Source organism: Acidovorax sp. 62 (assembly GCF_002754495.1).
In the GTDB taxonomy this organism is placed as follows: domain Bacteria; phylum Pseudomonadota; class Gammaproteobacteria; order Burkholderiales; family Burkholderiaceae_C; genus Acidovorax.
Genome location: NZ_PEFJ01000001.1, coordinates 4,388,017 through 4,499,921 on the forward strand (window position 1 = coordinate 4,388,017; position 111,905 = coordinate 4,499,921).

General features: G+C 62.9%; 110 protein-coding genes and 6 tRNA genes (2 of these 116 only partly in view). 82 read left to right on the forward strand and 34 right to left on the reverse strand.

The genetic code is table 11. The annotated features are described in order from the left end of the window. A protein-coding gene (gene creD, locus CLU86_RS19625) for a cell envelope integrity protein CreD (RefSeq protein WP_099742806.1) crosses the window boundary here: on the reverse strand, positions 1-180 show its start. Its footprint begins 1,263 nt before the window's first position; only the first 180 of its 1,443 coding nucleotides appear in the window; its start codon is at positions 178-180; the stop codon falls past the left edge of the window. 291 nt (positions 181-471) lie between these two features. Here creD and CLU86_RS22965 point away from each other — a divergent pair, with 291 nt between their 5' ends. Beyond that, on the forward strand, positions 472-621 hold the full coding sequence (locus CLU86_RS22965; RefSeq protein WP_162996044.1) for a hypothetical protein: 150 nt from the start codon (positions 472-474) through the stop codon (positions 619-621). A 19-nt stretch (positions 622-640) separates the two neighbouring features. Here CLU86_RS22965 and creC read toward each other — a convergent pair whose 3' ends face one another. The 4 genes from creC to CLU86_RS19645 form a co-directional block, all read right to left on the reverse strand. Continuing rightward, a complete protein-coding gene (gene creC / locus CLU86_RS19630; protein ID WP_099742807.1) occupies positions 641-2,086 on the reverse strand; it encodes a two-component system sensor histidine kinase CreC in 1,446 nt (481 codons plus the stop codon). A 173-nt stretch (positions 2,087-2,259) separates the two neighbouring features. After that, entirely contained in the window at positions 2,260-2,967 is a 708-nt protein-coding gene (locus CLU86_RS19635) for a winged helix-turn-helix domain-containing protein (protein ID WP_099742808.1), read from the reverse strand. A 6-nt stretch (positions 2,968-2,973) separates the two neighbouring features. After that, the gene (locus CLU86_RS19640; RefSeq protein WP_099657568.1) at positions 2,974-3,609 is read right to left on the reverse strand and encodes a MarC family protein; all 636 of its coding nucleotides are present in this window, start codon (positions 3,607-3,609) and stop codon (positions 2,974-2,976) included. A gap of 101 nt (positions 3,610-3,710) precedes the next feature. After that, positions 3,711-4,457, reverse strand: a complete 747-nt coding sequence (locus tag CLU86_RS19645) for an SDR family oxidoreductase (RefSeq protein ID WP_099742809.1) — start codon at positions 4,455-4,457, stop codon at positions 3,711-3,713. 54 nt (positions 4,458-4,511) lie between these two features. Here CLU86_RS19645 and CLU86_RS19650 point away from each other — a divergent pair, with 54 nt between their 5' ends. From CLU86_RS19650 to CLU86_RS19660, 3 genes are all read left to right on the forward strand, one after another. Next, positions 4,512-5,201, forward strand: coding sequence for a dienelactone hydrolase family protein (locus tag CLU86_RS19650; protein ID WP_099742810.1), 690 nt, complete (start codon positions 4,512-4,514; stop codon positions 5,199-5,201). A 163-nt stretch (positions 5,202-5,364) separates the two neighbouring features. Next, the gene (locus CLU86_RS19655) at positions 5,365-6,216 is read left to right on the forward strand and encodes an amidohydrolase family protein (protein ID WP_369803878.1); all 852 of its coding nucleotides are present in this window, start codon (positions 5,365-5,367) and stop codon (positions 6,214-6,216) included. A gap of 172 nt (positions 6,217-6,388) precedes the next feature. Further along, positions 6,389-6,982, forward strand: coding sequence for a chalcone isomerase family protein (locus CLU86_RS19660; protein ID WP_099657572.1), 594 nt, complete (start codon positions 6,389-6,391; stop codon positions 6,980-6,982). 37 nt (positions 6,983-7,019) lie between these two features. Here the strand turns inward: CLU86_RS19660 and CLU86_RS23220 are convergent, their stop codons facing one another. The 4 genes from CLU86_RS23220 to hemB form a co-directional block, all read right to left on the reverse strand. Further along, positions 7,020-8,561 carry a methyl-accepting chemotaxis protein gene (locus tag CLU86_RS23220; RefSeq protein ID WP_199175156.1) on the reverse strand — a complete coding sequence of 514 codons (1,542 nt, stop codon included), beginning with the start codon at positions 8,559-8,561 and terminating at the stop codon, positions 7,020-7,022. Positions 8,562-8,817: 256 nt separating this feature from the next. Next, on the reverse strand, positions 8,818-9,594 hold the full coding sequence (locus tag CLU86_RS19670) for a glutamine amidotransferase (protein ID WP_099742813.1): 777 nt from the start codon (positions 9,592-9,594) through the stop codon (positions 8,818-8,820). A 108-nt stretch (positions 9,595-9,702) separates the two neighbouring features. Continuing rightward, positions 9,703-10,839, reverse strand: a complete 1,137-nt coding sequence (locus CLU86_RS19675) for a magnesium transporter CorA family protein (RefSeq protein WP_099742814.1) — start codon at positions 10,837-10,839, stop codon at positions 9,703-9,705. A gap of 60 nt (positions 10,840-10,899) precedes the next feature. Further along, the gene (gene hemB / locus CLU86_RS19680) at positions 10,900-11,907 is read right to left on the reverse strand and encodes a porphobilinogen synthase (RefSeq protein WP_099742815.1); all 1,008 of its coding nucleotides are present in this window, start codon (positions 11,905-11,907) and stop codon (positions 10,900-10,902) included. 400 nt (positions 11,908-12,307) lie between these two features. On the opposite strand from hemB, the gene CLU86_RS19685 reads away from it, so the two are divergent. The 21 genes from CLU86_RS19685 (at position 12,308) to CLU86_RS19785 (ending at position 27,081) form a co-directional block, all read left to right on the forward strand. Further along, positions 12,308-12,736, forward strand: coding sequence for a CopD family protein (locus tag CLU86_RS19685; protein ID WP_099742816.1), 429 nt, complete (start codon positions 12,308-12,310; stop codon positions 12,734-12,736). Between the two features lie 18 nt (positions 12,737-12,754). After that, on the forward strand, positions 12,755-13,852 hold the full coding sequence (locus tag CLU86_RS19690) for a VanZ family protein (RefSeq protein ID WP_099742817.1): 1,098 nt from the start codon (positions 12,755-12,757) through the stop codon (positions 13,850-13,852). A gap of 9 nt (positions 13,853-13,861) precedes the next feature. Further along, positions 13,862-14,224 carry a ferredoxin gene (locus CLU86_RS19695; protein WP_099742818.1) on the forward strand — a complete coding sequence of 121 codons (363 nt, stop codon included), beginning with the start codon at positions 13,862-13,864 and terminating at the stop codon, positions 14,222-14,224. Between the two features lie 76 nt (positions 14,225-14,300). Continuing rightward, complete coding sequence (locus CLU86_RS19700; protein ID WP_099742819.1) at positions 14,301-14,954, forward strand: alpha/beta hydrolase; 654 nt, start codon at positions 14,301-14,303, stop codon at positions 14,952-14,954. A 162-nt stretch (positions 14,955-15,116) separates the two neighbouring features. After that, positions 15,117-16,289, forward strand: coding sequence for a D-alanyl-D-alanine carboxypeptidase family protein (locus CLU86_RS19705; protein WP_099657581.1), 1,173 nt, complete (start codon positions 15,117-15,119; stop codon positions 16,287-16,289). A gap of 164 nt (positions 16,290-16,453) precedes the next feature. Beyond that, positions 16,454-16,831: a 30S ribosomal protein S12 gene (gene rpsL / locus CLU86_RS19710; protein WP_008905797.1), complete on the forward strand. Its 378-nt coding sequence runs from the start codon at positions 16,454-16,456 to the stop codon at positions 16,829-16,831. A gap of 173 nt (positions 16,832-17,004) precedes the next feature. Then, positions 17,005-17,478, forward strand: coding sequence for a 30S ribosomal protein S7 (gene rpsG / locus CLU86_RS19715; protein ID WP_005798541.1), 474 nt, complete (start codon positions 17,005-17,007; stop codon positions 17,476-17,478). 150 nt (positions 17,479-17,628) lie between these two features. Then, positions 17,629-19,731 carry an elongation factor G gene (gene fusA / locus CLU86_RS19720; protein ID WP_099657582.1) on the forward strand — a complete coding sequence of 701 codons (2,103 nt, stop codon included), beginning with the start codon at positions 17,629-17,631 and terminating at the stop codon, positions 19,729-19,731. A 135-nt stretch (positions 19,732-19,866) separates the two neighbouring features. Next, positions 19,867-21,057, forward strand: coding sequence for an elongation factor Tu (gene tuf / locus CLU86_RS19725; protein ID WP_099657583.1), 1,191 nt, complete (start codon positions 19,867-19,869; stop codon positions 21,055-21,057). Between the two features lie 23 nt (positions 21,058-21,080). Next, a complete protein-coding gene (rpsJ, locus tag CLU86_RS19730; protein ID WP_005796953.1) occupies positions 21,081-21,392 on the forward strand; it encodes a 30S ribosomal protein S10 in 312 nt (103 codons plus the stop codon). 201 nt (positions 21,393-21,593) lie between these two features. After that, complete coding sequence (rplC, locus tag CLU86_RS19735) at positions 21,594-22,268, forward strand: 50S ribosomal protein L3 (protein WP_099657584.1); 675 nt, start codon at positions 21,594-21,596, stop codon at positions 22,266-22,268. Next, positions 22,268-22,888 carry a 50S ribosomal protein L4 gene (gene rplD, locus CLU86_RS19740; RefSeq protein WP_008906425.1) on the forward strand — a complete coding sequence of 207 codons (621 nt, stop codon included), beginning with the start codon at positions 22,268-22,270 and terminating at the stop codon, positions 22,886-22,888. Before rplC ends, rplD begins: the two co-directional genes overlap by 1 nt. Continuing rightward, positions 22,885-23,199 (forward strand): 50S ribosomal protein L23, encoded by a 315-nt coding sequence (rplW, locus tag CLU86_RS19745; RefSeq protein ID WP_099657585.1) that lies wholly within the window; start codon positions 22,885-22,887, stop codon positions 23,197-23,199. Before rplD ends, rplW begins: the two co-directional genes overlap by 4 nt. Positions 23,200-23,201: 2 nt before the next feature. Further along, positions 23,202-24,026, forward strand: a complete 825-nt coding sequence (gene rplB, locus CLU86_RS19750) for a 50S ribosomal protein L2 (protein ID WP_044397443.1) — start codon at positions 23,202-23,204, stop codon at positions 24,024-24,026. Between the two features lie 10 nt (positions 24,027-24,036). Then, positions 24,037-24,315, forward strand: coding sequence for a 30S ribosomal protein S19 (gene rpsS, locus CLU86_RS19755; RefSeq protein WP_005796963.1), 279 nt, complete (start codon positions 24,037-24,039; stop codon positions 24,313-24,315). A 9-nt stretch (positions 24,316-24,324) separates the two neighbouring features. Next, positions 24,325-24,657, forward strand: coding sequence for a 50S ribosomal protein L22 (rplV, locus tag CLU86_RS19760; RefSeq protein WP_005796970.1), 333 nt, complete (start codon positions 24,325-24,327; stop codon positions 24,655-24,657). A 14-nt stretch (positions 24,658-24,671) separates the two neighbouring features. Next, positions 24,672-25,553 (forward strand): 30S ribosomal protein S3, encoded by an 882-nt coding sequence (gene rpsC / locus CLU86_RS19765; protein WP_099657586.1) that lies wholly within the window; start codon positions 24,672-24,674, stop codon positions 25,551-25,553. Between the two features lie 2 nt (positions 25,554-25,555). Then, complete coding sequence (gene rplP / locus CLU86_RS19770) at positions 25,556-25,972, forward strand: 50S ribosomal protein L16 (protein WP_007847799.1); 417 nt, start codon at positions 25,556-25,558, stop codon at positions 25,970-25,972. A gap of 16 nt (positions 25,973-25,988) precedes the next feature. Then, on the forward strand, positions 25,989-26,183 hold the full coding sequence (gene rpmC, locus CLU86_RS19775; protein ID WP_099657587.1) for a 50S ribosomal protein L29: 195 nt from the start codon (positions 25,989-25,991) through the stop codon (positions 26,181-26,183). Between the two features lie 9 nt (positions 26,184-26,192). Beyond that, positions 26,193-26,462, forward strand: coding sequence for a 30S ribosomal protein S17 (rpsQ, locus tag CLU86_RS19780; protein WP_015012192.1), 270 nt, complete (start codon positions 26,193-26,195; stop codon positions 26,460-26,462). Between the two features lie 112 nt (positions 26,463-26,574). Further along, a complete protein-coding gene (locus CLU86_RS19785) occupies positions 26,575-27,081 on the forward strand; it encodes a peroxiredoxin (RefSeq protein ID WP_099742820.1) in 507 nt (168 codons plus the stop codon). A gap of 216 nt (positions 27,082-27,297) precedes the next feature. Here the strand turns inward: CLU86_RS19785 and CLU86_RS19790 are convergent, their stop codons facing one another. Further along, positions 27,298-27,789, reverse strand: a complete 492-nt coding sequence (locus CLU86_RS19790; protein ID WP_099658961.1) for a GNAT family N-acetyltransferase — start codon at positions 27,787-27,789, stop codon at positions 27,298-27,300. Between the two features lie 114 nt (positions 27,790-27,903). Next, a complete protein-coding gene (locus CLU86_RS19795; protein WP_099742821.1) occupies positions 27,904-28,572 on the reverse strand; it encodes a cytochrome b/b6 domain-containing protein in 669 nt (222 codons plus the stop codon). Positions 28,573-28,777: 205 nt separating this feature from the next. Between CLU86_RS19795 and CLU86_RS19800 the strand changes: the two genes are divergently transcribed. Then, entirely contained in the window at positions 28,778-29,233 is a 456-nt protein-coding gene (locus tag CLU86_RS19800) for a cytochrome c (protein ID WP_099657590.1), read from the forward strand. 233 nt (positions 29,234-29,466) lie between these two features. Here the strand turns inward: CLU86_RS19800 and CLU86_RS19805 are convergent, their stop codons facing one another. Then, on the reverse strand, positions 29,467-29,970 hold the full coding sequence (locus CLU86_RS19805) for a TlpA disulfide reductase family protein (protein WP_099742822.1): 504 nt from the start codon (positions 29,968-29,970) through the stop codon (positions 29,467-29,469). Positions 29,971-30,231: 261 nt separating this feature from the next. Here CLU86_RS19805 and CLU86_RS19810 point away from each other — a divergent pair, with 261 nt between their 5' ends. From CLU86_RS19810 to ptsP, 5 genes are all read left to right on the forward strand, one after another. Continuing rightward, entirely contained in the window at positions 30,232-30,783 is a 552-nt protein-coding gene (locus tag CLU86_RS19810; protein WP_099742823.1) for a hypothetical protein, read from the forward strand. 107 nt (positions 30,784-30,890) lie between these two features. After that, the gene (locus CLU86_RS19815) at positions 30,891-32,156 is read left to right on the forward strand and encodes an MFS transporter (protein WP_233195335.1); all 1,266 of its coding nucleotides are present in this window, start codon (positions 30,891-30,893) and stop codon (positions 32,154-32,156) included. Further along, positions 32,153-32,602, forward strand: a complete 450-nt coding sequence (locus CLU86_RS19820; RefSeq protein WP_099742824.1) for a PTS sugar transporter subunit IIA — start codon at positions 32,153-32,155, stop codon at positions 32,600-32,602. The genes CLU86_RS19815 and CLU86_RS19820 overlap by 4 nt, the downstream gene beginning before the upstream one ends. Next, the gene (locus CLU86_RS19825; protein ID WP_099657595.1) at positions 32,571-32,840 is read left to right on the forward strand and encodes an HPr family phosphocarrier protein; all 270 of its coding nucleotides are present in this window, start codon (positions 32,571-32,573) and stop codon (positions 32,838-32,840) included. Before CLU86_RS19820 ends, CLU86_RS19825 begins: the two co-directional genes overlap by 32 nt. Before the next feature lie 64 nt (positions 32,841-32,904). Further along, on the forward strand, positions 32,905-34,653 hold the full coding sequence (ptsP, locus tag CLU86_RS19830; RefSeq protein ID WP_099742825.1) for a phosphoenolpyruvate--protein phosphotransferase: 1,749 nt from the start codon (positions 32,905-32,907) through the stop codon (positions 34,651-34,653). Between the two features lie 77 nt (positions 34,654-34,730). On the opposite strand, the gene CLU86_RS19835 is transcribed toward ptsP, so the two are convergent. The 6 genes from CLU86_RS19835 to CLU86_RS19860 all read right to left on the reverse strand — a co-directional run bounded on the left by CLU86_RS19835 (position 34,731) and on the right by CLU86_RS19860 (position 39,441). Continuing rightward, positions 34,731-35,639: a DMT family transporter gene (locus tag CLU86_RS19835; protein WP_099742826.1), complete on the reverse strand. Its 909-nt coding sequence runs from the start codon at positions 35,637-35,639 to the stop codon at positions 34,731-34,733. Between the two features lie 24 nt (positions 35,640-35,663). Then, on the reverse strand, positions 35,664-36,536 hold the full coding sequence (locus tag CLU86_RS19840; protein ID WP_099742827.1) for a DMT family transporter: 873 nt from the start codon (positions 36,534-36,536) through the stop codon (positions 35,664-35,666). 148 nt (positions 36,537-36,684) lie between these two features. Then, positions 36,685-37,404, reverse strand: coding sequence for an AraC family transcriptional regulator (locus CLU86_RS19845; protein ID WP_099742828.1), 720 nt, complete (start codon positions 37,402-37,404; stop codon positions 36,685-36,687). A gap of 24 nt (positions 37,405-37,428) precedes the next feature. Then, on the reverse strand, positions 37,429-38,409 hold the full coding sequence (gene lipA, locus CLU86_RS19850) for a lipoyl synthase (protein ID WP_099657600.1): 981 nt from the start codon (positions 38,407-38,409) through the stop codon (positions 37,429-37,431). A 15-nt stretch (positions 38,410-38,424) separates the two neighbouring features. Further along, positions 38,425-39,114: a lipoyl(octanoyl) transferase LipB gene (lipB, locus tag CLU86_RS19855; RefSeq protein WP_099743727.1), complete on the reverse strand. Its 690-nt coding sequence runs from the start codon at positions 39,112-39,114 to the stop codon at positions 38,425-38,427. Between the two features lie 9 nt (positions 39,115-39,123). Further along, complete coding sequence (locus tag CLU86_RS19860; RefSeq protein WP_099742829.1) at positions 39,124-39,441, reverse strand: YbeD family protein; 318 nt, start codon at positions 39,439-39,441, stop codon at positions 39,124-39,126. A 275-nt stretch (positions 39,442-39,716) separates the two neighbouring features. Between CLU86_RS19860 and CLU86_RS19865 the strand changes: the two genes are divergently transcribed. From CLU86_RS19865 to CLU86_RS19920, 12 genes are all read left to right on the forward strand, one after another. Continuing rightward, positions 39,717-40,190: an ATP synthase subunit I gene (locus tag CLU86_RS19865; protein WP_099742830.1), complete on the forward strand. Its 474-nt coding sequence runs from the start codon at positions 39,717-39,719 to the stop codon at positions 40,188-40,190. Positions 40,191-40,209: 19 nt separating this feature from the next. Then, the gene (gene atpB / locus CLU86_RS19870) at positions 40,210-41,088 is read left to right on the forward strand and encodes a F0F1 ATP synthase subunit A (RefSeq protein WP_099657603.1); all 879 of its coding nucleotides are present in this window, start codon (positions 40,210-40,212) and stop codon (positions 41,086-41,088) included. A 59-nt stretch (positions 41,089-41,147) separates the two neighbouring features. Then, positions 41,148-41,417 carry a F0F1 ATP synthase subunit C gene (atpE, locus tag CLU86_RS19875; protein ID WP_099657604.1) on the forward strand — a complete coding sequence of 90 codons (270 nt, stop codon included), beginning with the start codon at positions 41,148-41,150 and terminating at the stop codon, positions 41,415-41,417. 34 nt (positions 41,418-41,451) lie between these two features. Continuing rightward, entirely contained in the window at positions 41,452-41,922 is a 471-nt protein-coding gene (locus CLU86_RS19880; protein ID WP_099657605.1) for a F0F1 ATP synthase subunit B, read from the forward strand. 10 nt (positions 41,923-41,932) lie between these two features. Then, on the forward strand, positions 41,933-42,475 hold the full coding sequence (locus tag CLU86_RS19885) for a F0F1 ATP synthase subunit delta (RefSeq protein ID WP_099657606.1): 543 nt from the start codon (positions 41,933-41,935) through the stop codon (positions 42,473-42,475). 42 nt (positions 42,476-42,517) lie between these two features. Further along, positions 42,518-44,071, forward strand: coding sequence for a F0F1 ATP synthase subunit alpha (gene atpA, locus CLU86_RS19890; RefSeq protein ID WP_099742831.1), 1,554 nt, complete (start codon positions 42,518-42,520; stop codon positions 44,069-44,071). An 18-nt stretch (positions 44,072-44,089) separates the two neighbouring features. Beyond that, positions 44,090-44,956: a F0F1 ATP synthase subunit gamma gene (gene atpG, locus CLU86_RS19895; RefSeq protein WP_099657608.1), complete on the forward strand. Its 867-nt coding sequence runs from the start codon at positions 44,090-44,092 to the stop codon at positions 44,954-44,956. A gap of 33 nt (positions 44,957-44,989) precedes the next feature. Then, the gene (gene atpD / locus CLU86_RS19900; protein ID WP_099657609.1) at positions 44,990-46,396 is read left to right on the forward strand and encodes a F0F1 ATP synthase subunit beta; all 1,407 of its coding nucleotides are present in this window, start codon (positions 44,990-44,992) and stop codon (positions 46,394-46,396) included. A gap of 74 nt (positions 46,397-46,470) precedes the next feature. Continuing rightward, positions 46,471-46,887 carry a F0F1 ATP synthase subunit epsilon gene (locus CLU86_RS19905; protein WP_099658963.1) on the forward strand — a complete coding sequence of 139 codons (417 nt, stop codon included), beginning with the start codon at positions 46,471-46,473 and terminating at the stop codon, positions 46,885-46,887. A gap of 269 nt (positions 46,888-47,156) precedes the next feature. Beyond that, entirely contained in the window at positions 47,157-47,606 is a 450-nt protein-coding gene (locus tag CLU86_RS19910) for a nuclear transport factor 2 family protein (RefSeq protein WP_099657610.1), read from the forward strand. 89 nt (positions 47,607-47,695) lie between these two features. Then, positions 47,696-48,697: a YheT family hydrolase gene (locus tag CLU86_RS19915; RefSeq protein WP_099742832.1), complete on the forward strand. Its 1,002-nt coding sequence runs from the start codon at positions 47,696-47,698 to the stop codon at positions 48,695-48,697. Beyond that, a complete protein-coding gene (locus tag CLU86_RS19920; protein WP_099742833.1) occupies positions 48,690-49,214 on the forward strand; it encodes a DUF2946 family protein in 525 nt (174 codons plus the stop codon). The genes CLU86_RS19915 and CLU86_RS19920 overlap by 8 nt, the downstream gene beginning before the upstream one ends. A 93-nt stretch (positions 49,215-49,307) precedes the next feature. Here CLU86_RS19920 and CLU86_RS19925 read toward each other — a convergent pair whose 3' ends face one another. The 4 genes from CLU86_RS19925 to CLU86_RS19940 form a co-directional block, all read right to left on the reverse strand. Beyond that, positions 49,308-49,844 (reverse strand): cytochrome c5 family protein, encoded by a 537-nt coding sequence (locus tag CLU86_RS19925; RefSeq protein WP_099657613.1) that lies wholly within the window; start codon positions 49,842-49,844, stop codon positions 49,308-49,310. Between the two features lie 127 nt (positions 49,845-49,971). Continuing rightward, a complete protein-coding gene (locus tag CLU86_RS19930; RefSeq protein ID WP_143226755.1) occupies positions 49,972-51,381 on the reverse strand; it encodes an efflux transporter outer membrane subunit in 1,410 nt (469 codons plus the stop codon). Further along, the gene (locus CLU86_RS19935; RefSeq protein WP_099742835.1) at positions 51,374-54,529 is read right to left on the reverse strand and encodes an efflux RND transporter permease subunit; all 3,156 of its coding nucleotides are present in this window, start codon (positions 54,527-54,529) and stop codon (positions 51,374-51,376) included. Before CLU86_RS19935 ends, CLU86_RS19930 begins: the two co-directional genes overlap by 8 nt. Before the next feature lie 11 nt (positions 54,530-54,540). Next, positions 54,541-55,797, reverse strand: coding sequence for an efflux RND transporter periplasmic adaptor subunit (locus CLU86_RS19940; RefSeq protein ID WP_099742836.1), 1,257 nt, complete (start codon positions 55,795-55,797; stop codon positions 54,541-54,543). Between the two features lie 189 nt (positions 55,798-55,986). Here CLU86_RS19940 and CLU86_RS19945 point away from each other — a divergent pair, with 189 nt between their 5' ends. The 22 genes from CLU86_RS19945 (at position 55,987) to CLU86_RS20050 (ending at position 78,392) form a co-directional block, all read left to right on the forward strand. Continuing rightward, positions 55,987-56,622, forward strand: a complete 636-nt coding sequence (locus tag CLU86_RS19945; protein WP_099743728.1) for a TetR family transcriptional regulator — start codon at positions 55,987-55,989, stop codon at positions 56,620-56,622. 62 nt (positions 56,623-56,684) lie between these two features. Beyond that, positions 56,685-56,760 (forward strand) — tRNA-Arg (locus CLU86_RS19950). A gap of 71 nt (positions 56,761-56,831) precedes the next feature. After that, positions 56,832-56,917, forward strand: a tRNA-Tyr gene (locus CLU86_RS19955). 59 nt (positions 56,918-56,976) lie between these two features. Beyond that, positions 56,977-57,050: transfer RNA gene (locus CLU86_RS19960), tRNA-Gly, on the forward strand. Between the two features lie 53 nt (positions 57,051-57,103). Next, a tRNA-Thr gene (locus tag CLU86_RS19965) sits at positions 57,104-57,178 on the forward strand. A gap of 73 nt (positions 57,179-57,251) precedes the next feature. Then, the gene (gene tuf, locus CLU86_RS19970; RefSeq protein WP_099657583.1) at positions 57,252-58,442 is read left to right on the forward strand and encodes an elongation factor Tu; all 1,191 of its coding nucleotides are present in this window, start codon (positions 57,252-57,254) and stop codon (positions 58,440-58,442) included. A 13-nt stretch (positions 58,443-58,455) separates the two neighbouring features. Then, a tRNA-Trp gene (locus tag CLU86_RS19975) sits at positions 58,456-58,531 on the forward strand. 89 nt (positions 58,532-58,620) lie between these two features. Next, a complete protein-coding gene (gene secE, locus CLU86_RS19980) occupies positions 58,621-59,007 on the forward strand; it encodes a preprotein translocase subunit SecE (RefSeq protein ID WP_099742837.1) in 387 nt (128 codons plus the stop codon). After that, positions 59,004-59,597, forward strand: a complete 594-nt coding sequence (nusG, locus tag CLU86_RS19985) for a transcription termination/antitermination protein NusG (protein WP_099657618.1) — start codon at positions 59,004-59,006, stop codon at positions 59,595-59,597. Before secE ends, nusG begins: the two co-directional genes overlap by 4 nt. A gap of 126 nt (positions 59,598-59,723) precedes the next feature. Continuing rightward, positions 59,724-60,155 (forward strand): 50S ribosomal protein L11, encoded by a 432-nt coding sequence (gene rplK / locus CLU86_RS19990; protein WP_099657619.1) that lies wholly within the window; start codon positions 59,724-59,726, stop codon positions 60,153-60,155. A gap of 1 nt (position 60,156) precedes the next feature. Next, a complete protein-coding gene (gene rplA / locus CLU86_RS19995) occupies positions 60,157-60,852 on the forward strand; it encodes a 50S ribosomal protein L1 (RefSeq protein WP_099657620.1) in 696 nt (231 codons plus the stop codon). Positions 60,853-61,088: 236 nt separating this feature from the next. Then, positions 61,089-61,613: a 50S ribosomal protein L10 gene (gene rplJ, locus CLU86_RS20000; protein ID WP_056165010.1), complete on the forward strand. Its 525-nt coding sequence runs from the start codon at positions 61,089-61,091 to the stop codon at positions 61,611-61,613. Between the two features lie 39 nt (positions 61,614-61,652). Then, positions 61,653-62,030: a 50S ribosomal protein L7/L12 gene (gene rplL / locus CLU86_RS20005; protein ID WP_099657622.1), complete on the forward strand. Its 378-nt coding sequence runs from the start codon at positions 61,653-61,655 to the stop codon at positions 62,028-62,030. A gap of 287 nt (positions 62,031-62,317) precedes the next feature. Further along, complete coding sequence (gene rpoB, locus CLU86_RS20010) at positions 62,318-66,430, forward strand: DNA-directed RNA polymerase subunit beta (protein WP_099657623.1); 4,113 nt, start codon at positions 62,318-62,320, stop codon at positions 66,428-66,430. 21 nt (positions 66,431-66,451) lie between these two features. Continuing rightward, positions 66,452-70,684, forward strand: coding sequence for a DNA-directed RNA polymerase subunit beta' (rpoC, locus tag CLU86_RS20015; RefSeq protein ID WP_099657624.1), 4,233 nt, complete (start codon positions 66,452-66,454; stop codon positions 70,682-70,684). A gap of 341 nt (positions 70,685-71,025) precedes the next feature. Beyond that, the gene (locus CLU86_RS20020; RefSeq protein WP_143226756.1) at positions 71,026-71,379 is read left to right on the forward strand and encodes a hypothetical protein; all 354 of its coding nucleotides are present in this window, start codon (positions 71,026-71,028) and stop codon (positions 71,377-71,379) included. 152 nt (positions 71,380-71,531) lie between these two features. After that, positions 71,532-72,980 carry a 16S rRNA (cytosine(967)-C(5))-methyltransferase RsmB gene (gene rsmB / locus CLU86_RS20025; RefSeq protein ID WP_099743729.1) on the forward strand — a complete coding sequence of 483 codons (1,449 nt, stop codon included), beginning with the start codon at positions 71,532-71,534 and terminating at the stop codon, positions 72,978-72,980. A gap of 73 nt (positions 72,981-73,053) precedes the next feature. Continuing rightward, positions 73,054-73,590, forward strand: a complete 537-nt coding sequence (locus CLU86_RS20030; RefSeq protein WP_099743730.1) for a DUF4390 domain-containing protein — start codon at positions 73,054-73,056, stop codon at positions 73,588-73,590. Further along, positions 73,587-75,893: an ATP-binding protein gene (locus CLU86_RS20035; protein WP_099742839.1), complete on the forward strand. Its 2,307-nt coding sequence runs from the start codon at positions 73,587-73,589 to the stop codon at positions 75,891-75,893. Before CLU86_RS20030 ends, CLU86_RS20035 begins: the two co-directional genes overlap by 4 nt. A 208-nt stretch (positions 75,894-76,101) precedes the next feature. Next, a complete protein-coding gene (locus CLU86_RS20040; RefSeq protein ID WP_099657628.1) occupies positions 76,102-76,782 on the forward strand; it encodes a response regulator in 681 nt (226 codons plus the stop codon). A gap of 52 nt (positions 76,783-76,834) precedes the next feature. Then, a tRNA-Phe gene (locus CLU86_RS20045) sits at positions 76,835-76,910 on the forward strand. A 228-nt stretch (positions 76,911-77,138) separates the two neighbouring features. Then, a complete protein-coding gene (locus CLU86_RS20050; protein ID WP_099742840.1) occupies positions 77,139-78,392 on the forward strand; it encodes an Hsp70 family protein in 1,254 nt (417 codons plus the stop codon). Positions 78,393-78,498: 106 nt separating this feature from the next. On the opposite strand, the gene rsmI is transcribed toward CLU86_RS20050, so the two are convergent. Beyond that, positions 78,499-79,431: a 16S rRNA (cytidine(1402)-2'-O)-methyltransferase gene (gene rsmI / locus CLU86_RS20055; RefSeq protein ID WP_099742841.1), complete on the reverse strand. Its 933-nt coding sequence runs from the start codon at positions 79,429-79,431 to the stop codon at positions 78,499-78,501. Here rsmI and CLU86_RS20060 point away from each other — a divergent pair. From CLU86_RS20060 to CLU86_RS20070, 3 genes are all read left to right on the forward strand, one after another. Beyond that, on the forward strand, positions 79,431-79,859 hold the full coding sequence (locus tag CLU86_RS20060; RefSeq protein WP_099742842.1) for a YraN family protein: 429 nt from the start codon (positions 79,431-79,433) through the stop codon (positions 79,857-79,859). The two genes, rsmI and CLU86_RS20060, sit on opposite strands and share 1 nt — an antisense overlap. A gap of 126 nt (positions 79,860-79,985) precedes the next feature. Beyond that, entirely contained in the window at positions 79,986-80,588 is a 603-nt protein-coding gene (locus CLU86_RS20065; protein ID WP_099657632.1) for an SIS domain-containing protein, read from the forward strand. Then, positions 80,585-81,241, forward strand: coding sequence for a BON domain-containing protein (locus CLU86_RS20070; RefSeq protein ID WP_099742843.1), 657 nt, complete (start codon positions 80,585-80,587; stop codon positions 81,239-81,241). Before CLU86_RS20065 ends, CLU86_RS20070 begins: the two co-directional genes overlap by 4 nt. Before the next feature lie 138 nt (positions 81,242-81,379). On the opposite strand, the gene CLU86_RS20075 is transcribed toward CLU86_RS20070, so the two are convergent. The 4 genes from CLU86_RS20075 to CLU86_RS20090 all read right to left on the reverse strand — a co-directional run bounded on the left by CLU86_RS20075 (position 81,380) and on the right by CLU86_RS20090 (position 85,381). Continuing rightward, a complete protein-coding gene (locus tag CLU86_RS20075) occupies positions 81,380-82,294 on the reverse strand; it encodes an NAD(P)-dependent oxidoreductase (protein ID WP_099742844.1) in 915 nt (304 codons plus the stop codon). A gap of 138 nt (positions 82,295-82,432) precedes the next feature. Then, positions 82,433-83,569, reverse strand: a complete 1,137-nt coding sequence (locus CLU86_RS20080; protein WP_099657635.1) for a PilT/PilU family type 4a pilus ATPase — start codon at positions 83,567-83,569, stop codon at positions 82,433-82,435. A gap of 66 nt (positions 83,570-83,635) precedes the next feature. Then, a complete protein-coding gene (locus tag CLU86_RS20085; protein WP_099657636.1) occupies positions 83,636-84,271 on the reverse strand; it encodes a cyclic nucleotide-binding domain-containing protein in 636 nt (211 codons plus the stop codon). Between the two features lie 66 nt (positions 84,272-84,337). Beyond that, complete coding sequence (locus CLU86_RS20090) at positions 84,338-85,381, reverse strand: type IV pilus twitching motility protein PilT (RefSeq protein ID WP_099657637.1); 1,044 nt, start codon at positions 85,379-85,381, stop codon at positions 84,338-84,340. Between the two features lie 38 nt (positions 85,382-85,419). On the opposite strand from CLU86_RS20090, the gene CLU86_RS20095 reads away from it, so the two are divergent. Further along, positions 85,420-86,148 carry a YggS family pyridoxal phosphate-dependent enzyme gene (locus CLU86_RS20095; protein ID WP_099742845.1) on the forward strand — a complete coding sequence of 243 codons (729 nt, stop codon included), beginning with the start codon at positions 85,420-85,422 and terminating at the stop codon, positions 86,146-86,148. A 21-nt stretch (positions 86,149-86,169) separates the two neighbouring features. Here CLU86_RS20095 and ltaE read toward each other — a convergent pair whose 3' ends face one another. Beyond that, entirely contained in the window at positions 86,170-87,240 is a 1,071-nt protein-coding gene (gene ltaE / locus CLU86_RS20100) for a low-specificity L-threonine aldolase (protein ID WP_099742846.1), read from the reverse strand. Between the two features lie 143 nt (positions 87,241-87,383). On the opposite strand from ltaE, the gene CLU86_RS20105 reads away from it, so the two are divergent. After that, complete coding sequence (locus CLU86_RS20105; protein ID WP_099742847.1) at positions 87,384-88,523, forward strand: aminotransferase class V-fold PLP-dependent enzyme; 1,140 nt, start codon at positions 87,384-87,386, stop codon at positions 88,521-88,523. 19 nt (positions 88,524-88,542) lie between these two features. Then, the gene (locus tag CLU86_RS20110; protein ID WP_099742848.1) at positions 88,543-89,844 is read left to right on the forward strand and encodes a DUF445 domain-containing protein; all 1,302 of its coding nucleotides are present in this window, start codon (positions 88,543-88,545) and stop codon (positions 89,842-89,844) included. 84 nt (positions 89,845-89,928) lie between these two features. Here the strand turns inward: CLU86_RS20110 and CLU86_RS20115 are convergent, their stop codons facing one another. The 6 genes from CLU86_RS20115 to CLU86_RS20140 form a co-directional block, all read right to left on the reverse strand. After that, positions 89,929-90,654, reverse strand: coding sequence for an LrgB family protein (locus CLU86_RS20115; RefSeq protein WP_099742849.1), 726 nt, complete (start codon positions 90,652-90,654; stop codon positions 89,929-89,931). Continuing rightward, complete coding sequence (locus CLU86_RS20120) at positions 90,638-90,997, reverse strand: CidA/LrgA family protein (protein ID WP_099742850.1); 360 nt, start codon at positions 90,995-90,997, stop codon at positions 90,638-90,640. The genes CLU86_RS20115 and CLU86_RS20120 overlap by 17 nt, the downstream gene beginning before the upstream one ends. A gap of 5 nt (positions 90,998-91,002) precedes the next feature. Next, positions 91,003-92,496 carry an FAD-linked oxidase C-terminal domain-containing protein gene (locus tag CLU86_RS20125; RefSeq protein WP_099742851.1) on the reverse strand — a complete coding sequence of 498 codons (1,494 nt, stop codon included), beginning with the start codon at positions 92,494-92,496 and terminating at the stop codon, positions 91,003-91,005. Positions 92,497-92,656: 160 nt separating this feature from the next. Continuing rightward, a complete protein-coding gene (locus CLU86_RS20130) occupies positions 92,657-93,559 on the reverse strand; it encodes a LysR substrate-binding domain-containing protein (RefSeq protein ID WP_099742852.1) in 903 nt (300 codons plus the stop codon). A 30-nt stretch (positions 93,560-93,589) separates the two neighbouring features. Continuing rightward, the gene (purU, locus tag CLU86_RS20135; protein ID WP_099657646.1) at positions 93,590-94,438 is read right to left on the reverse strand and encodes a formyltetrahydrofolate deformylase; all 849 of its coding nucleotides are present in this window, start codon (positions 94,436-94,438) and stop codon (positions 93,590-93,592) included. Between the two features lie 91 nt (positions 94,439-94,529). Continuing rightward, positions 94,530-95,471: a ChaN family lipoprotein gene (locus CLU86_RS20140; protein WP_099742853.1), complete on the reverse strand. Its 942-nt coding sequence runs from the start codon at positions 95,469-95,471 to the stop codon at positions 94,530-94,532. Between the two features lie 71 nt (positions 95,472-95,542). Here CLU86_RS20140 and CLU86_RS20145 point away from each other — a divergent pair, with 71 nt between their 5' ends. The 11 genes from CLU86_RS20145 to CLU86_RS20195 all read left to right on the forward strand — a co-directional run. Further along, positions 95,543-97,483, forward strand: coding sequence for a type IV pili methyl-accepting chemotaxis transducer N-terminal domain-containing protein (locus CLU86_RS20145; RefSeq protein ID WP_099742854.1), 1,941 nt, complete (start codon positions 95,543-95,545; stop codon positions 97,481-97,483). Beyond that, positions 97,480-98,181, forward strand: a complete 702-nt coding sequence (locus tag CLU86_RS20150) for a response regulator (RefSeq protein WP_099742855.1) — start codon at positions 97,480-97,482, stop codon at positions 98,179-98,181. Before CLU86_RS20145 ends, CLU86_RS20150 begins: the two co-directional genes overlap by 4 nt. Positions 98,182-98,596: 415 nt before the next feature. Next, positions 98,597-99,886 (forward strand): nitrate/nitrite transporter, encoded by a 1,290-nt coding sequence (locus tag CLU86_RS20155; protein WP_099742856.1) that lies wholly within the window; start codon positions 98,597-98,599, stop codon positions 99,884-99,886. 19 nt (positions 99,887-99,905) lie between these two features. After that, positions 99,906-101,315 carry a NarK family nitrate/nitrite MFS transporter gene (locus CLU86_RS20160; protein WP_099742857.1) on the forward strand — a complete coding sequence of 470 codons (1,410 nt, stop codon included), beginning with the start codon at positions 99,906-99,908 and terminating at the stop codon, positions 101,313-101,315. Positions 101,316-101,363: 48 nt separating this feature from the next. Beyond that, positions 101,364-105,164: a nitrate reductase subunit alpha gene (locus tag CLU86_RS20165; protein WP_099742858.1), complete on the forward strand. Its 3,801-nt coding sequence runs from the start codon at positions 101,364-101,366 to the stop codon at positions 105,162-105,164. Positions 105,165-105,187: 23 nt separating this feature from the next. Beyond that, on the forward strand, positions 105,188-106,711 hold the full coding sequence (gene narH / locus CLU86_RS20170) for a nitrate reductase subunit beta (RefSeq protein WP_099742859.1): 1,524 nt from the start codon (positions 105,188-105,190) through the stop codon (positions 106,709-106,711). 22 nt (positions 106,712-106,733) lie between these two features. Beyond that, positions 106,734-107,435 carry a nitrate reductase molybdenum cofactor assembly chaperone gene (gene narJ, locus CLU86_RS20175; RefSeq protein ID WP_099742860.1) on the forward strand — a complete coding sequence of 234 codons (702 nt, stop codon included), beginning with the start codon at positions 106,734-106,736 and terminating at the stop codon, positions 107,433-107,435. Next, positions 107,432-108,163: a respiratory nitrate reductase subunit gamma gene (gene narI / locus CLU86_RS20180; protein WP_099742861.1), complete on the forward strand. Its 732-nt coding sequence runs from the start codon at positions 107,432-107,434 to the stop codon at positions 108,161-108,163. Before narJ ends, narI begins: the two co-directional genes overlap by 4 nt. A 142-nt stretch (positions 108,164-108,305) precedes the next feature. Beyond that, positions 108,306-109,139, forward strand: coding sequence for a peptidylprolyl isomerase (locus tag CLU86_RS20185; protein ID WP_369803879.1), 834 nt, complete (start codon positions 108,306-108,308; stop codon positions 109,137-109,139). A gap of 29 nt (positions 109,140-109,168) precedes the next feature. Further along, positions 109,169-109,843, forward strand: coding sequence for a carbonic anhydrase (locus CLU86_RS20190; protein WP_099657656.1), 675 nt, complete (start codon positions 109,169-109,171; stop codon positions 109,841-109,843). 105 nt (positions 109,844-109,948) lie between these two features. Further along, positions 109,949-111,905 carry the 5' portion of an adenosylcobalamin-dependent ribonucleoside-diphosphate reductase gene (locus tag CLU86_RS20195; RefSeq protein ID WP_099742862.1) on the forward strand. The gene runs 491 nt beyond the window's last position, so the window shows 1,957 of its 2,448 coding nt (coding positions 1-1,957); its start codon is at positions 109,949-109,951; its stop codon lies off the right edge, out of view.

A 111,905-nucleotide genomic window follows, 5' to 3' on the forward strand; every position in this document is an offset into this window, starting at 1 on the left:
GTGGATCATGGGGCCCATCAGGGTTTGCGGCCCGGCCAGGCTGTCGGCCACGCTCTGGGCCGTGAGGCTGCGGTAGCGCTGGCGGTCGCGCACCACGTCCTCAATCTGGCCCAGGCCAATGAGCAGCAAGATGGCCACGGCGCCCAGCGCCACGAGTTTGGTGATCAACGGGTGTTTCAAAAGACTCCTCCTTGTGTGTTGGTGGAGCCAGTGTTGGGCGCAGGGGTGAGGTGGCGATGAAGTTTGTGAAGTGAGCGTGAAGTGGTCCGTGTGTTCGTGGCGCGGCGGGCTGGGCTGGCGTATGGCCATGCCTGGCCTTCGACAAGCTCAGCGCGAACGGGCTGCTATGCACCCACGCGCAGGGCATCGGATGGGCGTTGGCCTACAAGCAAGTGTGGCGCTGGCTGACGCCAAACCGTCACACACCCACGTTAGCCTCTGGCTGCAACCAACCACCGCCAAAGGTGCCCCATGTTTTCCAAACTGTTCGGCTGGACCCATCTGCTTGACGCGCTGCTGGATGACCTGTTTGACGAGCGCCGCCTGGGGCTCGACCTGCCCGGGCAGGAATGCCTGGGCACCGACGAGTGGCTGGCCTTGGCCGCGCAAGACGGCGCTTGAGCCGCGCTTGGAACCGATCTCAGCGCCCCAGGTCCAGCGTCACGCGCAAGCCCGGGGCCGTGTTGCGCACCTGCATGTGCCCGCCGTGCAGCACCATCACCCGCTGCACAATCGCCAGCCCCAGCCCTGATCCACTGCGCTCGCCGCCCGGCCGGGCGGTGGTGAAAAACCGCTCACCCAGGCGCGGCAGCGCGTAGTCGGGAACGCCGGGGCCTTCGTCCTGCACGGCCACGGTGGTGCCGTCCAGCTCCACCCGCACTGTGCTGCCGGGGGGCGCAAAGTCGATGGCGTTGTCCAGCAGGTTGCCAATGGCCAGGGTGATGAGTTCCGCCTCCCATGGCCCGCTGTGGCCCCTGCCGCTCAGCACCAGTGCCATGCCGCGTTGCGCCGCGCGGCCCTGGGTGTGGGCGATGGCGGCGGCGGCGCAGTCGTGCAGTGCCACGGGGGCGCGGCCCTCGGCGTGCTGGCGTTGCTCCAGTTTGCTCAGTTCCAGCAGTCGGTCAATCAGCCGCTGCAGGCGTTCGCTTTGTTGCACCACTTGCGTGGCAAACGCGGCGCGGTCTGCGGCGGGCAGCTCGTCTTGCAGCAACTCGCCCGCGCCGCGAATGGCGGCCACAGGACTCTTGAGCTCGTGCGTGAGGGCGCGCACATAGCCCTCGATGTAGTCACGCCCCTGCAGCCGTGCGCGCATGCGGTCCATGGCGCGGGCCAGGTCGCCCAGTTCGCCAGGCACCTCGGGCACCGCCAGGGGCTGGGCGGGCGGGGTGCCTTGTTCGCTGTCGGCCGGTCCTTGCACGCTCAGGGCATAGTCGCGCAGGCGGCGCACGTTCCACACCATCCACAGCGTCACGCCCACCCCCACAGCGGCCGACAGGGCCAGCAACAGCAGCCCGCCCATGAAGACCTTGCGCTCAGCCCGGTCGATAAAGCGCTGGACCGTGCGCGTGGGCTTGGCCACCGTCAGCACCCCGGCAATGCGCTCGTCCACGTAGATGGGCGCGGCCACATGCATCACGCCGCTGGTGTCGTCGCTCTCCACGTCGCGGGTGGAGCGGGCACCATACTCCCCGCGCAGCGTGCGCGCCACATCGCGCCACTGCGAGTAGTCGGCGCCCACCGCGTGGTTTTCAGAGTCGAACAGCACGCGGCCCGAGTGATCCGTCACGTACACGCGAAAGTCCAGCGACTGTTTGGAAAACCCCCAAATGCCCGCATCGATGGGCCGCGTGGCGTAGTGCCGCACACGCTGGGCAAAGCGACTTTGGCTGGCATCGCGCGCCAGCTGTCCGCTGGCCAGGTCGTCACTGGCCACCTCGGCCAGCAGGTTGGCCGTGTCCACCATCATGTCCTCCATCACCTCGCGCACGCTGGGCTTGATCTCGGCCATGAACACGCGCAGCACAAAGAACGCGGCAATGCCGTTGATGAGGAAGAAGGCGAACAGCAGGCGGATGCCTAGGCGCATGGGTGACGCGGACTTTCTATAAAAATGATAGCTGCCAGCGCTTATTTAGTAAGCGCTAGAGGCCAATTTGATTTGAATGGCCGACATGCCCAGATGCTTCCCCCATCCGTTCGGGCTGAGCCTGTCGAAGCCAGGGCGTGGTGTGCGATGTGCTTGGGCAAGGGGTGTGGCACTCACAAGTCAAAACAGTACCCCATGCCCCGGTGCGTGCTGATGTAGTCGCGGCTGGCGTCCAGCTCGCGCAGCTTGGCGCGCAGGGTTTTGATGTGGGTGTCCACTGTGCGGTCGGTGCTCTCGCTGTCGTCGCCCCAGGCGGCGGCCAGCAGGGCGTCGCGCGAGTGGATGCGGCCCGCGCCCCGCAGCAGGTGCGACAGCAGCCGGTATTCGCGCCGCGTGAGTGGCAGCGCCTGGCCGTGCAGGGTGATGCGTTGGCCCGCCTCGTCGTCCATGAAGGGCGTGGGGGGCACGGCAGCCGGTGCGGGCGCAGGCATGGCGGCGCGGCGCAGCAGGGCTTTGATGCGGGCGGCCAGCTCGCGGGGGCTGAAGGGCTTGGCTAGGTAGTCGTCGGCGCCCAGCTCCAGGCCCAGCACGCGGTCCAGCTCCTCGCCCCGGGCGCTGAGCATCAGCACGGGCGTGGCCTGGCGCAGGCGCAGCGCGGCAGCCGCTTGGCCGTGGCGCACGTCGCGCAGCAGGTCCAGCCCGCTGCCGTCGGGCAGGCCCACGTCCAGCACCAGCACATCAAACGGGTGGCGCTGCATTTGCTGGCGCGCGTCCTGCACCAGCAGGCAGTGCGTCACCTGCAGGCCATCGCGCTCCAGCGCATAGGCCACGGTGCGGGCGATGGCGGGGTCGTCTTCGAGCAGCAGCAGGCGGGCGGACATGGGCGGTCAGCGGGCAACGAGTATGGGAAAGAGTTTGCCCAGGCCGTCGGCCATCACTTCCACCGCCAGGGCGGCCAGGATCAGGCCCATCAGCCGCGTCATCACGTTGATGCCGGTTTTGCCCAGTACGCGGGCGATGGGGTCGGCCAGCGAGAAGCACACGGCCGTGGCCAGGGCGATCACCACGCCGTAGCCCACCAGCGCGGCGTGTTGCCAGATGGTTTGGGCGCGGTCGGCGTAAATCACCACGGTGGACATGCTGGCCGGGCCGGTGAGCAGTGGAATGGTGAGCGGCACCACGGCGATGCTGCTGCCGGCGGCGGCTTTTTCAGCGCCTTGCTCCAGCTCGTGGGTCAGGGGCTTGGCTTCGGCGGGCTGGGCGTTGAGCATGTTCATCGCGCTGATCAGCAGCAGCATGCCCCCGCCCACCTGAAAGCTCTGCAGCGAGATGTTGAAGAACTCCAGAATCTGCAGCCCCAGCAGCGCGCAGGCGGCAATCACGCAGAACGATGCAAACGCTGCCGTGCGGATGGTGCTGCGCCGCTGCGCTGCAGAAAAGCCCTGCGTGTAGTGGATGAAGAAGGGGACGATGGCCAGCGGGTTCACGATGGCCAGCAAGGTAATGAGGGGTTTCAGGTCCATATCAGTTCTCCGTTGTGCTGGGCACTATTCACTGCATTCATCACTGGCACGATCCCAGCCAGCGCCCCCGCGCAAGGGCCTGCGACTCAGGAGGTGTACCACTACCGCCCCCCCGACACATCGATCAGCGACATGGTGGTGTAGTGTGACGCGTCGGACATCAGCCACACGATGGCCTGCGCCACTTCCTGGGCAGTGCCGCCGCGCTGCATGGGCACCTGGTGCGAGAGGTCGCGCACCCGGTCGGGCAGGCCGCCGCTGGCGTGGATGTCGGTCTCGATCAGCCCGGGGCGCACGGCGTTCACGCGGATGCCCTCGGCCGCCACCTCGCGGGCCAGGCCGATGGTGAAGCTGTCGATGGCGCCCTTGCTGGCCGCGTAGTCCACATACTGGTGGGCCGATCCCAGGCGCGATGCGGCGCTGGAGACGTTGACGATGGAGCCGCCCGCACCGCCGTGCAAGGTGCTCATGCGGCGCACCGCCTCGCGCGCGCAGACGATGCTGCCGATCACGTTGGTGTCGAACATGCGGCGCAGTCGCGCAACGCTCATTTCGTCCACCCGGGCAGTCACGTCCACCACGCCGGCGTTGTTCACCAGCGCGGTGATGCGTCCCAGTTGCGCGTCCACAGTGGCATACATGGCCAGCACCTGGTCTTCGTGGGCCACGTCGGCCTGCACGGCCAGGGCGCGCCCGCCCTGGGCCTCGATGCTGTCCACCACCGCCTGCGCGGCGGCGGCATTGGCGTGGTAGTTCACCGCCACGGCCCAGCCCTGCTGCGCGGCGAGCAAGGCGGTGGCGGCGCCAATACCGCGGCTGGCGCCTGTGATTAAAACGATCTTGTCCATGGAACGCTGTCTCCTGCAAGAATGGCGCATTGGAACAGTTTTCAGGAGCGAAACATGGGTCAATTCGTCGATTTGAAGTCTGCCGATGGTTTTGTGCTGCCCGCCTGGGTGGCCGAGCCCGATGCGCCGCCCCGGGGCGCGGTCGTGGTGTTGCAAGAGATTTTTGGGGTCAACCACCACATCCGTGCCGTGGCCGACCGCTTTGCCGCGCGGGGCTACCTGGCTGTGGCGCCTTCGACGTTTCACCGTGTGCAGCCCGGTGTGGACCTGGGCTACACCAATGATGACATGCAAGCGGGCATCGCCCTGAAGGCCGCTGTGGAAGGCCTGCCCGCCCCCGGCGTGATGCCCGATATCCAGGCCGCTATCGACTACGCTGCCGAGCGCAGCGGCCGCAAGGTGGGCATCGTGGGCTTTTGCTGGGGTGGGCTGCTGACCTGGCGCGCCGCCTGCACGCTCACCGGCCTGTCGGCCGCCGTGCCTTACTACGGCGGCGGCATGACCACCCCCGAAGAAGCCGCCCGCCAGCCGCAGGTGCCTGTGCTGGCCCACTTTGGCGAGCGCGACCACTGGATTCCGCTGGACAGCGTGCAGGCCTTTGACCGCACCCAGCCCGGCGTGGAAGTGCATGTGTACCAGGCCGACCACGGCTTTAACTGCGACCAGCGCGGCAGCTACGACGAGGCCGCCGCCCTGGCCGCCCGCGACCGCACGCTGGCGTTCTTCGACAAGCATTTGGGCTGACCGCCCTGGCACGGCCCGCAGCCCCCGCGCTGCGTGGCTCTGCCGAGTGGCGCAGTGTGGGCATTGCATTCAACCGGGGGGCGCCATGGCCAGCTGCATTCGAGACTTCAAGCCTTTTAGGCCCCTAGCGCTTTTGAATCAAGCGCTGGCAGCTATATATTTGATAGCAATTGCCAGCCTGACCCATGCGGCCGACTACGCCGGCCCCCTGTTCGACGCCCACCTGCACTACAACGAAGAAGCCTGGAACGGCACCACCGGCCCCCATCCGCCCGCCGACGTGCTGGCGCGCATGCAGGCCAGCGGGGTGCGGGCCATCGTCGCCAATTCGCGGCCCAATGCGGGCTCGCTGGCGCTGGCGGCCCTGCCGCAGATGCGCGAGGCGGGCATTGCCGTGGTGCCCTTTGTGCGCCTGTACCGCACCCGTGCTGACTACACCGGCTGGCCCCGCGACGAATCCATCTACGACATGGTGCTGGCCGAGCTGGCGCGCGGCACCGCAGCGGGCCCGTACCGGGGCCTGGGCGAATTCCACCTGTACGACAGTGCCGACGCCAACGGCCCCGTGGCCCGCAAGCTGATGCAACTGGCCGAGCAGCGCCGCCTGGTGGTGCTGGCGCATGTGGACGATGTGGCGATTGACCTGCTGATGGCGCACACCCCCAGCCAGGGCCAGGCGCTGCGCCTCATCTGGGCCCACACGGGCATTGGCGGCGCCCCGGTAGCGCGCGTCGATGCGCTGCTGGCCCGCTATCCCGGCCTGGTGGGCGAGCTGTCGTACCGCCCCGGGCTGGTGTGTGGCGGTGGCCAGCTGTGCCCCGAGTGGCGTGCCCTGCTGCTCAAGTACCCCACTCGCTTTGTGATCGGCTCAGACACCTGGGTCAACCAGCGCTGGCAGCACTACGAAGCGCAGATGCAGGACTACCGCACCTGGCTGGGCGGCCTGCCTGCCGATGTGGCCCAGCGTGTGGCCTGGGGCAACGCGGCGGCGTTGTGGGGGGTGGGTGGGCGCTGAGCTGTTGGCTGCGCCCGCTGCCCGCTGCGTCGTATTAGGGTGAATCTGTAGGGGTGGCGCAAGCCCGGTGCCCTACTATTTTCAGGCTGGCCCACTCCGTTTCTGGGCGCGGAGATTTTGTTTGAACACTTCTCTTTTTTCACCGCGTTCCCGCCTTGGCTGCGCATCGCACATGCCTAGCCTTCCCCGCCGCGATGCTTTGCTGCACGCCATTGCCGGGCTGGTGCTGGCGGCTGCGCTGGGCCTGGCGCCGCCAACTGCCGCACACGCGGCCACAGCGTTTGAGCCCGCGCAGACGGTGCAGGGCACGCCGCTGGTGCTCAACGGCTCGGGCACGCGCTACCGCACGGTGTTCAAGGTGTACGACATGGCCCTGTACACGCCCCGCAAGGTCAAGACTCTGGAAGAGTTGCTGGCGCTGCCAGGGCCGGTGCGGCTGAACTTTGTGGCCCAGCGTGACATCCCGGGCACCGACCTGGGCGTCTCCTTCATCAAAGGCTTGTCCAACAACTCACCGGCCGAGCAGATCCGCCGCTACACGCCCGCCAGCAACCGGCTGATCGAAATTTTCTCGGGCCGCCCCAAGCTGGCGCCCGGCGAAACCTTTGCCATGGAATATCTGCCAGGCAAGGGCACCACCTTCTACATCCAGGGCCAGCCTCAGGGCGCCCCCGTGGGCGATGCCGAGTACTTTGGCATGGTGCTGCGCATCTGGCTGGGCCAGGTGCCGGTGGACCACCAGCTCAAGGAAGCGCTGCTGCCTTGATGCAGCCGCCCCTGTGGGCTGGGGCTGTGCGTTGATGTCAGGCCAGGCGGAAGCGGTTTACGCTGTCGGACAGCGCGATGGCTTGCTCGCGCAGGTTTTCGGCAGCTGCCGCAGATTCCTCCACCAGTGAGGCATTTTGCTGTGTCATGCGGTCCAGTTCCGCCACGGCGACGTTCACTTGGGCAATGCCGTTGCTTTGTTCGCCTGTCGCGTTGGTGATTTCTTGAATCAGTGCATGCACCTCTTGCACGGCTGTCACCACGCGGTCCATGGTGTTGCCGGCGGTCTCCACCTGTGTGGCGCCAGCCTCGACCTGCTCTACCGAGGCCTGGATGAGGGATTTGATTTCGCGGGCTGCTTCTGCAGAGCGGCCTGCCAAGCTGCGAACCTCTCCGGCCACTACGGCAAAGCCACGCCCCTGCTCGCCTGCGCGGGCGGCTTCCACCGCCGCGTTCAGCGCCAGGATGTTGGTTTGGAAGGCGATGCCGTCAATGACGCTGATGATGTCGGCAATGCGGCGCGACGACTCTGTGATGCCGTTCATGGTGTGCACCACAGCCGAAACGGCCTGCCCGCCCTGTGCGGCCACTTCTTTGGCCGTGGTGGCGCGGCTGGCCGCTTGGCGGGCGGCGTGGGCATTTTGGGTGACGGAGCCGGTCAGTTGCTCCATGCTGGCAGCGGTTTGCTCCAGATTGGCGGCGGTGCTCTCGGTGCGGCTGCTCAGGTCCATGTTGCCGCTGGCGATTTGCTCGCTGGCCTGGGCCAACTGGTCGGTGGCATCGCGCACGGTGCGCAGGGTGTCGGTCAAGTCTTGCGACATGCCTTTCATGGCGCCCAGCAACTGGCTGATTTCGTCATCGCCTTTGACGGTGATGGTGTGTGTCAGATCGCGCTGCGAGATGGCCCGTGCGACACGGATGGCTTTGTCCAGCCCGCGTGAGACCGAGCGGTACACGTTGCGCACCATCAACAGGTTGACCACCATGGCAATGGCAATCACAACGGCCGTACGGGTCAGGCTGCTTAGAAAACTGGCGCGCAGATCGTCTGCATAGACGCCTGAACCCACGACCCATCCCCAGGGCTTGAAACCTTTGACGTAGGAAATTTTCGGCGCTGGTGCGTCTTGGCCTGGTTTGGGCCATTGGTATTCGACGATACCGCCCCCGTCTGGTTGCTGGGCGCGTTGGGCGAATACGATGAAGATGGCCTTGCCATCGGGGTCTTTGATGTTGGTTCCGTCGGTGCCGTTGAGGTCGGGGCGGAAGGGATGCATCACCACCTGTGCATTGGTGCTTTGCAGCCAGAAATATTCATTGCCTGCGTAGCGGGCTGCTTGCAGTGCCTGGGTGGCCAGCTTTTGGGCCTGCTCGCGACTGTGTGTGCCCGCAGTTTCTAGTTGGTAAGCCCACTCCAGCACCGAATGGGCGACTTCCACGTTTTGCTGTACTGCGCGTTCCCGGCCTTTGCGGTTGAGTTGGTACTCTTCCATCAATAAAAAGCCTGACATCAGGACCAGCACGCAGCTGCTGACGGCGGCCATCAGGCGCAGTTTGGTAACAAGCGAGAGAGATTTCATAGGAGGTGGGTGCTGTGCTGCTTGCGGAGCAGGCCCTCTGGCACCGGTTGCAGTGAGTAACTGGGTTACGAATTGCAACACTCCCCCCTTGTATACACATTGACCCAAGTCAACTGTTTCCTGCTCCCCTTTGGCTGTTGTTGTGAGGGTTCACTTAGCGTCTGTTGGCGATGCTGAAAGGACTGGTGCGGGATCTTGCAAGTGTGTGCGTTGGCGCATGGGGTGACACCGGTTGGACCTTTGCATGTTCCGTCGTTCAGTGGGGGCGGGGTGCTGATCCGCACAGCTGCGCAAACCGGCCCAGCAGGCTGCAGGCCTGGGGTGTCTCTTGCACCCTGGGTGGGGTGTGCCCGGCGGGCAGGGTGGCGGCCAGGTGCTGCACATAGCCTTGCATGGCCGCCAGGCTGAATTCGGGGTGGAACTGCACGCCCCAGGCGTTGGCCCCGATGCGGTAGGCCTGGTGGGGCTCATGGGCGTTGCCAGCCAGCCGCACGGCCCCAGGGGGCAGGGCGCGCACGGACTGGGCGTGCACCACCTGGGCGTTCCACTGGCTGGGCAGTTGGGCAAAGAGGGTGTCGGCCTGGGCCTCGGGCGTGAGGGTGATGGGCACGGTGCCCAGCTCCAGCCCGCCTGGGTGGTAGCCCACCTCGCCCCCCAGCGCGTGGGCCAGCAACTGGTGGCCGTAGCAAATGCCCAGCACTGGCGTGCCTTGGGCCACGAGGCGGGCAAGCCAGGGCACCAGGGCCTCGCTCCAGGCTTCGCGGTCGGACACCATGGCGTGGCTGCCGGTGATGACGACCCCGGCCAGCGTTTCAGGCCCGGGCAGGGGGCTGGCGTGGCGGGCGTCCAGCACCTGTATGGGCGGGGGCTGGTGTGCGTTCGCTGGGTCGGCCTTGTCGCCGGAACCCTCGCCAGCGCCTGCGGTCAGCCCGGTTTCGATCCAGTGCTCAAAGTCGCCAATGTTGGGGCGCAGGGTGTCGAGGGTGTCGCCGGTCTTGACGATCAGGATCGGGCGAGGGGCGGATGTGGGCATGGATGCGGTGGGCGTTGAACAGTGGGGCGGGGCCGCGCAGCCAGGTGGCCGTGCTGCTCGCTTGGGGGCGCTGGCAGGGGTGGCCCACACCCCTTCGTTGCATGGGGCTCAGGCGTGGCCGGTGCGTGCCAGGTAGCGCTTGCGCCAGAACAGCAAGACCAGTGCCAGCGCAATGGACGCCATGGCGCCCATGGCCCACCAGAAGCCGTCGGCTTTGTGGATGAGGGGGATGAACTCGAAGTTCATGCCAAAGATGCCCGCGATCAGGTTCAGCGGCAGGAACACGGCCGTGAGCGCCGTGAGGGTGCGCATGATGTCGTTGGTGCGGTTGCCCTGCACCGAAAAGTGCATCTGCACGGCGGTTTCGGTGCTTTGCTCCAGCCGGCGCACGTGGTGCACCACGCGCTCGATGTGCTCCAGCACGTCGCGGCTGCGCACCTTGAGCAGGTCCAGCTCGCGCTGCCCTGTGGGCGTGTCAGGCTGGGCCCAGGTCTCCAGCGCATCGATCCAGTCTTGCACGGCGCTGCGCTGGTCTTCGCAGATTTCATCGAGCTGGTGCAGCGACAGGCGCGCATCCAGCAGCGAGCTCCAATTGACATGCCGGGCCCGGGGCCTGAGCAGCTCGGTCTGCCAGTGGTCGAGCTGGCGCGTCAGCTCACGGCGCAGGTCCAGGTAGCCGTCCACCATCAGGTTGACCACGCGCAGCATCAGGTCGGCGGGGCTGGCGGGCAGGCGCGAGCCGGGGAGGGGGTTGGCGCGGCCTTCGCGCTGCTCTGCGGGGGCGCCGGGCGCGGTGGCCAGCAGCTTGCCCGCATAGGCCTCGCGCACGGTGCAGTCGCTGGGGTGCACCGTGAGCAGCACGTGGTCAAACACCGCAAAGCCCACGGGGCTGGTGTCCAGGCGCCGCAGCACCAGCGGGCCGGTGGGCTTGCGGGGCGGCGTGGCTTGGCTGGCGTCTTCGGCATCGATGCCGGCGCTGGCCGTGGCCAGGCGGCGAAACACCAGCAGGTCGTACTGCGAGGTGTAGTCGTAGTGCGAGGGCAGTTGCGCGTTCAGCAGGTCCGACACGTGCAAGTCCACCAGCTGCAGCCCCACCAGGTTTTGCAGGGCGCTCTGGATCTCCAGCAGGCGCGCCTGAAAGGCCTGGCGGGCCACGGCAATCCACAGAAAGCCCTGGGCGGGGGCCTGGGCGGGCAGCTCGGGCAGCTCGGTCACGCCGCTGCTGTGGATGTGGAAGATGCGCATGCGGGAGTGGGTGAAGGTGGAAATGGCACGCAGCGCTTATTCAATAAGCGCTAGCAGCTATTATTTCGATAGCAAACGTGCTGCGTCGCGGGCAAAATAGGTCAGCACGCCATCGGCACCCGCGCGCTTGAAGGCCAGCAGGCTTTCCATCATCACCGCGTCGTGGTCGAGCCAGCCGTTTTGCGCGGCGGCCTTGATCATGGCGTATTCGCCGCTGACCTGGTAGGCGAAGGTGGGCACGCGGAACTCGTCCTTCACCCGACGCACGATGTCCAGGTAAGGCATGCCGGGTTTCACCATCACCATGTCGGCGCCTTCGGCAATGTCCAGCGCCACTTCGCGCAGGGCTTCGTCGCTGTTGCCGGGGTCCATCTGGTAGACGTTCTTGTCGGCCTTGCCCAGGGCGCCGCGGGTGCCCACCGCGTCGCGGAAGGGGCCGTAGAAGGCGCTGGCGTACTTGGCGCTGTAGGCCATGATGCGGGTGTGGATGTGGCCCTGCACCTCCAGCGCCTCGCGGATGGCGCCAATGCGGCCGTCCATCATGTCGCTGGGGGCGACGATGTCCACGCCCGCTTCGGCATGTGTGATGGCCTGGGCGGTGAGGATTTCGACCGTCTGGTCATTGATGATGTAGCCGGTGTCGTCCAGCACGCCGTCCTGCCCGTGGCTGGTGTAGGGGTCCAGCGCCACGTCGGTCATCACGCCCAGGTCGGGGAATTCTTTCTTCAGCGCCCGCACCACGCGCGGGATCAGGCCGTCGGGGTTGCGCGCTTCTTGCCCGTCGGGGGTCTTGAGCGACGGGTCAATGGCCGGGAAGAGTGCCATCACCGGGATGCCTAGCTTCACGCAGTCTTCGGCCACGGGCAGCAGCAGGTCCAGGCTCAGCCGGTCCACGCCGGGCATGGACGCCACGGCCTCGCGCTGCTGCGTGCCTTCGTGCACGAACACGGGGTAGATCAGGTCGTTGACCGACACCGTGTTTTCGCGCACCAGGCGGCGCGTGAAAGCGTCGCGGCGCAGGCGGCGGGGGCGGTTTTGCGGGAAGGGGGCGGGGGTCTGGAGGTGCATGGGGAAAATTGTGCCCTATCTCGCCAACGCCCTGGGGGCCCTGGCCTGTCACCACGCGGCCCCGAGGGCGGGGGGGGCGCCACAAATAACCCTACTGATTTATGCAACTAATTGCATACGCTTGTAACGGTTTGTCATTAATGATAAATTTGATCCCGGGCAGCCCTCTGCCTCCCGCTTTTTCCTCCCTGAGCGGGGCCTTCGATTGCTACGCGCAGTCAAGGCTTCTCAGCCCGGCCATGTGCCGGGCTTTTTTTTGCCCGCTGCGGTTGGCGGGTTAGTGCGGTTTCGGGGCAGCCACTCTGCAGCGCACAGGCATCGTGTCCGCTGTGGGTGGCCTTTCAGGGGCTTTACCTCTGCTTTGGCGCAGGACGCTCGGTGGCGCGCTTAAACTGCGCCCATGCTCTGGGTAAAAGCCTTTCACATCGTGTTCGTGGCCAGCTGGTTTGCGGGCTTGTTCTATCTGCCGCGCATTTTTGTCAATTTGGCAATGGTGGCGCCCGGCTCGGCCGCCGAGCGTGATCGCCTCTTGTTGATGGCGCGCAAGCTTTTGCGCTTTACCACCCTGCTGGCGGTGCCCGCGTTGGCCCTGGGGCTGTGGCTGTGGCTGGGTTACGGCATCGGGCGGGGTCCTGGCAACGGCTGGATGCACGCCAAGTTGACCGTGGTGGCCTTGGTGATCGGCTACCACCACAGCTGCGCCGTGTTGTTGCGCAAGCTGGCCGATGGCACCAGCCGCCGCAGCCATCGGTGGTTTCGCTGGTTCAACGAGGCGCCGGTGCTGCTGCTGTTGATCGCCGTGGTGCTGGTGGTGGTCAAGCCTTTCTGACGGGACGGGGCCGCCCACGTGCACAAGACCTCTGCCTGGCCTTTGGCGACCAGTTATGTCGCCTTGATCGTTTTTGCCAGCCTGTTCCCCTTCTCCGGCTGGCGTGCCCAGGGGCTGGAGCCTTGGGTGTTCCTCATGGCGCCCTTGCCGCCGCCGTACTGGACAGGGTTTGACGTCACCTCCAACCTGATCGGTTACGCCCCGCTGGGCTTTTTGCTGGCACTGGCGCTGTTGCGCACCGGCTGGGCCTGGGGTGCGGTGTGGCTGGCCTTTTTGGCGGGCACGCTGCTGTCGCTGTCCATGGAGTTTTTGCAGATTTACCTGCCTCGGCGCGTTCCCTCCAATCTGGATTTGGTGCTCAATGCTGCGGGGTCGTTGGTCGGTGCTTTGGTGGCGGCGGTGCTGGAGCGCCTGGGCGCCATTGACCGCTGGAGCCACTTTCGCGACCGATGGTTTGTGTCCGATGCGCGTGGTGCGCTGGTGCTGCTGGCCCTGTGGCCTGCGGCGCTGCTGTTCCCAGCGGGCGTGCCTTTTGGCCTGGGGCAGGTGCTGGAGCGGCTGGAGGCTGCCGTGGAGTTGGCGCTGGAGGACACCCCTTTCCTCGAATGGCTGCCCGCCCGCGAAGCCGTGCTGGAACCCCTGTCGCCCGGCGGCGAGGTGCTGTGCGTGATGCTGGGCCTGCTGGTGCCTTGCCTGCTGGGGTACTGCGTCATCCGCCATGTGGGGCGCCGGGCCGTGTTTGCCTTTGCCGCCCTGGGCGTGGGGGTGGTGGCGACGGCGCTGTCGGCCGCGCTGAGCTGGGGACCGGTGCATGCCTGGGGCTGGCTGGACGAGCCGGTGCGCGTAGGCGTGTGGGCGGCGGCCGGGGTGGCGGTGCTGTTGCTGATGCTGCCGCGCCGCGCCAGTGCTGCCGTGTTGCTGGTGGCGCTGGTGTGGCACCTGGGGGTGCTCAATCAGGCGCCGACCAGCGTGTACTTTGCGCAAACCCTGCAGCAGTGGGAGCAGGGGCGCTTCATCCGCTTTTATGGCCTGGGCCAATGGCTGGGCTGGCTCTGGCCTTACGTCACGCTGCTGTATGTGCTGGTGCGCGTCTCGCGCCGTGACACCCAAACCTAAAATACCGCCATGAGCGAACCCACCCCAACCCCTACCTCGGCTGCGCCTGGTTACTACCAGCGCCACATCTTCTTTTGCCTGAACGAGCGCACCAACGGCGAAGACAGCTGCGCGCACCACAATGCCCAGGCAGGGTTTGACCGATGCAAGGCCCAGGTCAAAGCTGCAGGCCTGGCGGGCGTGGGCAAGGTGCGGGTGAACAAGGCGGGTTGCCTGGACCGCTGCGCCGCAGGCCCCGTGGCCGTGGTCTACCCCGAGGGCACCTGGTACACCTTTGTGGATACCAGCGACATCGATGAGATCGTGGAATCGCACCTCAAAAACGGCCAGGTGGTCGAGCGCTTGCTGGTGCCGCCCGAGCTGGGGCGTTGAGCCCTGGTCTTTGCATGAAATTGCTGCCTAGCGCTTATTTAATAAGCGCTAGAAGCTATCAAATAAATAGCATAAAGTGAACTCTCAAACCGAACGCCTGCTGCTGCAAGGCGCTGCGGGTGCCATCGAGGTGGCCCGCGACGCTGCCAGCCTGCCCGACGGCGCCGCCCCGCGCGGCGTGGCCGTCATCGCCCACCCCCATCCGCTGTTTGGCGGCACCATGGACAACAAGGTGGTGCAGACCCTGGCGCGTGCCTTTGTCCAGTGCGGCTGGACGGCGGTGCGTTTCAACTTTCGTGGTGTGGGCGCCACCGAGGGGGCGCACGACGAAGGGCGCGGTGAGCTGCAAGACCTGCTATCGGTGATCGAGCAAGTGGCGCCCGCAGGCGAGGGCGCGCAGCCCCTGGCGTTGGCAGGTTTCTCGTTTGGCGCATTTGTCACCAGCCACGCCCTGGCCACGCTGTGGCCGCAGCGCACCATCGACCGTGCCGTGCTGGTGGGCACAGCGGCCAGCCGCTTCACGGTGGCGCCGGTGCCGCCCGATGCCCACCTGCGGACGCTGGTGGTGCACGGCGAGCACGACGACACCGTGGCCCTGTCGGCCGTGATGGACTGGGCCCGCCCGCAAATACTGCCCGTCACCGTGGTGCCCGGAGGCGGTCATTTCTTTCACGGACAATTGCCGCTGCTCAAAAACCTGGTGGTCCGGCACCTGCAGTCGGCGGTGTAACAGAGGGTTCGCCTGCACGCCGCAGGTGGAACCTCTCACCCCCACACGACTCAGCCTCCCATCCCTCGTCACCTTCTGCAGCGTGTGGCCCACAGCGCCGCCGCTGGGTTGGTGGTTCTGTCTTTCTTTCCATCGGCCGCTGGCCGCATCCCTGACCTTCCCATGAAACGAATCTTGCCCGCCCTGCGATCCCTGGCCTTGTTTGCCGCCGTTGCGCCCGCCGCATTTGGCGCCCTGGCGCAGCAGGCTCCCCAGCCCCCTGAAATTGCCGCGCGCACCTACTTGCTGGTGGACGTGACGGCCAACCAGGTGCTGGCCGCCAAGGACATCGACGCGCCGGTGGAGCAGGCATCGCTGACCAAGCTGATGACGGGTTACCTGGTGTTTGACGCCCTGCGCGCCAAGAAGATCACGCTCGACCAGAAGCTGCCCGTGAGCGTGCGCGCCTGGAAGATGCCCGGCTCGCGCATGTTCATCGACCCCAAGATGCAGGTTCCGGTGGAAGACCTCATCAAGGGCATGATCGTCCAGTCCGGCAACGACGCCACCATGGCTCTGGCCGAAGGCGTGGGCGGCACGGCCGAGAACTTCGTCAAGCTCATGAACGACCAGGCCCAGGCGCTGGGCATGAAGGGCACGAGCTACAAGAACCCCGAAGGCTTGACGGAGCCCGGCCACACCACCACGGCGCGCGACCTGAGCGTGCTGGCCATGCGCCTGATGAAGGACTTCCCGGAGTACATGCATTACTACTCCACCAAGCAGTACAGCTACCCCGGCACGCCTGCATCCAACGGCAGCAACCGCAACACCCTGCTGTTCCGCGACCCGACCGTGGACGGTCTGAAGACCGGTCACACTGCCGCCGCGGGCTACTGCCTGGTGGCCACGGCCAAGCGCGACTTCCCGAACGTGGGCCAGCGCCGCCTGCTGTCCATCGTGCTGGGCACCGCCAGCGAAAACGCCCGTGCCAACGAAAGCCAAAAGCTGCTGAACTGGGGCTACACCGCGTTTGATGCCGTCAAGCTCTTTGAAGCGAACGCCGCCGTGGCCACGCCCGAGGTCTGGAAGGGCAAGGAAAACCTGCTCAAAATCGGCCGCCCAGACGCCATCGTGGTCACCGTGCCTGCAGGCAGCGCCGGCAAGATCAAGACCGCCGTCTCTCGCCCGGATCCTCTGGTCGCGCCCTTTACCAAGGGGCAGGCCGTGGGCTCCCTCAAGGTGATGCTGGGTGAGCAAACCCTGGCCGAAGTGCCTCTGGTGGCGCTGGAAGGTGTTGAGCAAGCGGGCATTTTGGGTCGCGCCTGGGACGCCATCCGGCTCTGGATCAAGTGATCTTGGGTATTTGCCTTGGCGATGCAGCGTGTGAGGTTGCTGTAAATTTAAGCAATGCTTGCCTCTCGCGCTGCAGCCTGATACATTAGAAGGCTTTTCGGAATTTCCGAAGGGATTCACGTTTTCGCTTTCACGAAGCAAATTCACGTTTAGGGACGTATTTCATGCCAACCATTAATCAACTGGTCCGTCAGGGGCGCGAGGTCGAAAAGACCAAGTCCAAGAGCCCCGCGATGGAAAACTCTCCACAGCGCCGTGGCGTGTGCACCCGTGTGTACACCACGACGCCTAAGAAGCCTAACTCCGCTCTGCGTAAGGTCGCCAAGGTGCGCCTGACCAACGGTTTTGAGGTCATCTCCTACATCGGCGGTGAAGGCCACAACCTGCAAGAACACAGCGTCGTGCTGGTTCGCGGCGGTCGTGTCAAGGACTTGCCTGGTGTGCGTTACCACATCGTGCGCGGTTCGCTCGACTTGCAAGGCGTGAAAGACCGCAAGCAGTCGCGCTCCAAGTACGGCGCGAAGAAGCCAAAGGCCAAGTAAGCCCTGGCCCTTCTGGTCTGAAGAATTTTCGGTGCTGTTTTTCCGCGTGGCGCGGAAGATGCAGCGTAGTGACCCCAAACGCAGGTGTTCTGCGCGGGTCGAGTAAGTGGGAGTTTCAATGACTCTCGCGGTGTCTGAAAAGACGCCAACTGAAGCAAAGATAGAGGTGAAAAATGCCACGTCGTCGCGAAGTCCCCAAACGTGAAATCCTGCCGGATCCTAAGTTCGGCAATGTAGAGCTGTCCAAATTCATGAACGTGATCATGGAAGGCGGCAAAAAGGCGGTTGCAGAGCGCATCATTTACGGTGCCCTGGAACTGATCGAGAAGAAGCACCCCGATAAGGACCCTCTGGAAGCCTTCACCGTTGCCATCAACAACGTGAAGCCCATGGTGGAAGTGAAGTCCCGCCGCGTGGGCGGTGCCAACTACCAAGTGCCTGTGGAAGTGCGCCCTGTCCGTCGCCTGGCTCTGTCCATGCGCTGGATCAAGGAAGCCGCCCGCAAGCGCGGTGAAAAGTCGATGGCCCAACGCCTGGCCAATGAGCTGCTCGAGGCCACCGAAGGCCGTGGCGGCGCCATGAAGAAGCGTGACGAAGTGCACCGCATGGCCGAAGCCAACAAGGCATTCAGCCACTTCCGCTTCTAAATCGACGAGTCGCTTCGTCGTCAAGCGCAAGGCTGCCGGCATTTTTGCCTGCAGCCTTGTGGCGATTGAGGCGGTCACAAAATTGACGGGATGCAGCGCCACAATGGCTGCCCTGTCCCCCGAATAACACGACCCATCCAAGGATCCACCATGGCTCGCAAGACTCCCATCGAGCGCTACCGCAATATCGGTATCTCGGCCCACATTGACGCTGGCAAGACCACGACCACCGAACGTATCCTGTTCTACACAGGCGTGAGCCACAAGATTGGTGAAGTGCACGATGGCGCTGCCACCATGGACTGGATGGAGCAGGAACAAGAGCGCGGCATCACGATCACGTCCGCTGCCACGACCTGCTTCTGGAAGGGCATGGACAACTCTTACGAAGAGCACCGCTTCAATATCATCGACACCCCCGGCCACGTGGACTTCACGATCGAAGTGGAGCGTTCCATGCGCGTGCTGGACGGCGCTTGCATGGTGTACTGCGCTGTGGGTGGCGTGCAGCCCCAGTCGGAAACCGTTTGGCGCCAAGCCAACAAGTACAAGGTGCCTCGTTTGGCCTTTGTGAACAAGATGGACCGTACCGGTGCCAACTTCTTCAAGGTCTACGAGCAAATGAAGTTGCGCCTGAAGGCCAACCCTGTGCCCGTGGTGATCCCAATTGGCGCTGAAGACAAGTTCACTGGCGTGGTCGATCTGCTGAAGATGAAGGCCATCCTGTGGGACGAAGCGTCGCAAGGCATGAAGTTCAGCTACGAAGAAATCCCGGCTGACCTGCTCGAATCCGCCAAGGAATGGCGTGAAAAGATGGTGGAAGCTGCTGCTGAAGCCTCTGAAGAGCTGATGAACAAGTACCTCGAAGAGGGTGACTTGAGCGAAGCGGAAATCAAGCAAGGTCTGCGCACCCGCACGATCGCGACTGAAATCCACCCCATGCTCTGCGGCACCGCCTTCAAGAACAAGGGTGTGCAGCGCATGCTGGACGCCGTGATCGACTACCTGCCAGCACCGACGGACATTCCTGACGTGACGGGTACCGATGAAGACGAAAAGCCAGTGACCCGCAAGGCGGACGATAACGAGAAGTTCTCTGCGCTGGCGTTCAAGCTGATGACCGACCCGTTTGTGGGTCAGTTGACGTTCGTGCGTGTGTACTCGGGCGTGCTCTCCAAGGGCGACACCGTCTACAACCCGATCAAGGGCAAGAAAGAGCGTATCGGCCGGATCGTGCAAATGCATGCAAACGAACGCCAGGAAGTCGAAGAAATTCGCGCCGGTGACATCGCTGCTTGCGTGGGTTTGAAGGACGTCACCACGGGTGAAACACTGAGCGACATCGATTCGCCGCTGATTCTGGAGCGCATGGTGTTCCCTGAGCCTGTGATCACACAGGCTGTGGAACCCAAGACCAAGGCTGACCAGGAAAAGATGGGTATCGCTCTGCAGCGTCTGGCTGCTGAAGATCCATCCTTCCGTGTGAAGACCGACGAAGAATCCGGTCAGACCCTGATTGCCGGGATGGGCGAGCTCCATCTGGAAATCATCGTGGACCGCATGAAGCGTGAATTCGGCGTGGAAGCCAACGTGGGCAAGCCCCAAGTGGCCTACCGCGAAACCATTCGCAAGACGGTGGAAGAAGCCGAAGGCAAGTTCGTGCGCCAGTCCGGCGGTAAGGGTCAGTACGGCCACGTCGTGCTCAAGATCGAGCCGAACGAAGCCGGCAAGGGCAACGAATTCGTCGACGCCATCAAGGGCGGTGTGGTTCCTCGCGAATTCATCCCTGCGGTGGAAAAGGGCTTCAACGAAGCCGTCACGCAAGGTGTGTTGGCTGGCTACCCTGTGGTGGACGTCAAGGTCACGCTGCACTTCGGCTCGTACCACGATGTGGACTCGAACGAACTGGCGTTCAAGATGGCTGCCATCTTCGGTTTCAAGGAAGGTTGCCGCAAGGCCAATCCCGTGATCCTGGAGCCCATGATGGCCGTGGAAGTGGAAACACCTGAAGACTACGCCGGTACCGTGATGGGTGACTTGTCCAGCCGCCGTGGCATGGTGCAAGGCATGGACGACATCCCAGGCGGTGGCAAGGCCATTCGTGCTGAAGTGCCGCTGTCTGAAATGTTTGGCTACTCGACTTCGCTGCGTTCCGCAACCCAAGGTCGCGCCACGTACTCGATGGAATTCAAGCACTACAGCGAAGCCCCTCGCAATGTGTCTGAAGCCATCATGGCTTCGCGCGCCAAGTAAGTTCTGGGCCCGGGTCCCGCCCGGGCTTTGCTTTGTCTGCGATCCGGTGCCGCCCTGTTCCCTGTGCGGGGCGAATCAGCAACCGAATGCAGACGTTAAACCACTACACAGGTATTGCTCTTTGGAGATTGCAAAATGGCAAAAGGAAAATTCGAACGCACCAAGCCCCACGTCAACGTGGGCACCATCGGTCACGTGGACCATGGCAAGACAACCCTGACGGCTGCTATCGCTACCGTGCTGTCTGCCAAGTTTGGCGGCGAAGCCAAGAAGTACGATGAAATCGACGCAGCGCCCGAAGAAAAGGCACGCGGCATTACCATCAACACGGCCCACGTTGAATACGAAACCGCCAATCGCCACTACGCTCACGTGGACTGCCCTGGCCACGCTGACTATGTGAAGAACATGATCACCGGCGCTGCCCAAATGGACGGCGCTATCTTGGTGTGCTCCGCTGCTGACGGCCCAATGCCCCAGACCCGCGAACACATCCTGCTGGCCCGCCAAGTGGGCGTGCCTTACATCATCGTGTTCCTGAACAAGTGCGACATGGTGGACGACGAAGAGCTGCTGGAACTCGTCGAAATGGAAGTTCGCGAACTCCTGGACAAGTACAGCTTCCCTGGCGACGACACCCCCATCGTGCGTGGTTCCGCTAAGCTGGCTCTGGAAGGCGACAAGGGTCCTCTGGGCGAACAAGCCATCGACAAGCTAGCCGAAGCCCTGGACACCTACATCCCTACGCCTGAGCGCGCTGTGGACGGTGCCTTCCTGATGCCTGTGGAAGACGTGTTCTCGATCTCCGGTCGTGGCACCGTGGTGACGGGCCGTATCGAGCGCGGCATCATCAAGGTCGGCGAAGAAATCGAAATCGTCGGTATCCGCGACACACAAAAGACCACCTGCACCGGCGTGGAAATGTTCCGCAAGCTGCTGGACCAAGGTCAAGCTGGCGACAACGTTGGCCTGCTGCTGCGCGGCACCAAGCGTGAAGACGTCGAGCGCGGCCAAGTGCTGTGCAAGCCCAATTCGATCAAGCCACACACCCACTTCACTGCCGAAGTGTATGTGCTGAGCAAGGACGAAGGCGGCCGTCACACGCCTTTCTTCAACAACTACCGTCCTCAGTTCTACTTCCGTACGACTGACGTGACTGGCGCCATCGAGCTGCCAGCCGACAAGGAAATGGTCATGCCTGGCGACAACGTGTCGATCACTGTGAAGCTGATCAACCCCATCGCCATGGAAGAAGGCCTGCGCTTTGCTATCCGCGAAGGCGGCCGCACTGTGGGCGCCGGCGTGGTTGCCAAGATCATTGCTTAATTTTTAAGCAAAAGGAACTTGCCATGTCCAAGCAAAAAATCCGCATCCGCCTGAAGGCGTTCGATTACAAGTTGATCGATCAGTCTGCTGCTGAGATCGTTGACACAGCTAAGCGCACTGGTGCGATTGTCAAGGGCCCCGTGCCACTGCCAACCCGCATGAAGCGTTTTGACATCCTGCGTTCGCCGCACGTCAACAAGACCAGCCGTGACCAGCTTGAAATCCGTACGCACCAACGCCTGATGGACATCGTTGATCCAACAGACAAGACGGTGGACGCACTGATGAAGCTCGACCTGCCTGCTGGCGTGGACGTCGAAATCAAGCTGCAGTAATCCCCTGAAGGCGGGCTCGCCAGGGCCCGTCCGATGGTCAATAACGCGGACTTGCTTGAAAAAGCAGTCCGCGTTATACTTTAGGGCTTCGCTTTCTTTGCGCATGCAGAGGAGTGAAGTTTTATTAACCTTCTTTCACGCGCTGGCGCGCAAACGCTGAGGCCAATTGAAGTCACAGCGGTGAGAGTTTTGGAGAAACAAATGAGTCTGAGCAACTCCCTGGGGTTGCTGGGTCGCAAGGTGGGCATGATGCGTCTGTTCACTGATGATGGGGACGCAGTGCCTGTCACAGTGGTTGATGTTTCTAACAACCGTGTTACCCAGATCAAAACCCAAGAGAACGATGGCTACGTGGCCCTGCAGGTCACGTTCGGTTCGCGCAAAGCATCGCGTGTGACCAAGCCAGAAGCCGGTCACCTTGCCAAGGCAGGTGTGGAAGCCGGTGAAATCATCCAAGAATTCCGTGTGACGGCTGACACCGCTGCCCAGTACCAAGCTGGCGCATCTGTGGCTGTAACGTCCGTGTTTTCCGTGGGTCAAAAGGTCGACGTGCAAGGTACTTCGATTGGTAAGGGCTACGCCGGTACCATCAAGCGTCACAACATGGCTTCGCAACGTGCTTCGCACGGTAACAGCCGTTCGCACAACGTGCCCGGCTCGATCGGTATGGCACAAGACCCAGGTCGCGTGTTCCCCGGCAAGCGCATGACTGGCCACCTGGGCGACGTCACCAAGACCACGCAAAACCTCGATGTCATTCGCATCGATGAAGCGCGTCAACTGCTCTTGATCAAGGGCGCTATTCCGGGCTCCAAGGGTGGGTTCGTGACAGTGCGTCCCGCCGTCAAGGCCAAAGCCTCCAAAGGAGCGAACTAATGCAGCTCGAACTCCTGAATGACCAAGGCCAAGGCGCATCCAAGCTGGATGTTCCCGAAACCGTGTTCGGTCGTGAATACAACGAAGATCTGGTTCACCAGATCGTGGTGGCCTACCAGGCCAACGCCCGTCAAGGCACTCGCGCCCAGAAGGACCGCGAACAAGTTCGTCACTCGACCAAGAAGCCTTTCAAGCAAAAGGGTACGGGTAACGCACGTGCTGGTATGACTTCCTCGCCTCTGTGGCGTGGGGGTGGTCGGATTTTCCCGAACATGCCTGACGAAAACTTCACACAGAAGATCAACAAGAAGATGTACCGCGCTGGCATGTCTGCGATTTTGTCGCAGCTGGCCCGCGAAGGCCGTCTGGCTGTGGTCGACTCGCTGAAGCTGGACTCGCCCAAGACCAAGGTTTTGGCCGACAAGTTCAAGGCGATGAACCTGCAATCGGTGATGGTGATTGCCGATGAAGTGGACGAAAACCTGTACCTGGCCTCGCGCAATCTGGTGAACGTGCTCGTTGTTGAGCCACGTTACGCCGATCCCGTGTCGCTGGTGCGTTTCAAGAAAGTGCTCGTCACCAAGGGCGCTATCGACAAACTCAAGGAGATGTTCGCATGAGCACACTCAAGTTTGACGAAGGTCGTCTGATGCAAGTGCTGGTCGCTCCCATCGTGTCCGAAAAGGCCACTATGGTTGCTGAAAAGTCCAATGCTGTGACGTTCAAGGTGCTGCAAAACGCTTCCAAGCCAGAAATCAAGGCCGCTGTGGAATTGATGTTCAAGGTTGAGGTCAAGGGCGTTTCCGTGGTGAACACCAAAGGCAAGACCAAGCGTTTTGGCAAGACTGTGGGCCGCCGCGACAATGTTCGCAAGGCATACGTCACGCTGCAACCAGGTCAAGAGCTGAACCTCTCTGGGGAGGCTGCGTAATCATGGCCGTCATTAAAATGAAACCCACTTCGCCCGGCCAACGTGCTGTGGTGAAGGTTACCCGTGACCACCTGTACAAGGGTGAAGCTTACGCCCCCCTGCTGGAGCCACAATTCCAGAAGGCTGGCCGTAACAACAACGGTCACATCACGACCCGCCACAAGGGCGGTGGTCACAAGCACCACTACCGTGTGGTGGACTTCAAGCGCAACAAGGACGGCATTGCCGCCAAGGTTGAGCGCATTGAATACGATCCAAACCGTACGGCCCACATTGCTCTGGTGTGCTATGCCGATGGCGAGCGTCGTTACATCATCGCTCCCCGTGGTCTGGAAGTTGGCGCAACCCTGCACTCCGGTTCGGAAGCCCCGATCCGCGCAGGCAACACGCTGCCTATCCGCAACATCCCCGTGGGTTCGACCATCCACTGCATCGAGCTCAAGCCCGGTGCCGGTGCTCAAATCGCTCGCTCGGCAGGTGCTTCGGCAACGCTGCTGGCCCGTGAAGGCATCTACGCCCAAGTGCGTATGCGTTCCGGCGAAGTGCGCAAGATCCACATCGAATGCCGCGCCACCATTGGTGAAGTGGCTAACGAAGAACACAGCCTGCGCCAATTGGGCAAGGCCGGTGTGAAGCGTTGGATGGGTATTCGTCCTACGGTTCGTGGCGTGGCCATGAACCCTGTGGATCACCCTCACGGTGGTGGCGAAGGCCGCACCGGCGAAGGCCGTCATGCAGTCGATCCTTGGGGCAATCTGACCAAGGGTTATCGCACCCGTAACAACAAGCGCACACAAGTCATGATTGTGTCGCGTCGCAAGAAGTAAGGGGTAACAGATGACTCGCTCTCTCAAAAAGGGTCCATTTGTTGACCATCACTTGTTGGCCAAGGTTGAAAAAGCCGTTGCCACCAAGGATAAGAAGCCAGTGAAGACTTGGTCGCGTCGCTCCATGGTTCTGCCCGAGTTCATCGGTCTGACCATTGCCGTGCACAACGGTAAGCAGCACGTGCCTGTCTACGTCACCGACCAGATGGTGGGCCACAAGCTGGGCGAATTCGCCCTGACGCGCACCTTCAAGGGTCACCCCGCGGACAAAAAAGTCCAGAAGAAGTAAGGAACGACCATGTCTGAAACACGTGCAGTCCTCCGGGGCGTCCGTCTGTCGGTCGACAAAGGCCGTCTGGTTGCGGACCTGATCCGCGGCAAGAAGGTGGACCAGGCTCTGAACATCCTGACATTCACGCAGAAAAAAGCTGCTGGCATCGTCAAGAAGGTTCTGGAATCGGCAATTGCCAATGCAGAACACAACGATGGCGCTGACATCGACGAACTGAAGGTCAAGACCATCTACGTCGAACAAGGCACCACGCTCAAGCGCTTCACCGCGCGCGCCAAAGGCCGCGGCAACCGCATCAGCAAGCCCACGTGCCATGTGTACGTGACGGTTGGTAACTGAGGCCAAGGAAGACTATGGGACAAAAAATCCATCCTACTGGCTTCCGCCTTGCGGTCAGCCGCAACTGGTCCAGCCGCTGGTACGCGAGCAACCGTGACTTCGCCGGCATGCTGGCCGAAGACATCAAGGTTCGCGAGTACCTGAAGGCCAAGCTGAAGAACGCCGCCGTTTCGCGCATCCTGATTGAGCGTCCTGCCAAGAACGCACGCATCACCATTTACTCGGCTCGTCCTGGTGTGGTGATCGGCAAGAAGGGCGAAGACATCGAGAACCTGAAGAAGGAACTCGCGACCCGTCTGGGCGTGCCTGTCGCAGTGAACATCGAAGAAGTGCGCAAGCCTGAAATCGATGCCAAGCTGATCGCTGACAGCATCACGCAGCAGCTCGAAAAGCGGATCATGTTCCGTCGTGCCATGAAGCGCGCCATGCAAAACGCCATGCGTCTGGGTGCCCAAGGCATCAAGATCATGTCGTCTGGTCGTCTGAACGGTATCGAAATCGCCCGTACCGAGTGGTACCGCGAAGGCCGTGTGCCACTGCACACCCTGCGCGCTGATATCGACTACGGCACCTCTGAAGCCAAGACCACCTACGGTGTGATCGGCGTCAAGGTCTGGGTCTACAAGGGTGACACACTGGGTCGCAACGATCTGCCAGCCGTGGAAACTCCACGTCCGGAAGAAGAGCGTCGCCCACGTGGCCCACGCCGTGATGGCCGCCCAGGTGGCGACCGTGCCGGTGCAGGTCGCGGTCCTCGCCGTCCCGTAGGTGCCAATGTGGCCCCTGCTGATGGCAGCGACAAGCCCGCCGGTGCCGGTGGCGCTGATGCAACCGCCGTTAAGCGCGTTCGTAAAGCTGACGCGCCCGCTACAGCAGCGGACGGCAAAGGAGAATAAAGATGCTGCAACCTGCTCGCCGCAAATACCGCAAGGAGCAAAAAGGCCGTAACACTGGCGTCGCAACTCGGGGTGCCTCCGTTGCGTTCGGTGATTTCGGTCTGAAGTGCACCGATCGTGGCCGTCTGACGGCCCGCCAGATCGAAGCTGCACGCCGTGCGATTTCCCGTCACGTCAAGCGTGGCGGCCGTATCTGGATCCGCGTGTTCCCGGACAAGCCAATCTCTACCAAGCCCGCAGAAGTGCGTATGGGTAACGGTAAGGGCAACCCCGAGTACTACGTGGCCGAAATCCAGCCCGGCAAGATCGTGTTCGAAATCGTCGGTGTGCCTGAAGAACTGGCCCGCGAAGCGTTCCGCCTGGCTGCCGCCAAGCTGCCGCTGCGCACCACGTTCGTCAGCCGTCACATTGGTTCGTAATTCAGGAGAACAAGCAATGAAGACTACTGAACTGCGCCAAAAAGACGTCGCCGGTATCGAAGCCGAAATCAAGTCCTTGCAAAAGGCCCATTTCGGTCTGCGTATGCAGAAGGCTACACAGCAGTTGGCTAACACCAACACGCTGCGTACCACCCGCCGCGACATCGCCCGTGCCAAGACCATTCTTGCTGAAAAGCAAGCCGCCAAGTAAGGAGCCCACATGACGGAACCTAAAAAATCCCTCAAGCGCACCTTGATTGGCAAGGTGGTCAGCGACAAGCGTCAAAAGACTGTGACCGTGCTGGTGGAGCGTCGTGTGAAGCACGAGCTCTACGGCAAGATCGTTGCAAAGTCGAGCAAGTACCACGCCCACGACGAAAAGGGTGAGTACAAGCTGGGCGATGTGATCGAAATCACCGAAAGCCGTCCGCTGTCCAAGACCAAGAACTGGGTTGCTACCCGCTTGGTTCAAAAGGCTGGTCTGCTGTAAGCCCTAAAGGCTCAAGGCTCCAAAGCCCTTTCAAAACGGCCCACAATGTGGGCCGTTTTGCTTTTTGGGGCCGCTTTCGAGGCCCCGGCGATTCGCTCAAGGAGAAGATGCAATGATCAAAATTGGTGACACCCTGCCTGCAACAACGCTGATGGAATACTCGGAAGTGGAAGGCGAAGGCTGCAGCATCGGCCCGAACCCCGTGCCGGTGGACAAGGCCACTGCGGGCAAGACCATTGCCTTGTTTGCCTTGCCAGGGGCCTTCACCCCCACCTGCTCTGCCAAGCACGTGCCTGGTTACCTGGAAAAAGCAGAAGAGTTCAAGGCGGCTGGCGTGGATGAAATCTGGTGCCTGAGCGTGAACGACGCCTTTGTGATGGGTGCCTGGGCGCGTGACCAGAAAACCGAAGGCAAGGTGCGCATGCTGGCCGATGGCGACGCTGCCTTTGCCAAGGCCACGGGCCTCACACTGGATCTGACGGGCAAGGGCCTGGGCCTGCGCAGCAACCGCTATTCGATGCTGGTGCGCGATGGCAAGGTGGTGACCTTAAACGTGGAAGGCCCCGGCAAATTTGAGGTCAGCGACGCTGGCACTTTGCTGGCGCAGGCCAAGGCCTAAGCATGCACTCACCTCTCATGCGTCACGCTGAGAGGTCGGGTCGCCCTGTTGCAAGATCGGGGTAGGTGCAATGCCTGCCTTGTTGACCAGGTTCTTCGGCGAACGCCCAGGCATCAGTCTCTCGGCTGTTTGCTATCGAAAATATAGCTGCTAGCGCTTTTCTATCAAGCGCTAGCGCCCAATTTTCTTTCAATCCTGCCATTCCATTCCCCACCATTAGTCAATATCGACCTTGAGGTAGTGCGCCCCTGCAATGGGGTTGTGATAGTAGGGTGGGATCTCTTGAAAGCCCAGGTCGGTGTACAGCGCTCGTGCGGATTCCATCTCGTCCAGCGTGTCAAGCAGCACGCAGGCATAACCGGCACGGCGGGCGGCGTCCAGGCTGGCTTCGGCCAGTTCGCGGCCCAGGCCAAAGCCCCGAAAGGCTTTGCGCACGTACAGGCGCTTCATCTCGCTGGCGTTGGGGTAGTCGGTGCCGTCCACGGGGCGCAGTGCGCAGCAGCCCGCCACAGCACCGTCGACCATGGCCAACAAGAGTTGGCCTCGGGGTGGGGCGTAGTCTCCTGGCAACTGGGCCAGTTCGTCTTCGAAGTTCTGGAAGCACAGATCGATGCCCAGGCTCTGGGCGTACTCTCGAAATATCTCCCGAACGGCCTCCATCTCTTGCGCGCAAGAGGGTGTGACCAGGGTCACGGTGGGCTTTTCCACAATGCTCGGCAACGGTTGTATCGGAAGGCGCAGTGTAGCGGCTCCTTCTCTGGCCGCCCTGAAGACGCGTCAAGGCTGCACTGTGCTGTGCCCAAGGTGCTTTCTGTGCCGCAGTTAGCCCCCCAGGCTGGACACCCACCAGGCCAGTGCCGCACAAGCCCCCGCCAGGGCGATGGCCAGTGCGCGGGTGCCCAGGCTGTCAAGGCTCGGCGGGACGGCTTCTTGCAGTTGCTTGTCGCCTTGCACCATGGGGCGGACGATGCGCTCCTTGCGGACCAGCGCGTAAAACACAATCGCCAGCAAGTGCAGCGCCACCAGACCCAGCAGCAGGTACTGCCCTACCTCTTTGTGGTACGTGGTGAACTGCGAGACGACTTCGCCTGAGACAAAGCGCGTCAGTGGGCCTGAGAAGGCGATTTCGTCGTCGGTGAACAAGCCGCTGCTGACCTGGGCTGCGGTCACGCCCAGCAGCGCCAGCACCGACAACGCGCCCAGCGGGTTGTGTCCGGCCTTGTCTTGGGGGCGGGGGTTGCCTCGCAGGTAGTTCAGCAGCCGTGCGGGTGTGGGCACAAATGACGTAAAGCGCGACCAGTGCCCACCCACCAGGCCCCACACCAGCCGGAAGGCGACCAGCGCCAGCACCACATAGCCCAGCCGGAAATGCCAGACCATGGCGTTGCCACCGACTTTGGCGGTGATGACCAGACCCACGATGCTGCCGGCCAGCAGCCAGTGGAACAGGCGGGTGGGCAAATCCCAGATGCGGACGGTGTGCTGCGGCATGAAAACTCCGTGGGCGTTTTGGTGAGATTGGCATTGTGCGACAGGTGGGCCGCTCCGATGGTCGCTCCGGTTCTGCCAGTGTTCGGCAAAAAAAGATGGCTCAGGGCATACTGCGCCTGGGCTCCAGGGCCTGTGGGCACGCACCTCTGCCAACCCCATGGGCCGCTTTGCGGCGCCCAGCCACCCCATTACAAAGGAAGTCCCCATGAAGAAACTTGCTGCATTTGCCCTGGCCGCCGCTGCGGTCACTTTGTCGGCCCCGGCCTCGGCCGAGTTTGCCAAGGCCGAAGACGCCATCAAATACCGCCAAAGTGCTTTTGTCGTGATGGCCCAGCATTTCTCGCGCATTGGCGCCATGGCCAACGGCAAGGCGCCTTTTGACGCCAAGGCTGCGCAAGAGAGCGCAGACATCGTGGCCGTGATGTCCAAGCTGCCATGGGAAGCCTTTGGCGCAGGCACCGACAAGGGCGCTCCCACCAAGGCGCTGCCTGCCGTGTGGGCGGAGCAGGCCAAGTTCAAGGATCATTCGGACAAGCTGCAGGCTGAGGCTACCAAGCTGGCCGCAGCCGCCAAAACCGGCAACCTCGACAACGTGAAGACCGCCTTTGGCGCGACGGCAGGCACCTGCAAGGCCTGCCATGACAATTTCCGCTCGAAATAAAGACAACCCCCTGAGCGGCTTCGCCGCATCCCCCCTTCCTCGAATCGCTGAGCGATTCGGGACGGAGGACGACGCCAGCGCTGCGGGGCGGCCCTTGCGCGGCGTCCCCCGGCTTGCGGCGTGCCTGGGCATGGATTGGTGAAGCCGTATTGCAGCCAGCCAATACCGAGGGCGGAAACGCAAAAGGCCGATTTCATTGAAATCGGCCTTTTGCGTTTCAGGGGCTGGGCTGCTCAGGTCTCTGCCAGCAATTTCTCAATCAGCTGATGCAGCGCGGGGAAGTCGGGCGCCCCCACATAGCTTTTCACGATCTCGCCACGCTTGTTGACCAGGTAGGTGGTGGGTGTCAGGCGCACATCGCCCCAGGCCTTGGCCACCGCGCCGGTGTTGTCGATGGCGACCTTGAAGGGCAGCTTGCGCGTTTCGGCAAAGTTGACCACGTAGCTGGGCGGGTCGTAGCTCATGGCCACGGCCATGGTTTCAAAACCCTGGGTGGCGTATTTCTTGTGGGTGGCAATGATCTCGGGCATTTCGGCCACGCAGGTCGTGCAGCTGGTAGCCCAGAAGTTGACCAGCGTGACTTTGCCGCGCAGATCGGCGGTGGACTGGCGTGAGCCGTCGAGCAGCACAAACGTGCTCTCGGGGGCGGCCGAGCGGCCCGTGTCCAGGTACACATAGGCGCCGATGCCTGCAAACGCCACCACAGCCAAGCCGCCTAACCAATGTTTGATACCCATGATGTCCTCGTATGCGCAAGCCCACAGACGCTCAACGGCGGCTCCGAGCTACGGCGTGCTGCGCCGCAGCGTGCAGTTGATTGTCCTTGATTCACCCCGCGGGCGTTGTTTGTGGCACCTTGAAACTTGACCCAAGGCAAGGTCGTTCCACCCACTGCTGCAGTCTGCAGCCGAAGTGGGAGTCAGCGGTTGCATAAAAGTTCTGCCGTGCGCAATGCTGGTGCTGCTGATAATGGCCCTATGAAACGACCATGGACCGCAATGAGGAATCGCGCGCGCTGGTTGGCGCTGGGGGCCGCCCTGGGGCTGCAGGCCTGCAGCCCGGCCTTGAACTGGCGCAGCGTGCCGGTGCCCGAAGCGGCGTTGCAGGCCATGCTCCCTTGTAAGCCCGAGCAGGCGACGCGCACGGTGGAGCTGGCCGGCACGCCTTTGGCGATGTCCATGCTGGGGTGTGATGCCGACGGCGCCACGTTTGCGGTGTCGTATGCCCGTCTGGCCGACCCTTCGCAGGTGGGGCGGGCACTGGAGCATTGGCAGGCGGCCGCCCTGGCTCGCATGGGGGTTCCCGCTTCGGTGCCAGGTGCTGCGCCTGCCCCTCAGCCCTTTGTGCCTCCCGGTGCTCTGGCCGTGCCGCAAGCGGTGCGCACCACCGTGCTGGGGCGCAGGCCCGATGGCGCCGCCGTCGCGGCCCAGGCGGTATGGTTTGCGCGGGCGGTGGGCGGCGAGGTGCTGGTCTACCACGCCGTGGTGTTGTCGCCCAAGCCGCAGCCGGCGGTGGCCGACACCTTTTTTGCTGGCCTGGAGCTGAAGTGAGACACCCTGCCGACCCCTCCGATGCCGTCTCTGTAAGCGAGCCCACGGCGGGCACGGCGCTGCGTGCCACCCACGTTGCCAATGCCGCCAGCGCATCCGGCAGCACGCTGGCGTGGCGCTCTGCCGTCGCCGTTTTTCTTACCTTTGCGTTTGCGTACTTTCTATCGGCCCTGGTGCGGGCCGTCACTGCCACGCTGGCCCCCACGCTGGCGCAGGAATTTGCACTGCAGGCCCGCGACCTGGGGCTGTTGGCGGGCGGCTACTTTTTGGGCTTTGCCGCCATGCAGCTGCCGCTGGGCCGGTGGCTGGACCGGCATGGTCCGCGCAAGGTGTCGCTGGGTTTTTTGGGAGTGGCGGTGCTGGGCTGCCTTGTGTTTTCGCAGGCCATGGGGTTTGCCGGGCTGCTGGCCGGGCGCGTGCTGTGCGGGGCGGGCGTCAGCGCCTGCCTGATGGCGCCCCTGACGGGCTACCGGCGCTGGCTGGAGCCCACGGCGCAGATGCGGGCCAATTCGTGGATGCTGATGACGGGCTCGCTCGGCATGGTGGCCTCGACCCTGCCCGTGCAGTGGGCGCTGCCCCTGGTGGGCTGGAGGCCTTTGTTCTGGGCCCTGGCGGGCCTGATTGCGCTGGCCATGCTGCTGATTGCACTGCGCGTGCCCGCATGGCGCGCCGCATTGCCTGAGCAAGGTGCGACGGGGGGCGATGCTGTTGGCGATACGCTGGGCGATGTGGCTCCCCCAGCGGGCTACCGCATGGTGTGGCGGCACCCGTACTTTCAGCGCCTGGCGCCGCTGGCGTTTTGTGTGTACGGCGGCATGGTGGCCGTGCAGACGCTGTGGGCCGGGCCCTGGATGCAACAGGTGGCAGGCTACACGCCGCTGCAGGCGGCCACGGGGCTGTTCTGGATCAATGTCTCCATGCTCTGCACCTTCTGGTCCTGGGGCATGCTCAGCCCCTGGCTGCTGCGGCGCGGCTGGGACGCCAACCGGCTCATGCTCTGGGGGCTGCCGTTGAGCTTGCTGGTGCTGCTGTGCACGGTGCTGGCGGGCCCGCGCGCGGGCGGCACAGCGTGGGCGCTGTTTTGCATGGCCAGCAGTTTTGTCTCGCTCTCGCAGCCTGCTCTGGCCCTGGCGTTTGTGCCCGCGCTGGCGGGGCGCGCGTTGTCGGCCTTCAACCTGGTGATTTTTGCCGGGGTGTTTGTGGTGCAGTGGGGCATTGGCCTGGCCGTGGATGCGTTTGCCGCGCTGGGCTGGGGCACGGCGGCATCGTTTCGGGCGGCCATGGCGGTGTACCTGGCTTGCAACGTGGTGGCGTACGCGTGGTTTGTGCTGCAGCCGCGGCGCCATAATGCAAAGCAAACCGCCCACCCATGAGCACCAGCATCCTCATCATTGCCCACGCCCCTTTGGCCCACGCATTGCGCGAATGTGCACTGCATGTGTTTGCCGACTGCGGCGCCGCCGTCACCGCACTGGATGTGCAGCCCCACGAGCCACCGGAGGAAACCCTGGCCCAGGCGCGCATCCTGCTTGCCAACATGGCCACCGATACGACGCTGGTGCTGACCGACGTGTTTGGCGCCACGCCTTGCAACGTGGCCCAGCGTCTGGTGGACGGCGTGCACTCCCGCCTTGTCACGGGGGTCAACCTTCCCATGTTGCTGCGCGCCGTGAGCTACCGTGCCGAACCCCTGGATTCCGTCGTCTCCCGCGCAGTGGTGGGCGGCACGCAGGGGGTGATGCAGGTGGCCATTGCCGCACCGCAAAACCAGTCCCGACGCAATATCCATGATCAAGACCCGTACGACCATCAGCAATAAGCTGGGCCTGCACGCCCGCGCCTCTGCCAAGCTCACCAAGCTGGCGGGTAGTTTTCCGTGTGACGTTTTCATGAGCCGTGGCGACCGCCGCGTGAATGCCAAAAGCATCATGGGCGTGATGATGCTGGCCGCCGGCATTGGCTCGGAAGTGGAACTGGAAACCCATGGCGACCGCGAACAGGAAGCGATGGACGCGCTGCTGGCGCTGATTGCCGACAAGTTTGGCGAAGGGGAGTGACCGTAAGGTCTGACAACGCTTGCCGCCGCCCGTACACAGCACACAGCCCACAGGAGACTGCTGAATGACCTTTTCCGTCCATGGCCTGGCCGTTGCGCGAGGTATCGCCATTGGCCGCGCCGTGCTGGTGGCGTCCAGCCGGGTGGATGTGGCGCACTACTTTGTCCAGCCCGAGCAGGTGGCTGCTGAAATTGAACGGGTGCGCCAGGGCCGCAATGCCGTGGTGGAAGAGTTGCAGCGCCTGCAGGCCGACATGCCCACCGACGCGCCGCCCGAGTTGACGGCGCTGCTGGATGTGCACCTGATGCTGCTGCAGGACGAGGCCCTGACAGGTGGCGTCAAGCACTGGATCACCGAGCGCCTGTACAACGCCGAATGGGCGCTGACCACGCAGCTTGAAGTCATCGCGCGCCAGTTTGACGAGATGGAAGACGAGTACTTGCGTGAGCGCAAGGCCGACCTGGAGCAGGTGGTCGAGCGCATCCTGCGCTACATGAAAGGCGTGGACAGCCCTGTGGCGCCGCCCATCAGCCAGCGCCGCAAAACGCAGCAAGACCTGCTGCTGGACGACACCGTAGACGTGCCCCTGGTGCTGGTGGCGCACGACCTGTCTCCCGCCGACATGCTGCAGTTCAAGCAAAGCGTGTTTGCCGGTTTTGTGACGGACGTGGGTGGCAAGACATCGCACACCGCCATCGTGGCGCGCAGCATGGACATTCCGGCCGTGGTGGGCGCGCGCGCCGCCAGCCAACTGGTGCGCCAGGATGATTGGGTCATCATCGACGGCGATGCGGGCGTGATGATCGTGGACCCCTCGCCCATCATCCTGGCCGAGTACGGCTTTCGCCAGCGCCAGGGCGAGCTGGAACGCGAGCGCCTGTCTCGCCTGCGGCACACACCTGCCGTCACCATCGATGGGCAAAAGATCGAGTTGCTGGCCAACATCGAGCAGCCTGACGATGCCCCCACTGCCGTGCTGGCCGGGGCCGTGGGGGTGGGCCTGTTTCGCAGCGAATTCCTCTTCATGGGCAAAACCGGCAAATTGCCGGGCGAGGAAGCGCAGTACCTGGCCTACCGACAGGCGCTGGACGGTATGCAGGGCTTGCCTGTCACCATCCGCACCATCGACGTGGGGGCCGATAAGCCGCTGGACAAGGGCCACAAAGACACGCACCTGAACCCCGCCCTGGGCCTGCGCGCCATCCGCTGGAGTCTGGCCGACCCGGCCATGTTCCGCACCCAGCTGCGCGCCGTGCTGCGCGCAGCGGCGCATGGCAAGGTCAAGCTGCTGTTCCCCATGCTGGCGCATGTCTCTGAGATCACCCAGACCCTGGCCCAGGTGGAGCTGGCCCGGGCCGAGCTGGACGCGCGTGGCGTGGCCTATGGCGATGTGCAACTGGGCGCAATGATCGAGATTCCAGCGGCTGCGCTGATGGTGCGCACCTTCTTCAAATACTTCGATTTCCTGTCCATCGGCACCAACGATTTGATCCAGTACACGCTGGCCATTGACCGTGCCGACGAGGCCGTGGCGCACTTGTACGACCCGTTGCACCCCGCCGTGCTGCGGCTGGTGGCCGATGTGATTGCCGAAGGGCACGCGCAGGGCAAGGTGGTGTCGGTGTGCGGAGAGACGGCGGGCGATGTGACCATGACGCGCCTGCTGCTGGGCCTGGGTTTGCGCAGCTTTTCCATGCACCCGGCGCAGATCCTGGCGGTGAAGCAGGAAGTGCTGCGCGCCGATACCCGCAAGCTCACGCCTTGGGCGCAGCAGGTGATGCTGGGCGAGACGTCGCTCACGCCCGGCAGTTGATTGGATTGTTTGCTATATATTTAATAGCTGCTAGCGCTTATAAATAAAGCGCTAGAGGCATTTTTGCCTTTAATGCCTCAGCGCCTGGCCAGCGCCACGCCTGCCATGGCCAGCACAAAGCCCAGCAGTTGCAAGGGGGCCAGCGTTTCGCCAAAGATGGCCCAGGCCTCCAGCGCGGCCAGCGGCGGCACGGCCAGCAGCAGCGCGGCGGTGCGGGTGGCCTCGCCCCGGCGCATCAGCCAGATCAGCAGCGTGGCACCGCCAATCGACAGCACCACCACCGCAAACGCCAACGAACCCCACAGCGCGGCCGAGCCGTCCCAGTGGGGCGTGCCCAGGGTCAGGGCCATGGCCAGCAGCACGCCCACCGCGCCCAGGTTTTGCACCGCACTGGCACTGCGCAGGTCGTCTTGTGCCAGCCAGCGCGACTTTTGCACCATGGCCCCCAGGGTGAGCGACACAATGCTGCCCGCTGCGGCCAGCACCACGGGCCATGGCAGCGCCCCGGCATCGGTGGCGGCCAGGCGCGGGGCCAGCACCAAGGCCACGCCACCAAAGCCCAGTGCCAGCCCGCCCCAGGTGCGCGCAGGCAGGTGTTGCCGCAGCCACAGCACGGCCACCAGGGCGGTGAACAGCGGCTGCAGCGCCCCGATCAATGCCATCACCCCGGCGGGCATGCCGCGTGCCATGGCCCACCAGCTCGGCCCCAGGTAAATGCCGCTCATCAAGGCACCGGCCAGCAAGTGCAGTGCAATGCGCTGCCCCCCGCTGGGCCAGGCAGCGCGCACCCACAGTGCAGCAGCGCTGAAGGCGAGTGCTACGCAGGCAAATCGCGCAGACAGAAACCAGAAAGGGTCGGCATGGGGTGCCACGCCGCGCCCCACCAAAAATCCGGTGGACCAGATCAGCACGAATGCGCCAGGCGCCACCAGCGCAAGGGGTGTGGTCGTGGCGTGCGGGCCGGTGGAAGGGGGCGGATGGGCCATGGGCTAAGAGCGCGGGTGTGCGCTTTAGCGGGCGCGCATGCCCAGCACGGCTGCGGCCAAAATCATCCCGGTGGCCACCACGATGCTGCTGCTGAAGGGGCGCCCGCTCACCAGCACCAGCAGGGTGGTGGAGGCCAGTGGGGTGATGTAGCTCAGGATGCCAATCTGCCGTGCATCGCCCAGCTTCAGCGCCTTGTCCCACATGAAAAACGACGCGCCCAGGGGGCCCAGCCCCAGCAAGGCCAGCAGGCCCCAGTCGCGCCACTGCAGCGTGGTGCTGGGCTCCAGCAGCACATGGCACAGCAGCGACAGTGCGCCAGACACCAGGCCGAACAGGCCAATCGCCGTGGTGGGGAATGCCGCTACACGCTTGGTCAGCAGCGAGTAGCTGGCCCAGATGAACGCCGCCGCCAGCGCAGGCAGGTAGCCCCAGGCCAGGTCCCCGCTCAGCTCACGCCCACCGACGATGGCGATGGCCGCGCCACCAAAGCCCAGCAAGGCGGCCAGCACATGCGCAGTGCGCAAGCGCACCCCCGGCAAGATCACGGGCGACAGCACGACGATGAACAGCGGCCACAGGTAGTTGACGAGGTTGGCCTCGACCGCAGGCGCATGCCGCAGCGCGATGAACAGCAGGAAGTGGTAGGCAAACAAGCCATAAATGCCCAGCGCCAACGTGCGCAGGGGGATGCGCCACTGGGCGGGATCGCGCAGCACAAACGGCCACGCCGGCACGCTGCCCAGGATGAGCGCGATGCCCGTGAGCAAGAAGGGCGGCACATGCGTGAGCGACACGCCCAGCGAGGCCAGGGAGGCCCACAGGGCAATGGCGCCCAGAGCGTACGCATTGGCTTTGAGGTTGGAGGCGTGAGGGTGGGGTGGCGGCGCAGAGGACATGGGCCGACTGTAGGGGGTTTGCCGCACCGGCTGTCGTCGCGCAACGATGGAATATCGTCGCGTGCGGCGGGTGTACACGAGGGTGTGTGCACCGCTCGCGCTGGCGCAGGGCGATGGCCCGGCCTGCCGGCGCTGGCTTTGGGGGCGGTCAGCGCGCGGCGGGCAGTGCTTTGCTTGGCGCATCGCGCCGCAGTGCGGCCGTCAGCGCCGAGGGCGAGCGGTAGCCCGTTTGGTGCGCCACCTCGGCCACCGACAGGCCGCTGTCCCGCAGCAAGCGGGCCTGGGCCAGGCGTTGGCTGCGCAGCCACTCGATGGCGCCCAGGCCCAGCTCCTCGCGGCAGCGGGCGCCGAACTGGCTGGGGCTCAGGTGCACGCGCTGGGCGAGGTCGGCCACGGTGAGGGCTCTGTGCCACTCGCGGGCTGCCCACTGTGAGAGTTGCAGCCAATCGATGGACCGGCGCCGCGATGCCGCGCTGGCGGCCGATGGGGTTGCGCCCCAGGCCTCCAGCAGCAGGGCCGGGCCATGGGCCTGGGCCAGCGGGCGGCCTTGCAGCAGGGCGCTGGCCAGGTATTGCGCCAACGGGCGAGCCTGTGCGGGCAAGGGTTCGTTGCGCTGGGCATAGGCCGTCCAGCCCGCGTGGGCGCTGTCAAGCACTAGGCACAGGCTGCCCCGGCGGGACTCAAAGTCGTGCCGAGCGCCGGGCTCGATCACGCAGCCGTTGCCATGGGCCACGCGCAGGCCGCGGCCTTCAATCTCCAGCTCCAGCGTCCCCTCCAGGCCCAGCAGCACCTGGAAATGGTCATGGCTGTGGCTGCCTGGCGAGGGGCCGTAGCGCCGCAGCGTGAGGGCATCGGCGGCGTTGGCCATGGCCGGGCTGTGGAGGTGCCTGGCTTACACGCCAGCGGCGTGGGCCTGCTGGTCGGCGTGGTAGCTCGACCGAACCATGGCGCCCACGGCTGCGTGGCTGAAGCCCATCTTGTAGGCCTCTTCCTCGAACATCTTGAAGGTGTCGGGGTGCACGTAGCGGCGCACGGGCAGGTGGCTGTTGCTCGGGGCCAGGTACTGGCCGATGGTCAGCATGTCGATGTTGTGCGCGCGCATGTCGCGCATGACCTGCAGGATCTCTTCGTCCGTTTCGCCCAGGCCGACCATGATGCCGCTCTTGGTGGGCACATTGGGGTGCAGAGCCTTGAACTTTTTCAGCAGGTTCAGGCTGAACTGGTAGTCAGAGCCTGGGCGCGCTTCCTTGTACAGGCGGGGCGCGGTTTCCAGGTTGTGGTTCATCACGTCGGGTGGCGCGGCTTTCAGGATTTCGAGGGCGCGGTCATCGCGGCCACGGAAGTCCGGCACCAGGATTTCGATTTGCGTTTGGGGCGACAGCTCGCGGATGTTCTGGATGCATTCCACAAAGTGGCCGCTGCCGCCGTCGCGCAGGTCGTCGCGGTCCACGCTGGTGATCACAACGTACTTGAGTTTGAGCGCGGCAATGGTCTTGGCCAGGTTCAGGGGCTCGTCCTTGTCCAGCGGGTCGGGGCGGCCATGGCCCACGTCGCAAAACGGGCAACGGCGCGTGCACTTGTCGCCCATGATCATGAAGGTGGCCGTGCCCTTGCCAAAGCACTCGCCGATGTTGGGGCAGGAGGCTTCTTCGCACACGGTGTGCAGCTTGTGCTCGCGCAGGATCTCCTTGATTTCGTAAAAGCGCGTGGTAGGGCTGCCCGCCTTCACCCGAATCCAGTCAGGCTTCTTGAGCACTTCGCCATGCTCCACCTTGATCGGAATGCGCGACAGCTTGGCTGCCGCTTTTTGCTTGGCCAGCGGGTTGTAGGCTTCGGTGGATTGCGCTTCGCGGACGACTTCAGGGGTGCTCATGGCTGTAGGCGGAGTTCAGGGCGCCAACCGGATGCTGAGCTGCTGGCCCAGCACCTGCGCGGCTTCTTCCCAGGTGGTGTGGACCCCGATTGTAGAAAGGTCCACGGTTTGCAAACCTGCGTAACCGCAAGGGTTGATGCGCGCAAAGGGCTCCAGGTCCATGGCCACGTTCAGCGCCACACCGTGGTAGGTGCAGTGGCGGCTGACCTTGATGCCCAGCGCAGCTATCTTGCCCAGGCCTTCAAAATCCGGCACCGGCGCAGCCGCACCCTCGCGCTTTTGCGGGCGCTGCGGCAGCAGAGCGTGGCTGTGCGGGTCGTCCAGCCGCACATAGATGCCCGGCGCACCTGCCACGCGGTGCCCGGTCACGCCAAAGTGGTCCAGCGTGCGAATCACGGCCTCTTCGACGCGGTACACGTACTCCTTGACGTAGTAACCGGCACGGTGCAAATCAATGAGTGGGTAGGCCACCACCTGCCCCGGGCCGTGGAAGGTGACCTGCCCGCCCCGGTTGGTCGCCACCACAGGGATGTCACCGGGGTTTAGGAGGTGATCGCTTTTGCCTGCGAGGCCCTGTGTATAAAGCGGTAAGTGCTCACAAATAAGGAGCATGTCGGGGCTGTCTGGCGTGCGCGCAGCGGTGTAGTCTTGCATCGACTGCACCGTGTGTGCGTAGTCCACGCGGCCCAGCTGGCGCAGTTCCATGGACATTGTTCAGAGCGCGTATTTCACCAGCGGATGGGCGGTGAGTGCCCGGTAAAAATTGTCCAGCTGATCGCGGCTGGTGGCCGTGATGGTGATGGTGAGGCTGATGTACTTGCCCCCTGCGCTGTCGCGCTGGGCGATGGTGGCGGCGTCCAGAAACGGGTCATGCTGCTTGGCCAGGGCGGTCATTTGCAGCACAAAGTCGTCTGTCTTGGCGCCCATCACTTTGACCGGGAACAGGCAGGGGTATTCGATCAGCGAGTCTTTGCTCGGGTCCGGCGGGGCTGCGTCAGTGCCGTGGGGGGAGGGGGGCGCAGAGGATGTCATGGTCAAGGGTGCTTCTCTTTTGGTAGCTTTCAGCGCTTTGCTGGTAAGCCTTCTGGGCCTGTGCAATCGCTGGCATTGTGCTGCAAATACCCGTTATCAGTCCGCAACTTTGTGCCGGCCTTCTGTGTGTACGGCGTTGGCGTGTCACCACAAAGGGGCACGCGCGCGCACCGCATTTGTGCCCGCCATGTGGAATTTTCCTGGCGTCACGGGTTTTTACTTATAATTAGAGGCTTTGTAAAAGTTGCGGTCTGTAACGCGGACGTCATTCAATAATGAAAACAATCGCGCCAGAGACTGAAGCTGAGGCTGAAGATTCTGACTTCAAGCCCCTGACCGCCCAAGAGGCGCAGCAGTGGCGCAGTCGCAATCCTCCCATTTCGGTGTGGAAGGTGGTGACGGGTCAGGCGCTGGTCGGAATGCTGGTGGCCCTGGTGGCCTGGGTTCTGACGGGCAGGGCATCGGTGGGCTGGTCTGCAGCCTATGGTGCCCTGGCGGTAGTGGTCCCGGCAGCTTTGTTTGCCCGGGGGGTGTTGCGTCACAAGGCGTCATCCAATCCGCGTGCCGCCATGCTGGGGTTCTTTGGTTGGGAAATCGCCAAAATCGTGTTGACGGTGGCGCTGCTGGCAGCGGCACCCCGGCTGGTGGTGGGCTTGAGCTGGATCGCCCTGCTGGTTGGCATGGTGGTCACAATGAAAACGTACTGGGTTGCGCTATGGGTGCGGCCTGGTGTCCGAAAAACCGATTGATAGAGAGAAGAGTTGTCCGATGGCCGCAGAAGCGCACGCTCCGACTGCAAGTGAATACATCGTTCACCACCTGCAGCATCTTCAAAACATCAACCAGACCAAGATTGTTGACTTCACTGTCATCAACTATGACTCCATCATCGTGGGTTTGGTTCTGGGTGCCCTCACACTTTTGATTCTCTGGTCGGCTGCCCGTAAGGCGACCTCCGGCGTGCCCGGTCGCTTCCAGGCGGCCGTGGAAATGCTGGTCGAGATGGTGGACAACCAGGCCAAGGCCAACATCCACAACGCCGAAAGCCGCAAGTTCATTGCCCCCCTGGGTCTCACGGTGTTTGTCTGGATCTTCCTGATGAACTTCATGGACATGTTGCCCGTGGACCTGCTGCCCGCCATCTGGGCGCAGATTTATGGCGCTGCCGGCCACGATCCGCACCACGCCTACCTGCGCGTTGTGCCTACAGCCGATCTCTCGACCACCCTGGGCTTGGCATTCGCCATCCTGATCCTGCGTTTCTGGTACAGCGTCAAGATCAAGGGCGCTGGCGGCTGGGCGCATGAGCTTGTGTCGGCCCCGTTCGGCACCAGCAAGAATCCCATCTTCGCCCTGATTTTGGGCGTAGTGAACCTGTTGATGCAGGTGATCGAATATGTCGCCAACACCGTGTCCCATGGCATGCGGTTGTTTGGCAACATGTACGCTGGCGAACTGGTGTTCATGCTGATTGCCCTGATGGGTGGTGCGGCTGCACTGTCGCTGTCGGGTGTGCTGCTGCCTGTGGGCCACGTCATCGCTGGCACCATCTGGACGCTGTTCCACATTTTGGTGATCTCGCTGCAAGCCTTCATCTTCATGATGCTTGCGCTGATTTACCTCGGTCAGGCGCACAACGCGCACTAAACGGTTCCCTTTCGTTTCTCTTTCCTTTTCAACTTTTCTTTTTTAACTCAGGAGTCATCATGGAAAACATTCTCGGTCTCGTCGCTCTGGCTTGTGGTCTGATCGTTGGTCTGGGCGCTATCGGCGCTTCCATCGGTATCGCACTGATGGGTGGCAAGTTCCTCGAATCGTCGGCACGTCAGCCTGAACTGATCAACGAACTGCAAACCAAGATGTTCATCTTGGCCGGTCTGATCGACGCTGCCTTCCTGATCGGCGTGGCTATCGCTCTGTTGTTCGCTTTCGCCAACCCCTTCGTCTCCACGTTCTTGGTCAACCTGCCCAAGTAATTCCCGTTCAACGCCACTCTAGAAAGGTGTTGCCGTGAGTATCAACGCGACCCTGTTCATTCAGGCCATCGTCTTCTTGATCCTGGTATGGTTCACGATGAAATTCGTGTGGCCTCCGATCGCGAAGGCGTTGGATGAACGAGCCCAGAAAATCGCCGAAGGCCTCGCTGCTGCCGATCGTGCCAAGTCCGAACTGACCGCTGCCAACCAGCGCGTCGAAAAGGAACTGTCACAGGCACGCAACGAAACGGCCTCGCGTCTTGCGGACGCCGACCGCCGTGCCCAGGCCATCGTCGAAGAAGCCAAGGCACGCGCTACGGAGGAAGGCAACAAGATCGTTGCATCCGCACGTGCAGAAGCCGAACAGCAAACGGTGCAAGCCCGCGAAGCCCTGCGTGAGCAGGTGGCCGCGCTGGCCGTCAAAGGTGCAGAGCAGATTCTCCGCAAGGAAGTCAATGCCGGCGTTCACGCCGACCTGCTCAACCGCCTGAAGACCGAGCTGTAAGGGGACACACATGGCTGAACTCGCCACCATTGCCCGCCCTTACGCCGAAGCCCTGTTCAAGGCCGCTACTGCGGGTGCGGGCATGGACCTGGCCAGCACTGCTGACTGGGTCGATGAACTGGCGGCCATTGCCGCCAACCCCCAGTTGCGCCAGCTGGCCGACAACCCCAAGGTGACGGCAGACCAGGTGTTTGCTGTCGTCACGGGTGTTGCGCGTTCGGCGCTGTCCGATGCGGCCAAGAACTTCCTGCGCACGGTCATCGACAACGGGCGCCTTGAAGCGCTGCCTGAAGTCGCCGTGCAATTCCGTGCCCTCGTGAATGGCCGCACAGGCTCTTCGGATGCTGTGGTACACAGCGCTTTCCCAATGGATGCTGCAGCCCTGGCCGATGTCAGCGCAGCCCTGGAAAAGCGCTTTGGCCGCAAGCTCAACCTCACCGCTCAGCTGGATGCGTCCCTGATCGGTGGCATTCGCGTAGTGGTGGGTGACGAGGTGCTGGACACTTCGGTCAAGGCCCGTCTTGAACAAATGAAAGCGGCCCTCACCGCGTAACGCGCGGCGAGGACAGCGAACCAAAGAAAGAAGGAAAGAGTCATGCAACTCAATCCCGCAGAAATTTCTGAACTCATCAAGAGCCGCATCGAAGGTCTGGCCGCCAGCAGCGATATCCGCAACCAGGGTACCGTGGTGTCCGTGTCCGACGGTATCGTGCGCGTGCACGGCCTGTCGGACGTGATGGCCGGTGAAATGCTTGAGTTCCCCGCCACCAAGGACGGCCAGCCCTCCTTCGGCCTGGCCCTGAACCTCGAGCGCGACTCCGTCGGCGCCGTGATTTTGGGTGAGTACGAGCACATCTCCGAAGGCGACACCGTCAAGTGCACGGGCCGCATTCTGGAAGTGCCGGTTGGCCCTGAGCTGATCGGCCGCGTGGTGAACGCCCTGGGCCAGCCTATCGACGGCAAGGGTCCCATCAACGCCAAGCTCACCGACGTGATCGAAAAGGTCGCTCCGGGCGTGATCGCCCGTAAATCGGTGGACCAACCCCTGCAGACCGGCCTGAAGTCCATCGACTCGATGGTGCCCGTGGGCCGTGGTCAGCGCGAGCTGATCATTGGTGACCGCCAGACCGGCAAGACCGCTGTGGCTATCGACGCCATCATTGCCCAGAAGGGCCAAGGCGTGTCCTGCATCTACGTCGCCATCGGCCAGAAGGCTTCGTCGATCAAGAACGTGGTGCGCGCGCTGGAACAAGCCGGTGCCATGGAGTACACGATTGTGGTGGCCGCATCGGCTTCCGAATCGGCCGCCATGCAGTACGTGTCGGCCTACTCGGGTTGCACGATGGGCGAATACTTCCGCGATCGTGGCCAAGACGCCCTGATCGTGTATGACGATCTGTCCAAGCAAGCGGTTGCTTACCGTCAAGTGTCGCTGCTGCTGCGCCGCCCACCAGGCCGCGAAGCCTACCCTGGCGACGTGTTCTATCTCCACAGCCGTCTGCTCGAACGCGCAGCCCGCGTGAACGCCGACTACGTCGAAGCCTTCACCAAGGGTGAAGTCAAGGGCAAGACCGGTTCGCTGACCGCACTGCCGATCATCGAAACGCAAGCTGGCGACGTGTCCGCTTTCGTGCCAACCAACGTGATCTCGATCACGGACGGCCAGATTTTCCTGGAAACCAGCCTGTTCAACGCCGGTATTCGCCCCGCCATCAACGCCGGTATCTCGGTGTCGCGCGTCGGTGGTGCTGCCCAGACCAAGCTGGTGAAGAACCTGTCCGGCGGTATCCGTACCGACTTGGCCCAGTACCGTGAACTGGCTGCGTTTGCGCAGTTCGCTTCCGACCTGGACGAAGCCACCCGCAAGCAGCTGGACCGCGGTGCCCGCGTGACCGAACTGCTCAAGCAGGCACAGTACAGCCCCCTGTCCATCTCGCTGATGGGCGCGACGCTGTTCGCTGTGAACAAGGGCTTCATGGACGACATCGATGTCAAGAAGGTTCTTGATTTCGAACACGGCCTGCACCAGTTCCTGAAGACCAGCCACGCCGCACTGCTGGCCAAGCTGGAACAGGCCAAGGCCATGGACAAGGAAGCTGAAGCCGAATTGACCGCTGCTGTCGCCGCGTTCAAGAAGTCGTTCGCTTAAACCGGACGAGGAGCCATCATGGCAGCAGGCAAGGAAATACGGGGCAAGATCAAATCGGTGGAAAACACCAAGAAGATCACCAAAGCCATGGAGATGGTGGCTGCATCCAAAATGCGCAAGGCGCAGGAGCGGATGCGGGCGGCCCGTCCCTATAGCGAGAAGATCCGCAATATTGCAGCCAACCTCGGCCACGCCAATCCAGAGTACGTGCATCCGTTCATGAAAGTGAACGATGCAAAGACCGCTGGTGTCATTGTCATCACCACAGACAAGGGTCTGTGTGGTGGCATGAACACCAACGTGTTGCGTGCCGTGACGACCAAGCTGCGTGAGCTGCAAGGTGCCGGTGTCTCGACTGAAGCGGTGGCGATTGGTAACAAGGGTCTGGGTTTCTTGAACCGTGTGGGTGCCAAGGTGGTTTCACACGTGACAGGCCTGGGCGATACGCCCCATCTGGACAAGCTGATTGGCCCGGTGAAGGTGCTGCTTGACGCATATGCCGAAGGCAAGATCAACGCGGTGTACCTGAGCTACACCAAGTTCATCAACACCATGAAGCAGGAGTCAGTGGTGGAGCAATTGCTTCCTCTGTCCTCCGAACAAATGCAGGCTGAGAAGACGGAACACGGCTGGGACTACATCTACGAGCCCGATGCGCAAAGCGTCATCGACGAGTTGCTGGTCCGCTATGTCGAGTCCCTGATCTACCAAGCCGTTGCAGAAAACATGGCGTCAGAGCAATCGGCGCGGATGGTGGCCATGAAGGCCGCAACAGACAACGCCGGCAGCGTCATTGGTGAGTTGAAGCTGGTCTACAACAAGACGCGTCAGGCAGCGATCACGAAAGAACTTTCAGAAATCGTGGCCGGCGCCGCCGCTGTGTAAGCAGCTCAACATACAACATTATTGGAGCGAAAAATGGCTCAAGTGCAAGGCAAGATTGTTCAATGTATCGGCGCTGTGGTGGACGTTGAGTTCCCACGCGACCAGATGCCCAAGATTTACGACGCTCTGAAGCTCGAAGGTTCCAACCTGACGCTGGAAGTGCAGCAGCAGCTGGGCGACGGCGTGGTGCGTACCATTGCGCTGGGTTCGTCCGACGGCCTGCGCCGCGGCCTCATGGTGACCAACACCGGCAACGCTATCACCGTGCCCGTGGGCAAGGCAACGCTGGGCCGCATCATGGACGTGCTGGGCGCGCCCATCGACGAACGTGGTCCCGTCAGCCAAGACCTGACTGCCTCTATCCACCGCAAGGCCCCTGCGTACGACGAACTGTCGCCTTCGCAAGAGCTGCTGGAAACGGGTATCAAGGTGATCGACTTGGTCTGCCCGTTCGCCAAGGGCGGTAAGGTGGGCCTGTTCGGTGGCGCCGGCGTGGGCAAGACCGTGAACATGATGGAACTCATCAACAACATCGCCAAGGCCCACAGCGGTCTGTCGGTGTTCGCTGGTGTGGGCGAGCGTACCCGCGAAGGGAACGACTTCTACCATGAAATGGCCGATTCCGGCGTGGTGAACCTGGAGAAGCTCGAAGAGTCCAAGGTTGCCATGGTGTACGGCCAGATGAACGAGCCCCCAGGCAACCGTCTGCGCGTGGCGCTGACCGGCCTGACCATCGCCGAGTCGTTCCGCGACGAAGGCCGTGACGTGCTGTTCTTTGTGGACAACATCTACCGCTACACACTGGCCGGTACCGAAGTGTCCGCTCTGCTGGGCCGTATGCCTTCCGCCGTGGGCTACCAGCCTACCCTGGCTGAGGAAATGGGCCGCCTGCAAGAGCGTATTACCTCCACCAAGGTCGGCTCGATCACCTCCATCCAGGCCGTTTACGTGCCAGCGGATGACTTGACCGACCCATCGCCTGCCACGACCTTCGCTCACTTGGATTCCACCGTGGTGCTGTCCCGTGACATCGCTTCGCTGGGTATCTACCCTGCTGTGGATCCTCTGGACTCCACTAGCCGCCAGCTGGACCCGAACGTCGTGGGCGAAGACCACTACGCCACGGCCCGCGCGGTGCAAGGTACGCTGCAACGCTACAAGGAACTGCGCGACATCATCGCCATTCTGGGCATGGACGAACTGGCTCCTGACGACAAGCTGGCCGTGGCCCGCGCTCGCAAGATCCAGCGTTTCCTGTCGCAGCCGTTCCACGTGGCCGAAGTGTTCACGGGCTCTCCAGGCAAGTACGTTCCGCTGTCGGAAACCATTCGTGGTTTCAAGATGATCGTGAACGGCGAGTGTGACCACCTGCCAGAACAAGCGTTCTACATGGTCGGTACCATCGACGAAGCCTTCGAAAAGGCCAAGAAGGTGGCCTGATCTCAGATGGGCTGAACACCGTCTGGTGGTTCAGCCCTCTGTAGTCAAGTCCCCCTCTTTTCTTAGGAGCCATGATGAACACTATCCACGTTGATGTGGTCAGCGCCGAAGAGTCCATCTTCTCTGGCGAGGCGCGTTTTGTCGCTCTGCCTGGCGAATCCGGCGAGTTGGGCATTTACCCTCGCCACACACCGCTGATCACCCGTATCAAGCCCGGTTCGGTGCGCATCGAAACGGCAGACGGTGGCGAAGAGTTTGTCTTCGTTGCGGGCGGTATTCTGGAAGTCCAGCCCAACTGCGTCACGGTTCTGTCTGATACCGCCATCCGTGGCAAGGACCTGGACGACGAGAAGGCCAATGCTGCCAAGGCGGCAGCCCAGGAAGCGCTCAAGAACGCCAAGAGCGATCTCGATCTGGCCAAGGCACAGTCTGAATTGGCTGTGATGGCCGCGCAGATTGCGGCTTTGCGCAAGTACCGCCAAAAGAAGTGAGCTGCACGCAGCGTCCACCTCTTCCAAGAAAACCCGGCATGTCCGGGTTTTTTTATGGCTGTTCACCGGTCGCTGGCGCCATCAAGAGATTGGAGAGGCATTGAGCGTGTACCCGACCTTTCCTTGCGCATGGCAAAGCGGAGCTTGGGGCGAAGCAGATTCGTTTTGCGGGATATCTAGGGCCGCGCTGTCTGCTATCCCTGCGCTGGGGCCTTGGCTCCCTCACAATCCAGGGTCCAGAAGCCCATTTGCGGTTGAAATCCATTCCTATGCCACGCACCAAACACCCTGCCCAGTCGTTGGGCGGATCGCCGGATGACACGGAAGCTCTGTTCTACGAAGCCTTGCAGAAAGGCGACATCGATTTGTTGATGTCTTGCTGGGCGGACGAGGAAGACATCCTGTGTGTCCACCCGGGCGGCTCGCGCTTGGTGGGTGCGGCGGCCATACGGGCGGCCTTTGATGGGATGTTCTCGCAGGGAAGCATTCGGCTCACGGTTTCCCAGGTGCACCGTGTTCAGTCGGTTTCCAGTGCCGTGCACAGTGTGGCCGAGCGTGTGGAGATCATGTTGCCAGATGGGCTGCACGCTGCTTTTTTGTTGGCCACCAATGTGTACCACCGCACACCGGAGGGTTGGCGCCTGGTGGCGCACCATGCCAGCACGGGCGGATCTCCCGATAGCTTGCCCGGGCCTGAGGTGCCACAGGTATTGCACTGACGGGTGCGAGCGCTGCCTCTGTTGAACTGCGAAGGTTGTGTTTTGAATCAAATAGGCCTCTAGCGCTTATTCAATAAGCGCAAGCAGCTATGAAATATATAGCGCCTAACTGGCTCCCTGGCGGACAACTGCAGACCCTTTGGCCTGCCTTGTTTTCGCGTCGAACCCATGGTTCGGCCCCGGTCTATCGGCGCGAGCGGTGGACCACCCCGGATGCCGATTTTGTGGATGTGGATTTCTTGGCCGACGCCCCAACGGCTGCGGAGACCCCCATGCTGGTGGTCTTTCACGGTCTGGAGGGCTCGTCGCGCAGCCACTATTGCGAGGCTTTTGCCGAGGTGGCGCGCGAGAGGGGATGGGCCTGCGCATTGCCCCACTTTCGCGGTTGCAGTGGCGAGATCAACCATGCACCCCGCGCCTACCACTCTGGCGACCATGAAGAAATCGGCTGGATACTGGGCCAACTGCAAGCCGCGCACCCAGGGCCGCTGGTGGCGGTGGGGGTTTCATTGGGCGGCAACGCTTTGATGCGCTGGGCTGCTGAAGTGCAAGGCCTGGCGGCCCGGAGTGTGAGAGCCGTAGCCGCCGTGTGTGCGCCGCTTGATTTGGCGGCGGGAGGCCTTGCCATCGGAAAAGGCCTCAATCGACAGATTTACACGCGCATGTTCTTGCGGACCATGGTGCCCAAGGCGTTGCAAAAGTGGCAACAGCACCCGGGCTTGTTTGATAAGGATGCACTCTTGGCCGCACGGGATTTGTATGCCTTCGACAACGTGTTTACCGCCCCCTTGCATGGGTTTCAGGACACGGCGGACTATTGGCACCGTGCGTCTTCCAAGCCCCTGTTGCCCCTGATTCAGGTGCCTGCATTGGTCGTGAATGCGCTGAACGACCCCTTTGTTCCTGCGGACAGTTTGCCGGGGGCCTGTGACGTGGGGCCCTGTGTGACGTTGTGGCAGCCGGAGCACGGTGGGCATGTCGGCTTTGCCCAAGGGCGTTGGCCGGGGCATGTGCGCACCATGCCCGATGCGGTCAGCGATTGGCTGGCCTGTGCCGCCGCATTGCCGCAGGCACAATCAGCCCATGGATGACATCGTCAAACAAGCGTTGGTGAAGTGGCCCCATGTGCCCGACTGCTACGGGTGGCTGGGTTTGGATGCGCGTGGGCGCTGGTTCATGCGCGATGCTGCAGTGCAGGCGGCCGGCGATTTTGCCAGCAGCCGTGGGTCGTGGCTGCAGCATGCCAAGCTGATCGAGTTCATCGGGCGCAATTACGAGTGCGATGCCCAGGGGCTGTGGTTTTTCCAGAATGGCCCGCAGCGGGTCTATGTGGAGTTGGAGGCTGCCCCTTGGGTCTGGCGGGTATTGCCAGACTTTCGTTTGCAGTCGCACACCGGCCACCTGGCGGACGCGCAAGACTGCTGCGTGGATGAACAAGGGCGCTTGTATATCGCCACGGTCTTGGGTTTGGGCGTAGTGCATACCCAGGACATGGTGTACGCCGCCGAAGCGGTGGAACAAGGGCTGTGGGTGCCGCGTGACGTTTTATCGGCCCAGTTGCCGCAGGAGTTTCAGTTTGTTTTGAGTCCGGCTGCACAGGCGAAGTAGAGGCGAAGTAGCGACCGCAGGACGCGCAATAAAAAAGCCGATGCATGCATCGGCTTTTTTGATGGACTGGCCGCTGTGGGCAGCCGCCTTGGGTTACTGCGCTGCAGAGGCTCCGGCCTCTGGGGCGGCAGCGCCTGGCGCTGCAGGCTCAGCAAACTTGGCACCGCCGGCATTGGCCATGAACACCACGGCCCGGGCAATTTCGGTGTCGTTGAAGTCACCACCACCCTGGGGCGCCATGGCGCCCTTGCCCTTGAGGGCGGACTGGACCAGCGCTTCAAAGCCGGTCTTGATGCGAGGGCCCCAGGCTGCAGCGTCGGCCAGCTTGGGTGCCCCTGCTGCGCCGGTGGCGTGGCAAGCGGCGCATTGGCCCTTGAACACTTCTTCGCCTGCGCGCAGAGGGCGATTGGCATCGCGCACTTCCACCATGCCCACTTTTTGGATGCGCTCGGCCAGTGCCTTTTCAGGGTTGGCGGCACCAGCGGCAGGCTTGTTGCTGGAGGTCACGTAGAGAACCAGGCCGATGATGGCAAAGATAGGCACCACGAACGAGAAAAATCCCGCGATCAGTAGTTGCTTGGGGGTTTTGATCGGGCCTGTATGCGCTTCTTCGTGGTGGTTGTCGCTCATGACGTCCTCTGGAGTGGCGGGGTCTTTGATGGAATAACCCTAAATTATATCTGTGGGGTAGGCCTGTGATAGACGCTCACTGGCCAGACCCCGCAAGATATTCGTCGGTATCCCACAAGGGGCTTTCTCAGGGCGCTTTGCTGGCTTGGCCTGTTTCCGCATCCCAGCCACCACCCAGCGCCTTGAATAGTGTGACTTGATTTTGCAACTGCCCCAGGCGCACCTGCACCACGCCTTGCTGCGTGCTGAACAGTGAGCGCTGTGCGTCCAGCAAATCGAGGTAGCTGGCCACCCCGTTTTTGTAGCGCAGATCCGCCAGGTTCAGGCGTATGGCCTCAGCCTCGGCTTGCTTGGTTTGCGCGTCCAGTTGCTCTGTCAGGGTGCTTTGGCTGGCCAGCGCGTCAGACACCTCCCGGAATGCCGTTTGGATGGCCTTCTCATACTGCGCTACGGCGAGTTTGCGGCCCACCTGTGCACTATCGAGGTTCGCTTGGTTGGCGCCCGCATCGAACAGAGGCAGCAGCAGCGATGGGGCCAAGGTGAAGCCCCAGGAGCCGTTTTTGAACAGGCCTGAAAGCTCGCCACTGGCGGTTCCGGCCTGCGCCGTCAAGGCAATGCGCGGAAAGAATGCGGCACGCGCGGCTCCAATGTTGGCATTGGCCGCCACCAGTTGCTGCTCTGCCTGTCGAATGTCTGGCCGCTGTGCCAGCAGATCTGAGGGCAAGCCTGCAGGAACTGTCTGCATGCTGGGGGCGGCCCGCAAATCGCTGCGGGTCAAGCTGGCTCGAATGTCTTCAGGCAACGGTTGGCCCAGCAGCAGGGCCAGGGCATTCTCGTCGAGGACTCTTTGGCGCTGCTGCTGGGCCAGCGTCGCCCGTGCGGCCTGGGTCAGTGATTCCGCTTGCCGATAGTCAAGTTCTGACGCTGCCCCGGAGTCCAGCCGCAGCTTGGTCAGCCGCACGGACTCTTCGCGGGTGGTCAAGGTCCGGCGTGAAAGCTCCAGCAACTGCTCGTCGGCCAGCAGCGTCAGCCAGCCATTGGCCACTGCGCTGATCAGGCTGACCTGGGCGGCATTGCGCCCTTCTTCGCTTGCAAGGTACTGTGCCAGTGCCTGCTCCTTGAGGCTGGCGACGCGGCCAAAAAAGTCCAGCTCCCAGGCGGTGACAGCAAGGCCCACGCTGAAGCTGTTGGTCAGGTCGCCGGAGCCCGAGGCGGGCGCGCGGGAGGCATTGGCGGCCAGCCCCACTGCAGGGTATTGCGCCGCTCTGCGCACCTGAAACTGTGCACGCGCTTGCTCGACATTGAGGCTGGCGATGCGCAGGTCACGGTTGTGGTCCAGCGCGATCTCAATGAGCTGTTGCAGGCGTGGCTCGGAGAAGTAGCTGCGCCAGGAGGGGAGCGGAGCGCCGGGCTGCGCCGATGCTGCGGTGTAGCCCGTGGGCACTGGGGCTGCAGGGCGCTCGTATGCCGGAATCATGGAGCAGCCAGCCAGCACGGCCACCATCGCCAGGCTCAGGGGGGCGAGTTTCTTAGTCATGGTTTCCAATTCCTGCTTCTTCTGCATGGCGGCGGTTCATTTCTTGTTGGCGTGCGCTGCCCTTGAAGAGCCCGCGCACGACCACGAAAAAGACGGGAACAAAGAACACCGCCAAGACGGTGCCCGTGAACATACCCCCCAGCACACCAGTGCCGATGGCGCGTTGGCTGGCAGACCCGGCGCCGCTGGCAATGGCCAGTGGCACCACGCCCAGGCCAAATGCCATGGAGGTCATGATGATGGGCCTGAAGCGCAAATGCGCTGCTTCCAGGGCCGACTCAATGACACCCTTGCCTTGGGCTTGCAGGTCTTTGGCGAACTCAATGATCAAAATCGCATTCTTGGCAGACAGCCCAATGATGGTGATCAGCCCCACCTGGAAGTAGACGTCGTTGGCGTATCCCCGCATCAGCGTGGCGAGTAACACCCCCAGCACGCCCAACGGCACCACCAGCACCACGGCCAACGGAATGGACCAGCTTTCATACAGTGCAGCCAGGCAGAGGAACACTGCCAGGATGGCGAAGCTGTACAGAATCAAGGACTGTGAGCCTGCGAGCTTTTCTTCACGCGACTGCCCGGTCCACTCAAAGCCAAAGCCTGCCGGCAACTGGCCGGCCAGCTTCTCCATCTCCGCCATGGCCGCACCAGTGCTCAGACCTGGCGCTGGGCTGCCAGAGATGCGCATAGCAGGGTAGCCGTTGTAGCGCACCGTCTGTTGTGCGCCCTTGACCCACTTGGTGGTTGCAAAGGCCGAGAGTGGCACCGGCTTGCCTTGGCTGTTGCTTGCGTTCAATTTCATCAGGTCATCCGGCTGCATGCGGGCAGGGGCATCTGCCTGCACCACGACACGCTGTAGTCGCCCTTGGTTCGGGAAGTCGTTGACATAGCTGGACCCCAGGGCGGTGGACAGCGTGGAGTTGATGGCATCGAACGTCACGCCCAGTGCATTGGCTTTGTCGCGGTCAATGTCAATTTGCAGTTGCGGGGCGTCTTCCAGTCCGTCTGGGCGTACTTGCGTGAGCACCTTGCTCTGGGACGCCATGCCCAGCAGTTGATTGCGGGCATTGACCAACGCTTCATGCCCCGCACCGCTGCGGTCTTGCAAGCGGAACGTGAACCCGCTGGCGTTGCCCAGCTCGGGGATGGGCGGTGGGCTGAGCGGGAAGATGAATGCATCACGAATGCCCATCAGCCCACCAAAGGCGCGGTTGGCCACGTCTTGGGCCGACTGGCCTGGACCATGGCGCTCGCTCCAGTCCTTGAGCGTCACAAAGGCCAATGCTGCGTTCTGTCCTTGGCCAGAAAAGCTGAAACCCAGAACCCCCACCATGCTTTGCACTTCGGGCTGCTTGAGGATGAAGTTTTCCACTTGTTCCATGACGGCCAGCGTCCGCTCCTGCGTCGCGCCCGGCGGCAACTGCACGTTCACGATGATGTTGCCTTGGTCCTCGCTGGGCAAAAAGGAGGTTGGCAGGCGCATGTAGACGACTGCCACGGCACCCACGATGGCCGCGTAAATGACCAAATATCGCGCTGCACGCTTGAGCATGCGAGCGACCCAGCCTTCATAGCCTTTGGCGGCAACGGTGAAGCGTCGGTTGAACCAGCCGAAAAAGCCCGTCTTTTCGTGGTGGTGGCCTGCTTCCACCGGCTTGAGCAAGGTGGCGCACAGCGCTGGCGTCAACGACAAGGCCATGAAGGCCGAGAACCCGATAGACGCCACCATGACCGCCGAGAATTGGCGGTAGATATTGCCGGTAGAGCCTGCGAAGAACGCCAGTGGCACGAACACGGAGATCAGCACCACGGTCACGCCAATGATGGCGCCCGAAATCTGGCGCATGGCTTTGCGTGTGGCTTCCAGCGGCGAGAGACCTTCTTCGCTCATGATGCGCTCGACGTTCTCGACCACCACGATGGCATCGTCCACGACGATACCGATCACCAGCACCATGCCGAACATGGTGAGCACGTTGATGGAGAAGCCCAGTGCCAGCAACGTCGCAAAAGTGCCCAGCAACGCAATCGGCACCACGATGGTGGGAATGACGGTGTAGCGCCAGTTCTGCAGAAACAGGAACATCACCAGGAACACCAGGGCAACGGCTTCCAGCAGCGTTTTGGCCACTTGGGTGATGGAGATGTCCACAAAGCGCGAGCTGTCGTAGGGAATGCTCCAGCTCATGCCTTGGGGAAAGTACCGGGACAGCTCGTCCATCTTGGTGCGCACGGCTTTGGCTGCCTCCAGCGCGTTGCCGCTAGGAGATAACTGGACACCAATGCCAATGGCCGGTTTGCCGTTGAGTCGGGCGGCGGTGGCGTAGGCCTGGCCGCCCAGTTCCACGCGCGCCACATCCTTGATCCGAACGGTAGAGCCGTCTGCATTGGCCCGCAGGATGATGTTGGAGAACTGCTCTACGCTGGACAACTGGCCTGTCACCACCACGGTTGCGGAAATGCCCTGGCCTGCCAGGTTGGGCAAATCGCCAATGGTGCCGCTGGCCACTTGTGCATTTTGGGCGCGGATGGCCGCACTCACTTCGGCCGCAGAGACGTTGAAGCTCTCCATTTTGGCGGGGTTGATCCAGATGCGCATCGCCCGCTCTGTGCCGAAGAGCTGGGCCTGGCCGATGCCGCTCAGCCGCTGCAGTTCAGGCACCACGTTGCGAGATGCATAGTCACCCAGCGCCACGGTGTCTGTTTTCGGGTCGCTGGAGGACAACATCGTGAACAGCAAGAAGTTGGACCTAGATTTGTCCACGCGCACGCCTTGCTGCGTGACGGTTGACGGCAGCCGTGGAGTGGCTCTGGACAGCCGGTTTTGTACGTCTACCTGCGCCAGGTCTGCGTTGGTGCCGGGCTGGAAACTCAGCGTGATGCTGCCGGAGCCGTCTGCTTGTGCAACGGACTCCATGTAGATCAACCCCGGGGAGCCATTCATCTCGCGCTCAATCACCGACAGCACACTGTCTTCCAGCGTCTGTGCAGAAGCGCCTGGGTATGAGGTGTTGATGACGATGGACGGCGGAGCGACGGGGGGGTACTGCGAGATGGGCAGCTGGGTGATTGCCACGCCCCCCATGACCATGATGAACAGTGCGATGACCCACGCAAAGATGGGTCGGTCAATAAAGAACTTTGCCATGTGCGTGCCTCTCAGGGCTTGGCTGCAGATGCATCGGCGGCCGGGGCCGGAGCGGGCGTTGCAGCCTGTCCGGGCGCCTGCCATGGCACGGCTTTAACGGGAGTGCCTGGGGGCAGCATCTGCAGTTTCTGAAAGCCATCCACCATGACCTTTTCGCCCGCTTGCAGGCCTTCACGCACGACCCAGCGGTTGTTTTGTGCCGCACTGATCTTGACGGTGCGCTGGCTGATCTTTCCGTCATCACCCACCACACTGACTGTGTCCCCTTGCTGCGTGCGCGTGACCGCTTGTTGAGGCAGCGTGATGGCATTGCTGGCCTGTGCCTGTTCCAGTCGCACACGCAGATACAGGCCTGGCAACAACTCGCCCTTGGGGTTGGGGACTTCTGCGCGCAAGGTCACCTGACCCGTGCTCGCGTCCACGGACAAATCAGAAAAAAGCAGCTTGCCTGCTTGGGCGTATTCAGTGCCATCGCTCAGGATCAAGCGAACGCTGGCGGCCTCCTTGCCGTCTGCGCGCTTGAACTGCCCGTTGGCCATGGCTTTGCGCAATTGCAAGATGTCGTTCGCAGACTGGGTGAAGTTCACGTACACCGGGTCAATCTGTTGAATCACCGCCAAAGGGGTTGCTTCCCCTTGGCCGACCAAGGCGCCCTCGGTTACCAAGGCACGCCCAATGCGCCCGGAAATGGGGGCCGAGACGCTGGCGTAACCCAGGTTGATGCCTGCAGTACGCACGGCCGCCTTGGCTGATGCCACATCGGCTTGAGATTGCTTGAGCGCCGCTTCGGCGTTCACATAGTCTTGCTTGCTGATGGCGTTGGCTTCGACGAGCGGGCGATAACGCTCCAGTTGGGCTTGGGTCTGCGCCAGGTTGGCTTCGGCTTTGGCCTGGCTGGCTTTGGCACTGTCCAGGGCTGCTGCATAAGGGGCCTCGTCGATTTTGAACAAAGACTGCCCAGCCTTGACATCGCTGCCCTCCTTGAAGGTTCGCTGCTGCAAGATCCCTGCAGCCCGAGCCCTCACTTGCGCAACGCGAGAGGCCTCTACACGCCCTGGCAGTTCGGTCACCAGCCCAATGTCGCCGGGCGTCGCTGTCACTGTTCCGACCTCTACTGCAGGCTTTTGGCCGCCGGCTCCGGCTGGTGCCGACGCCTCTTTACCGCAAGCGGTTAGCAATAGGCTGGTTGCGACAAGGCTCCCGAGAAGCAGGTGCTGCGTTCTGTTGGATGTTGGTTGAACGGGTTGTTCATCATGCAAGCGAAGCATGGAAATCCTTTGGTGATGAGGCGAGAGGAGGGCTGATGTGCCCGTAGCCTGAAACAAGATGGCCACAAAAGATGGCAGGGGCGCGAAAACCCGACATGGCTGCTGAGAGATTATACATACAGTCATGAATGTATAATGAATTTGCAGCACGTGCTGGCGATGGCGGTGCTTGTAGAAATGGATGGCGAAATGGTTCGCAGAACAAAAGAAGATGCGGCGGCTACGCGCAATGGCCTGATTGATGCGGCCGAGCGTGTGTTTTGTGAGAAGGGCGTGTCGCGTGCGTCTTTGAGTGACATTGCCAGCGCTGCAGGGGCTACCCGCGGCGCGATCTACTGGCATTTCAAGGACAAGGTGGATCTGTTCAATGCCATGATGGATCGGGTGACTTTGCCGCTGGAGCAAGGGTGTGCTCAGTTTTCGTGTGTGGCGGGCGGAGATCCCGTAGGGCGCTTGCGCGCTGTCATGGCGTTTGTGTTCCATGCGGTGGCATCCAATGCGCAGGCTCGGCGGGTTTTTGAGATTGCCATGTACAAGGTGGAGTACGTGGATGAAATGGCAGTGGTGCGGGATCGGCACATTGCCGCGTCGGGTAATTTCACTGCCCAGCTGGCTCGCGACTTTGCGCTGGCTGTGGAGGGGGGGCGATTGAGTATGCCCTTGTCTCCGCATGAGGCGGCTGTGTCATTGCATGCGCTGTTCGACGGGTTGATCCAAAACTGGATTCTTGGGCAGGGCGGGTTTGATCTGGTGAGTGTGGGGGGGCGTGCGACGGATGCTTTTTTGCGGGGGGTGGGGCTTTGTTGGCCCGTTGCTGACACGTAGTGCAAGGTGATCGCCTGGAGCGTTGCTCCGTGCGATAATCCATGGCTAACATGTGAATTCGTGCGGCTGTAGCTCAGTGGATAGAGTATTGGCCTCCGAAGCCAAGGGTCGTGGGTTCGATCCCCGCCAGCCGCACCAGATAAATATGTTGCTTGAATTTCGGGTTTTGTTCGGGTTTGCAAAAACCGTGCTAGAATTCAAGGCTGATCGGAGGGGTGCCCGAGTGGCTAAAGGGGGCAGACTGTAAATCTGTTGGCTTACGCCTACACTGGTTCGAATCCAGTCCCCTCCACCAAAATTTAGTGTGAGTTTGTCTGTTGGGTTGTGCAGGCTTCGCAAGAGTCGTTGGCTTGTGCGGGAGTAGTTCAATGGTAGAACCCTAGCCTTCCAAGCTAATGACGCGGGTTCGATTCCCGTCTCCCGCTCCACGTTGTTTTGGTTTTGTAGTTTTGTCTGACATCATTGATGTGATGCTTAGATTGCCCATGTGGCTCAGTGGTAGAGCACTCCCTTGGTAAGGGAGAGGTCGCGGGTCCGATTCCCGCCATGGGCACCACTTTCGGGTGCGTCCGGTTCTGGTTGCGCCAAGATCCTGTTTTTTGAAATAGATATTTTTCGGAGTCGGAAAAATGGCAAAAGGAAAATTCGAACGCACCAAGCCCCACGTCAACGTGGGCACCATCGGTCACGTGGACCATGGCAAGACAACCCTGACGGCTGCTATCGCTACCGTGCTGTCTGCCAAGTTTGGCGGCGAAGCCAAGAAGTACGATGAAATCGACGCAGCGCCCGAAGAAAAGGCACGCGGCATTACCATCAACACTGCCCACGTTGAATACGAAACCGCCAACCGCCACTACGCTCACGTGGACTGCCCTGGCCACGCTGACTATGTGAAGAACATGATCACCGGCGCTGCCCAAATGGACGGCGCTATCTTGGTGTGCTCCGCTGCTGACGGCCCAATGCCCCAGACCCGCGAACACATCCTGCTGGCCCGCCAAGTGGGCGTGCCTTACATCATCGTGTTCCTGAACAAGTGCGACATGGTGGACGACGAAGAGCTGCTGGAACTCGTCGAAATGGAAGTTCGCGAACTCCTGGACAAGTACAGCTTCCCTGGCGACGACACCCCCATCGTGCGTGGTTCCGCTAAGCTGGCTCTGGAAGGCGACAAGGGTCCTCTGGGCGAACAAGCCATCGACAAGCTAGCCGAAGCCCTGGACACCTACATCCCTACGCCTGAGCGCGCTGTGGACGGTGCCTTCCTGATGCCTGTGGAAGACGTGTTCTCGATCTCCGGTCGTGGCACCGTGGTGACGGGCCGTATCGAGCGCGGCATCATCAAGGTCGGCGAAGAAATCGAAATCGTCGGTATCCGCGACACACAAAAGACCACCTGCACCGGCGTGGAAATGTTCCGCAAGCTGCTGGACCAAGGTCAAGCTGGCGACAACGTTGGCCTGCTGCTGCGCGGCACCAAGCGTGAAGACGTCGAGCGCGGCCAAGTGCTGTGCAAGCCCAATTCGATCAAGCCACACACCCACTTCACTGCCGAAGTGTATGTGCTGAGCAAGGACGAAGGCGGCCGTCACACGCCTTTCTTCAACAACTACCGTCCTCAGTTCTACTTCCGTACGACTGACGTGACTGGCGCCATCGAGCTGCCAGCCGACAAGGAAATGGTCATGCCTGGCGACAACGTGTCGATCACTGTGAAGCTGATCAACCCCATCGCCATGGAAGAAGGCCTGCGCTTTGCTATCCGCGAAGGCGGCCGCACTGTGGGCGCCGGCGTGGTTGCCAAGATCATTGCTTAATTAGTTTGTGTATAGGGGTATAGCTCAATTGGCAGAGCGTCGGTCTCCAAAACCGAAGGTTGTAGGTTCGATTCCTACTGCCCCTGCCACTTAAAGTGGCTCAATCAAAGCCCGCCAGGATCTGGCGGGCTTCGGTGTCTTGTGTGATGCCGTGTGAAATGAAGTGAAAGTATCAAACATGGCTGCCTCACAGGTTGAAACCGTAAGTTCCGGTGCGGACAAAGCAAAGCTTGCTGCTGCTGTTGCTTTGGTGCTAGCTGCTATTGCTGGTTTTTATTTGCTTGGAAAGCAAGGTGTATACGCTCAGTGGGCGGTCCTGATTGTCGGGCTGTTGGCTGCTGTGGGCGTTTTCTTGGTTTCTGAGTCGGGTCGCCAGTTTGTTGCATTTGCGCGTGATGCTTGGCGCGAAGTCAAAAAAGTGGTTTGGCCAACCCGAAAAGAAACACTGCAAATAACGGCTTACGTTTTTGCCTTTGTGGTCATCATGGCCTTGTTTCTGTGGTTCACGGATAAAACGCTGGAATGGGTCTTTTACGACCTCATTTTGGGATGGAGAAAGTCATGACAACCGATGCAGTGGTGGCCGATGGCGGTGCGCCCGTTTCATCTACGCCCTCTAATCCTGATTTGCGTTGGTACATCGTTCATGCCTATTCGGGCATGGAAAAGGCGGTTGAGCGCAACATTGTCGAGCGCATCGGCCGCGCTGGCATGCAAGACAAATTTGGCCGAATTCTCGTCCCCACTGAAGAAGTGGTTGAGATGAAAAATGGCCAGAAGAAGACGACCGAGCGGCGTCTTTTTCCTGGGTATGTCTTTGTTGAAATGGTGATGGACGACGACACTTGGCACTTGGTGAAGCACACCAACAAAGTGACGGGTTTCGTTGGTGGGGTCAAGAATCGGCCTGCGCCTATCTCGGAAGACGAGGTGCAAAAGATCGTCAGCCAGATGCAGGAAGGCACTGACAAGCCACGCCACAAGGTCGAATTCATGGTGGGTGAGTTGGTGCGGGTCAAGGAAGGCCCATTCACTGACTTCAATGGCTCGGTCGAAGAAGTCAACTACGAAAAGAATCGTCTGCGCGTTTCTGTGATGATTTTTGGCCGGTCTACACCCGTTGAATTGGAGTTTGGACAGGTTGAAAAGACCTGAGCCTAGTGGAATAAATACCTCGCATTTTTCGACTCGGTGCGAGAGGTTTTGGTGAGTCGTTAACCCCCGGGGAGCCTGCTAGTGCATGTTGCATAGGCAGGCGTTACAACCCGCAAGGAGCAAAGCATGGCGAAGAAAATCGTCGGTTTTATCAAGCTGCAAGTCCCAGCAGGTAAGGCCAATCCATCCCCACCAATCGGCCCCGCACTGGGTCAGCGTGGCCTCAACATCATGGAGTTCTGCAAGGCATTCAATGCGCAGACCCAGGGCGTCGAGCCAGGCCTGCCATTGCCCGTGGTCATCACGGCTTTTGCGGACAAGAGCTTCACCTTCATCATCAAGACGCCGCCTGCGACGACTCTGATCAAGAAGGCCATCAAGCTCGAGAAGGGTTCTTCCAACCCTTTGAAGACCAAGGTCGGCAAGATCACTCGCGCACAGCTTGAAGAGATCGCGAAGACCAAGCTGAAGGACATGAACGCTGCCAACGTCGACGCCGCTGTGCGCACGCTGGCTGGCTCTGCACGCTCCATGGGCGTGACGGTGGAGGGTTTGTAAAATGGCCAAGCTGACAAAGAAGCAAAAAGCCCTGCAAGGCAAGGTTGACAGCACCAAGCTGTACGCTTTCGCTGAAGCAGTTGCAATCGTGAAAGAAGCTGCTACCGCCAAGTTCGATGAATCCATCGATGTGGCCGTTCAACTTGGCATTGATGCCAAGAAGTCGGACCAAGTGGTGCGTGGTGCTGTGGTGCTGCCTAACGGTACCGGCAAGACGACTCGCGTGGCCGTGTTCGCCCAAGGCGCCAAGGCTGAAGAAGCCAAGGCTGCTGGCGCCGACATCGTGGGTATGGATGACTTGGCCGCCATGGTCAAGGCCGGCGACATGCCTTTCGACGTGGTGATTGCTGCCCCTGACGCCATGCGCGTTGTGGGTACGCTGGGCCAGATCCTGGGTCCACGTGGCCTGATGCCTAACCCCAAGGTGGGTACCGTGACGCCTGACGTCGCTACGGCTGTGAAGAACGCCAAGGCGGGTCAAGTGCAATTCCGTGTCGACAAGGCTGGTATCGTGCACAGCACGATCGGTCGCCGTTCGTTCGACAACGAAAAGCTGCAAGGCAACCTGGCTGCGCTGATTGAAGCCCTTAACAAGGCCAAGCCAGCTACCAGCAAGGGTCTGTACCTGCGCAAGGTGGCTGTGTCCTCCACGATGGGCTTGGGTGTCCGCGTGGATACGCAAACCATCGCAGCGTAATTGCAAAAAATCTTCAATCTTGTCTTCGGGCGAGATTGATGTGGTGGGCTGAGGCTACCTCGGTAGCTTCAGGCCATCCAAGACCGTTGGTGTGTGAGTTACTCGCGCTTAAAGCCAGAGATGGTGCCAACGCAGATGGCGATCCCGCTGCAGATGGAAATTTTCCAAAACAGTTGGTCGCTGCAACAAGAGCGCGCACAAGGCCATCGCCGAGTGCGCATTTTAAGGAGTAGACCTTGAGTCTTAATCGCAGTGAGAAAGAAGCGGTCATCAGTGAAGTGACCAGCCTCGCCGCTAAAGCTCAAACGCTCGTGATCGCGGAATACCGTGGCATCACGGTCGCCGACATGACCAAACTGCGCGTTGATGCACGCAGCAAGGGCGTCACCCTGAGTGTTCTGAAGAACACCCTGGCTCGCCGTGCTGTGGCTGGTAGCGCATTTGACGTTGTGGCCGACCAGATGACCGGTCCGCTGATCTATGGCTTCTCCGAAGACGCTGTGGCTGCCGCTAAGGTGGTGGCCGATTTCGCGAAAACCAACGACAAGTTGGTGATTCGCGGTGGCGCTTTCGGTGGCAAAGCCCTGGATGTCAACGGCGTTAAGCAACTGGCCAACATTCCTTCCAAGGAAGTTTTGCTGGCTCAGATTTGTGGCTTGCTTATGTCCCCCATGTCGCGTACAGCCGTTGTGCTGGGCGCGCTGGCGGCGAAAAAAGGCGAAGGCGCAGCCGAAACGGCCGCCGAACCTGTTGCGGCTTGATAGCCCGACAGACAACCAACTAATTGTTAGGAAATAAAAATGGCATTCGATAAAGACGCATTTTTGACCGCTCTGGACAGCATGACGGTTCTGGAACTCAATGACCTGGTGAAGGCCATTGAAGAGAAGTTTGGCGTGAGCGCTGCAGCCATGGCTGCTCCTGCTGCCGCTGGTGGTGGCGCTGGCGCTGCTGCTGCTGAAGAAAAGACAGAATTCAATGTGGTGCTGACTGACGCTGGCGCCAACAAGGTTTCCGTCATCAAGGCAGTGCGCGAAATCACCGGCCTGGGCCTCAAGGAAGCCAAGGATCTGGTGGACGGCGCTCCAAAGAACGTCAAGGAAGCTATTGCCAAGGCTGACGCTGAAGCCGCAGTCAAGAAGCTGGTGGAAGCCGGTGCCAAGGCTGAACTGAAGTAATTCGGTCTCTTTCAAGGGCTGGAGTGCTCCTCAAGGGCCTCCAGCCTTTGGCGCTTTCAGAGCGCACCCGAAAAGTGACTTGATGCAGGGCGTTATGAGTCTGCAGTGAGTTGAATTTCGAGTGTCTTCTGACAACCCCGACAGCAGAAGATACCTTGGTTCGGGTGATGTGCAATGCATCGCCGTCCGCCATGGTTGGTAGTGGCCAACCGCCAAGCCCGCAAAGGAAAGCACCTTGCGGGTCAGTCGTCGAAGACCCAGGACTCATGTCTTTGCCCGGAGATCTCATGGCCTATTCCTATACCGAACGCAAGCGAATTCGCAAAAGTTTCGGCAGCCGCGACAGCGTGCTGGAAGTTCCTTATCTGCTGCAGATGCAGAAGGACGCATACACCGCCTTCCTGCAGGCAGATAAAGCACCTCAAAAGAGGACCATAGAAGGTTTGCAGGCTGCTTTTGATGCAGCCTTCCCTATCGTCTCGCACAATGGTTTTGTCGAGATGAAGTTCATTGAGTACAACTTGGCCAAGCCCGCATTTGACGTGCGTGAATGCCAGACTCGGGGCTTGACTTTTGCTTCGGCCGTGCGCGCCAAAGTGCAGCTGATCATCTATGACCGCGAGTCCTCGACTTCGCAGTCCAAGGTGGTGAAGGAAGTGAAAGAGCAAGAGGTCTACATGGGCGAAGTGCCCCTGATGACTGACAAGGGCTCGTTCATCATCAACGGCACTGAGCGCGTGATCGTGTCTCAGCTGCATCGTTCGCCTGGCGTGTTTTTTGAGCACGATAAGGGCAAGACCCACAGTTCCGGCAAGCTGCTGTTCTCGGCACGCATCATTCCGTACCGTGGCTCGTGGCTGGATTTCGAGTTCGACCCCAAGGACATCTTGTACTTCCGTGTGGACCGCCGTCGCAAGATGCCGGTTACGACGCTGCTCAAGGCCATTGGCCTGAACCCTGAATCCATCCTGGCGAACTTCTTCGTCAATGACAATTTCCGTCTGATGGACAGCGGCGCACAAATGGAGTTTGTGTCCGAGCGTTTGCGTGGTGAAGTGGCTCGCTTTGACATCACCGACAAGTCCGGCAAGGTCGTTGTGGCCAAGGACAAGCGCGTTACGGCCCGCCACACGCGTGAACTGGAACAATCGGGCACCACGCACATCAGCGTGCCCGAAGACTTCCTGATTGGTCGCGTCGTTGCCCGCAACATCGTTGATGCCGATACCGGCGAAATCATCGCCAAGGCCAATGAAGAGTTGACCGAAGCGTTGCTCAAGAAGCTGCGCTCTGCCGGCGTGCAGGACCTCCAGGTCATCTATACCAATGAACTGGACCAAGGCGCCTACATCTCGCAGACCCTGCGCATCGATGAAACCGTGGACGAGTTTGCCGCCCGCGTGGCCATCTACCGCATGATGCGCCCTGGCGAGCCACCCACCGAAGACGCAGTGCAGGCCCTGTTCCAGCGCCTGTTCTACAACCCCGACACGTACGACCTGTCGCGCGTGGGCCGCATGAAGTTCAACGCCAAGATTGGCCGCGACGAATCCACCGGTCCCATGGTGCTGTCCAACGAAGACATCCTGGCTGTGGTCAAGATTTTGGTGGACCTGCGCAATGGCAACGGCGAAGTCGATGACATTGATCACTTGGGGAACCGCCGCGTGCGTTGCGTGGGCGAACTGGCCGAAAACCAGTACCGCACAGGCTTGGCACGTATCGAGAAGGCCGTGAAGGAGCGTCTGGGCCAGGCCGAGCAAGAGCCTCTGATGCCCCATGACCTGATCAACAGCAAGCCGATTTCGGCTGCTCTGAAGGAATTCTTCGGCGCATCCCAGCTGTCGCAGTTCATGGACCAGACCAACCCGCTGGCCGAAATCACGCACAAGCGCCGTGTGTCCGCTCTGGGCCCAGGCGGTTTGACCCGTGAGCGCGCAGGCTTTGAAGTGCGTGACGTGCACGTGACCCACTACGGTCGCGTTTGCCCAATTGAGACGCCTGAAGGTCCAAACATTGGTCTGATCAACTCGCTGGCTTTGTACGCCCGCTTGAACGAGTACGGCTTCATCGAGACGCCTTACCGCCGCGTTGTGGACGGCAAGATCACCAACGAAATCGACTACCTGTCGGCCATTGAAGAAGGCAAGTACGTGATCGCTCAGGCGAACGCGCAGCTCGACAAGGATGGTCGCCTCACCGGTGATCTGGTGTCTGCCCGTGAAAAGGGTGAATCCATCCTGTGCGGCGCGGACCGAGTGCAGTACATGGACGTGTCGCCCGCTCAGATCGTGTCGGTGGCTGCCTCGCTGGTGCCATTCCTGGAGCACGATGACGCGAACCGCGCGTTGATGGGCGCCAACATGTCGCGCCAGGCTGTGCCTGTGCTGCGTCCTGAGAAGCCACTGGTGGGTACCGGTATCGAGCGCGTGGCCGCTGTGGATTCGGGCACTGTGGTCACGGCCACCCGTGGTGGTGTGGTGGACTACGTCGATGCGACCCGCATTGTGGTGCGCGTGAATGACGACGAAGCTGTGGCCGGTGAAGTAGGTGTGGACATCTACAACCTCATCAAGTACCAGCGTTCCAACCAGAACACCAACATCCACCAGCGTCCCATCGTGAAGAAGGGTGACAAGCTGGTCAAGGGTGACGTGGTGGCCGACGGCGCATCGACGGACTTTGGCGAAATCGCGATCGGCCAGAACATGCTGATCGCCTTCATGCCCTGGAACGGCTACAACTTCGAGGATTCGATCCTGATCTCCGAGCGCGTGGTGTCGGAAGACCGCTATACCTCGATCCACATCGAAGAACTGGTCGTGATGGCCCGTGACACGAAGCTGGGTGCGGAAGAAATCACGCGCGACATTCCGAACCTGTCGGAACAGCAACTCAACCGTCTGGACGAGTCCGGCATCATCTACGTGGGTGCAGAAGTGCAACCCGGCGATACGCTGGTCGGCAAGGTCACGCCCAAGGGCGAAACCACCCTCACACCTGAAGAGAAGCTGTTGCGCGCCATCTTCGGCGAGAAGGCTTCCGACGTGAAGGACACCTCGTTGCGCGTGGACCAGGGCTCGTCGGGCACCGTGATCGACGTGCAGGTGTTCACCCGTGAAGGCATCCAGCGTGACAAGCGTGCTCAGCAGATCATCGACGATGAACTCAAGCGCTTCCGTCTGGACCTGAACGACCAGCTGCGTATCGTGGAAGCTGACGCGTTTGACCGTATCGAAAAGCTGCTGACCGGCCGCGTGGCCAACGGTGGCCCGCAAAAACTGGCCAAGGGCACCAAGCTCGACAAGGCGTACCTGTCGTCGGTGGAAAAATTCCACTGGTTCGACATCCGTCCTGCCGAAGACGAAGTCGCCACCCAGCTCGAATCCATCAAGAACGCGCTGGAGCAAACCCGCCACAGCTTCGACCTGGCTTTTGAAGAAAAGCGCAAGAAGCTCACGCAAGGTGACGAGCTGCCTGCTGGCGTGCTCAAGATGGTCAAGGTGTACCTGGCCGTCAAGCGCCGCCTGCAGCCTGGCGACAAGATGGCCGGCCGCCACGGTAACAAGGGTGTGGTCTCCAAGATCGTGCCCGTTGAAGACATGCCTTACATGGCCGACGGCACCCCTGCCGACATCGTTCTGAACCCGCTGGGCGTGCCTTCGCGGATGAACATTGGTCAGGTGCTGGAAGTCCACTTGGGCTGGGCCGGCAAGGGCATTGGCCAACGCCTGGGCGACATGCTGCAGGAAGAGGCCAAGGCTTCTGAGCTGCGCACCTTCCTGGAAGAGGTCTACAACTCCCGTGGCCGCAAGGAAGACCTGTCGCAGCTGTCTGACGACGAGCTGGTGGCTATGGCGCAGAACCTGACTTCGGGCGTGCCTTACGCAACCCCCGTGTTCGACGGTGCTTCGGAAGAAGAAATCAAGGACATGCTGAAGATTGCATACCCTGATGACATCGCCGCACGCAAGGGCCTGACACCGACCCGCACGCAGGCATACCTGCACGATGGCCGCACGGGTGACCGCTTTGAGCGTCCCACCACCATCGGCTACATGCACTACCTGAAGCTGCACCACTTGGTGGACGACAAGATGCACGCCCGTTCGACCGGTCCTTACTCGCTCGTCACGCAGCAGCCGCTGGGTGGTAAGGCGCAGTTCGGTGGCCAGCGTTTCGGGGAAATGGAAGTGTGGGCGCTGGAAGCTTACGGCGCCGCCTATGTGTTGCAGGAAATGCTGACCGTGAAGTCCGACGACGTGGTGGGCCGTACCAAGGTGTACGAATCCATCGTCAAGGGCGAACACGCCATCGAAGCCGGCATGCCGGAATCGTTCAACGTGCTGGTCAAGGAAATCCGTTCGCTGGGCCTGGACATCGAGCTGGAACGCTCCTAAGCAGAAAAGGAAAGAGTCACTATGAAATCGCTACTCGACCTGTTCAAGCAATTCACGCCGGACGAGCACTTCGATGCCATCCGCATCGGCATGGCTTCGCCCGAAAAGATCCGTTCGTGGTCTTTCGGCGAAGTGAAGAAGCCTGAAACCATCAACTACCGCACGTTCAAGCCCGAGCGCGACGGTCTGTTCTGCGCCAAGATCTTCGGCCCCATCAAGGACTACGAATGCCTGTGCGGCAAGTACAAGCGTTTGAAGCACCGCGGTGTGATCTGCGAGAAGTGCGGCGTTGAAGTCACGCAGACCAAGGTGCGCCGCGAGCGCATGGGCCACATCGATCTGGCCGCGCCTTGCGCCCACATCTGGTTCCTGAAGTCGCTGCCATCGCGTCTGGGCCTGGTGCTCGACATGACGCTGCGCGACATCGAACGCGTGCTGTACTTTGAAGCCTATGTGGTGACCGACCCCGGCATGACCCCGCTGAAGAAGTTCAGCATCATGTCCGAGGACGACTACGACGCCAAGCGCAAGGAATACGGCGACGAGTTCATCGCCAAGATGGGCGCCGAAGGCATCAAGGACCTGCTGGAATCCATCGATATCGACCTGTCGATCGAACGCCTGCGCGGTGACCTGACCGGCTCCGAAGTCAAGGTCAAGAAGAACGCCAAGCGCCTGAAGGTGCTCGAAGCCTTCAAGAAGTCGGGCATCAAGCCCGAGTGGATGGTGCTCGAAGTGCTGCCCGTGCTGCCCCCGGACCTGCGTCCGCTGGTGCCGCTGGACGGCGGCCGCTTCGCGACCTCCGACCTGAACGACCTGTACCGCCGCGTCATCAACCGCAACTCGCGTCTGCGCCGTCTGCTCGAGCTGAAGGCCCCTGAAATCATCGCCCGCAACGAAAAGCGGATGCTGCAGGAAGCCGTCGACTCGCTACTGGACAACGGCCGCCGTGGCAAGGCCATGACGGGCGCCAACAAGCGTGCCTTGAAGTCGCTGGCCGACATGATCAAGGGCAAGTCGGGCCGTTTCCGCCAGAACTTGCTGGGCAAGCGCGTGGACTATTCCGGTCGTTCCGTGATTACCGTGGGCCCAACGCTCAAGCTGCACCAGTGCGGTCTGCCCAAGCTGATGGCGCTGGAACTGTTCAAGCCTTTCATCTTCTCGCGCCTGGAAGCCATGGGCATCGCGACGACGATCAAGGCCGCCAAGAAGGAAGTCGAATCCGGCACCCCCGTGGTGTGGGACATCCTGGAAGAGGTCATCAAAGAGCACCCCGTGATGCTGAACCGTGCGCCTACGCTGCACCGTTTGGGCATCCAGGCCTTTGAGCCCATCCTGATCGAAGGCAAGGCCATCCAGCTGCACCCCCTCGTCTGCGCGGCCTTCAACGCCGACTTCGACGGTGACCAGATGGCTGTCCACGTCCCGCTGTCGGTGGAAGCGCAGATGGAAGCTCGCACTCTGATGCTGGCCTCCAACAACGTGCTGTTCCCCGCCTCGGGCGAGCCTTCCATCGTTCCTTCGCAGGACGTGGTGCTGGGCCTGTACTACGCCACCCGTGACCGTATCAACGGCAAGGGCGAAGGCCTGGTGTTCGCCGACACCGGTGAAGTGCAGCGTGCCCTGGACGCTGGCCAAGTCGAGCTGGCTGCCAAGATCACGGTGCGCATGACCGAGTGGACCAAGGACAAGGCCACGGGCGAATTTGTGCCCTCGACCTCGTTGGTGGAAACCACTGTGGGCCGCGCACTGCTGTCCGAGATCCTGCCAAAGGGCCTGCCGTTCTCCAACATGAACAAGGCGCTCAAGAAGAAGGAAATCTCGCGCCTGATCAACGTGTCCTTCCGCAAGTGCGGTCTGAAGGAGACGGTGGTGTTTGCCGACAAGCTGCTGCAAAACGGCTTCCGTCTGGCCACCCGCGCTGGTATCTCCATCTGTATCGATGACATGCTGGTGCCTCCACAAAAGGCCGGCATCATTGAGCGCTCCGAAAAGGAAGTGAAAGAGATCGAGCAGCAGTACGTCTCCGGTCTGGTCACCTCTGGCGAGCGCTACAACAAGGTGGTGGACATCTGGGGCAAGGCCGGTGACGACGTGTCCAAGGTGATGATGGCCCAGCTCTCGAAGCAAAAGGTGATGGACCGTCACGGCAACGAGGTGGACCAGGAATCCTTCAACTCCATCTACATGATGGCCGACTCCGGCGCCCGTGGCTCTGCAGCCCAGATCCGTCAGGTGGCCGGTATGCGGGGTCTGATGGCCAAGCCAGACGGCTCGATCATTGAAACGCCTATCACCGCGAACTTCCGCGAAGGTCTGAACGTGTTGGAGTACTTCATCTCCACCCACGGTGCCCGTAAGGGTCTGGCCGACACGGCGCTGAAGACGGCCAACTCCGGTTACCTGACCCGCCGCCTGGTGGACGTGACGCAGGACTTGGTGGTGACCGAAGAGGATTGCGGCACTTCCAATGGCTCGCTGATGCGCGCCATCGTTGAAGGCGGTGAAGTGATCGAATCGCTGCGTGACCGTATCCTCGGCCGCACGGCAGCGGAAGATGTGCTGCACCCCGAAAACCGCTCGGTCCTGATCCCTGCGGGCACGATGCTGGAGGAAGACCTGATCGAAGAGATCGAGGCAGTGGGCGTGGACGAAGTGAAGGTGCGCACAGCCCTGACCTGCGAAACACGCTTCGGCCTGTGCGCCAAGTGCTATGGCCGCGACTTGGGCCGTGGCGGTTTGATCAACCTCGGCGAAGCCGTGGGTGTGATCGCTGCCCAGTCCATCGGCGAGCCCGGCACGCAGCTGACCATGCGTACGTTCCACATCGGTGGTGCTGCTTCGCGTGCCGCCATCGCTTCGAGCGTGGAAGCCAAGTCCAACGGCGTGATCGGCTTCAACGCCACGATGCGCTACGTGAGCAACACCAAGGGTGAACTGGTGGTGATTGCGCGTTCGGGTGAAATCATCATCCACGACGAGCATGGCCGCGAGCGTGAGCGCCACAAGGTGCCTTACGGTGCAACCCTGACGGTGAAGGCTGACCAGACCATCAAGGCTGGCACCATCCTCGCCAACTGGGATCCGCTGACGCGCCCCATCATCACCGAGTTCGCCGGTCAGACCAAGTTCGAGAACGTCGAAGAAGGCCTCACCGTTGCCAAGCAGGTTGATGAAGTGACCGGCTTGTCCACTCTGGTGGTGATCGACCCCAAGCGCCGTGGCGCTGCCAAGGTCGTCCGCCCCCAAGTGAAGCTGATCGACGCCCAAGGCCAAGAAGTGAAGATCCCTGGCACCGACCACTCGGTGACCATCGGCTTCCAGGTGGGTGCGCTGATCCAGGTGCGCGATGGCCAGGACGTGGGCCCCGGCGAAGTGCTGGCCCGTATCCCGGTCGAAGGTCAGAAGACCCGCGACATTACCGGCGGTCTGCCCCGTGTGGCCGAACTGTTCGAAGCCCGCACTCCGAAGGACAAGGGCACGCTGGCAGAAATGACCGGCACCATTTCGTTCGGTAAGGAAACCAAGGGCAAGGTCCGCTTGCAAATCACCGACCCCGAAGGCAAGGTGTGGGAAGAGCTCGTGCCCAAGGAAAAGAACATCCTGGTGCACGAAGGCCAAGTGGTCAACAAGGGCGAATCGATTGTGGACGGCCCCGCCGACCCACAAGACATCCTGCGCCTGTTGGGCATCGAAGAGCTGTCGCGCTACATCGTGGACGAAGTGCAGGACGTGTACCGCTTGCAAGGCGTGAAGATCAACGACAAGCACATTGAAGTGATTGTTCGCCAGATGCTGCGCCGTGTGGTGGTCGAGAACGTCGGTGAATCCAACTACATCAGCGGTGAACAGGTCGAGCGCTCCGAGATCCTGAACACCAACGATGCACTTCAGTCCGAAGGCAAGATCACTGCGACCTACAGCAACTTGCTGCTGGGTATCACGAAGGCTTCGCTGTCCACCGACTCGTTCATCTCGGCCGCTTCCTTCCAGGAAACCACCCGCGTGCTGACCGAAGCCGCGATCATGGGCAAGAAGGACGAGCTGCGCGGTCTGAAGGAAAACGTGATCGTGGGCCGCCTGATCCCTGCCGGTACCGGCATGGCTTACCACCAGGCACGCAAGGCCAAGGACGCCATGGACGACGCCGAGCGCCGCGCCATCGCCGAAGCCGAAGCGGCTGAAATGGCTGCCTCTGCGGACGAGCCAGAATCAGAAAGCAGCGTGTCTGCCTCTGACGCCGCTGCAGACTAAGCCTTTGGGCGCCGTCTAAAACGCTCCCGTCCTGCCTCCCGGCGGGCCGGGAGCGTTTTTCATGGGCGCGCCGCTTTGTCTGTTTGCCCTCTTTACCTTTTTATTTGCTTGTCCCGCGTCGCGCCTGAAGGGGTGGTGCCAAGCTCTGGTGTATGTGGTCGTCCCCCCTGTTCTGGATATTGGTTGCTGTCTTGGTGTTTTGGTCACTGGGGGCCTATAACCGTCTGGTTCGCCTGAAGTCCGCCGCGCAAGCCGCTGGTGTGCACTTGCGCGGGCTGCAAAAGCGGTGCGCGCAGTTGCCGCGCGATTGGGTGGCCGCTGGACCCACGCCAGCTTTGCCTGTGTCCCAAGAGCCTGGCGGTGTTCCCGAGGTGCACACTGAGGCCTTGTTGGCTGCGAGCGACCTATTGGACAAAGCCTTGTCGCCAGCCAAAGCCCCCTTGCCAGCACAAGAGCCGCATGCCAGTGCCCAAGAGGCGAGCCTGGTGCTGCAAAATGCGTGGGCCGATGCCATGCAGGCTGCTGCAGGTTCTGAGTGGGATGTAGCCGCATGGCAGGCGCGCTGGGCCGAGCTGCAGGCGCTGCTGGTGCCAGCGCAGCGGGGCTATGAAGAGGCTTCGCAGGCGTACCTTTGTGCCATCTGCCAGTTTCCCGCCAGCGTGCTGGCCCGTGTGGTGGGATTCAGACCGTTGTAGGCGGGTATCTATGGGCGCCGCTGGGTGTGCCCCGGCGACTCGCCGTTTGAACCCATGTTGTGCGTGCCTGCATGTTGTGTGCGGGCGTGTGCAAGGCTCCTTTTCTCCTGCCATGGCGCGCCCTGCTGTGCCGCTTTGTTTTCCTCCAATCCATGAACTCACCCACCTCACGCCCTGCGCGTCCCGCCCGCCCCGCCGCTGCACCCAAGGCCGATCGGCCTAAAGCTCCCGCTTTGTCCGCGCAAGGAGGGGCCTCTGGCGCAAGCGTGCCCGTGCCTCTGTGGCAGCAGCTGACGGCCGTGGCCCAGGCGCTGCAGGCCATACGCGGCGGGCAATCGGGAACGGCGGCGGTGGATGCGGTGGAGCCCCGTCTGCGCCCCGGGGTGCAGGCGCTGCTGTTTCAGGTGCTGCGCCAATTGGGGCGGGCCGATGCCCTGCGCAGCCAACTGGTGGCCCGCAAGCCCCCACCGGCCGCCGATGCGCTGCTGTGCACCGCCTTGGCCCTGGCCTGGGACCCGCAGGCGGCACCCTACGAGCCTTTCACCCTGGTCAACCAAGCGGTGGAGTCTGCCAAGCGTGGGCAGGCCACGCGGGGCCAGGCTTCGTTCATCAACGCCTGCCTGCGCCGCTTTCTGCGCGAGCGCGATGCCCTGGTGGCCGCCACCGATGCCGATCCCGTGGCCCGTTGGAATCACCCGGCTTGGTGGATTCGGCGGGTGCAGCAGGATTACCCCAGCGACTGGGAACGCATCCTGCAAGCCAACAACGCCCACGCACCCATGGCTTTGCGCGTTAATCAACAAAAATGCACGCTAGCGCAATATCAACAAGCGCTAGAAGCTATAAATTTGGTAGCAATCGAAGTGGGCAGCTATGGGCTGGAGCTGGCCCAGCCGGTGCCTGTGCAGGCTTTGCCGGGCTTTGCCGACGGCTGGGTGTCTGTGCAAGACACAGCCGCACAGCAGGCGGCGCCTTTGCTGCTGCAGGGGCTGGATTTGACGAAGCCCCTGCGGGTGCTGGACGCTTGCGCCGCGCCAGGAGGCAAAACCGCGCATTTGCTTGAGCACGCCCCTGCCGGCGCTGCTCTGCAGGTCACGGCGCTGGAGGTGGATGCCGCCCGCAGCGAGCGCATCCATGGCACGCTGGCCCGTTTGGGGTTGTCGGCCCAGGTGCTGGTGGCCGACGCGGCCCGGCCGCAGGACTGGTGGGCGTCGCAGTGCGGCGGGCAGCCCTTTGATGCCATCTTGCTGGATGCGCCGTGCACCGCCTCGGGCATTGTGCGCCGCCACCCGGATGTGCGCTGGCTGCGCCGCGAGTCGGACGTGGCCCAGTTGGCGCAGTTGCAGGCACGCATCCTGGCCGCGCTGTGGCCCCTGCTCAAGCCCGGTGGGCGCCTGTTGTACTGCACCTGTTCGGTCTTCAAGACCGAGGGCGATGCGCAGATGCAAACGTTTCTTACACACAACACCGACGCACGATTGCTACTCTCGCCGGGTCATTTAATTCCCCGAATCGGGGACAAGGCTGGGGCTGTCCCGGACAATCCACTGGGTGATCACGACGGATTTTTTTACGCTCTGTTGCAAAAATCAGCGCAATGAGTCTCCCTTGGCTCGTTGGCTGCGCCTTTTCCTGTGCTGCTGGGCGCTGTGGTTTGCCCTGCCTGCAGCGGTCATGGCGCAGTCCGATGCGCCGGAGGCCCCTGGCCTGCGCGTAGAGCGCGCCGATGACGCGCTGTATTTGGCCGCGTCCTTGAACTTCAGTTTGCCGGACCTGGCCGAGGACGCCCTGAACAAAGGGATTCCCATGTTCTTCGTGATGGAGGCCCAGGTGCTGCGCGACCGTTGGTACTGGTCGGACCGCGTGGTGGCTGAAGCCACACGCTACATGCGCCTCACTTACCAGCCGCTCACCCGCCGCTGGCGCCTGAACACCTCGACGGTGCCCTTCACCAATAGCGGCCTGGGGGTGGTGCTGGGGCAGAATTTTGATGACCTGGACGAGGCCCTTTCTGCCATGCGCCGGGTTTCGCGCTGGCGCATTGGCAGTGCCGACGCGATCGACCCTGATGCCGCGCACACCGTGCAGCTGCGCTTTCGGCTCGACATGTCCCAGCTGCCACGCCCCCTGCAGATTGGGGCCGTGGGCCGCTCAGACTGGAATCTGCTGGTGTCCCGTATCCAGCGCATCGCGCCCCGCGCTCTGCCATGAGCCAGCCTTCGCCAGCATCGGGCAGCATCCCCGCTCCGTCGGCCTCTGCCGCGACCGCTGCCCGCGCCTCCAAGGCCGTGCGTTGGGCCGTTGGGGTAGGGGCCGCCACTATGGTGGCCATCAGTATGGTGCTGCTGTTCTTGCTGACGCTGGCCACCAACAACCGCGCTTTGTACGAACGCAACTACGCCTGGCTGTTTGGCGTGAACGTGCTGGTGGCCCTGCTGCTGCTGGGGGTGCTGCTGTGGATCGCGGTGCGGCTCACCCTGCGGTTGCGCAAGGGCCGTTTTGGCAGCCGTTTGCTGGTCAAGCTGGCCGCCATCTTCGGTCTGGTGGGGCTGCTGCCCGGCGTGTTGATTTATGTGGTGTCGTACCAGTTCGTCACGCGCTCCATCGAGAGCTGGTTCGATGTGAAAGTGGAGGGTGCCCTGGTGGCAGGGGTCAACCTGGCGCGGGTGTCGCTGGAGTCGCAGGCCGCCGACATGGCCGCCAAGACGCGAACCGCTAGCGCGCAGGTGGCGCAGGTGTCCAGCACGTCGGCCGGGCTCATGCTAGAGCGGGTCCGTGATCAACTGGGTGCCACCGATGTGGTGCTTTGGAATGCCACAGGCCAGCCCATTGGCAGCGCTGGGCAATCCCGCTTCAACCTGAACCCGGAACGCCCCAGCAGTAGCTTGCTGCGCACGGTGCGTGACCAACGCTCTGTCACCCAAATCGAAGGGCTGGATGACCTGACGGACCCTGCTGCGCTGCAGATGGCCCGCGTCAAGGTGTTGGTGTTGGTCACCAGCCCCGGCTTGGGTTTGCTGACCGAGCCGCGCTTTTTGCAGGCCACCCTGCCGTTGCCGCCGGCTTTGGTGTCCAACGCCATTGACGTCCAGGAAGCCAATCGCGAATACCAGGAGCGCGCCCTGGCGCGCGGGGGGTTGCGGCGCATGTACGTGGGCACGCTCACGCTCAGTTTGTTTCTGGCCGTGTTTGGGGCCGTGCTGCTGGCCGTGTTGCTGGGCAATCAACTGGCACGGCCGCTGCTGGTGTTGGCCGAAGGCGTGCGCGAGGTGGCCGCCGGCAACCTCAGCCCCAAGGCCGCGCTGCAAGGCAAAGATGAGTTGGGGGGGCTCACCCGCTCGTTTGCCCTGATGACGCAGCAACTGGCCGACGCCCGAACGGCGGTGGAGCAGAGCATGGTCAAGGTGGACGCATCGCGCTCCAAGCTGCAGACCATTCTGGACAACCTCACTGCGGGCGTCATCGTGCTGGGTGAGCACGGCCTGATTCGCTCGTCCAACCCCGGTGCTACCCGTATTTTGCGAGCCCCTATGGCCGCCTACGAAGGGCGGCCATTGTCTGAGGTGCCGGGGCTGGCCGAGTTTGCCGCAGCGGTGGAGCGACACTTTGCCGCATTTTTGGGCGACCGTGACCATCATGGGCTGGACCATTGGCAGCAGCCGTTTGAGCTGCACGCATCGTCTTCCGGTGCTGGGCAGCACGCAACCAGCCTGGTTGCGCGGGGGGCTGAGCTGCCCGATGGCACCAAACTGTTGGTTTTTGACGACATTTCGGAGATTGTTTCAGCCCAGCGCGCGCAGGCTTGGGGCGAGGTCGCTCGGCGTCTGGCCCATGAAATCAAGAACCCCCTGACGCCCATCCAGCTGTCTGCCGAACGGTTGGAAATGAAGCTCTCAGGCAAGGTTCCGCCCCCCGAGCAGGCCATCCTCACCAAGTCGGTCAAGACCATCGTGGACCAGGTGGACGCGATGAAGAGGTTGGTCAACGAGTTCCGTGATTACGCCCGGCTGCCAGCCGCCGAGTTGCAGTCCTTGGACCTCAATGCGCTGGTTGCCGATGTCTTGCATTTGTATGGCGAAGAAAACGCGTCCGTCCCCGTGAAAGCCGAGCTGGACCCGCGTTGCCCGAGGATTGCAGGCGATGCGCAGCAACTGCGCCAGGTGGTACACAACCTGCTGCAAAACGCCCAGGATGCCACCGAGCAGGCGCGCGCGGAAGGTCGATCGGACGAGTTTTTGGTGCGCATTTCTACCCGTGTGAGTGAGACATCGGGGCGGGTGCGGCTGACCATTTCTGACAGTGGAACGGGCTTTCCGGCGCACATTTTGCAGCGCGCTTTCGAACCTTACGTCACCACCAAAGCCCGGGGCACGGGGCTCGGTTTGGCTGTCGTTAAAAAGATCGCCGACGAGCACGGTGCCCGCATCGACCTGTCCAATCGCATGGACGGCGATGTGTTGCGTGGCGCGCAAGTGTCGTTATCATTCGCCCCTGAACCCGCGGTGGCGTCTTAGGAAGCCTCCGCACAACTCCTGCGGGCTGTGTTAGTGCACACCTCGGGCAGTCAGGTGTGTCGCTTTGCCATCATTGGCCCCGCCGTCGGAGCAGGGGGCAGTCACAGCCCAAGCCGCACCGTCTGCCGGGCCCGCTGCTGGCTTCCAGTTGTGCAGAGCGTCCTCCGCGACACCGTACCGCAGCATTCCTTGGCGCTTCAAAATACACATGGCAAATATTCTGGTGGTCGACGACGAGCTTGGTATTCGCGACCTGTTGTCCGAAATCCTGAACGATGAAGGCCACAGCGTGGACCTGGCGGAAAACGCCACCCAAGCCCGCGCTGCCCGTTTGGCCAACCAGTACGATCTGGTGCTGCTGGACATTTGGATGCCCGACACCGATGGCGTCTCGCTGCTCAAGGAGTGGGCTGCCGCAGGCGTGCTGACCATGCCCGTCATCATGATGAGCGGGCATGCCACCATCGACACGGCCGTGGAGGCCACGCGCATCGGGGCGTTCTCCTTCCTGGAAAAGCCCATCACCATGCAAAAGCTGCTCAAGGCCGTGGAGCAGGGCCTGGCCCGCAACAGCGCGCGCCATGCAGCACCTGCAGCGGTGGCTTCGGTGTCGCTACAGTCCGTGGTGGATGTCGCGCAGGTGCCCATGGCGGCCATCGTGGTGGCCTCTGCGGGCGACAGTGGGCCCCATGCCCACCAGGGCTTCGATCTGGACCGCCCTTTGCGCGAAGCGCGCGATGGTTTCGAGAAGGCGTATTTTGAATTTCACCTCGCACGCGAAGGCGGCTCCATGACGCGCGTGGCAGAGAAAACCGGGCTGGAGCGCACTCACCTTTACCGCAAGCTGCGCCAGCTGGGCGTAGACCTGGGACGCGGAAAACGCAATTAATTTTGAAATTTGCCGTTTGGGGGCAAATTCTCTGGCTATAATTTGAGGCTCAGGCCCGGTAGCTCAGTCGGTAGAGCAGAGGATTGAAAATCCTTGTGTCGGCGGTTCGATTCCGTCCCAGGCCACCAAATCAAAAAGCCCTTGATCCAAAAGATCAGGGGCTTTTTACATTACACAGGCCTTTGCGGCCGGCTGGCCGTGCTCCGCGGTGCAGGCTTGTGGTCCCGTCCCCCTCGGTGTCGATGCTGGTCTTGCCCATTGAGGCGTCCGCGTGGCCCGGGCGTTGGGTGCGTTGGCTTTCTCTCTATCTTGGGCGGCGCCTTGCGCGCCTTGCCCTGCTACAGCAACGGTTCAAGATGGCTCTCCTGCAGGATGTCACGCTCGGTATCGACTTTGGTACCTCCAACTCGGCCATGTCGGTACGCCAAGGCAGCGGCCCCGCGCGCATGATTTCGCTCGAAGGCGATGCGCGCACCTTGCCCACGGCCTTGTTTTTCAACACCGAGGAGCAGCGCACGCACTTTGGGCGCGATGCGATTGCGCAGTACCTGGAGGGCACGGAGGGGCGCTTGATGCGTTCGCTCAAGAGCCTGCTGGGCAGCGCGCTGCTGCAGGACAAAACGGCGGTGCACAACCAGCTGATCAGCTACCAGGACGTGATCAGCCTCTTTTTGCGCATGCTGGCGCAAAAGGCGCAGGCCGAGCTGGGTGGCATGCCGGGGCGCGTGCTGATGGGGCGCCCGGTGCACTTTGTGGACGACGACCCCACCCGCGACCAGCAGGCCGAAGACGCGCTTCGGCAAGCGGCCCTGGATGCCGGGTTTGAGAACGTGTCGTTTCAGCTGGAGCCCATTGCGGCGGCGCTGGACTATGAGCAGCGCATTGACCACGAAGCCGTGGTGTTGGTGGTGGACATTGGCGGCGGTACCTCGGACTTCACGGTGGTGCGACTGGGGCCTGGGCGCATGCAGCGGGCTGATCGCCTCAGCGATGTGCTGGCCACCACCGGGGTGCATGTGGGCGGCACGGACTTTGACCGCCGCCTGAGCCTGGAGCTGTTGATGCCATTGCTGGGCTTCAGGCACCTGGGGGCCAGTGGGCGGGAGGTGCCCAGCCGGGTGTTTTTTGACCTCTCAACCTGGCACTTGATCCAGTGGCTGTATTCGCCCAAAGCGCTGCGCGATGCGCAGAACCTGCGCACCGACTACGCCAACCAGCAACTGCATGCACGCTTGATGACGGTGTTGAACGAGCGCTTGGGCCACAAGCTGGCCAATGCCATGGAGCAGGCCAAGATTGCCGCGTCGGTGAGCGATGCCATGGCCCCGGTGGCGCTGGACTGGATCGAACCAGCGCTGGCCTCCGGCGTCAGCCCTGAGGGGCTTGCGCAGCATTTGACGTCTCCGCTGGCCCAGGTGGTGCAATGTGCCCAGCAGTGTCTGCAACTGGCGGGGCTGCAGGCCAGCGACTTGCAGGCCATCTACCTCACTGGGGGCTCGTCGGCCTTGCGCCCGTTGCGCCATGCGCTGCGCGTGGCCTTCCCCGACACCGCGCAGGTGGAGGGGGATCTGTTTGGCGGCGTGGCCTTGGGATTGGCCGTTGCGCCGTAACTGAAATTTGCTATTAAAAATATAGCTTTTAGCGCTTATTAATCAAGCGCTAGAGGCTATTTTGGCTTGTTTTTTGAGCCCCTGCGCGTTGGGGGGGGCTCCATGTTCAGGGCGTTTCGTCGTCCGCCTCGCGCTTCCAGCCCAGGGCGGTGTCGTACAGCACGTTGCGTGATGCCCCGGTCACTTCGGCCGCCAGGCGCACAGCGGTTTTCAGGGGCAGTTCCTGCAGCAGCAGGCGCAGCACGCGCAGGCTTTCGCCGTTGTTGTCGCTGGTCACGGGCACGGGGTGCAGCAGCACCACAAATTCGCCGCGTGAGCGCTGGGCGCCGCCTTCCAGCCATGCCGTCAAGGCGTGGGCGGGCTGGGTGGTGATTTCTTCGAACTGCTTCGTCAGCTCGCGCGCCAGCGTTACCGGGCGCTCGCCCAGCGGCGCCAGCGCGGCGGCCAGTTCTTGAATGCGGTGGGGGGCTTCCAGCAGCACCACGCAGCGGGGCTCTGCGGCCAGTACTTGCACGGCGGCGGCGCGTTCGGCCTGCTTGACGGGTAAGAACCCCGCGAACACAAAGCCGCCTTGCTCTGCACTGTGGGCCACCGCGCCTGCGGCACTGAGCGCCGTGGTGATGCTGCTGGCGCCGGGCAGGGGGACGGATCGCAGGCCTGCTTCGCGCACCGCTTGCGCCAGGCGGGCGCCGGGGTCGCTTACGCCCGGCGTGCCTGCGTCGCTCACATAGGCCACACGCTGGCCTTGCTGCAAGCGCTGCACCACGTTCAGCGCAGCTTCAGCCTCGTTGTGCTGGTGCACGGCCAGCAACTGGTGCGTGCTTTTGTCGATGCCGTAGGCGCGCAGCAGGGCTTGGGTGTGGCGTGTGTCTTCACAGGCCACGGTGTCGGCCAACTGCAGCACATGCAGTGCACGCAGGGTGATGTCGGCCAGGTTGCCGATGGGTGTGGCCACGACGTACAGCGCGCCCTGCGGATAATGCTGCGCAGCGGCCGCATCGTGTGCGGCGGTCAGGGCTGTTGCGAAAGATGCGCTCAATGAAATTCCTTGGAAAAAAGCCTGTGAAGCCTGCTCTGGCGGGCGTTGCTGCGGTGGCGTCTGGCCCTGCAGCGGGCACTACGCGCCAGCGCGGCAATGTGGCCGAAGACCGGGCACTGGCCTATTTGCAGGCGCAGGGCTTGCAGCTGCTGGAGCGCAATTATCGGACGCCCGGGCGCGGCGGTGGTGAGATCGACTTGGTCATGCGCGAACGCGATGGCACCGTGGTCTTTGTGGAGGTGCGCAGCCGCAGCAGCGGGGCGTTTGGTGGGGCGGCGTCCAGCATTGGCGCTGCCAAGCAGCAGCGCGTGGTGTACGCCGCGCGCCACTACCTGCTGCGCTATGCATCGCCCCCGCCATGCCGGTTTGATGCGGTGCTGCTGGAAGACTCGGTGCAGTGGCTCAAAGCGGCCTTTGATGCGCAGTGAGGTGCGTGCCCGCCCGTTGGGGTTTGCGGGTGGGCGCGCACTGCTTAGCACTGGGGCTGAATGCCCTACCCGTGGCAACCCTTTGCTACAAAAGATGTAACACCCGCCGAGTATCATCGGGCCCTCATGCTTGAGCAACGCATCCAACAACACTTCATCGACAGCGCCGACCTGAAATACCAGGCCGCGCAAGTCTTGAGCCAACCCATCGCCTCGGCCGTTCAGGCCATTTTGGCGTGCGTCACCAGCGGGGGCAAAGTGCTGGCCTGTGGCAACGGCCCCTCGGCCGCCGAAGCGCAACAGTTTGCCGCCTTGTGCGTTGCGGGCTTTGAGCGCGACCGGCCCGAGCTGGCGGCTCTCGCCCTCACGACCGACAGCACCTTGCTCACCGCGTCGGCCAGCGCCCCTGACATGTCATCGCAGCAGTTTGCGCGCCAAGTGCGAGCCCTGGGCCAGGCCGGTGATGTGTTGTTGGCGCTGTCGGTGTCGGGTAACGATGCCAACCTGCTGTCGGCCACCGAGGCCGCGCACGAACGTGACATGACCGTCATCGTGCTGACAGGCCGCACCGGGGGGCGCTTGGCCACCGTGCTGCGCGAAACGGACGTATCGATCTGTGTGCCCCATGACCGCGCTGCGCGCGTGCGTGAGGTGCATGCCTTGGTGCTGCACTGCCTGAGCGACGGTGTGGACGCCCAACTACTTGGTGACCAGGAGATTCCTCTATGAAGCAAACCTTGAACCGCACTCTTTGCACTGTGCTGGCCGCTACCGCGCTGGCCGCAGGCCTGTCGGCATGCGCCCCCCTGGTGGTGGGCGGTGCCGTGATGGGCACCATGATGGCGGTGGACCGTCGCACAACGGGCACCCAAGTCGAAGACGAGGGCATTGAACTGCGCTCGGCCAATCGCCTCAATGAGGCCCTGGGTGACCGTGGCCATGTCAACGTGACCAGCTTCAATCGCCAGGTGCTGCTGACGGGGGAAGTGCCCAGTGCGCAAGACCGCCAGCGGGTGGAGCAGATCGTGCTGGGGGTGGAGAACGTGCGCTCTGTCGTCAATGACCTGGCCATAATGCCCACCACCAGCCTGGGCCAGCGTTCCAACGACACCTTCATCACTGGCAAGGTGCGCGCCAGCCTGGTGGACGCCAAAGACCTGTCTGCCAACGCCTTCAAGGTGGTGACGGAGCGCAACATCGTCTACATGATGGGCCGTGTCACCCCGCGCGAAGCGCAGCGCGCCACCGAGATTGCACGCGGCGTGAGCGGTGTGAACAAGGTGGTGCGTGTGTTTGAAACACTCACCGAGGACGAGCTGCGCAACATCGCCCCGGCACCGGTGATTCAGGATGCGCCAGCGCCCTCGTACCCTCGCAACTGACGCAGCGGTTTTATTAAGCCCACAGGCCCCGCGCCTTGTGGGCGGGCCTGGCCGCTGCTGGGCTGCCTAGCCCGCGCAGGCCTGCGGGGCGTGGTGCCCGCCCCGCATGGTGCGCTCTGGCAGCACACCGGGGGGTGTTTATTTCAGGCGCTTGATTAGGCTGGAGGTGTCCCAGCGCTGGCCCCCCATTTTTTGCACATCGGCATAGAACTGGTCCACCAAGGCAGTGACGGGCAGACGTGAGCCATTGCGCTTGGCCTCATCCAGCACCAGCCCCAGGTCCTTGCGCATCCAGTCCACGGCAAAGCCGAAGTCGAACTTGTCGTCCACCATGGTCTTGCCACGGTTGTCCATTTGCCAGCTTTGCGCGGCGCCCTTGCCAATCACGTCCAGCACCTGCTTCATGTCCAGCCCCGCGTTTTGACCAAAGGCCACGGCCTCAGACAGGCCTTGCACCAGGCCCGCGATGCAGATCTGGTTGACCATCTTGGCCAGTTGCCCCGCGCCGCTGGTGCCCAGCAGGGTGAATGCGCGCGAGAACGCCATGGCCGTGGGTTGCACGGCCTCAAAGGCCGCTGTATCGCCACCGCACATCACCGTGAGCAGGCCGTTTTGCGCACCGGCTTGGCCGCCGGACACGGGGGCATCGACAAAAGCCAGGCCCAGTGCCTGGGCTGCTGCATACAGCTCGCGCGCCACTTCAGCAGATGCCGTGGTGTGGTCCACAAAAATGGCCCCAGGCTGCATGCCTGCAAAGGCGCCATCCGCACCCAGCGTGACGGAGCGCAGGTCATTGTCGTTACCCACGCAGCAGAACACGATGTCGGCACCCGCCGCCGCCTCCAGCGGGGTTGCAGCATGTTTTGGGGCCTTGGCGCCTGCGTATTCAGCGCACCAAGCTATGGATTTTGTAGCGGTACGGTTGTAAACCGTCACCTCATGCCCCGCCAGCGCAAGGTGGCCAGCCATGGGGTAGCCCATCACCCCCAAGCCCAGGAAGGCGACTTTGCGGGAAGGGGTGGCGTCGTAGTTGCGGGGGTTGGTGCTTGGCATGGCAATAAAGGAAGAAGGATCAAAAAGAAAAGCCCGCATTGGGCGCGCACTTGCCAGTGCCACCGTGGAGCGGGCTTTGCCCGGCCACCGGTGGCGTCCCCCTCGGGGGAAGGCGCCGCAGGCGACTCAGGGGGGCTTTCAAACTATGGCGAAATGCTCGGTGCCGGAGGCCAAGTCGGGTGACTTGGCGCGTTGGCTGTTGAGCTTGATTTGCAAGCGCAGGTCGTTCAACGAGTCAGCGTTGCGCAACGCGTCTTCATAGCTGATGACGTTCGCTTCATACAGGTCGAAAAGCGATTGGTCGAAGGTCTGCATGCCCAGGTTGCGGCTCTTCTTCATGATTTCCTTGATCTCAGAGACATCGCCCTTGAAGATCAGGTCAGAAATCAGCGGGGTGTTGAGCATGATTTCCACCGCCGCAGCACGGCCCTTGCCGTCTTGCTTGGGAATCAGCCGCTGTGACACCATGCCGCGCAAGTTCAGCGACAAGTCCATCAGCAATTGGGCGCGGCGCTCTTCCGGGAAGAAGTTGATGATCCGGTCCAGTGCCTGGTTGGCGCTGTTGGCGTGCAACGTGGCCAGGCACAAGTGCCCGGTTTCAGCGAAGGCCACGGCATGCTCCATGGTTTCGCGGTCGCGGATTTCGCCCATCAGAATCACATCGGGCGCTTGGCGCAGGGTGTTCTTGAGGGCGGCCTCCCAGCTGTCGGTGTCCAGGCCCACTTCGCGCTGCGTCACTACGCAGTTCTTGTGGGGGTGCACGAATTCGACCGGGTCTTCCACTGTGATGATGTGGCCAAAGGAGTGCTCGTTGCGCCAGTCCACCATCGCGGCCAGCGTGGTGGACTTGCCGGAGCCGGTAGCGCCCACCATGATGCACAAGCCGCGCTTGGCCATCGTTACTTCCTTGAGCACCTGGGGCACCCCCAGGCCGTCAATGGTGGGCAGTGTCAGCGGAATGGTCCGCAGCACCATGCCGACCCGGCCTTGCTGCACAAAGGCATTCACCCGGAAGCGACCAATGCCCGCAGGCGAAATGGCGAAGTTGCATTCCTTGGTGCGTTCAAAGTCGGCCACCTGCTTGTCACTCATGATGGCGCGGGCCAAGGTCAGGGTGTGCGTGGGCGTCAAAGGCTGGGGCGATACCTTGGTCACCTTACCATCGACCTTGATGGCCGGTGGAAACTCCGCTGTGATGAACAAGTCGCTGCCGTTGCGGCTGACCATCAACTTGAGCAGGTCATTGATAAATTTACTGGCCTGATCGCGTTCCATCAGAAATCCTCTCTGGCGTCATTGTCAGCCGGGCGGCTGTCTTTGTTCTGCGCTGTTTACGTGCGGTTACTTTTGGTTGTCGCTCAAGCGGGCACTGACCACGCGCAAGCGCAACGACAGTTTACGCGCCAACAGCGCCACCAAGCTGGCAGCCAACTGGGGGTCTTGGGACATCATGTCGTCCATGGCTTCTGCGCTCAGCACCGCGATTTCACAATCGGTGAGCGTGGTGCAAGCCGAAAAACGGATGCCGCTATCGAGCAGCGACATCTCGCCCAGGATGTCGCCCGGGCGGGTTTCCGCCAGACGCAATTGCTCTCCCCAGGGTTGCACGCGGTCCACGGCAATGGTGCCAGTCAACAGCACCACCATGAAGTTGCCGTATTCGTCCTGGCGGATCACGTCGCGGTTGGACGGAATGGCGGCGAATTCAAAAAAGCGCTCCATGCGTTCCACGGCATCCTTGTCCAGGTGCGCCATGTACTTGTCCTTGGACCACAGGCCTTGCAGCAGCTTGCCACCCCGGCTGGTGGGCAGGCGCTTGGCGCCTACCTCTACAGCGCGTGCTTCCCAAGGGACCAGCATGGAGTCATCCACACCCTGGCCCGCAAAGGCGGTGGAGAACAGCACGGAATCGGTGTTGTCGTCCTTGGGCTTGTTGCCTATGGTTTTTGAACGCAGAAGGCCAAGAATGCCTTTCATAAGATGCTCCGGTCTACAGCACAACGGTGCTGCGATATGTGTCTGTGGGGGCGTGTGTGACGCCGATCAACCAGGGAAGTTCTCGGGGATCTTGGCCTTGGCGCGCGCTTCTGCAGGGCTGATGATGTTGCGGCGCACCAGATCCGTGAGGTTCTGGTCCAGCGTCTGCATGCCCACGCTGTTGCTGGTCTGGATGGTGGAGTACATCTGCGCCACCTTGGCCTCGCGGATCAGGTTGCGGATGGCGCTGGTGCCCAGCATGATTTCGTGCGCAGCCACGCGGCCCGAGCCGTCCTTTGTTTTGCACAGCGTTTGCGAGATCACGGCCTGCAGCGATTCGGACAACATCGCGCGGACCATTTCCTTTTCTTCGGCCGGGAACACGTCAATGATCCGGTCGATGGTCTTGGCGGCGCTGGACGTGTGCAGCGTGCCGAACACCAAGTGGCCCGTTTCAGCGGCCGTCATGGCCAGGCGGATGGTTTCCAGATCGCGCATTTCGCCCACCAGGATCGCGTCCGGGTCTTCGCGCAGTGCGGATTTGAGCGCAGCGGCGAACGACAGCGTCATCGGGCCGACTTCGCGCTGGTTGATCAGGCACTTCTTGGACTCGTGCACGAACTCGATCGGGTCTTCCACCGTGAGGATGTGGCCGTACTCGGTTTCGTTCAGGTAGTTGACCATGGCGGCCAGCGTGGTGGACTTGCCCGAGCCCGTAGGGCCGGTCACCAGCACCAGGCCCCGTGGCTTGAGGGCCAGGTCGCCAAAAATTTTGGGGGCGTTCAGCTGCTCCAGCGTCAGGATCTTGCTCGGAATCGTCCGGAACACGGCCGCTGCGCCACGGTTCTGGTTGAAGGCGTTGACACGGAAACGGGCCAAGCCTTCGATCTCAAACGAGAAGTCGACCTCCAGGAATTCCTCATATTGCTTGCGCTGGGAATCGCTCATGATGTCGTACACCATGGCGTGCACGGTCTTGTGGTCCAGTGCCTCGACGTTGATGCGCCGCACATCGCCGTGCACCCGGATCATGGGCGGAAGCCCCGCCGACAAGTGCAAGTCGGAGGCCTTGTTCTTGACGCTGAATGCCAGCAATTGGGTAATGTCCACGGGGTTCCCTCTATCGTTTGGTACGCTTGGCGGCCATTATGACCACGATTGCTAACAACCTCCAACAGGTGAACGACCGCATTTCCGAGGCGTGCCGGGCAGCTGGCCGGGCGCGGGAGGAGGTGGCTTTGTTGGCTGTCTCCAAGACCTTCGGCGCCGAGGCAGTGGCCGAGGCCGCCGCTGCCGGGCAGCGGGCTTTCGGCGAAAACTACATCCAGGAGGGCGTGGACAAGATCCTGGCACTTCGCCAGCAATTGCCATTTGCGCTGCAATGGCACTGCATCGGGCCTGTGCAGAGCAACAAGACCCGGCTGGTGGCTGAGCACTTTGACTGGGTCCACACGGTGGACCGGCTCAAGATCGCCCAGCGCTTGTCTGACCAGCGGCCCCGGGACCTGCCTGCTTTGAATGTGTGCATCCAGGTGAACGTGGACGGTGGCGAGACCAAAGCCGGGGTTGCGCCCCAGGACGCGCTGGAGTTGGCCTTGGCTGTGGCAAAACTGCCACGCCTGCGGCTGCGCGGGCTGATGAGCATCCCCGATGCCAGTCCTGACTTCGCCGCCCAGAAAGCGGTGCACAGTGCGGCCCGCGCGTTGTTTGACCAAATCCGCAAGGCCCTTGTGGAGGCCGGCATCCCTGGGGCGGAGGGGTTTGACACCTTGTCATTGGGCATGACGGCCGACCTGGATGCCGCGATCCAGGCAGGCAGCACCATGGTGCGTGTCGGTACAGGGGTGTTTGGTGGGCGTACCTACCCCCCTGCTTGACGGGCAGTGACTGCCCCTGCTTCAGCCGGGCAGGGCAAAGCGCGCAACGCAGTCCAGGGCCGATTGCACGTCGGCTTGGCTCACATCCAGATGCGTCACCCAGCGCAGGCGGGTCTGGCCTGCATACAAGCCACTGGTCACCCGCACCTGGTGCTGGGCGAGCCAGGCCGTGAAGGCCGGGGCAATGTCTGGGTGGATGTCGGTGAACAGAATATTGGTTTGCCAGGGCTGTACCGTGATGCGGCCCTGTAGCGCCGGGTGGCTGCTGCCCATCTCCTGCAGCCCCTGGGCCAACTGGTTCAAGTGGGCATGGTCATCCGCCAGGCGGCGGACGTGGTGCTGCAGCGCATAGTGCCCCGCTGCCGCCAGCACACCGGCCTGGCGCATGCCGCCACCCAGAATCTTGCGGGTACGGCGTGCCTGGCGGATGAACGCAGCGCTGCCCAGCACCAGTGAGCCCACGGGCGCGCCCAGGCCCTTGCTCAGGCACAGCGACACCGAATCAAAATGGCTGCACAGCGTGCGCGCTTCGTCGTACACATCGGTGCCATGGCGCGCAGCGTTGGCCGTGGCGGCGTTGAACAAGCGCGCGCCGTCCAGGTGCATCGCCAGCCCCCGGCTGCGGGCCAGTTGGGCCACCTCGGCGATGTAGGCGGGCGGCAGCACCTGGCCGCCGGTCGTGTTCTCCAGTACCACCAGGCGTGTGCGTGCAAAGTGTGGGTCGTCGGGCTTGATGGCGGCGGTGATGTCGGCCACGCGCAGCGTGCCATCGGGCTGGGTCTCGACGGGCTGGGGCTGGATGGAGCCCAGCACCGCCATGCCGCCCGCCTCCCAGCGGTAGGTGTGCCAGCTCTGGCCCACGATGGCCTCGTCACCCCGCTGGCAGTGGCCCCACAGCGCAATCAGGTTGGTTTGCGTGCCCGAGGGGGCGAACAGCGCGGCCTCAAAGCCCAGCAACTGCGCTGCATGCTCCTGCAGGGCGTTGACCGAGGGGTCATCGGCAAACACATCGTCGCCCAGCGGGGCTTTGAACATCGCTTCGCGCATGGCGGGCGTGGGTTGGGTGACGGTGTCGCTGCGAAAGTCGGGCATGGCAATCCTGCGGGTAAAAAGGGCATCGTAGCGGCCCGTGGCCAACGCTGTGCGGGCGGGTCTTTTGGCCCAGCCTGCATGCTAAGCTGGCCTGCTCGGCCTACCCCGCACCGGGGTGGCGTTCCTGTTGACGGAGAACTTTCATGCCCGGACTGCTGCCCGATATCGACCCCGATGGCTTGCTTGAATTTTCGGTGGTTTACACCGACCGCGCGCTCAACCACATGTCCAAGCGCTTCACCGGCGTGGTGCAGGACATTCTGGGCACGCTCAAAGAGGTCTACCACGCCCACACCGCCGTGCTGGTGCCCGGCAGCGGCACCTTCGGCATGGAAGCCGTGGCCCGCCAGTTCGCGAACCGCGAGAAGGTGCTCATCGTGCGCAACGGCTGGTTCAGCTACCGCTGGACGCAGATTTTTGACGCCGACAAGGGTCTGGGCGGCGGCTCGGTGGTGTGCAAGGCGCGCCAGCAGGGCAGCGGCCCGCAGGCCCCCTTGGCGCCGTGCCCGGCCGACGAAGTCGCAGCCACCATCCGCGCCGAAAAGCCCAAGGTGGTGTTCGCCCCCCATGTGGAGACGGCCAGCGGCATCATCCTGTCCGACGACTACATCCGCACCGTGACGGCTGCGGCCCACGATGTGGGCGCGCTGTTCGTGCTGGACTGCGTGGCGTCGGGCGCCATGTGGGTGGACATGCAGGCCACCGGCGTGGATGTGCTCATCAGCGCGCCGCAAAAGGGCTGGAGCGGCTCGCCCTGCTGCGCCATGGTGATGTTGAGTGAACGCGCGCGCCAGGCCATCGACGGCACCACCAGCAGCAGCTTCTCGTGCGACCTCAAAAAGTGGATGCAGATCGCCGAGGGCTATGAAAAGGGCCAGCACGCGTACCACACCACCATGCCCACCGATGCGCTGGTGCGCCTGTCCGAGGTGATGGCCGAAACCCGCGCCTACGGCTTTGCCAAGGTGCGCGAAGAGCAGATCGAACTGGGCGCCAAGGTGCGTGCGCTGCTTGAATCGCGCGGCTTCCCCAGCGTGGCGGCCGATGGCTTCAAGGCACCCGGCGTGGTGGTGAGCTACACCACCGACCCAGGCATCCAGAACGGCAAGAAGTTCATGGAAGTGGGCCTGCAGACCGCTGCTGGCGTGCCGCTGCAGTGCGACGAAGGCCCGGACTTCAAGACCTTCCGCATCGGTCTGTTTGGCCTGGAGAAGTGGCACAACGTGGACCGCACCGTGGGCCACCTTGCCAAGGCGCTGGACCAGATCGCCGTGGCGGCCTGAGGCGCTGCAGCAAACCTGGATGACCACCGCGCTGGCCCCTGACACCGCAGCGCTGGCCCTGCGCCGCGCCAAGCGGCAAGCGCTGGGCCTGCTGGGGCTGGTGACCGCCGTTTTTATTGCCACCAGCGTGGTCGAGCGGGATTTGCTGCTTAACTGCATCAAAGCCGTGGCGGAGGCCGCCATGGTGGGCGCGCTGGCCGATTGGTTTGCTGTGGTGGCTCTATTCCGCCGCCCGCTGGGTTTGCCCATTCCGCACACCGCGGTCGTCGCGCGCAACCAGGCGCGCATCGGCCGCAACCTGGCCACCTTTGTGCGCGACAAGTTTCTGGACGTGCCCTCACTGGTGGCACTGATCCGCCAGCACGACCCCGCCGAGCGGCTGGCGCAGTGGCTGACGGCGCCGGGCAACGCCGCGCTGCTGGGGCACCAGGCCACGCGTCTGGCCTCGGCCGCGTTGGAGACGGTGCAGGACGCGCAGGTGGAGCGCTTCATCCAGAAGGCGGCGCGCGCGTTGATCGGTCAGGTGGACATGTCGCGCGCCCTGGCGGCGGTGCTCGACACCCTCACGCACAACGGCCGCCACCAGGCGCTGCTGGACGAGGTGCTGGAGAAACTCATCGAATTGCTGCAGAACGAGCCAACCCGTGCCTGGGTGGCGCAGGCCATCGTGGCCTGGCTCAAGAAGGACCACCCGCGCACCGAAAAGTTATTGCCCAGCGATTGGCTGGGCGACAAGGGCTCGGCCCTGCTGGCCCGCGCGCTGGAGAGCGTGATGGCCGATGTCGCAGCCAACCCGCAGCACGCCCTGCGCGCGCAGTTCGATGCGACGGTGCAGCGTTTCATCGAGCGCCTGCGGACCGACCCCGGCTGGGCACGCAAGGGCGAGGAGATCCGCACCTGGCTGCAGACCGATGCCACGGTGGCGGGCTATGTGCAGACCTTGTGGCTGGACCTGCGCGGGGCGCTGCAGCGCGATCTGGCCGATGCCGATTCGGTGCTGGCGCGACAGGTGGGCAAGCTGGGCTTGTGGTTCGGTGAGTCGTTGGCGGGCGATGCAGCGCTGCGGCAGTCGTTCAATGACCGCCTGGAGCGGTGGGTAGAAGGGCTGGCGCCAGATGTGTCGGCCTTCATCGCCCAGCACATTGAAGACACGGTGCGCCGCTGGGACACCGAAGAGATGACGCGGCTGATCGAGCTGAACATTGGCAAGGACCTGCAGTACATCCGCATCAACGGCACCGTGGTCGGCGGGTTGATCGGGTTGGTGTTGTTCGGGGTGTCGCACGCCAGGGAGGTTTGGGCGGCGGTGTCAGGGGGGTGAGGGTGCTATTAAAGGTATAGCTGCTTGCGCAATTAATACGGGCGCTACCGGCCAAAATGGCTTAAAGGTAGGCGGCAAAAACCCTCACAACCACCGAAACACCAACGGCATCAACACCGCCGCCAGCACCACCTGCAGCCCTAACGCCAGCCCCGCATATGCCCCTGCTTCGGCATGCACCTGCAGCGCGTGCGCCGCACCGATGCCGTGCGACGCGGTGCCCAGCGCAAACCCCCGCAGAGCCATGCCCTCCGCATCGCTCGGCAAACGCATCCACCCAAACAGCCAGCGGGCCGACAGCGCACCCACCATGCCCGTCAGTGCGGCAAACACTGCCGCCAGCGCGGGTACGCCGCCGATTTGCGCGGCCACACCCATTGCGACCGGTGCCGTGACGGACTTGGGCGCCAGCGACAGCAGCACATCCCCCGGCAGACCCAGCGCCCAGCCCAGCCCCACGGCGCTGGCCGCTGCGGCGCTGCCACCGGCCAGTGACGCCAGCACCAGGCGAGCCCAGCGCGCGCGCAGCGCTGCACGGCGCTGCCACAGGGGCCAGCCCAGTGCCACCACCGCAGGCCCCAGCAAGAAGTGGATGAACTGCGCACCCGCAAAGTAGGTGGGGTAGGCTGTGCCTGTGGCCAGCATGAGTGTTGCCAGCGCGGCCACCGACAACATCACAGGGTTGGCCCAGGGCGCGTACCCCGCGCGCACCGACAGTGCCTGGGCTAGTACATACACGGACAGGGTTGCCGTCAGCCCAAACAGCGGGGCCGAGGCCAGGTACACCCACAGTTCAACGAAGTTCGGCATGGATCGCCTTGGGTTGCAGCAGGCGCAGCACCAGTGCCGTCACGGCCATGCCGATCCAGGTGGACAGCACGATCACCGCTACGAGCCGCAAGCCGTACTCGCTCAGCAAGGCCAGGTGTGTCATCACCCCCACGCCCACCGGGATGAACAACAGCGACAGGTGGCTGAGCAGGAAGCCCGCAGCCGGGGCCACTGCCGCCTGCACGGGGCCCCAGCGCAAGGCCAACACCAACAGCACCATGCCCACGACGGGGCCAGGCACTGGCAGCTTCAAAAAATGCGAGAGCGCTTCACCCGCTGACTGCATGAGCAGCAGGAAGGCCAAACCTTGCAAGGGTTTCATCGGCTTCAAAAACGCGGCAGCTCGGGGTGTTTGATTTGCCCCCCGCGCACCAGCATCTTCCCGTACTCCGCACACCGGTGCAGCGTCGGAATCACCTTGCCCGGGTTCAGCAGCCCTGCTGGATCGAACGCATGCTTGAGCCCAAACATCTGCGCGTTTTCCTCGCCAGAGAACTGCACGCACATGCTGCTCAGCTTCTCGATGCCTACGCCATGCTCGCCCGTCACTGTGCCGCCCATGGCCACGCTGGTTTCCAGGATGTCGGCGCCAAACAGTTCGCAGCGGCGCAACTGGTCCGGGTCGTTCGCATCGAACAGGATCAGCGGGTGCAGGTTGCCATCGCCCGCGTGGAACACGTTGGCGCAGCGCAGCTGGTATTTCTTTTCCATCTCGGCAATGGCGAGCAGGATGTCGGCCAGGCGCTTGCGCGGAATGGTCGAGTCCATGCACATGTAATCGGGGCTGATGCGGCCGCTGGCGGGGAAGGCGTTCTTGCGACCACTCCAAAAGCGCAGGCGCTCTGCCTCGTCCTGGCTGACGGAGATGGCCGTGGCACCTGCGGCGCGCAGCACCTCGCTCATGCGGCCAACTTCTTCCTCCACCTCTTCGGGCGTGCCGTCGCTCTCGCACAGCAAGATGGCTTCGGCTGTGAGGTCGTAGCCTGCTTGCACAAAGTCTTCCACGGCAGCGGTCATGGGCTTGTCCATCATCTCCAGCCCGGCGGGGATGATGCCGGCCGCGATCACGGCGGCGACGGCGTCGCCCGCTTTGCGCACGTCGTCAAAGCTGGCCATGATGCAACGCGCCAGCTGGGGCTTGGGGATGAGCTTGACCGTCACTTCGGTAGTCACGGCCAGCATGCCTTCGCTGCCGATCACGGCGGCCAGCAAGTCGTAGCCAGGGGTGTCCAGCGCTTCGCTGCCAAATTCGACGGGCTCGCCTTCCACCGTGAAGCCCTTTACCTTGAGCACGTTGTGCACCGTCAGGCCGTATTTCAGGCAGTGCACGCCACCGGAGTTCTCGGCCACGTTGCCGCCGATGGTGCAGGCGATCTGGCTGCTGGGGTCGGGCGCGTAATACAAGCCGTAGGGCGCGGCGGCCTCGCTGATGGCTAGGTTGCGCACGCCGCATTGCACCACCGCCGTGCGGCTTTCGGGGTTCACGCTCAGGATGCGGTTGAACTTGGCCAGCGACAGCGTGACGCCCGTGGCATGTGGCATGGCCCCGCCCGACAGGCCTGTGCCTGCACCGCGCGCCACCACCGGCACCTGCAGCGCGTGGCAGGTTTTCAACACGGCGGCCACTTGCTTGTACGTTTCGGGCAGGCACACCACTAGGGGGCGCTGTCGGTAGGCGGTCAGGCCATCGCACTCGTAGGGGGTGGTGTCTTCGCTGTGCCAGAGCAGCGCGTGCTGTGGAACCACAGCAGAAAGGGCCTGCACCACGCGGTGCTGCAGGGCCTTGCGCTCGGCAGGAGAGGGATGGGGTGTTTCGGTCATCACCTGAGCACTGTAATGCTCCTATGCCTGTCTGGGGTTGGGGCAGTGTTTGAAGTTTTCTCACGCTCTCTGTGAGTAAAGGCGTCGCAAGCTTCTTTGCCCGCAAACCTTCTGGTTCCTGGAGGTATTCGTAAGCTCTCGCCAAAAGGTCGTTGTCAGCCTACAGCGTCGCCTTGAGCCACTGCGCAAAGGCGGCGCATTCCCAGCGCTCCATGGCGCCGGCGCGCCAGCACAGGTAGTGGGCGTGGGGGCTGTGGGCGTCGATGGGAAACAGCCGCACCAGCGTGCCATGCTCCAGCCAGGGCGCGCCCAGTTTCAGGCGCACCAGGGCCACGCCCATGCCGGCTGCGGCGGCATCGCACATGAGTCCAATGTCGTTGAATTGCGAGCCCTCGTTGGGCTCGGCCCAGTCAAGCTGGCTCACGGCAAACCAGGTACGCCAGGGCTCCAGGGGGCTGCGTAGCAGGGGCAGACCTTCCAGGTCTTCTGGGCGTTCAAACGGGCCGTGTTCGCGCACGAATGTGGGGGACGCCAAGGGCGTCACCACATCCCGCGCCAGCTCGACATGCTCCACGTCGGCGTAGTGGCCGGGGCCAAAGCGCACCATCAGGTCGGCATCCTCGGCCACCACATCCAGCAGCGGGATGGAGACCTGCAGGGCCAGGTCGATTTCCGGGTAGGCCTCGGTGAACTGCCGCAGGCGTGGGATGAGAATGGTGCGTGCAAAGGTGGGTGTCACGGCCAGCTTCAGGCGCCTGCGCCCGGGGGCTGTGGCTTCACCTGGAAAACGCTGTAGTGCCCCCAGCCCTTCGCGCACATGGGCCAGGTAGGCGCTGCCCTCGGTGGTGAGCGAAAAGTCCGCCCGCCCAAACAGCCGCACACCCAGCATCTGCTCCAGCTGCTTGACGCGGTGGCTCACGGCGCTGGGCGTGACGCACAGCTCGTCGGCGGTCTGCGTCACGCTGCGCAGCCGAGCCAGGGCCTCAAACGTCAGCAGGCACTGGATGGGTGGAATGCGCCTTGCGGCGCTGTTGAGCAAGGAGGCCGCAGCGGTGGTAGCCACTTCAATGCACCCATCAAGCCCGCAAAGGCTTTATCGGAACACCACCGTCTTGTGGCCGTTGAGCAGCACGCGGTGCTCGCTGTGCCACTTCACGGCGCGTGCCAGCACCTGGCTTTCGGTGTCGCGGCCGCGCGATGTGAGGTCTTCCACGGTGTCGGTGTGGTCGGCGCGGGCCACGTCCTGCTCGATGATGGGGCCTTCGTCCAGGTCGGCCGTCACATAGTGGGCCGTGGCGCCAATCAGCTTCACACCCCGGTCATGGGCTTGGTAGTAAGGCTTGGCACCCTTGAAACTGGGCAGGAAGCTGTGGTGGATGTTGATGGCGCGGCCCGCCAGTTTGCGGCACAGGTCATCGCTGAGCACCTGCATGTAGCGCGCCAGCACCACCAGCTCAGCGCCTTCGGCTTCGATGATCTCGAATTGCTTGGCTTCGGCCTGGGCCTTGGTGGCTGCTGTGACGGGAATGTGGTGGAACGGCACGTTGTAGCTGGCCGCCAATTGATAGAACTCGCGGTGGTTGCTGATGATGGCGCGGATGTCCACCGGCAGCAGGCCGGACTTCCAGCGGAACAGCAGGTCGTTGAGGCAATGGCCTTCTTTGCTGACCAGCAGCACGGTCTTCATGGGCTCGGCCGTGGTGTGCAGGCTCCAGCGCATCTCGAAGGGCTCGGCAAAGGTGGCCAGGCGCGCCTTCAGTGTGGCGTGGTCATGCTGGTCGCAGGCGAACTGCACGCGCATGAAAAACAGGCCCGTGGCGTTGTCGTTGTACTGGGCAGCTTCTTCAATGTTGCCGCCGTGCTCCATCAGAAAACCGGAGACAGCGTGCACCAGCCCCAGTCGGTCGGGGCAAGACAGGGTGAGGATATAGGCTTGGGTCATAGGCGCCACATTGTCGCAGCACCGGGGGCGGCTTGGCGCCGCGGGGCTACTTGTGGCGGGTTCTTGGGCCTGGGCGTGGGGCCCAGAGCGCTTATTCCAGTTGCTTGCGCAATGCTTCGCAGTGGTCGGGCGCGTCCCGCCAGTGCGATGTCCACACCAGGTCTGCGTCGGCCGGAACGAGGCGGCCCACGGCATCGGCAGTGGCCTGTTCGCTTGGCGGGGACTTGTCTGCCGGAGTGTCGCTGGGCGCTCCGGCAGTGGCTGGGGCCTTTTGCTGCAGCGCTACCACGATGCGAACGGTCAGGTCTTTGGGCAAATGCACGGGCACCCCAGCGGTGCGCAGCGTGTGGCCTGCGCCAGTGATCAGCAAGGCGGTGGTACCTGGGCTACGGTGGGCTTCTGCCAGGGTTTGGGCCATGGCCTTGTCGCGCGCGATCTGGATGCGTGCCATGCCCGGTACCTGGGCTTGTGCCAGCAGGTGGCAATGCCCCTCGCGGATGGCTTCGCGCTGCCGCTCCAGGGCTTCGGGGCGCAAGGCCTGGTCCAGGCCCTGGTCGCGCATGGCGCTGCGGGCCTGGGTGCGCGGCAGATTGCCCCCCAGCACGGGCACACCTGCGCGCACGGCTTCCATGATGGCGGGGCTGTACTGCGCCCAGGGCCAAGCCGCCTCTTGCCACTGCAGTGCGCTTTGTACCTGGGCTGGTGTGGCTGATGTGGGCAGTGCGGCTGTGCTGGTGCCGCGTTCGGCCATTTCCAGCACCACCGCGCCCAGCTGGTTGCGGATGGCCAGCCATTTCACGGCTTCGTGCTGCATGCGCTGGTGCTCCGGGTCGTCATGCTGCTCGCCCAGGAGCAGCACATCGGCAGGCAGCACGGTGCGCAGCACCAGGGGCCATTGCGTGCCGGTGGCGCTGGGGGGGCGGTGGGCGCAGCCTGCCAAAGCGGCACCTATCACCACGGCACCCAGGGCGCGGCGCAGCAGAGGGCGGGCAGACGAAGAATGGGGGCGTGAGCGGGAAAACAGTGAACGCATGCGCAAATGCTACGCGGTTGTTTCTTGACTTGGGTCAAGAGTCCCCAAGGGGGCATGTTTACACTGCGGCGATGCGAACCTCTCCATCCTTGACCGCAAAGCTGCTGGCGCTGGGGGCCGGCTTCTTGCTGGTGGCCCTGGGCTCCATAGGCCTGACCCTGTGGGTGACCTGGAAGCTGGAGGGCGGGGCCGCTGCGGTGAACGAGGCGGGGCGCCTGCGCATGAACATGCTGCGCATGGTGCTGGTGCTGCAGACGGAACCCGTGCAAGCCGTGCAACAGCGCGCCAAAGAGTTTGACGCCAGCCTGGAGCTGCTGCGCACCGGTGACCCGGCCCGCCCTTTGTTTGTGCCCTGGGGCGACGAGACGCGCCCCCGGTTTGAGGCCATCCGCGCGGAATGGACCGCCCTGCACCGCCAGTGGACGCAGGAGCCCCGCCCGGACCGGGTGCAGGCGCTGGCGCAGGCCGACCACTTTGTGGAGCAGGTGGACCAGTTTGTGGAGACCATCGAGGTGCAGATTGCCGGGTGGACGGCCGCGCTGCACCTGTTTCAGCTGTGCATGATGGCGCTGGCGATTGCGGCGGCCGTGACTTTCATGGCGGTGAGTTACCTGCTGGTGATCAACCCGGTAGCGCGGCTGCAAAATGCCCAAGCCCGCTTGCGCCAGGGCGACTTGGGCACCCGGCTGCCCATCGAGACTGATGACGAGTTTGGCCAGCTGTCTGCGGGGTTCAACCTCATGGCCCACGCGTTGCAGGCCTCGCATGAGGGGCTGGAGCAAAAAGTGCAGGAGAAGACCGCCAGCATTGCCGTGCAAAACCAGCGGCTGGCGGCGCTCTACGAGGTCAGCGGACTGGCCTCGGATGCGGGCAGCCTGCAGGCGTTGGCCAACGGCTTTGTGCGCCAGATCCGGCGCGTGGCCGGGGCCGATGCGGTGGCCGTGCGCTGGTCGGACGAAGCCAACGAGCGCTATGTGCTGCTGGCCAACGATGGGCTGCCCAAAGCCATGGCCGAGCAAGAGCACTGCCTGCACACTGGCGCTTGCCACTGCGGCCAGCCGCAGGAAAAAGCGCGCACCCGCGTCATCCCCATCACGCCCACATCGGCCGTCGCTTTGCCCCACTGCCGCGAGGCCGGGTTTGAGACCATGGTCACCATCCCCGTGCAAATGCAGCAGCGTGTCCTGGGCGAGGTGGACCTGTTCTTTCGCTCCCCTGTGGTGCTGAACGACGAGCTGCGCGAACTGCTGGAGGCCATGACGCGCCACCTGGCCAGCGCCATGGAAGGCCTGCGTGCCACGGCCCTGGAGCGCGAGGCCGCCGTGGCGCAAGAGCGCAGCATGATTGCGCGCGAACTGCACGACTCCATCGCCCAGTCGCTGGCGTTCCTGAAAATCCAGACCCAGCTGCTGCGCGATGCGGTGACCAAGGGTGACACCGCCAAGCGCGACCGCAGCATTGACGAGCTGGATGTGGGTGTGCGCGAGTGCTACAGCGATGTGCGCGAGTTGCTGGTGCACTTTCGCACCCGCACCAGCGAGGAAGACATCGAAACCGCGCTGCGCGCCACGCTGTCCAAGTTTGAGCACCAGACGGGCATGGCCGCCACGCTCGCCATGTCGGGCCACGGCCTGCCGCTGCCGCCCGATGTGCAGATCCAGGTGCTGCACATGGTGCAGGAAGCCTTGTCCAACGTGCGCAAGCATGCCAACGCCAGCCGGGTGGCGTTGCGCGTGGAGCGCCACCCCCGTTGGCGCTTTGAAGTGCAGGACGACGGCATCGGCTTTGAAGCCGCGCAGGTGCCGCCCGATTCGGTGCATGTGGGGCTTGGCATCATGCGCGAGCGCGCACAGCGCATCGGTGCCGTGGTGCAAGTACATTCACAGGCAGGCCAGGGCACGCGCGTGTGCATTGAGCTGCCCAGCAGCCCGCGCCCACCGGCCCCAGCGGCGACGCCTGCCCCGGCGCCGGTGCCCGCTGCTCCCGTTGTACACCAGGAACTTTTGACGTGACCCTTGCCGCTGCTGTCCGCCCCTTGACCCTGCTTGTGGTGGACGACCACACCCTGTTTCGCCGGGGCCTGATCGCCTTGTTGGGGCAGGATGCGGGGCTGGAGGTGGTGGGGGAAGCGGGCGATGCGGCCGAAGCCCTGCGCCTGGTGCCACGCCTGCAGCCCGACGTGATCCTGCTGGACAACCACTTGCCTGGCGTGATGGGCGTGGACGCCATTCGCGGCCTGCGCGAGGTGTCTCCACACTCGCGGGTGCTCATGCTCACCGTCAGCGAGGATTCGCAGGACCTCGCCGCCGCCCTGCGCAACGGCGCGCAAGGCTATCTGCTCAAGACCATCGATGGCGACCTGCTGGCCCAGGCCATCCGCCGCGCGGCGCGCGGCGAGCCCGTGGTCAGTCCTGAGCTCATGGGCAAGCTGGTGGCTGCGTTTCAGGCCCAGGGCGGCCCGCCCGAGCCCGTGCCTGCGGGGGTTGTGGCCGCGCCAGCCCCTGAAGACGAGGTGTCTCCGCTGTCACCGCGCGAAGAAGACGTGCTGCGTGAAATTGCTCGCGGCCTGAGCAACAAAGAGATCGCCCGCACACTCGATATTGCCGAGACCACCGTCAAGATCCATGTGCAACACATCCTGCGCAAACTGGGGCTCACCTCGCGCGTGCAGGCCGCGGTCTACGCGTCAGACCGTCAGCGCATCGAATAGCTCTGGGGCCATCGGCCCCATGCCGCCACGCAGCTCGCAGCGGGTGTGCCGCTCAGTGCGGGCCGATCTGCTGGACCTCTCCCTCCAAGATTTGAATGCTCTCAAAATGAGAGCTGTTTGCGCTTGTTTTACGGGCGATGGAAGCTACTTCTTATTGAAGAGTGGCGCCTCATAGGCGTGAGGTGCTCCTGAATTTGCAGTGTCTTGATGTTGTCAAGATAGTTCGCTATAAACCGCCCTGTTGATCTTCCGTGTGCTTCGCGGCTGCTCTTGCCAAAGGCCATAGTTCTTTCGAACGATGGTGCTCCCCGTGTGACTACTCCCTCTGCCGTGCCAGACACGTTCTAGCGAAGGATGGGCAAGCTCCCCGATAAGAGGGACGATGCCTGTCATCCAATACGAGAGGACTAGCGCCATGGCACAAACCACTTTGCCCTCGGGCAACAGCCCACAGCGCACCCGTCAGGCTTGGTCGGTACTGATCGTCAGTACTTTCGCCTTCACGGTCTGCTTTATGGTCTGGATGATGTTCGGCGTCATCGGGATCCCCATCAAAAAGATGCTCAACCTGAACTCCACGCAGTTCGGGTTGCTCATGTCCATGCCCGTGCTTACGGGCTCGCTGGTGCGGGTGCCGCTGGGCATCTGGACCGACAAGTTCGGCGGCCGCATCGTGATGGCCGCTGTGATGGCCACCACCGTGCCTGCCATCTGGATGATGAGCTACGCCACCGAATACTGGCACTTCCTCACCATCGGCCTGTTCGTGGGTTTGGCGGGGGGCTCGTTCTCGGTGGGCACGCCGTATGTGGCGCGCTGGTTCCCTAGGGAGCGTCAGGGCACAGCCATGGGCGTGTACGGCGCAGGCAACTCGGGTGCGGCCGTCAACAAGTTCGTGGCGCCTGTGATCCTGGTGGCCTTTGGCTGGACCATGGTGCCGCAGGTGTACGCCGCGATCATGCTGGGCACGCTGGTGCTGTTCTGGTTCTTTAGCCACAGCGATCCTTCCCACCTGGTGGCCAGCAACGTCAAGTTCACCGACCAGCTCAAGGCGCTCAAGGACCCCAAGGTGCTCAAGTACTGCCAGTACTACAGCATCGTGTTCGGCGGCTACGTGGCGCTGTCGCTGTGGATGGTGCAGTACTACGTGGGCGAGTTCGGCCTGGACATCCGCGTCGCTGCCCTGCTCGCTGCCTGCTTCTCGCTGCCTGGCGGTGTGCTGCGCGCCATCGGCGGCGTGCTGTCTGACAAGTACGGCGCCCACAGCGTGACCTGGTGGGTGATGTGGGTGAGCTGGATCTGCCTGTTCCTGCTGAGCTATCCGCAGACCGACTTCACCATCCTCACCGTCAACGGCGCCAAGACCTTCCACCTGGGCCTGAACGTGTATGTCTTCACCGGCCTCATGTTCCTGCTGGGCATCTGCTGGGCCTTTGGTAAGGCCAGCGTCTTCAAGTACATCAGCAACGACTACCCCCAGAACATCGGAACGATCAGCGGCATCGTCGGGCTGGCTGGCGGCATGGGTGGCTTCATCCTGCCCATTCTGTTTGGCCTGCTGATGGACCTCACCGGCATCCGCTCCAGCGCCTTCATGTTGATGTACGGCGTGGTGTGGGTCTCGCTCATCTGGATGTACTTCACCGAAGTGCGCAACACCCGCGTCATGGGTGCACAAGGTACCGCCCCAGCCGGTAACCGCTGATTTTTCTAGGAACCTCACCATGTCTGCCACCACCACCAGCGGGCGCCAGGGGCGTCTGCTCACCCTCTGGACACCAGAGGACAAGAATTTCTGGGAGCGCGAAGGCGAAGCCGTCGCCAAGCTCAACCTGTGGATCTCGGTGCCCGCGCTGTTTCTGGCCTTTGCCATCTGGCAGGTCTGGAGCGTGGTCGCTGTGAGCCTGCCGGGCCTCGGGTTCAAGTATTCGACCAACCAGCTGTTCTGGCTGGCCGCAGCGCCAGCGCTCTCGGGCGCCACGCTGCGCATCTTCTATTCGTTCATGGTGCCGCTGGTCGGTGGCCGCCGCTGGACGGCGATCTCCACCGCCTCGCTGCTGATCCCCGCCATCGGCATCGGCTTTGCGGTGCAGGACAACACCACGGCCTACCCCACCATGCTCATCCTGGCGCTGCTGTGCGGCTTGGGCGGCGGCAACTTCAGCTCCAGCATGGCCAACATCAGCTTCTTCTTTCCGAAGGAACGCAAGGGCTCGGCGCTGGGCGTGAATGCCGGCCTGGGCAACCTGGGCGTGTCGGTGGTGCAGTTCCTGAGCCCGCTGGTCGTCACAGCCGGCATCTTCGGCATCTTTGGTGGCGAAGGCCAGACCATCGTGAAGAATGGCCAGACCGTGCAGGTCTGGACGCAAAACGCGGCCTTCATCTGGGTGCCATGGATTGCCGTCACGGCCCTGGCCGCATGGTTCGGCATGAACGACATTGCCGACGCCCGCGCCTCGTTTGCTGCGCAGGCCGCCATCTTCCGCCGCAAGCACAACTGGCTGATGTGCGTGCTGTACCTGGGCACCTTCGGCTCGTTCATCGGCTATGCAGCAGGCTTCCCGCTGCTCATCAAGAGCCAGTTTCCCAACATCAACCCACTGGCCTACGCCTGGTTGGGCCCGCTGGTGGGCGCTGTGATCCGCCCCTTTGGCGGCTGGCTGGCCGACAAGCTCGGCGGCGCGCGCGTCACGCTGTGGAACTTCATCGTCATGGCCATCGCCGTGATGGGCGTCACGGTGTTCCTGCCCTCCGCAGGCAACGAAGGGCAGTTCTCTGGCTTCTTCGTGTGCTTCCTGGTGCTGTTCCTCACCACCGGCATTGGCAACGGTTCCACCTTCCGCATGATCCCTGTGATCTTCCTGACCGAGGCCCTGCGCGGCGTAGACAAGCACGACCCTGCTGCCGTGGCCCAGGCCAACAAGGAAGGCAACACCCTGGGCGCCGCCACGCTCGGCTTCACGGCCGCCATGGCTGCCTACGGCGGGTTCTTCATTCCCAAGAGCTATGGCAGCTCCATCGCCCTGACGGGCACCCCCAATGCCGCGCTGTGGTGCTTTGCAGTCTTCTATGCCGTCTGCATCGTCGTCACTTGGTGGTACTACGCGCGCAAGAACGCCGAGATGCCTTGCTGATGGCCGCCTGAGCTGTCCGCACACCCCCTATAGAACAAGGAGCCCCCGATGAGCCATTTTCTGGATCGCCTCACGTACTTCTCGCAGCCCCGCGAGACCTTCGCCCAAGGCCACGGCGAAACCAACGGCGAAGACCGTACCTGGGAAGACGCCTACCGCGACCGTTGGGCGCACGACAAGATCGTGCGCTCCACCCACGGCGTGAACTGCACGGGCTCCTGCTCGTGGAAGATTTACGTCAAGGGCGGCATCGTGACCTGGGAAACCCAGCAGACCGACTACCCCCGCACCCGTCCCGACCTGCCCAACCACGAACCCCGTGGCTGCGCACGCGGCGCCAGCTACAGCTGGTACCTGTACAGCGCCAACCGCGTGAAGTACCCCATGGTGCGCGGCCGCCTGCTCAAACACTGGCGCGCCGCCATTGCCCTGGCCAAGAGCCCCGTGGACGCCTGGGCCAGCATTGTCGAAAACGATGCCTCCAAGCGCGAATGGCAAAAGCAGCGCGGCCTGGGCGGCTTTGTGCGCAGCACCTGGGACGAAGTCAACCAGATGATCGCTGCGGCCAATGTCTACACGATCAAGAAGCACGGCCCTGACCGCATCATCGGCTTCTCGCCCATCCCAGCGATGTCGATGATTTCGTATGCCGCAGGCTCACGCTACCTGAGCCTGATCGGTGGCGTGTGCATGAGCTTCTACGACTGGTACTGCGACCTGCCTCCCTCCAGCCCGCAGGTGTGGGGCGAGCAGACCGACGTGCCCGAGTCGGCCGACTGGTACAACAGCTCGTACATCATTGCCTGGGGCTCCAACGTGCCCCAGACACGCACGCCCGATGCCCACTTCTTGACCGAGGTGCGCTACAAGGGCACCAAGGTCGTGTCCATCACGCCCGACTACTCCGAAGTGGCCAAGCTGGGCGATCTGTGGATGCACCCCAAGCAGGGCACCGACGCTGCCGTGGCCATGGCCATGGGCCACGTGATCCTGAAAGAGTTTTACTTCAAGGACGGTGGCAAGGGCCGCAGCACTTACTTCGACGACTACGCACGCCGCTACACCGACCTGCCGCTCTTGGTGGTGCTCAAGGAAAAGACGCTGCCCGATGGCAGCAAGGCCATGGTGCCCGACCGCTATGTGCGTGCCAGCGATTTCCCAGGCCAGCTTGACCAGTCGAACAACCCCGACTGGAAGACCGTGGGCTACGACGAACTGGGCCAAGTCACGCTGCCCAACGGCTCCATTGGTTTTCGCTGGGGCGCCGATGGCCGCGCCGACCAGGGCCTGTGGAACCTGGAGAACAAGGAAGCCCGCACGGGCAACACCGTCAAGCTCAAGCTGTCGGTGATCGAAGACGGCGCACAGACGCACGAAGTGGCCAAGGTGGCCTTCCCGTACTTCGGCGGCGTGCAGTCGCCCAACTTCACGGCCAACGAACAAGGCAGCGACGTGATGGTGCGCCCCGTGCCCGTGACGCACCTGGAGCTGTCCGGCCACGAAGCCCAAGGCCGCGTGATGGTCGCCACCGTGTTCGACCTGCTGGCCGCCAACTACGGCATCGACCGGGGCCTGCCCGGTGAAGAGCCCGGCGGCAGCTACGACGCCGACCGCCCTTACACCCCTGCCTGGCAGGAAAAGATCACGGGCGTGCCGCGCGACCAGATCATCACCGTGGCGCGCCAGTTCGCCGACAACGCCGACAAGACGCATGGCAAATCCATGGTGATCATCGGCGCGGCGATGAACCACTGGTACCACTGCGACATGAACTACCGCGGCATCATCAACATGCTGATGCTGTGCGGCTGTATTGGCCAGAGCGGTGGCGGCTGGGCCCACTATGTGGGCCAGGAAAAGCTGCGGCCCCAGACCGGCTGGACCGCTCTGGCCTTTGCGCTGGACTGGATCCGCCCCCCCCGCCAGATGAACAGCACGAGCTTCTTCTACGCCCACACCGACCAGTGGCGCTACGAGAAGCTGGGCATGGAAGAAATCCTCTCGCCCCTGGCCGACGCCAGCGCCTACCACGGCGCCCAGATCGACTACAACGTGCGCGCCGAGCGCATGGGCTGGCTGCCTTCGGCGCCCCAGCTCAAGACCAACCCGATGCAGGTGGCCAAGGATGCTGCGGCGAAGGGCATGGACGCCAAAGACTACGTGGTGGAGTCGCTCAAGAACGGCAGCCTCACGATGAGCTGCGAGGACCCGGACCATCCCGACAACTGGCCGCGCAACATGTTCGTGTGGCGCTCCAACATCCTGGGCTCGTCGGGCAAGGGGCATGAATACTTCCTCAAGCACCTGCTGGGCACCACCCACGGCGTGCAGGGCAAGGACCTGGGCAAGGACGAGGCCAAGCCCGAGGAAGTGCAGTGGCACGCCAATGCGCCCGAAGGCAAGCTGGACCTGTTGGTCACGCTCGACTTCCGCATGAGCACCACCTGCCTGTACTCCGACATCGTGTTGCCCACGGCCACCTGGTATGAGAAGAACGACCTCAACACCAGCGACATGCACCCCTTCATCCATCCGTTGTCCACAGCGGTGGACCCTGCCTGGCAGGCCAAGAGCGACTGGGAGATCTACAAGGGTTTCGCCAAGGCCGTGAGCGAGGTCAGCGTGGGCCACCTGGGCGTCGAGAAAGACGTGGTGCTCACGCCCATCATGCACGACACCCCCGGTGAAATGGCCCAGCCTTATGGCGTGCGCGACTGGAAGAAGGGCGAGTGCGAACTCATCCCCGGCAAGACAGCGCCACAGGTCACGGTGGTTGAGCGCGACTACCCCAACCTGTACAAGCGCTTCACCGCCCTGGGCCCCTTGATGGACAAGGCGGGCAACGGCGGCAAGGGCATCGGCTGGAACACGCAGACGGAAGTCGGCCAGCTGGGCGACCTGAACGGCCGCGTGAAGGAAGAGGGCGTGACGCAGGGCATGCCCCGCATCGTGACCGACATCGACGCCACCGAAGTGGTGATGATGCTGGCGCCTGAGACCAACGGCCATGTGGCCTGCAAGGCTTGGGAGGCCTTGGGCAAGCAGACCGGGCGCGACCACGTGCACCTGGCGCTGCACCGCGAGGACGAGAAGATCCGCTTCCGCGACATCCAGGCGCAGCCGCGCAAGATCATCAGCTCGCCCACCTGGTCGGGCCTGGAAAGCGAGAAGGTCAGCTACAACGCGGGCTACACCAACGTGCACGAGTACATCCCATGGCGCACCCTCACGGGCCGCCAGCAGTTCTACCAGGACCACCCGTGGATGCGTGACTTCGGCGAAGGCTTTGTGAGCTACCGCCCACCGGTGCACCTGAAGACGCTGCACGAAGTCGAAGGCAAGAAGCCCAACGGCAACAAAGAGATCCAGCTGAACTTCATCACGCCGCACCAGAAGTGGGGCATCCACAGCACGTACAGCGACAACCTGATGATGCTTACCCTGAATCGGGGCGGCTCGGTGGTGTGGCTGAGCGAAGACGACGCCAAGGTTGCTGGCATCGTGGACAACGACTGGGTCGAGCTCTTCAACTCCAACGGCGCCATTGCGGCCCGCGCGGTGGTGAGCCAGCGTGTGAACCCCGGCATGGTGATGATGTATCACTCGCAAGAGAAGATCATCAACACCCCCGGCTCCGAGATCACCGGCACCCGTGGCGGTATCCACAACTCGGTCACGCGCATCGTGCTCAAGCCCACCCACATGATTGGTGGCTACGCACAGTACAGCTACGGCTTCAACTACTACGGAACCATCGGCACCAACCGCGACGAGTTCGTGCTGGTGCGCAAGATGGACCGTGTGGACTGGCTCGACGACGAAGCCCCCGCATCGGCCCACCACGCCTGAAGCCGAAGACAAGGAGAAACACGATGAAAATTCGCGCACAAATCGGCATGGTGCTGAACCTGGACAAGTGCATTGGTTGCCACACCTGTTCCGTCACCTGCAAGAACGTCTGGACCAGCCGCCCCGGGGTGGAATACGCCTGGTTCAACAACGTCGAAACCAAGCCCGGCATCGGCTACCCCAAGGAATGGGAAAACCAGGACCGCTGGAACGGTGGCTGGGTACGCAACCCCGACGGCTCCATCGCGCCCCGCCAGGGCGGCAAGTGGAAGCTGCTCATGCGCATCTTTGCCAACCCCAACCTGCCGCAGATCGACGACTACTACGAGCCCTTCACGTTCGACTACGACCACCTGCAGTCCGCCCCTGAAACTAAGGCCGCACCCACGGCGCGTCCACGCAGCCTGATCACCGGCAAGCGCATGGAGAAGATCGAGTGGGGCCCGAACTGGGAAGAAATCCTGGGCGGCGAGTTCAGCAAGCGCAGCAAGGACAAGAACTTCGACGATGTGCAAAAGGACATCTACGGCCAGTTCGAAAACACCTTCATGATGTACCTGCCGCGCCTGTGCGAGCACTGCCTGAACCCGGCGTGCGTGGCATCGTGCCCCAGCGGCTCGATCTACAAGCGCGAGGAAGATGGCATCGTGCTGATCGACCAGGACAAGTGCCGTGGCTGGCGCATGTGCGTCTCGGGCTGCCCCTACAAGAAGATCTACTACAACTGGCAATCAGGCAAGGCCGAGAAGTGCATCTTCTGCTACCCCCGCATCGAAGCGGGCCAGCCGACCGTGTGCTCGGAAACCTGCGTGGGCCGTATCCGCTACCTGGGTGTGCTGCTGTATGACGCAGACCGCATCCAGGAAGCCGCCAGCGTGGAGCGCGACCGCGACCTGTACCAGGCCCAGCTCGACATCTTCCTGGACCCGAACGACCCGGACGTGATCAAGCAAGCCCGCATCGACGGCATCCCGGACAGCTGGATGGACGCTGCCCGCAACAGCCCGGTCTACAAGATGGCCGTGCAATGGAAGGTGGCCTTGCCGCTGCACCCTGAGTACCGCACGCTGCCCATGGTCTGGTATGTGCCTCCGCTCTCGCCCATCACGGCTGCCGCCAACGCAGGCCATGTGGGCGTGAATGGTGACATCCCCGATGTGTCGCAACTGCGCATCCCCGTGCAGTACCTGGCCAACCTGCTCACCGCCGGTGATACCGGCCCCGTGGTGCGGGCGCTGGAGCGCATGCTGGCCATGCGCACCTACCAGCGCGACAAGCATGTGGAGCAGCGCCAGAACCTGGCCGTGCTCAAGCAGGCTGGCCTGTCGATGGCCGAGGTGGAGGAGATGTACCACGTGATGGCGATTGCCAATTACGAGGACCGCTTCGTCATCCCATCGGCCCACCGCGAGTACGCCGAGAACGCGTTCGACATCCGTGGCGGCTGCGGCTTCTCGTTTGGCAACGGCTGCTCGGACGGCGCCAGCGAGGTCAGCATGTTCGGTGGCAAGAAGCCCCGCACGATCCCGATCAAGGCTACGGTCTGATCGCACACAGGAAGGAATCACCATGTTCAAGAAGAACCCGACCTCTGTGCGCCTGACCCTGCGCGCCCTGGGCTACCTGCTGAGCTACCCCGATGCGCAGCTGCGCAGCGTGATGCCGCAGCTCATCGACGCGCTGCAGGTAGAGCAGGCCCTGACCACCGAACGCATGGCCGAGCTCGAAGCCGTGTGCCAGCACCTTGCAGCACTCGACCCGCTGGAAGCCGAAGCCCGCTACGTGGACAACTTCGACCGGGGCCGCCAGACCTCTCTGCACCTGTTCGAGCATGTGCACGGCGACTCGCGCGACCGCGGCCCGGCGCTCATCGACCTGATGCAGACCTATGAAAAGGCTGGCCTGCAATTCCAGGCCGACGAGCTGCCCGACCACCTGCCGGTGGTGCTGGAGTTCGCCTCCACCCAGCCGCCCGAAGTGGCCAAGGAGTTCCTGGGCGAAATGGCCCACATCCTCAATGCACTGTTCAGCGCACTGGTCGCGCGCAACAGCCCCTACGCCAGCGTGATCGCAGCCGTGCTCGAAGTGTCGGGCCAGCGTGTGCAGTCGGTGGCGCTCACCCCCGAGCCCGAGATGGACGAGGTGTGGGCCGAGCCCGAAGCGTTTGGGGGTTGCAGCACCCAGGGCCAGGCCAAGCCTGACCAGCCGCAGCCCATGCATTTTGTTCGTACCCCCCGCGCCGAGCGGGCACCAGAAGGAGTCTCAGCATGACCACCTGGCTCGATACCCTGTTGTTTGGCATCTATCCCTACATGTGCCTGGCCGTTTTCTTCATTGGCAGCTGGGCGCGGTTTGACCGCGACCAGTACACCTGGAAGAGCGACTCGTCGCAGCTGCTGCGCACCGGCAGCCTGCGCTGGGGCAGCAACCTGTTCCACATCGGCGTGCTGTTCCTGTTCTTCGGCCATACCGTGGGCATGCTCACGCCGCACTTTCTGTATGAGCATTTCATGAGTGCGGGTGCAAAGCAGCTCATGGCCATGGTCTCCGGGGGGATTGCGGGCACGCTGGGCTTCATCGGCCTGTCCATCCTGCTGCATCGCCGCCTGTCGGATGAGCGCATCCGCGCCACGTCCAAGGTCAGCGACATCCTGATTCTGGTGCTGCTGTGGTTGCAACTGGCGCTGGGCCTGGCCACCATCCCTCTGTCCGCGCAGCATCTGGACGGATCCATGATGATGAAGCTGGCCGAGTGGGGCCAGCGCGTGGTGACCTTCCGCAGTGGGGGGGTGGAGCTGCTGGCCGAAGCCGGTTGGATCTTCAAGGCCCACATGTTCCTGGGCATGAGCATCTTCCTGATCTTCCCGTTCACCCGCCTGGTGCACGTGTGGAGCGGTTTTGGCACGCTGGCCTATGTGCTGCGTCCCTACCAGGTGGTGCGTGCGCGCCGCCTGAACCTGCCCGCAGGCCACATGCAGTCGCAAGACCGCCGTGCCTGAAACCCACCCATCCAAGGAGTACACCATGAGCGGATGTGGAACCGGGAGCTGCGGCTGCAGCTCCACCGAGAACAGCGCTGCGGCCACGGCCAGTACGCTGACCCCTACGCAGACAGCGGCCTACGAGGCCCTGGTTGCAACGATGGCCGATGCGCCCCAGCAAGCCACCCAGACACCACAAGCTGGCGCCATGGGGGGCATGGGCTCGGTGGTGGCCGAGGTGGCACGCATCAATGGCGTGGCCCTCAACGCCCCGCACGAGTTGCTGGACGAAGAGGCCCTGCGCCAGCGTGCGTGTACCGAGCTGCTGCGCCAGGCGGCGCAACAGGCGGGTCTGCTGCCCGCGAGCGATGTGCCGGGTGTTGAGGGGGCCATCAGCGTCCAGGCCTCCAATGCCATTGAGCAGTTGCTGGAGCGCGAGCTGGACGTCCCTGATCCCTCAGAAGAAGCCTGCCGCCGCTACCACGACGCCCACCCCGCGGCACACGCCCAGGGGGAGCGTGCGCAACTGCGCCATGTGCTGTTTGCCGTGACGCCGGGCGTGGATGTGAAGCAGCTGCGCCTGCGGGCCGAGGCCTTGCTGATCGAGCTGCGCTGCGCGGACGATGGCGGTGCCCAGTTTGCCAAGGCTGCCGCCCAGTGGTCCAACTGCCCCAGTGGCCAGCAGGGCGGAGACCTGGGCTGGCTCACCCGCGCCGATTGCGCCCCCGAGTTCGCCCGCGAGGTGTTTGGCGGCGCCGAGATCGGTGTGCTGGCGCGCCTGGTGCACAGCCGCTTTGGCCTGCATGTGGTGGAGGTGGTGGCCCGCGACCCTGGGCAGCAGCCCGCGTTCGAGGAAGTACGCCAGGCCATCGCACTCACCCTGCGCCAACAGGCCTGGGTGAACGCGCTGCGCCAATACCTGCAACTGCTGGCAGGCGCCGCCGTGGTCGAAGGGGTGGCGCTCGATGCTGCCGAATCGCCGCTGGTGCAATAGCGGCACTGCATTTTTTCGATTGCCACCTTATGCCTGACGAACTGCTGGACCGCCTGCGCCGTTTTCACAACGACGCATTTCCCCAGTACCGCGAGCAGTTCCAGACCCTGGTGGATGAGGGGCAGCACCCTACCACTTTGTTTGTCGGCTGTTCTGACTCGCGCCTGGTGCCCTACCTGTTGACCGGTGCGGGGCCGGGCGAGCTGTTTCTGGTGCGCAATGTGGGGGCCTTCATTCCTCCGTATGACGGCTCCCACGGCCACCACGGCACCACGGCCGCTATCGAGTTTGCGGTGCTCAATCTGCAGGTGCGCCGCATCATCGTGTGCGGCCACAGTCACTGTGGGGCTATCAAGGCCATGTATGGTGAGGTCTCGCCCGAGGCCCCCAACCTCAACCGTTGGCTGGACCTGGGGCGCGAGGCCTTGCTGCCCGTGCAGCCGGGCCCCGAGGCGCTGCGCCGCACGGAGCAGCGTGCCGTGGTGCTTCAGCTTGAACGCCTGATGGAGTACCCCATGGTGCGCAGCCGTGTGCAGAGTGGCCAGATCAGCCTGCACGGCTGGCACTACGTGATCGAAGACGGTGAAGTCCACGTCTTTGATGTGCAGACGGGTGGTTTCGTGCCGGCATCACGGGCTGACAACAGCGGCACTGGGCCCTACCACCCCTACGTGGAGCACGATGGTCAGGTGCTGCTGGATTAGGGATTGCCGTCTTCGCAGGTTGCGCAGAAAGGCAGGTCTCTGCTTTGATGCCTTCTTGACGGAGCGCAAGACCACCGGGAAGGTAACCCTGAATCATTCCGAGCCATGAAGCGCGAAACACCCCCCTCCATTCCCTCCCCCCTGTCTGCGTTGCAACCCATCAGCCTGGATGTGTTGCGCGAGAAATACCTCAAGCCCGGCGAGACCGGTGTGGAAGACCTGTACCGCCGCGTGGCGCGTGCGCTGGCCTCGGTTGAGGCGCCCGAGCTGCGCGAAAAGTACGAGGCCCTGTTCCTCGCCAATCTGCATGCGGGCGCCATCGGCGCGGGCCGCATCATGAGTGCGGCGGGCACCGACATCCAGGCCACGCTCATCAACTGCTTTGTGCAGCCCGTGGGCGACTGCATCCAGGGTGTAGACGATGAAGGCTACCCCGGCATTTACGAAGCCCTGCGCGAAGCCGCAGAAACCATGCGCCGTGGTGGTGGCGTGGGTTATGACTTCTCTCGCATCCGCCCACGGGGCGCGGAAGTCAAGGGCACGCACTCCATGGCGTCTGGCCCCTGCAGCTACATCAATGTGTTCGACCAGTCGTGCTCAACGGTCGAGAGTGCAGGCTCGCGGCGCGGTGCACAGATGGGCGTGCTGCGCATCGACCACCCCGATGTGAAGGAGTTCATCACGGCCAAGCGCACGCCGGGCCGCTGGAACAACTTCAACGTGTCGGTGGGCGTGTCGGACGCGTTCATTGAGGCCGTGCAGGCCAACGCGCCCTGGGAACTGGTGCACCGGGCCCGTCCCGGCGCAGCCCTGCAGGCCCAAGGTGCGCACCAGCGCGCCGATGGCCAGTGGGTCTACGCCACCGTGCCAGCCCGCGAGCTGTGGGACACGATCATGAAATCGGCCTACGACTTTGCTGAGCCGGGCATCCTGTTTTTGGGCCGCATCAACGAAGACAACAACCTGCACTACTGCGAAGAGATCGCTGCGACGAATCCTTGCGGCGAGCAACCATTGCCCTCCTACGGTTGCTGCGACCTCGGGCCCATCATCCTCACGCGCTTTGTGCGCCACCCGTTTGGGCGTGGCGGTGTGGCGGCGTTTGATTTTGAGGCGTTTGAGCAGGCCGTGGCGCTGCAGGTGCGGGCGCTCGACAACGTGCTGGATGTGACGTTTTGGCCCTTGCCGCAGCAGCGCGATGAGGCCATGGCCAAGCGCCGCATTGGCGTGGGCTTTACCGGCATGGGCAACACCCTGGCCATGCTGTGCCAGCGCTACGACGCGCCCGAGGGGCGCGCCCTGGCGGCCCGCATCGCCGAGCGCATGCGCGATGCGGCGTACGAGGCGTCGGTGGCACTGGCGCAAGAGAAGGGGGCCTTCCCCCAATTCAATGCCGAGGGCTACCTGGCCTCGGGCACCTTTGCCAGTCGCTTGCCTGCGGCCTTGCAAAAGAGCATTCGCAAGCACGGCATCCGCAACAGCCACCTGTTGTCCATTGCGCCCACGGGCACGGTGAGCCTGGCGTTTGCCGACAATGCATCGAACGGCATCGAGCCACCGTTCTCGTGGATGTACAAGCGCAAGAAGCGCGAGGCCGATGGCAGCACCAGCGAATACGCGGTGGAAGACCACGCCTGGCGCCTGTACCGCGATGGTGGTGGAGATGTGAATGCGCTGCCCGACTACTTCGTGTCGGCCCTGGCCATGTCCGCGCAGGACCACATCGCCATGATGGAAGCGGTGCAGCCGTTTGTGGACACGGCCATTTCCAAGACCGTGAACATCCCGGCGGACTACCCTTACGAGGACTTCAAGGACCTGTACCTGCAGGCCTGGCGCGCGCGGCTCAAGGGCTTGGCCACCTACCGGCCCAACGCCATCTTGGGCTCGGTGCTGGAGGTGACGACCCCTGCGCCAGCACCCGTCGCAGCACCTGCGCCAGCAGCGGTGTCCGCCCCGCCGGTCGACCCCATGCGCACTGTGATTGAGAGCCGCCCCAAGGGGGGGCTCTCGGCCGTGGCCGAAAAGGTGGAGTACTGGACGCAAGAGGGCCACAAGACGC

Excerpts from the sequence above, each read along its gene's own strand:
- CLU86_RS22965 (WP_162996044.1), top strand. The coding sequence starts at position 472 with ATGTTTTCCAAACTGTTCGGCTGGACCCATCTGCTTGACGCGCTGCTG.
- creC (WP_099742807.1), bottom strand. The coding sequence starts at position 2,086 with ATGCGCCTAGGCATCCGCCTGCTGTTCGCCTTCTTCCTCATCAACGGC.
- CLU86_RS19635 (WP_099742808.1), bottom strand. The coding sequence starts at position 2,967 with ATGTCCGCCCGCCTGCTGCTGCTCGAAGACGACCCCGCCATCGCCCGC.
- CLU86_RS19640 (WP_099657568.1), bottom strand. The coding sequence starts at position 3,609 with ATGGACCTGAAACCCCTCATTACCTTGCTGGCCATCGTGAACCCGCTG.
- CLU86_RS19645 (WP_099742809.1), bottom strand. The coding sequence starts at position 4,457 with ATGGACAAGATCGTTTTAATCACAGGCGCCAGCCGCGGTATTGGCGCC.
- CLU86_RS19650 (WP_099742810.1), top strand. The coding sequence starts at position 4,512 with ATGGGTCAATTCGTCGATTTGAAGTCTGCCGATGGTTTTGTGCTGCCC.
- CLU86_RS19660 (WP_099657572.1), top strand. The coding sequence starts at position 6,389 with ATGCCTAGCCTTCCCCGCCGCGATGCTTTGCTGCACGCCATTGCCGGG.
- CLU86_RS23220 (WP_199175156.1), bottom strand. The coding sequence starts at position 8,561 with ATGAAATCTCTCTCGCTTGTTACCAAACTGCGCCTGATGGCCGCCGTC.
- CLU86_RS19670 (WP_099742813.1), bottom strand. The coding sequence starts at position 9,594 with ATGCCCACATCCGCCCCTCGCCCGATCCTGATCGTCAAGACCGGCGAC.
- CLU86_RS19675 (WP_099742814.1), bottom strand. The coding sequence starts at position 10,839 with ATGCGCATCTTCCACATCCACAGCAGCGGCGTGACCGAGCTGCCCGAG.
- hemB (WP_099742815.1), bottom strand. The coding sequence starts at position 11,907 with ATGCACCTCCAGACCCCCGCCCCCTTCCCGCAAAACCGCCCCCGCCGC.
- CLU86_RS19685 (WP_099742816.1), top strand. The coding sequence starts at position 12,308 with ATGCTCTGGGTAAAAGCCTTTCACATCGTGTTCGTGGCCAGCTGGTTT.
- CLU86_RS19695 (WP_099742818.1), top strand. The coding sequence starts at position 13,862 with ATGAGCGAACCCACCCCAACCCCTACCTCGGCTGCGCCTGGTTACTAC.
- CLU86_RS19705 (WP_099657581.1), top strand. The coding sequence starts at position 15,117 with ATGAAACGAATCTTGCCCGCCCTGCGATCCCTGGCCTTGTTTGCCGCC.
- rpsL (WP_008905797.1), top strand. The coding sequence starts at position 16,454 with ATGCCAACCATTAATCAACTGGTCCGTCAGGGGCGCGAGGTCGAAAAG.
- rpsG (WP_005798541.1), top strand. The coding sequence starts at position 17,005 with ATGCCACGTCGTCGCGAAGTCCCCAAACGTGAAATCCTGCCGGATCCT.
- fusA (WP_099657582.1), top strand. The coding sequence starts at position 17,629 with ATGGCTCGCAAGACTCCCATCGAGCGCTACCGCAATATCGGTATCTCG.
- tuf (WP_099657583.1), top strand. The coding sequence starts at position 19,867 with ATGGCAAAAGGAAAATTCGAACGCACCAAGCCCCACGTCAACGTGGGC.
- rpsJ (WP_005796953.1), top strand. The coding sequence starts at position 21,081 with ATGTCCAAGCAAAAAATCCGCATCCGCCTGAAGGCGTTCGATTACAAG.
- rplC (WP_099657584.1), top strand. The coding sequence starts at position 21,594 with ATGAGTCTGAGCAACTCCCTGGGGTTGCTGGGTCGCAAGGTGGGCATG.
- rplD (WP_008906425.1), top strand. The coding sequence starts at position 22,268 with ATGCAGCTCGAACTCCTGAATGACCAAGGCCAAGGCGCATCCAAGCTG.
- rplW (WP_099657585.1), top strand. The coding sequence starts at position 22,885 with ATGAGCACACTCAAGTTTGACGAAGGTCGTCTGATGCAAGTGCTGGTC.
- rplB (WP_044397443.1), top strand. The coding sequence starts at position 23,202 with ATGGCCGTCATTAAAATGAAACCCACTTCGCCCGGCCAACGTGCTGTG.
- rpsS (WP_005796963.1), top strand. The coding sequence starts at position 24,037 with ATGACTCGCTCTCTCAAAAAGGGTCCATTTGTTGACCATCACTTGTTG.
- rplV (WP_005796970.1), top strand. The coding sequence starts at position 24,325 with ATGTCTGAAACACGTGCAGTCCTCCGGGGCGTCCGTCTGTCGGTCGAC.
- rpsC (WP_099657586.1), top strand. The coding sequence starts at position 24,672 with ATGGGACAAAAAATCCATCCTACTGGCTTCCGCCTTGCGGTCAGCCGC.
- rplP (WP_007847799.1), top strand. The coding sequence starts at position 25,556 with ATGCTGCAACCTGCTCGCCGCAAATACCGCAAGGAGCAAAAAGGCCGT.
- rpmC (WP_099657587.1), top strand. The coding sequence starts at position 25,989 with ATGAAGACTACTGAACTGCGCCAAAAAGACGTCGCCGGTATCGAAGCC.
- rpsQ (WP_015012192.1), top strand. The coding sequence starts at position 26,193 with ATGACGGAACCTAAAAAATCCCTCAAGCGCACCTTGATTGGCAAGGTG.
- CLU86_RS19785 (WP_099742820.1), top strand. The coding sequence starts at position 26,575 with ATGATCAAAATTGGTGACACCCTGCCTGCAACAACGCTGATGGAATAC.
- CLU86_RS19795 (WP_099742821.1), bottom strand. The coding sequence starts at position 28,572 with ATGCCGCAGCACACCGTCCGCATCTGGGATTTGCCCACCCGCCTGTTC.
- CLU86_RS19800 (WP_099657590.1), top strand. The coding sequence starts at position 28,778 with ATGAAGAAACTTGCTGCATTTGCCCTGGCCGCCGCTGCGGTCACTTTG.
- CLU86_RS19805 (WP_099742822.1), bottom strand. The coding sequence starts at position 29,970 with ATGGGTATCAAACATTGGTTAGGCGGCTTGGCTGTGGTGGCGTTTGCA.
- CLU86_RS19810 (WP_099742823.1), top strand. The coding sequence starts at position 30,232 with ATGAGGAATCGCGCGCGCTGGTTGGCGCTGGGGGCCGCCCTGGGGCTG.
- CLU86_RS19820 (WP_099742824.1), top strand. The coding sequence starts at position 32,153 with ATGAGCACCAGCATCCTCATCATTGCCCACGCCCCTTTGGCCCACGCA.
- CLU86_RS19825 (WP_099657595.1), top strand. The coding sequence starts at position 32,571 with ATGATCAAGACCCGTACGACCATCAGCAATAAGCTGGGCCTGCACGCC.
- ptsP (WP_099742825.1), top strand. The coding sequence starts at position 32,905 with ATGACCTTTTCCGTCCATGGCCTGGCCGTTGCGCGAGGTATCGCCATT.
- CLU86_RS19835 (WP_099742826.1), bottom strand. The coding sequence starts at position 35,639 with ATGGCCCATCCGCCCCCTTCCACCGGCCCGCACGCCACGACCACACCC.
- CLU86_RS19840 (WP_099742827.1), bottom strand. The coding sequence starts at position 36,536 with ATGTCCTCTGCGCCGCCACCCCACCCTCACGCCTCCAACCTCAAAGCC.
- CLU86_RS19845 (WP_099742828.1), bottom strand. The coding sequence starts at position 37,404 with ATGGCCAACGCCGCCGATGCCCTCACGCTGCGGCGCTACGGCCCCTCG.
- lipA (WP_099657600.1), bottom strand. The coding sequence starts at position 38,409 with ATGAGCACCCCTGAAGTCGTCCGCGAAGCGCAATCCACCGAAGCCTAC.
- lipB (WP_099743727.1), bottom strand. The coding sequence starts at position 39,114 with ATGGAACTGCGCCAGCTGGGCCGCGTGGACTACGCACACACGGTGCAG.
- CLU86_RS19860 (WP_099742829.1), bottom strand. The coding sequence starts at position 39,441 with ATGACATCCTCTGCGCCCCCCTCCCCCCACGGCACTGACGCAGCCCCG.
- CLU86_RS19865 (WP_099742830.1), top strand. The coding sequence starts at position 39,717 with ATGAAAACAATCGCGCCAGAGACTGAAGCTGAGGCTGAAGATTCTGAC.
- atpB (WP_099657603.1), top strand. The coding sequence starts at position 40,210 with ATGGCCGCAGAAGCGCACGCTCCGACTGCAAGTGAATACATCGTTCAC.
- atpE (WP_099657604.1), top strand. The coding sequence starts at position 41,148 with ATGGAAAACATTCTCGGTCTCGTCGCTCTGGCTTGTGGTCTGATCGTT.
- CLU86_RS19885 (WP_099657606.1), top strand. The coding sequence starts at position 41,933 with ATGGCTGAACTCGCCACCATTGCCCGCCCTTACGCCGAAGCCCTGTTC.
- atpA (WP_099742831.1), top strand. The coding sequence starts at position 42,518 with ATGCAACTCAATCCCGCAGAAATTTCTGAACTCATCAAGAGCCGCATC.
- atpG (WP_099657608.1), top strand. The coding sequence starts at position 44,090 with ATGGCAGCAGGCAAGGAAATACGGGGCAAGATCAAATCGGTGGAAAAC.
- atpD (WP_099657609.1), top strand. The coding sequence starts at position 44,990 with ATGGCTCAAGTGCAAGGCAAGATTGTTCAATGTATCGGCGCTGTGGTG.
- CLU86_RS19905 (WP_099658963.1), top strand. The coding sequence starts at position 46,471 with ATGAACACTATCCACGTTGATGTGGTCAGCGCCGAAGAGTCCATCTTC.
- CLU86_RS19910 (WP_099657610.1), top strand. The coding sequence starts at position 47,157 with ATGCCACGCACCAAACACCCTGCCCAGTCGTTGGGCGGATCGCCGGAT.
- CLU86_RS19915 (WP_099742832.1), top strand. The coding sequence starts at position 47,696 with ATGAAATATATAGCGCCTAACTGGCTCCCTGGCGGACAACTGCAGACC.
- CLU86_RS19920 (WP_099742833.1), top strand. The coding sequence starts at position 48,690 with ATGGATGACATCGTCAAACAAGCGTTGGTGAAGTGGCCCCATGTGCCC.
- CLU86_RS19925 (WP_099657613.1), bottom strand. The coding sequence starts at position 49,844 with ATGAGCGACAACCACCACGAAGAAGCGCATACAGGCCCGATCAAAACC.
- CLU86_RS19930 (WP_143226755.1), bottom strand. The coding sequence starts at position 51,381 with ATGACTAAGAAACTCGCCCCCCTGAGCCTGGCGATGGTGGCCGTGCTG.
- CLU86_RS19935 (WP_099742835.1), bottom strand. The coding sequence starts at position 54,529 with ATGGCAAAGTTCTTTATTGACCGACCCATCTTTGCGTGGGTCATCGCA.
- CLU86_RS19940 (WP_099742836.1), bottom strand. The coding sequence starts at position 55,797 with ATGCTTCGCTTGCATGATGAACAACCCGTTCAACCAACATCCAACAGA.
- CLU86_RS19945 (WP_099743728.1), top strand. The coding sequence starts at position 55,987 with ATGGTTCGCAGAACAAAAGAAGATGCGGCGGCTACGCGCAATGGCCTG.
- tuf (WP_099657583.1), top strand. The coding sequence starts at position 57,252 with ATGGCAAAAGGAAAATTCGAACGCACCAAGCCCCACGTCAACGTGGGC.
- secE (WP_099742837.1), top strand. The coding sequence starts at position 58,621 with ATGGCTGCCTCACAGGTTGAAACCGTAAGTTCCGGTGCGGACAAAGCA.
- nusG (WP_099657618.1), top strand. The coding sequence starts at position 59,004 with ATGACAACCGATGCAGTGGTGGCCGATGGCGGTGCGCCCGTTTCATCT.
- rplK (WP_099657619.1), top strand. The coding sequence starts at position 59,724 with ATGGCGAAGAAAATCGTCGGTTTTATCAAGCTGCAAGTCCCAGCAGGT.
- rplA (WP_099657620.1), top strand. The coding sequence starts at position 60,157 with ATGGCCAAGCTGACAAAGAAGCAAAAAGCCCTGCAAGGCAAGGTTGAC.
- rplL (WP_099657622.1), top strand. The coding sequence starts at position 61,653 with ATGGCATTCGATAAAGACGCATTTTTGACCGCTCTGGACAGCATGACG.
- rpoB (WP_099657623.1), top strand. The coding sequence starts at position 62,318 with ATGGCCTATTCCTATACCGAACGCAAGCGAATTCGCAAAAGTTTCGGC.
- rpoC (WP_099657624.1), top strand. The coding sequence starts at position 66,452 with ATGAAATCGCTACTCGACCTGTTCAAGCAATTCACGCCGGACGAGCAC.
- rsmB (WP_099743729.1), top strand. The coding sequence starts at position 71,532 with ATGAACTCACCCACCTCACGCCCTGCGCGTCCCGCCCGCCCCGCCGCT.
- CLU86_RS20030 (WP_099743730.1), top strand. The coding sequence starts at position 73,054 with ATGGCGCAGTCCGATGCGCCGGAGGCCCCTGGCCTGCGCGTAGAGCGC.
- CLU86_RS20035 (WP_099742839.1), top strand. The coding sequence starts at position 73,587 with ATGAGCCAGCCTTCGCCAGCATCGGGCAGCATCCCCGCTCCGTCGGCC.
- CLU86_RS20040 (WP_099657628.1), top strand. The coding sequence starts at position 76,102 with ATGGCAAATATTCTGGTGGTCGACGACGAGCTTGGTATTCGCGACCTG.
- CLU86_RS20050 (WP_099742840.1), top strand. The coding sequence starts at position 77,139 with ATGGCTCTCCTGCAGGATGTCACGCTCGGTATCGACTTTGGTACCTCC.
- CLU86_RS20060 (WP_099742842.1), top strand. The coding sequence starts at position 79,431 with ATGAAATTCCTTGGAAAAAAGCCTGTGAAGCCTGCTCTGGCGGGCGTT.
- CLU86_RS20065 (WP_099657632.1), top strand. The coding sequence starts at position 79,986 with ATGCTTGAGCAACGCATCCAACAACACTTCATCGACAGCGCCGACCTG.
- CLU86_RS20070 (WP_099742843.1), top strand. The coding sequence starts at position 80,585 with ATGAAGCAAACCTTGAACCGCACTCTTTGCACTGTGCTGGCCGCTACC.
- CLU86_RS20075 (WP_099742844.1), bottom strand. The coding sequence starts at position 82,294 with ATGCCAAGCACCAACCCCCGCAACTACGACGCCACCCCTTCCCGCAAA.
- CLU86_RS20080 (WP_099657635.1), bottom strand. The coding sequence starts at position 83,569 with ATGGAACGCGATCAGGCCAGTAAATTTATCAATGACCTGCTCAAGTTG.
- CLU86_RS20085 (WP_099657636.1), bottom strand. The coding sequence starts at position 84,271 with ATGAAAGGCATTCTTGGCCTTCTGCGTTCAAAAACCATAGGCAACAAG.
- CLU86_RS20095 (WP_099742845.1), top strand. The coding sequence starts at position 85,420 with ATGACCACGATTGCTAACAACCTCCAACAGGTGAACGACCGCATTTCC.
- ltaE (WP_099742846.1), bottom strand. The coding sequence starts at position 87,240 with ATGCCCGACTTTCGCAGCGACACCGTCACCCAACCCACGCCCGCCATG.
- CLU86_RS20105 (WP_099742847.1), top strand. The coding sequence starts at position 87,384 with ATGCCCGGACTGCTGCCCGATATCGACCCCGATGGCTTGCTTGAATTT.
- CLU86_RS20110 (WP_099742848.1), top strand. The coding sequence starts at position 88,543 with ATGACCACCGCGCTGGCCCCTGACACCGCAGCGCTGGCCCTGCGCCGC.
- CLU86_RS20115 (WP_099742849.1), bottom strand. The coding sequence starts at position 90,654 with ATGCCGAACTTCGTTGAACTGTGGGTGTACCTGGCCTCGGCCCCGCTG.
- CLU86_RS20120 (WP_099742850.1), bottom strand. The coding sequence starts at position 90,997 with ATGAAACCCTTGCAAGGTTTGGCCTTCCTGCTGCTCATGCAGTCAGCG.
- CLU86_RS20125 (WP_099742851.1), bottom strand. The coding sequence starts at position 92,496 with ATGACCGAAACACCCCATCCCTCTCCTGCCGAGCGCAAGGCCCTGCAG.
- purU (WP_099657646.1), bottom strand. The coding sequence starts at position 94,438 with ATGACCCAAGCCTATATCCTCACCCTGTCTTGCCCCGACCGACTGGGG.
- CLU86_RS20140 (WP_099742853.1), bottom strand. The coding sequence starts at position 95,471 with ATGCGTTCACTGTTTTCCCGCTCACGCCCCCATTCTTCGTCTGCCCGC.
- CLU86_RS20145 (WP_099742854.1), top strand. The coding sequence starts at position 95,543 with ATGCGAACCTCTCCATCCTTGACCGCAAAGCTGCTGGCGCTGGGGGCC.
- CLU86_RS20155 (WP_099742856.1), top strand. The coding sequence starts at position 98,597 with ATGGCACAAACCACTTTGCCCTCGGGCAACAGCCCACAGCGCACCCGT.
- CLU86_RS20160 (WP_099742857.1), top strand. The coding sequence starts at position 99,906 with ATGTCTGCCACCACCACCAGCGGGCGCCAGGGGCGTCTGCTCACCCTC.
- CLU86_RS20165 (WP_099742858.1), top strand. The coding sequence starts at position 101,364 with ATGAGCCATTTTCTGGATCGCCTCACGTACTTCTCGCAGCCCCGCGAG.
- narH (WP_099742859.1), top strand. The coding sequence starts at position 105,188 with ATGAAAATTCGCGCACAAATCGGCATGGTGCTGAACCTGGACAAGTGC.
- narJ (WP_099742860.1), top strand. The coding sequence starts at position 106,734 with ATGTTCAAGAAGAACCCGACCTCTGTGCGCCTGACCCTGCGCGCCCTG.
- narI (WP_099742861.1), top strand. The coding sequence starts at position 107,432 with ATGACCACCTGGCTCGATACCCTGTTGTTTGGCATCTATCCCTACATG.
- CLU86_RS20185 (WP_369803879.1), top strand. The coding sequence starts at position 108,306 with ATGGCCGATGCGCCCCAGCAAGCCACCCAGACACCACAAGCTGGCGCC.
- CLU86_RS20190 (WP_099657656.1), top strand. The coding sequence starts at position 109,169 with ATGCCTGACGAACTGCTGGACCGCCTGCGCCGTTTTCACAACGACGCA.